Origin of the sequence: Cryobacterium sp. PH29-G1 (genome assembly GCF_030063365.1) — a bacterium.
In the GTDB taxonomy this organism is placed as follows: Bacteria; Actinomycetota; Actinomycetes; order Actinomycetales; family Microbacteriaceae; genus Cryobacterium.
This window is the reverse complement of the sequence record NZ_JASISY010000016.1, coordinates 1-96,845: the sequence shown is the minus strand read 5'-3', so window position 1 is coordinate 96,845 and position 96,845 is coordinate 1. Positions and strand designations below refer to the sequence as shown.

The following is a 96,845-nucleotide window of genomic DNA, read 5'->3' as shown; positions in this document are numbered from 1 at the left end:
CATCCGGAACGATTCTGTGCACGACCCACCACACCGGCACCCGCCGGCGTCGTCGGAATCAATCATCTTCCCGACAGAAGCGTCAAAAACTAACTCCGGTGACTCCACACAGCTTGACATCGCGCGGCAGGGGAAGAGCGCGCAGCGAGAGGCCAGAGGCCAGAGGCCAGCGGCCAGAGGCCAGCGGCCAGAGGCCAGCGGCCAGCGGCCAGAGGCCAGAGGCCAGAGGCTAGAGGCTCGGCAGGGCCGACTCCTGCACCCAGCGGGTTACGAAGCCGGCGATCGCGCGGCTTCCGGTGTGCTCGGAGAAGAACTCCACGAAGTCGGGGGTGGAGACGTGGCCGTGCCGCCGGGCCGCGGTGTAAGCGCGCAGGGCCGCGAAGAAGGCGTCGTCACCGAGCGATTTGCGGATGGCGTGCAGCGCCAGCGCACCGCGCTTGTAGACGCGGTCATCGAACATGTCCTTTGGTCCGGGATCGCCCACCACAATGTCGCGCGGCAATGCCGCCACCTTGCTGCGGTGCAGCGCGGCGAGGGTGTCGGCGCTGCGTCCGCCGCGCTGCTCCTCCCAGAGCCATTCGGCGTAGCAGGCGAAGCCTTCCTGCAACCAGATGTCGTGCCAGCGAGCCACGGTGAGGCTGTTGCCGTACCACTGGTGCGCCAGTTCGTGGGCGATCAGCCGGTCACTGCCGTGCTCGCCGTCAACATGGTTGCTTCCGAACACGGCCAGGCCGTGCGCCTCGAGCGGAATCTCCAGCTCGTCCTCGGTGACCACCACCGAGTACGACGCAAACGGGTAGGGTCCGAACCGGTCGGTGAAGAACGCGATCATCTCGCTGAGGCGGGCAAAATCGGTGCCCACCCGGGTGGCCAGCTCGGCCGGAAAGAACAGGCTGTGCGCCACCGGAGCGGCCGCCAGGTCGCGGCGCCGGTAGCGACCGATCAGCACCGTGGCCAGGTAGGTGGCCATCGGTTCGCGCACATCGAAGGTGTACGAAGTGCGACCCGACCGGCTCGACCGCGCCGACAACACCCCGTTCGAGACCACCGTGTAGCCGGATTCGCAGGCGACCGTGATGCGATACGTGGCCTTGTTGCTCGGGTGATCGTTGCACGGAAACCACGACGGCGCCCCACACGGCTGCCCCGACACGAGCACGCCATCGTCGAGTTCTTCCCAGCCCACATCGCCCCAGGCACTACGCACCGGATGCGGCGCCCCGCGATAGCGCACCACCACCTCAAATTCCGCCCCGGCTTCAATGGTCGTGGCGAGGGTGATCACGAGTTTGCGAGCGCTGTGCGTGACCTTGGCCGGCCGCTGGCCGTTCACGGTGACCTTCTCCATGCTCAGCCCGGCAAAGTCCAGGCTGAACCGGTCGAGCCGCATCAGGGCCCGCATGGTGATGACCGCCGTGGCGTTCAACCGGTTGGTGGTGACCCGATAGTCCAGGTTGAGGTCGTAGTGCTCGGCGGTATAGCCGCCGTTACCGCCGGCCGCGTTATAAGGGTCCCCGGCGCTGGCCGAGCCGTAGGTGGTCTGCACAGTCTGAGGCACCGCTTAACTATTCCACGATTTTCACGACGAGGTTATTGGCCGGCCCACGGCGGCTGGTGCCACGGGGCGATCGGGTTGCCCGACCAGAGCGACCCGGTGGGCACCCGTTCGCCGCGCATTACCAGCGAGCCGGGCCCCACCGTGGCTCCCGCGTCGATGCGCGCCGCCGGCAGAATGACACCGTTCGGTCCGAGGGTGGCGCCGTCGGCGAGCACCACGGCATCTAACTGCATGATGCGGTCGTGAAACAGGTGCGTCTGCACCACACAGCCGCGGTTGACCGTGCTGCCCGCGCCCAGCTGCACGAGGTCGGCTTCGGGCAGCCAGTAGCTTTCGCACCAGACGCCGCGCCCCACCCGTGCGCCCAGGGTGCGCAGCCACACGGCGAGCGCCGGCGTGCCCGAGGCCTTCTCGGCAAACCAGGGCCGGGCCACCATCTCCACGAAGCTGTCCGACACCTCGTTGCGCCAAATGAACGACGACCAGAGCGGATGCTCCGACGCGTCAATGCGCCCCACCAAAGACCACTTGACCACCGTTGTCACCCCGGCCGCCACCGCACCGGCCACAAGCATCACCACGCCGGAGAGCGCGATCGCCGCGCCGAGGCCGAGCTGCAACCAGAGCAGATCGAGCAGCGCGAGCACGAGCAGGGCGATCCACGCGGTGGTGAAACCGGCCACGATGCGCAGGAGTTCCCACAGCGAGCGGGCGACCTTGAGCCGAACGGGAGGGTGGAAGGTGCGGGAGTCGTCGGCATCCGTTTGCCTGCGGCGCAGTCGCGCGGGCGGGTTGCCGAGCCAGCTCGAGCCGCGTTTGGCCTTGCGCGGGGTGGAGGAGAGCACCGCGACCAGACCGTTGCGCGGCACGGTACGGCCGGGGCCAGCCATGCCGCTGTTGCCCAGAAATGCCCGGCGGCCCACCTTGGCCGGGCCGATGTGCATCCAGCCGCCGCCGAGTTCGTAGCAGGCCACCATGGTGTCGTCGGCGAGAAATGCGGCCGGCGCGATGGTGGTGAGCGAGGGCAGCAGCAGCACGGTCGACGCCTCGACGTCGGCGCCCACCTTGGCCCCGAGCAGCCGCAGCCAGGTGGGGGTGAGCAGGCTCGCGTACACCGGAAACAACACGGTGCGGGCGCCGTCGAGAATGCGTTCGGTCATCCACACCTGCCAGCCGATGCGGCTGCGCACCGGGTAGTAGCCCTCGCGCAGGCCCACGCCGAGGGCGCGTACGGCCGCGATCACGAGCAGCGCATAGGCCAGGCCGCCGGCGATGACGGCCACCGGCATGATCAGGGCGGCGCGCAGCACGGCCACGCCGAGACTGTCGGTGTGACCCACCACGGCGCCCACGATGACCGCGCCGAGCAGCAGGGCCAGAGTGGGAATCATGGTCATGGCGACCGAGCCGGTGGCGAAGGCACTCAGCCAGCGACTGGCCCGCGGCGGGCGTTCGGCCGGCCACACCTGGCGGGTCGACCCCACTCGCCGGGCTGGAGAACCGGCCCAACGCTCCCCCGCCGGCACCCGCGACGACACCGCGGCACCGGGTTCAATCTCGGCGCCGTTGCCCACGTGGCAACCGCCGAGCAGGGTGCTGCGGCTGCCGATGCGGGCGTCGGCGCCCACGTGCACGTGGCCGATGCGCAGCACGTCGCCGTCGATCCAGTGCCCGGCCAGGTCTACCTCGGGCTCGACGGAGGCCTGCGCACCGATGCTGAGCATGCCGGTGACCGGCGGCAGCGAGTGCAGGTCAACGTCGGGGCCGATCTCGGCGCCGAGCGCGCGGGCGTAGTAGCTGATCCAGGGCGCGCCGGCCAGGCTCGCCGCGTCAACGAGCAGCGCAATCTGCTCGGCCAGCCACAACCGCAGGTGCACCGAGCCGCCGCGCGGATAGTTGCCGGGCACGACACCGCGCAGCAGCAGCCGGGCGGCCACGACGGCAATGAGCATTTTGCCCGGCGGGGTGACGAACACGGCAAACCCCAGCGCCACCCACCACCACGACAGCGTCGGCGCAAAGCTCGCGCCGGCCAGGCTCAGCAGGTTGTTGGCAATGGCCAGATAGACCAGCCAGCGGGCACCGCTGAGCACGTGCAGCGGAATGCCGAGCAGCGTCTGGGCGAGCTGGCTGCGCGCCGGCGTCGGCAGCACCGTGCGCAGCACCGGCGGGGTCACCGGCGTGCGGGCGTCGAGCTCGTCGGCGAGTGAGCCGATGCGCGGGTGGTCGTAGAGGTCGGCCACGGTGGTTTCGGGGTGCCGGGCGCGCACCGCCGACACAAACTGGGCCGCCGAGAGCGAGCCGCCGCCCTGGGCAAAGAAATCATCATCGGGCCCCGAGACCGGCACGCCCAAAATGGATGCCCACGCCTCGGCCAGCCACGCCGCCGTCGGCGTGAGGGTGGCCGCGCCCTCGGCCCCGTCCTCGGCCACGGCGGGCAGCGGCCAGGGCAGCGCGCCCCGGTCGACCTTGCCCGAGGTGCGGGTGGGCAGGCAATCGACGATGGCCAGCAGCGGCACCAGCGCGGCGGGCAGTTCTTCGCGCAGCCTGGCGATGGCGGCTTTACGGTCGAACGGCTGCGCCGGGTTCGTCAGGGCAATGTAGCCGACGAGCACGTGGTTGCCGGCCGGGGTGGTCTGTACCACGGCGGCGCCGCCGGCCACCTCGGAAAGAGCGTTGAGGGCGGCATCCACTTCGCCCAGCTCGATGCGGCGACCACCGAGTTTGACCTGGTCGTCGGCGCGGCCGGCGAAGACCAGACCGGCCGGGTCGAAGCGCACGAGGTCGCCGCTGCGGTAGGCGCGCGCCCAGCCGAGCTGCGGGTGCGGGGCATACTTCTCGGCGTCTTTTTCGGCGTCGAGGTAGCGGGCCAGGCCCACGCCGCCAATGATCAGTTCGCCGGTTTCGCCTGCGGCCACGCGCTCGCCTTGGGCGTCGACGACGGCGAGATTCCAGCCGTCGAGCGGCAAGCCGATGCGCATCTCTCCGATGCCGTCGACGAGGGCGCCGCAGGCCACGACGGTAGCCTCGGTGGGGCCGTAGGTGTTCCACACTTCGCGGCCACGGGTGTTGATGCGGGCCACCAGCTCGGGCGGGCAGGCCTCGCCGCCGAAGATGAGCAGGCGCACCGCTTCGAGCGATTCCTCGGGCCAGAGCGCGGCGAGGGTGGGCACGGTGGAGACCACGGTGATGCCGTGCTTGATGAGCCAGGGGCCGAGGTCGGCGCCGCTGCGCACGAGCGAGCGCGGGGCCGGTACCAGGCAGGCCCCGTTGCGCCAGGCCAGCCACATCTCTTCGCAGCTCGCGTCGAACGCCACCGAGAGCCCGGCCAGCACCCGGTCGTGAATGCCGATGGGCTCGTCGCGCAGAAACAGCTGGGCCTCGGCGTCGACGAAGGCCGCCGCCGAGCGGTGCGTGACGGCCACGCCCTTGGGCACCCCAGTGGAGCCCGAGGTGAAGATGACCCAGGCGTCATCGCCCGGGGCGGGAATGGTGGCGCCGGGAAAAACCAACGCCGGGTCGTCGTGGGCGGGCACCGGTCGAGCACGCAGCGCCTGCAGGTCGAGCTGCGCGCGCGGCGCGAACACGCTGTGCTCGCCGATGATGCCCACCACGTGCGCCTCGGCGAAGACCAGCCGGGCGCGTTCCTCGGGGTCGTCAGCGTCGACCGGCACGTAGGCGGCGCCCACGAACAGGGTGGCCAGAATTGACACGTAGAGGTCGCGGGTGCCCGAAGGAATGCGAATGCCCACGGTGTCGCCGCGGCGCACCCCGGCCAGGCTCAGCTCGTTGGCCTGCGCCTGCACCCGCCGCAGCAGGCCGCGGTAGCTGATGGTTCCGGCCGCGTCTTCGAGGGCGAGGGCATGCGGATGCTCGGCCGCGGTTTGCGCCAAAATGTCGGCCAGCGTGCGAGCCGGAGTAGCCAGGTGCCCCGCCGCCAGCACGCTCTGCGCGTGCGCCGTCTCGTCTACGTTGTGCTGCTGCTCACTCACACGACTCCCCATTCAGGTCGTGGCCGCCCGGCACGCCTACCAGCTCCCAGTCTAGAACTCGCCGGTTAAGCGCAGGTAAACAGCCCGAAGCGCACCACGCCTCTCGTTTCGTTGACGAACACCGTGACGGCCAAGTCGACGGGTGAAAGAGGCTGCATCTGGCCAGCATAGAGTTCTCCCCGAGTCTTCGACCGGGACGAACGGTCGAGCTCGTCGAGACCCGCCTCTACTCCCGCAGCACCCCGGCCTGCGCGCGGTACCACTCCACCGTCGACCGCAGCCCGTCTTCGAGCCCAATCGACGAGGTCCACCCGGCGTCGGCCAGCTTCGACACGTCGAGCAGCTTCTGCGGTGTGCCGTCGGGCTTGGACGTGTCCCACTCCGTTGTGCCCGTGAACCCGACCACCCGAGCAATGGTCTCCGCGATCTCGCGAATCGTCACATCCGACCCGGTACCCACGTTCACCTGCTCCGGCCCGTCATAGTGCTCCATCAGGTGCAAACAAGCGGATGCCATATCGTCCACGTGCAAAAACTCGCGTCGCGGCGTGCCGGTGCCCCAGTTCGTCACCGACGCAGCCCCAGAAGCCGCGGCTTCGTCGTAGCGTCGAATCAGCGCCGGCAGCACGTGCGAGCCCACCGGCGAGAAGTTGTCTCCCGGCCCATACAGATTGGTCGGCATTGCCGAGATCCACGCCAGCCCCAGCTGACGCCGCACGGCCTGCACCTGCAAAATGCCCGCGATCTTCGCGATCGCATAGGCGTCGTTGGTGGGCTCGAGATGCCCGGTGAGCAGCGAATCCTCCCGAATCGGCTGCTCGGCCAGCCGTGGGTAGATGCACGACGACCCGAGAAACAGCAGGCGTTCCACGCCGGCCGCCACGGCGGCATCGAGCACGTTCACCTGAATCTGCAGGTTCTCACTCAAAAAGTCGAGCGGATAGGTGTCGTTGGCCAAAATTCCGCCCACCTTGGCCGCGGCCAAGACCACGTAGCGTGGCTTGGTTTCGGCGAAGAACGCGAACACGGCCGCGCGATCCTTCAGGTCGAGCTCGGCCGAGGTGCGCCCGACCAGGTCGGTGAATCCTTCAGCCTCGAGCAGGCGCCAAATGGCCGATCCCACGAGGCCGCGGTGCCCGGCCACATAGAACGTTGACGTGCGGTCGAGAGGTGCCGGTACGAAGGTCACTGGGCGGCGACCAGCGCTGTGCCCCAGCTGGCGAGCTTGGGCTGGTCAATCCATTCGCCGCCGCGGTGCTTCAGCAGCTCAATGTCGGCGTCCACCATGATGCGCGCCAGTTCTGCGGTGTCGACCTCGGGAACCCAGCCCAGCACGTCAGCCGCCTTGGAGGCGTCGCCCACGAGAGCGTCAACCTCGGTGGGGCGCAGGTAGCGCTCATCGAAGCGCACGTGCTTCTCCCAGTCGAGGCCGGCGCGGGTGAACGAGGCTTCAACGAAGTCGCGCACGGTGAAGCTGCCGCCGGTCGCGAGCACGAAGTCTTCGGGCTCGTCGGCCTGCAGCATGCGCCACATGCCTTCCACGTATTCGGCGGCGTAGCCCCAGTCGCGAACGGAGTCGAGGTTGCCGAGGTACACGTGGTCTTGCTGGCCGGCCTGAATGGCGGCCACGGCGCGGGTGATCTTGCGCGTCACGAAGGTTTCACCGCGGCGCGGCGATTCGTGGTTGAACAGAATGCCGTTCACGGCAAACATGTCGTAGGCCTCGCGGTAGTTCTTGGTGATCCAGTAGCTGTAGACCTTCGCTGCGCCGTAGGGCGAGCGCGGGTAGAACGGGGTGTCTTCGTTCTGAGGCGGCGGGGTGGCGCCGAACATCTCCGAGCTCGACGCCTGGTAGAACCGGCACTGAATGCCGGCCATGCGCACGGCTTCAAGCAGGCGAATGGTGCCCATGCCCGTCGTATCCGCGGTGTGCTCGGGTTCGTCAAACGAGACGCGCACGTGCGACTGCGCGGCCAGGTTGTAAACCTCGTCGGGCTGAATCTTGGCAAGTAGGGTGACCAGTCGCGATCCGTCACTCAGGTCGCCGTAGTGCAGAAAGAGCTTCGCGCCCTCGTCGTGCGGGTCGACATAAAGGTGGTCGATGCGCGAGGTATTGAAAGTGGATGCCCGGCGAATCAGACCGTGCACCTCATACCCCTTGGCCAGCAGCAGCTCGGCCAAGTAGGAGCCGTCTTGCCCCGTGATACCTGTGATGAACGCGCGTTTTGCCATGACTCCCCCATTTTGATCAACTTGTATGATTCTAGACTCTTCGCTTTTGCAACAATTCCAAGAACAGACTGGAGAATTGATCAATAGCGGCTGCTTGACCTAACACGTCACGACGATATCGCAGCCCGTTTTCGGCGTACAAGGAGGCTTGCTGGGGATGGTCTCGCAATTCCATACACGCGTCGATGAGCAACTGTGGCTCACCTGATTGGATGACGAGGCCCCCCAAAGCCAAATTGATTTCTGCGGCCGTCACACCATGAGGATCGGTCGCTGCCAGAACGGGACGGCCGGCGCCAAAGTAAGACGTGAGCTTACTCGGCACCGACATCTCCGAAACTCCCGGCTTTTCGTTGACTAGAAGAATGTCAGCGCTAGCAAGAGCAGCCTGAAATAAGTCGTCGCCAAGCGAGTCTAGAAACTGCAGTCTTTCTATACCTTGAGCGTATTCTTCAAGTGCTTTCCTTTGGTTACCATTACCCAATAATACGAACCGGATCGGGAGTTTTTGCTCCTCTGCCAAGCGTGCTGCATCAACCACATTCTCAAGGCCCTGTTTTCCTCCCATGTTGCCAGCGTGAAGCACCACAGTCTCGTCGTGCGACCATCCGTGCCCAGCTCGAGCAGTCTTGATGTTCGGTTCAGGCGCAGCTGCGAGATGAGTCCAGTTGCGAATTACTTCGACTCGAGTTGGGTCAACCCCGAGCACATCAACAAGGTAAGTGGCAAACCGTGAGTGGATCACGACAACTTTGGTCGCCGACTTTAGCGTTTTTGATTCAACCCATTTCATCGCGAACTGAACCGCGATACCGCCCGCTCCCGTTTCCATGACCCCAAGGCTGTAAAGGTCTTGCACCCACACCACAACTGCCGGTTTCCTCAGACTGCACTTCGCCCGAAGCATCGCTATTGCTGTTGAGAACAGAGCCGGCGACACGAGCACAACAACATCGGCTGCGCCCCACCTAGCAAAAAGGAGACGTATCCCGAATGAGACTTCAGACAACAGCCGCATACTACTCGTGGGCATCCGAGGCAAAAAATGGCGCAGCCGCGTCACTTTAGCGCCACCAATCTCGTCTGTGCGTCGCCAGCGCCTGTAGCCGGCTCGAAAAACTCCATCGGGGTAGTGCGGTTGGCCGGTGAGAACGCGTACGTTGAAATTCTGATCTCTCAGCCCCTCCGTCAACGATCCTACGTACGGCGCATTCCCTGTGCTCTCCGGTGGGAAATGAAGGCTTAGGATTGAAATTAATGAATTGGGCCGCATTTTTCCAGACTATTGGATCATATGTAACCCAACACAAATCGGGGGCGGACTGTGCATGGCAAGCGAGCGAACGCCAAACAGGGATGACATCCCAGTAATTTCACTATCGGATGCTCCCGGAGAACGCGCAGCATGGGATCGTCCCAGGTCGGTCGTCTACCTCTGGGCTGTTGTCGAACTTCTTCTGGTGACCAATCCCTGGCAGATTAGTTCAATCGTGCGAGTGAAGGCCCTTCGAGCTTTCGGAGCCGAGATCGGCGATGGCGTGATCTTCCGTCCGCGCACTCGCGTAAAATTCCCGTGGAAACTTCATGTTGGGGACAATTCGTGGATCGGTGAAGGCGTATGGTTTCACAATCAAAATCATATTTACGTCGGGCACGACGTCGTCATCTCCCAGGAAACTTTTCTTACGACGGGTAGTCACGCACACAGGGCCGATATGAAGCTTCTCACCAAACCCATCGAAATTGATGCAGGCGCCTGGATCTCGTCCAGATGCGTAGTTCTCGGGGGCGTCAAGGTGGGACGGTCAGCGCTTGTAGGCCCGATGACAGTCATTGCCTCAGATATAAGTCCTAACACAATCGTTAAGCCGCGGCCATCCACTGAAACGGGGACGCGTTTTCGGTTCGGGCCTCCCGAGAAAGACACTCTATGCGAGTAATTCAAGTGGTGACGCTCATCTCGCCGGACGGGGCATATGGCGGGCCAGTCAGAGTAGCTGTCAACCAAGTACGAGCACTGCTCGATGCGGGCCACGATGCTGTTTTAGCCGCAGGTGCCGAGGGCTTCGGACCCGAGCTACCTACAACTTTTGACGGAGTCCCTGTGAAGTTGTTCCCGGCGAGGAGATTGATCAGCAGAACGGGGTTTGCGAGTCTCACTGCACCCGGTTTGCAGCGGTGGCTCCGAACGGAGCTCACTTCGACGGATGTTGTCCACGTCCATCTCGGACGAGACCTTGTCACGTTACCCTCAGCTGCGCTGGCAAGAAGGATGCGCGTACCATACGTACTACAAACGCACGGAATGGTCATGCCGTCGAAGAACCCCTTAGCTGGCCCATTGGATAGACTCCTGACTCGCAGAATACTGCGCTCTGCAAAGCGCGTCTTCTACCTCACACCTCGCGAACGCTTGGGGTTGATTGAAGTCGCGGGTGCTGGACTTCAAATTCTGGGCCTAAATAACGGAGTGCCGGTAGTCGCCCAGGTAACGCTAACCGAGGTGGAGATGCGGAAGAGGACTCAAGGTTTGGAGGTGCTATTTTTAGCTCGTTTGCACCCTAGAAAGCGACCACAGTCCTTTGCGCAAATGGCTCTGGCACTACGGAACGAGCATCCGACTGTCCGCTTCGCGATGGTGGGCCCGGACGAAGGAGAGGGGCAGGAGATCCGTCGGATACTTGAGGAGAGTAGTCGCGAGAGCCCGTCGGTGACGTGGGAAGGCGCTCTGTCGCCCGAAAAGACCACTGAAAGAATGTCACAATGCGACCTTTACGTACTCCCCTCAATCGACGAGCCTTACCCGATGTCCGTTCTAGAAGCCATGTCACTTGGGAAACCAGTAATCGTCACAGAATCATGTGGATTGGCTCCCATAGTAAAAGCGTACTCTGCGGGGTCGGTGGTGACCGAGGACCTCGACGCCCTGATCAAAGCAGTTGAAGCCTTCCTCCGGGACCCTCAGTCATTGGCAGCTGCCGGACAAAAAGCTAGGACTGCCTCCCTAAACGAATTCTCAATGAGCGCAGTGTTAGTTGCGCTAGTAAAGGAATACACAAGCGCGACTGCGACCCTCCCTCAAAACAGCAAGTAGTAACCCAGTTCGACAAATCAAACTGCCGAAAGATTGTTGTGTGGGACCTCGGTCTCCCGGTTCATACGGTACGGCCGATCTAAACAAGACATATCCAGCCTCGGGCGGCTCTGTCCTGACTTTGAGCACGTTAGTTCGAACGAGTATACTGTATCTCTGGCCCCGTCACCGGGCTGTTTCGCTGGCCGATATATGCTTCCTAGTCAAAAAGAATACCGTGACACTCTTATGTGGCTCTTCGCAATTGAGGGTGAAGTTGAGGTGCGCAGAACGGGCGCGTCGTTGGGCTGAAAGAGGTCGCGGCCTTCCCAAGATGGAAGTTCCAACACGACCCATCAGGAAGACCTCGACCTGTCCCAGGCTACTTTTGCGAACCCGGATTTGACCAACCTTTGCCGGCTGGATGAACTCGGCTTTCGCGCCTTCGGGCAGCACCTCGACAACGGTCGTGCGGTACTGGAGTGCCGCGTCGTCGAGCATGACGATTGGTGCCACCACTGTGGCTGCCAGGGGGCGCCACGAGACACGGTCATTCGTCGCCTCGCGCACGAACCGTTGGGGTGGCGGCCGACGACACTGCTCGTTCGGGTCCGCCGCTACCTGTGCACCGGGTGCGGGCGAACATGGCGGCAGGACACCGGGAAAGCGGCACCGCCGAGAGCAAAGATATCCCGCGGGGGCTGCGGTGCGCGTTGGCTGACATCGTCGTCAGCCACCTCTCCGTCAGCCGGGTCGCGGCTGGTCTCGGGGGCCTGGCACACCGCGAACAGCGCTGTGCTGGCCGACGGGAACGCGTGCTGATCAACGACCCGACACAGTTCGACAACCTCACGGTCATCGGCGTCGACGAGCATGTCTGGCGCCACACTCGCAAGGGCGACAAGTTCGTCACCGTGATCATCGACCTCACCCCGGTACGCACCAAAACCGGGCCATCCCGGCTGCTGGACATGGTTGAGGGCAGATCGAAGCAGGTGTTCAAGCAGTGGCTCGCTGATCGCCCACAGAAGTGGAAAGACCGCATCGACGTCGTCGCGATGGACGGCTTCACCGGCTACAAAACCGCCGCCAGCTAGGAAATCCCCGAGGCGGTTCCGGTGATGGATCCCTTTCACGTTCTGCGCCTCGCCGGCGACGCCTCGGACCGCTGCCGGCAACGAGTCCAACAACAGACACTCGGCCATCGCGGGAGATCCGCTCTATCGCGCCCGGCGGACCCTGCACACCGGTCGTGATCTGCTCACCGACAAGCAGCAAGACCGGCTGAACGCCCTGTTCGACAGCGACACGCACGTTGAGGTTCAGGCGACCTGGGGCATCTACCAGCGCATCGTCGCCGCCTACCGGACCAATGACAGGAAGACGGGAAAGGTCATGATGGAAGCGGTGATCGATGCGATCAGCCAAGACGTGCCGCCGCTCCTGACTGAGCGTTACCGACTCGGCCGGACCTTGAAACAGCGCGCCGCCGACATCCTCGACTTCTTCGACAGACCGGGATCCTCGAACGGACCGACCGAGTCCATCAACGGCCGACTCGAGCACCTTCGCGGTACGGCCTTGGGCTTTCGCAATCTGACGCACTACATCGCCCGGTCGCTCCTTGAAGCTGGCGGATTCCGACCCCTAATACACTCATGATTGCGAAGAGCCGGTTAATGCGGCGACAACGCCGCGATGGAGTCATTTTTCGCCTTGCTCCAGAAGAACGTCCTCGACCGGCAGCGGTGGTCAACCCGAGAAGAACTGCGGCTCGCGATGGTGGTCTGGATCGAGCGGACCTATCACCGCAAGCGCCGTCAACGCCGCCTCGGCAAGCTCACCCCGATCGAGTTTGAGACAATAAACATGGCCCTCAACGCCGCCTGAAACCCCTAACCCTTTGAGTCAACTGAACTCGGGGCAGTCCCTGATGTGCTGCGGGGACCGACCCTTTGGGTGGAGATGAGCGGTCCCGATAGCGTGTATCTCTTGGTCATTTCAGAAGCGACGGCAGTAAACATGAGAAGAAGTGTGAAGCCGAACCCATGGTCTTCTAACGGGGTTCCAAACGGAATACTCAAAAATAGGACGACAATCAGTCCGCGGACAGCCGTTTGAGCCGCAGAGTATCCGTGCAGCTGGCCCAACTTCTCGATGAGAACGACGGCCACGACCAAGAATACGAGCAAGGAAATCGTCCCAACGATGCCAAGTTTCACCACGGTTGCAAGGGGGGTATCGAGGGTCTGGCCGATTCCGTATCCCACTCCGTGACCGAAGAGGGGCCTTTGTTCGATCAGTCGAAGGGCAGTGGTGTTCTGCTGCTCCCGCAGCGCATAGGACTGATCCCCCGCCAAATTACCCGAAAACAGCTGCAATAAATAAGAAATGCGCTGCTGTATGAACTCAGGTCGACTTACGACTGCACTCACAACCAATGGGAAAAGAGACAACCCTGCTAGCAAACAAACAGAGACGAGCATAAACATGCGCCTCAAGGGGACGCGATACTTTGAGGTTGTACCAATAACACCAAGTACAGCAGCGAAAACGATCAGGTTCGTTCGTGTCCCAGTTACGAGTAGCGCGACAGGAATCACTACGAGCGGCACTACCCAAAGAACACGACGCCAAGCGCCCGCGGACAGCGTTGCCTGAACCAACGCTAATGAGAACGCAAAAGCAGGAAGGACCAGACTTGAGAGGACGAATTGACCCACATCAATCGATGACACGCCGCGGCGTGTCAACCAGTCCGTGGCGAATCCGACCGCTGCGATGAGGCCAACGCTCCAGACTACTGCATAGATCGTCTGCGGTTTCAAAGCGCTACCTGCGTCGATGCCGATCAGCGGTGCGGCGATGATTAGGAGATAAAAGATCGACTGGCGCACAACCGCCTCAAACGGCGTTCCGTCCTGAACGCCCAGTAGGGCCCCAATCACTAGTACGAGCATGAACGCAGCGCCTAGACCCAGAAGTGGGCGAAAAAAGGGCGCCCAAGCGGGCGGTGCCGTCATAATTCGGTACGCGGAAACTAAGGTGCTCAGCAGAACAATCACGGCATAGATAACTTTACTTGAGCCTATTTCAGACCCGCCGAGGACGACCATACCGCCACCAATAACTGCTACGGCCCGCGCCCATGACCTCGTCAGGATTGCATAGAGCAGGAGTGGCGAAAGGGTCACACCGATGCCGACGACCGGATCGATCACAACTGCGTAGACACATGCAATCGTGAATGCACCACCGATCGCGAGCAACACAAACGTCAGACCAATCGGTGGCAGCCGAACAATACCCAACAGTCTCCCCCTATGCGTCAACCTTCATCTTAGGTTGAAGGGCGGCCTCACCGTTGAAGACCTCAACCTGAAGAAACCTGAACCGTCCCTGATTTCCTGCCGCTTTCTTTCTAGTGAAAGGATTCGGTTATGCCCAAGAAATACCCAGATGAGGTTCGTGAGCGAGCGGTTCGTATGACGCTTGATCGTGTGCAGGATTACCCGTCGATGTGGGCCGCGTGCCGCGAACTGGCACCCAAGCTCAGTGTCGGCCCGGAGACGTTGCGGAAGTGGGTCAGGCAGGCGCAATCCGACGCGGGAGAACGGACCGGCCCAACGAGCGAAGAGCTCGAGGAGATCAAGCGCCTCAAGCGCGAAAACCGGGACTGCGCCCGTCAAGTTATTGAGACAATCTGATTGATTGGCCCTGACCCCGTCGAGTAGACACCTCACAAGAGAGAATGTTCACTATGGCAAGATCACGTCGGGGCTTCACCCCTGAGTACAAAGACGAGGCCGTGAAGCTGGTCATCACCACCGGCAGAGCGGTCGCGACCGTCGCCCGCGAGCTCGGTGTGAACGAGGCCACGCTGGGCCGGTGGGTGAGCGCGTTCAAGGCTCGCAACGAGACCGGGCAGACCGAGGTCACGGAGTCTGAACGGGCCAAATCGTCCACCACGGCCGGCTCCTCCAGTTCAGCGGCGAGTCCTACCGCGTGAAGCACGCCCTCATGAAATGACCTGGCACCAGCCCGGGCAACCCGTATCGCGGCCGCAGACGGCCACCCACCCTCAGCCTCACCTCAGCAGTCAGGACCATCGATGAACGTTTCAACACGTCCCGGGCAACCCCTCGCACCCACCAAAGAAGACCAGCAGATCGTCCCTACTGGCCATGAAACCGGCTGGTGGGACGACACCGGGCGACCGGCTCCCTGGCCAGACGACTTCCTCGATCCCGAGGCCGGATGGACCACCGGAACCACCGACGCCCCCGCCGCCGACGGCGACGGAAACACCCCAAAAACCCGCCGTTCTAACCACCTGCTCAAATGGCCGGAAACCGGCTCTTCGCAATCAGGGGTGTAGTTGAGGTCGAAATCCGCCAGCTTCGAGGAGCGACCGGGCGATGTAGTGCGTCAGGTTTCGGAAGCCCAAGGCCGTGCCGCGGAGGTGCTCGAGCCGTCCGTTGATGGCCTCGGTCGGTCCGTTCGAGGATCCAGGTCTGTCGAAGAAGGCGAGGATGTCAGCAGAGCGCTGTTTCAGGGTTCGGCCGAGACGGTGGAGCTCCGTTAGAAGCTTCGGGACGTCGTGATTGATCGAGTCGATCACCGCTTGCATCATGGCCTTGCCGTTCTTCCGGTCGTTGGTCCGGTAGGCGGCGATGATGCGCTGGTAGATGCCCCAGGTCGCCTGAACCTCGAGGTGCTCGTCGCCGTCGAACAGGGCGCTCAGCCGGTCTTGTTGCTTATCGGTGAGCAGATCACGACCGGTGTGCAGCGTCCGGCGGGCTCGATAGAGCGGATCTCCCACATGCCCACGATGGCCGAGAGTGTGTTGTTGAACCCGTTGCCGACAGCGGTCCAACGCGTCGCCGGCGAGGCGCACGACGTGGAAGGGATCCATCACCGGAACGGCTTCTGGGAGTTCCTCGCTGGCGGCGGTTGTGTAGCCGGTGAAGCCGTCCATCGCGACGACGTCGATGCGGTCTTTCCACTTCTGTGGGCGATCAGCGAGCCACTGCTTGAATGCCTGTTTCGACCGGCCCTCGACCATGTCCAGCAGCCGGGATGGCCCGGTTTTGGTGCGCACCGGGGTGAGGTCGATGATCACGGTGACGAACTTGTCGCCCTTGCGGGTGTGGCGCCAGACGTGCTCGTCGACGCCGATGACCGTGACGTTGTCGAACCGGGCCGGGTCGTTGATCAGGACCCGTTTCCCCTCGGCCAGAATGGCGCTGTTCGCGGTGTGCCAGGCCACCCCGAGGCCGGTCGCGACGCGGCTGACGGAGAGGTGGTTGATGACGATTCCGGCCAGCGCCCACCGCAGTCCGCCGCGGGAAATCTTGGCTTTCGGTGGGGCGGCTTTCCCGGTGTCTTGCCGCCATGTTCGCCCGCACCCTGTGCACAGGTAGCGGCGCACCCGCACGAGCAGTGTCGTCGGCCGCCACCCCAACGGTTCGTGGGCGAGGCGACGAATGACCGTGTCGCGAGGGATGCCCTGACAGCCGCAGTGGTGGCACCAATCGTCACGCTCGACGACGCGGCACTCCAGCACCGCACGACCGTGCTCGAGGCGCTGTCCGACGGCGCGCAGGCCGAGCTCATCCAGCCGGCAAAAGGTGGTCAAATCCGGGTTCGCAAAAGTAGTCTGGGACATGTCGAGGTCTTCCTGATGGGCAGTGTTGGAACTTCCATCTTGGGAAGGCCTCGACCTCTTTCAGCCCAACGACGCGCCCTATTTCGCGCACCTCAACTACACCCTCAATTGCGAAGAGCCACTTTGGCCCACCCGGGCCCGCGCGATCCAAGGCGTCGCGGAGTGGATCGAGGACCGCTACAACCGCCGCCAGCGGCACTCCTCGATCGGGCATGTCACGCCAGTTCGAGGTGCAATACTCGTCACAGGCCTCTGAGATCCAACTCGCCGCTTAACCCGTGTCCACTCTCCGGGGTCAAGGCCACATCCACCTCGCGTCCCGAGGTTATCCACGCGCCGTGAATAACCTCGCCGTCGCCGCTTTGATCGCGACCTACGCCGCCGACAAAGCAATCGTCGACCTGACCGCGGCACAATCGGCGATCACCGAGAACAGCGAGTAAGCCCGAGTCACGAGTCACGAGTCACGAGTGACGACGACCACGTCACCCTGACGATGACGCCGCCATCGTCAAATAACGCGACGGACAACACTCGTGATGATTTACCCCAACCGAATCAACCCACACCTCTAACCAATTCCCGACACTTACACAAAAGACTTTACAGGCTCTCTTTGAGCTCCTGGGTGAAACGCCTACGCGCTGCGGTCCTGCCGATCTCTACTACCGGTACACCTCAATTTATGAGGGCCCACTGTCCGAGATATTCCCGGCAGCTAAATACAAGGTTGACATATATGGCGTTGACGAAGGTGAGCCCCGTACGGTCACCCTCAGCGAGCACGCACCAAGGACGGTATAACTCAGATATCAGACACGCTACTGAGCAACACCGCAGGTATTCCCACCGCCACAGCTCCCGACGGGACGTCAATCGTAACCACAGCATTAGCACCTATTGAAGCACCGTTGCCTATATGCACGCCGCCAAGTAACTTCGCTCCAGCACCTATCACAACGTCATCGCCGACCCTCGGATAAAGATGAGGGCCCGAGCCAACTGCGTATTTTTCACCGAGAGTGACATGTTGGAGTACGGTGCACCCCTTTCCCAAGATCGCTCCTCCTCCGATAACGATCCCGCTCGGATGGTGCATGAGAAGCCCCGGGCCAACCTCACATCCCGGAACAAAATCTGCCCCCGTAAAGAAGTAGCCGATGGACCTACAGATAGAGGCAAGTCCTGTTCGGCCGGATTTGACCTGCCCTTGTTGGGCTCTCAAGAAAAAACATGCCTGTAGGCCAGGAGCGGTCAGCAAAGCACGCACAAACCCACTAACGGTGGGTGTCTCATCGGGACGAAACCTCAAAAAATCTTCTTTCAGCGATTCACCAAAAATCCACATGTGTCTGCATTTCTCTTTGAAGTCTCATTTATTATTGCTCGGGTGAGTCCCTCATGGTCCGTTTAGAAGACCGAAGGACGCGCCCACTGGCACTATAGTCATCGCTCAACCATCAAACTTGTCTACCCGCCGGCAACGTAAAGGTCTGCAATCACCCCCCCCAAGAGTCCCAGCAGAATTACAACCCCGACACTCCTTGTCACCCTTCCGCTCCCGTGTAGCAGCCCGCCTAACAGCAAAGACAAGAAGGACTGTCAAGATAGACTGGGTCGTAACCAAGGCTACCGCGGCGCCGGTGGCACCTAAAGCCGGAGCAAGAACCAGCACTAGCGACAGCTGCGTCATAATGGCCAAAGTGTTTAACCGAGCGACTAGCGCATCACTGCCTCTCGACTGCAGCACCATCGCAAGTGGCTGATTTACAATCATGGGAATGGTCGCGAGAGCGAGGAACTGAAGCACAGGAACGGAATTCGCATAGGCTCTGCCGAGGAATATCTCGACGATGAACGGTGCCGTGAGAATTAACACGACAGAACCAACCATGGCCAGAATCGGTAGCCATATTGCCTTGGTCAAATGCCCCCACGCTTGGCCCCACGATTCGGACCTCGAAATGAAGGGTACGGCCGCAGACGAGAAGGCACTCGTCAGGAGGCTAAGCGGTTGCGTCCATTTGTTCACAGCCCCGTAGATCCCCGAGGCCACTGGGCCGGCCACAGCGGTTAAAATTGGCAGATCAAGATTCGCGGAGCTGACTCCGAGAGTGAATAGTCCGTAGTTTCCGGACGACTTCCAGGGGTTCGTGCGTACATTGAAACGAAGTTTTGGTTTAGCTTGCGCGGGTGTGAGGCACCAGCTCAAACATGCGGCTATGAGTGACCCTGCCGTCAAGGAAATCCACAAGGCTGTCGTGGGGGAGGTCCCGATTAAAGTGAGCACAATATATATGCTCAGTACGGCCAAACGGTCGCAGAAAATCGACAGAGAAACCGTTTCCGCCCTCGCAATACCTCTTAACGCGACTTGATTAGACTGATTCACCAAAAGGGCGAACCCTATGGGTGCAGCCACCCAAAAACCGCTCGTGGGAAAAGCTATCAACGTAACGACTGCCCATGCAGCAAGCACGACCCCAGCGATTAAGACCTTGGAAACGTACCGCCGCCCGAATTCATAATTAGTCAAATTTCGCTTCGAGATCTCACGCACCCACAGTGAATTCGTTCCGAAATCGATGAATCCGACGAACGTTATGCCAAGCGCGATAGCCGTAGTCACATATCCGAACTCGGCCACGGCGGACTGCCGTGCTGTGAGGATATAGACAACGGCAATCATTACTTGCCCAGAGCCCGTCGCTATTGCGAGTGATAGCGCCTGGGTCGCAAGGCCTCGCTCACGCGGGGGAGTTAGGGTCTTCACAGAAGCGTCTCACAAAACTGAGACGTCCCGTAAGTCATTGACTGACTTGGTCGCTTCATTTGGCTAGATTCAAGAATCGCAGCTCCTAACTTCGCTTCGTCAAGGGGTACCCAATTCGCTAATTCGGGCATTTTTAGGCTGTCCAACCGCAATGACTCTGCTCCTGCCGCAAGAACCCGGGTACCCACCGCGGCAGCTTTACCCATGATTCCGCTCGGACTTTCGTTTGAATGCGCCAAGATGACACAGTCCACAGCGGCAATCGTGGAGTCCAACTCAATCTCAGTGAGTAACCTGTCAACGACGCGGACTTGGATTCCCAATAATCGCAACTGAGCCAAGTCAGGACTTAAAGACTCGAGTACGCCGGGATCGAACTTGCCCGCCAGAACCAGGCCCGCCCTCGCTCCACTGAGACGAATAGTTTGAGCCACCATGGACACATTCTTTCGAAACGAAATCGCTCCTACTATGGCAAACCAATACTGGTCCCCGGTCAGTTTCAGATCCACTCTCGCGGCCTCCAGACTCTCCGATGTCATGGAGATAGATACGGGATCGACGGCTATTCCGGTCATGTCACCAGCGCCCATGGAACCCTTGAGCCGGGAGAGCTTCACTGTCTTGAATCGTTCAACCCTCCTTATGAGGCGGCTTTTAATACGATGCTTCATCCAAGCAGTCGCTCGAAACCTCGACGGTTGCGGCGAATCTCTCATAATGAGGAGGGAAAGTCGTCCGCTTCCACGCCAGCCTCGAGTCAGCGCAAGACGAAGTGCTATTCGGTCTGCATCAGGTACGACCGTCAGGTCTGCGTTCACCTTTTCCGATAGGGCCCGCATGGCCGAGAGACGATCTTCGTCGTAGACGAGGAAAGTAACGTCTTTGTCCAAACTGACGAGATGCAACTTGTATTCCGCGCTGCTTGCAACCTCTGCCGAGATTCCAATACTGACCCTGTCACCTTTCGCAAGCGCGCCGTCGGCAAGAATACGAACGTACGCTAATCGGTGACCGGAAGGATTGTCTTCGAGCAGGAGCAGCGAACGTCGACCAGGGGTGATCCAAGTCTCAAGCGTCCGCGCGCCACTCAAGCTTTGCCCTCGCAAAGTAGGACCTCAGTCGACGAAACCGCTGCAGCGTCAAGAAATACTCGCGCAAAAACTTCGGGCGTATATCGAAGAATCTCCGGCTCAAGTAGCCGAGAATGCCATGCTGCGCGCGAGCAGGTCATGGCGTCGGCGACAGAAGCAATGTCGGTGCCTGAAACAAACACACCTTCCATATGACACACTGAGGCCGAAACACCACACACGTCGCTGACGACCACGTGGAGTCCAGCGGCAAGGGCCTCATTTACAGCCAATCCCCACACTTCGCTCGTGGATGCCAAAACTAACGTTTCACAACGCGCGACGAGCTCGGGAAGTTCCACATAAGCTACTGCCCCTAAAAAGGAAACAACTTGCTCAATTCCTAACTCTACCGAAAGAACGCTCAATACTTTTCTGTCCGGTCCCGCTCCGACAATCGTGAGAGTATCCCCCGTTTCAGCGATACGCGCAAAAGCCTCCAAGATGGTACTTACGTTCTTCAGGGCAATTAGCCGCCCTACGAAGAGGAATCGATGGCCAACGCCGTCATCTGTAGGTGCACTTGCTGCCGCTGATCGAAAGGATTCGACGTCTACTGCATTGAAGCCGACGAAGGTTTTATCGCCTTGAACGCCCATTGATTCTATTGCGCGTCGAGCAGACTCACCCGGAACAACGACGGCGTCTAAAGAATTAAAAAAGACACTTCGTGCTTTGGCAATTAGGCCTTTGCCGTGACCTTGTGATGCCAGCGTTGACTCGTAGAACCCGATCAATCGTGGACGCCGACGCGTCAGTTTTACGAAAAGCAGAATCTGCCAGTAGGACGGGGATTCCCAACCGCCTAAAATGACGACATCAGCATTCTTTAGAACCTGCCGAATTCCGCCCCATTTAATCCAATATAACGTCGTTTCGCCACGGCGCACCCTCTCAGTAGGTACCTCGCAAAGAGTATAGTTCGTCGCTTCTCGCCCAAACCAGTCGCTGGCCCTGTCTGCGTTATCCGATGCTGCGAATCGTCCCTGTGACTCGAGGAGGAATACTTCCAAATGAATTTCGTTCGCTATAGCTGCCCAAACGGGTATTCTATATGGTGCGGCGAAGTTCGTTACCCAAGCGATGCGCGGAGTCTCGCTTCTCGCTGCAAAAACAGATGATCCCACTTGTACACCCCAACTCTCAAAAGTACGTTCATGGCACAATGCTTGAAATTCACAAAGTCAACTACTTATATACGGGGTGCTCGCAATGCAATCTCATCGCTTCCGGGACGTCCTCGCCCGATAAAAAGGGCACCCCAGGTGTTCACGGCGGACTGGCCCGCTTTCCGGTGCGTGACCAGTTCTCGACTCATAGATATCGACAGGGGCATCGCTCTTCCTCGGTAATCTCGTAGCTTCGGTAATTCGCGAACTTTGAGGTCCTAAACGATTCTACTTCCTCTAATTTTAGCGTCAGGTTACTGACGCAGCAAGAATCCTGAACTGAACGCATGAACATTGGAGGCACCTTCCACTAATGCGCTTCTGCGCCGGGTTGAAACACCGCTTTGAACGTGCGCCAAAGAATCACAAGATCTCCAGTTATCGACCAGTTCTCAACGTAATACAGGTCCAACCGAATACTGTCTTCCCACGATAGGTTTGATCGTCCGCTTACCTGCCAGAGGCCACTCATCCCCGGCTTCAACAAGAGGCGGCGGTGGGCAGCACTGTCATAAAGTGCGACCTCGCCATCTCGTTGTGGCCTTGGCCCAACCAAGCTCATGTCTCCCTTGAGAACGTTTAGAAGCTGGGGAAACTCATCGAGCGAGTATTTTCGAAGCACACGTCCAACCGCAGTGATCCGAGGGTCGTTGTGCACTTTGAAGAGCGGTTTATCACTTTTACCCTGAGCCTCCAGCAGCCGTGCCAGGTCGGCGTCGGCATCCATTCGCATGGATCGAAACTTGAGCATGTTGAAATGGTCACCGTTGAGGCCAACCCGCTCCTGCCGGTACAGAACGTCTCCCGGGCCGCCAAACTTCACGAGAATAGCCAGAAGGGCTAGGAGTGGAGAAAGCAGAAGCAGGAGCATGCCTGAGCCCAGAATGTCGAAGGTGCGCTTAGCAAAGTGCTTGCTGCCCTCGTAGCGGGGGGTTTCAACGTGAATGAGAGGCAGACCGGCAACCGGCCTGGTATGAATGCGCGGACCGCCCACGTCGGTGAGACGAGGAACGACGACCATGTGGTACCGGCCCGGCTCAAGGCTCCAGCTCAATTCGCGCATGCGCCTGGCGGTCATATCGCTGCTACTGGTGATGGCGATAGTGTCGGCGTTCATTGTCTCTAAGGCCTCGTGCACACTATCGAGGCCGCCAAGCACGGGCACGTCGGTGTCGGTGAGCGTGTCGGCGCTCGGGCCGGTCGTGACAACGGCACCAACCACGCGGTAGCCGGCACCCGGAGCGCGCCGTAGCTCGCGGGCGATGCGGGCGGATGAGGCCAGCGTGCCAACGAGGATTACGCGAGCGGTGAAACGGCCGTGTGCACGATTTGCCACGAGCCACTGACGCCAGAGCCAACGCGAGAAGAAGAGCATGACGAGGCCCAGGGGGAAGGCCAACAGAATATAGCCGCGAGCAATGTCTATCTTGAACAGGAACGAGATGATGGCGATAATACCGAACAGGCGGATGGTGGCGTTGCCAATGAGTTTGTACTCGTTGCTACCGGTGCCGAGTACCCGGTGGGCTCGGGTAGCGAAGACACTGAGCAGCGCCATCCAGCTGGCAATGAGAATGACGGAGAACGAGGTATAGCTGATAACTAGCTTGTTTAGGTCTGCAGGAAAGGCCACATCCGCGGTGTCGAAACCGAACCACGCAATTTGAACTCCGAAGACAACCCAAATCAGTACCAGTAAGTCGGTAACGCGCAGTCGTGTGGCGAAAGTGTCGCGCCAGTCGCGAGTGCGCGGGTGGTGTGTCGGCGTTTGTGTTGCGGTCGACATTGCGCTCCCCCCGAGCTGGTGACCAAATGTCACCTAAGTATTAGTTTACATACCGGCGGGGAGAGCCCGTTTAGGGGGTCCCCGTTTGGGGCCGGGGCGTGGGGCTGATGCGTGGGCCCGACGGGGTGATCGGCGCTGGGGTCGACCAACGCGCCCTGCGTTGGCCGAGGTTGGCGAGGCCGTAAGTGGCGCTCTCGCCAAGCTCGACCAACGGGCTGGGGTTGAGGTTGGGCTGGAGCGCTAGCGGTAGAGGGCCGCGGCGTCTTCTATTTGGGCCAGCACGGCGGTGGTCGGGGCCTCGATGGCCATTCGCGTGGTGCCGCCGTTGATTCCGAGAATCTTGTAGGCGGCCTTCATGCGGCCCATGTTGCCGGCGATGGCGTCAACCACGGCGTCAACCGCGGTCTGGGCTGCCGAAATCTCGGCGGCATCCTGACCGGCGTGAGCGGCGGCCAGGGCGCGAAACGGCTTGGGGAACACCGACGAAACTCCCGAGATTACGCCCTGCGCTCCATACGCTTCGGCCCGGCCCAGGTCGCGGTCCGATCCGGTGTAGAGCAGAAACTCGGCGGGAACGACCGCGCGGTACGCGGCAACCTGCTCGAGCGTTTCGTCACTGATCTTGGCCCCGACCACGTTGGGCAGCTGCGCCAGTGTGGCCATGAGATCGGCCGAGACGAAGTTGCCGCTGACGGCGCGAAAGACGTAGATATACATGTCGAGGCCATCGGCCGCGTTCGAGACGGCGGTGAAGTATTCGAGCAGCGCGGCATCCGTTGCTTTGAGGTAGTACGGGGTGAGCACTGCTATCTCGGTGGCGCCGGCCGCTTTGGCCTGCGCCACGCACTGCAGCGCCTGATAGGTGCTGGCCGAACCCACGTGCACGATCACACGCATGTGCGGCGACAGTTCTTCGATGCTGGCCTCAACGAGGGCGCTGCGCTCTTCGAACGACAGCGACGGAAACTCGCCCGTGGTGCCCAGCACGAGGGCGCCTTCGTTGCCCGACTGGGCGACAAAGCGCAAAATTTCGCGCGATCCGGCCAGATCGAGCGCACCATCGGGGTGGAACGCAACGGGAACGGCGGTCAGAATCTCTCGGGTTTTCATGGTTCCTTATTTCTTAGAAGCGGATGGTGCGTCATCGGGCGTGCGCGCCTGGGCGGCATCCCGATCTAACAGGGCCTCGGCCAGGGTGGTGCTGCGTTCGGCCCTGGCCTGGCGGTGGCGCCGAATGATGGGCAATACCAGTGACAGGAGCGAGAGCAGCAGAAGGGCGATGGTGATGGGGCTGATCACGTCGATGAAGGGCTTGGTGGGCAGAATCGTGAGGGTGCGCGCCAGGTTCTCTTCGGCGAGCGGGCCGAGCAGCAGGCCGAGCACGACCGGTCCGGCGGGAAACCCGGTGCGTTTCATCAGCACGCCGATAACGCCGAAGACCATCATGGTGCCCACCGTGTAGAGGCTGTTGGTGGTGGCGTAGGTGCCGATAATGCAGAAGATGAGAATGGCGCTCCACAAGTAGTGGTGCGGCAGGTCGAGCAGCTTCACCATGCCCTTCATGCGCACCAGGCTCAGCCCGAGCGAGAGCACGGTGGCGATCAGCATGATTCCGGTGATGCTCACCACCAGGTCGGGGCGTCGGGTGAACAGGTCGGGCCCGGGGGCGATGCCCCAGATCATCATCGACCCGATCATGATGGCCATCACCGAGTCGCCGGGCACACCCAGCGCCATGGTCGTGGTGAGCGACCCGCCGAGGGTGGCGCTCGAGGCGGTGTCGGAGGCGGTGATGCCCTCGATGGAGCCCTTGCCGAATTCCTCCGGATGCTTGGAGATGCGTTTGGCGCGGTCCCAACCGATGAGACCGGCGATGTCGCCGCCGGCGGCCGGGATGAGGCCAACACCGAGACCGACCAGACCGCTGACGCCGAGCGGGCGGCGAATCTGCTTGAGCTCGGCCTTGTTCGGCCACCACCGGCCGAGGCTGGAGATGGGGCGAATCTTGCTCTTGTGGTGGGTGAGCAGCTGATCGAACAGCTCGGCGATGCCGAACAATCCGATAATGACCGCGATGAAGTTGAAGCCCTCCCAGAGATCGAGGCTGCCGAAGGTGAGCCGTTGGTCGCCGGTGGCCGGAAACACGCCCACTGTGCCGAGCGCCAGGCCGAAGAGCCCGGCGAGCACACCCTTAAGAATGGACTTCGACGAAATGCTGATCATGACGGTGAGGCCGAACACCACGAGGGCAAACAGTTCGGGAGATTTGAAATAGTCCCGGGCGATGGTGGCGATGGGGATGGCCGCTGCGGCGAACACCACCAGACTTGCCAGGATGCCGATGGCCGACACGATCGCCGAGATGGTGAGCGCCAGCCCGGCCCGGCCCTGCTTGGCCATCGGGTAGCCGTCGAGGGTGGTGGCGATCGAGGCGGGCGTGCCGGGGGTGTTGACCAGAATGGCCGGCACCCGGTCACCGAAGTTGGCCGCGACATAGATGGTGAGCAGAACGGCCAGACCCTGCACGGGTTCCAGGGTGAGCGTGAAACCCGAGGCGAGGGCCACGGCCATGGTGGCGGTGATGCCGGGAAACGCACCCACGAGAAATCCGAGGCCGAGGCCCATGATCATGCCGATGAGTACCTGAATATCAAGGAGCGACGCGATGCCGTCGGTGAGAGCGTTCACAGCGGGATCCTTAGCAGCATGCCGAAGAGGAGGTAGATGAAGGCGGTAGAAACGAGGGGAAAGAACACGAGGGCCTTCCACGATCGTGCGCCGTAGATGAGCAGCAGCCCGAGCAACAACAGCGGGGTGATGAAGACGAAGAGATTAAAGTTGTAGCCGAACATGACGAACGTGCGCAGCTCCCAGATGGCCATGTAGCCCACGACCAGGGCAAGGCTCGCCAGCAGACGCGTAACACCGCCCACCTGCAGCCGCTCGAGGTCATCGCGTTCGTCGGGGGTCTGAGTGAGCGCCACGATGAGCCGCCACAGAGCGATGGTGAGGCCGAGGCCGCCGAGCACGGTCGGCCAGAAGCGGGCGTCCATTTGGCCGGCATCCGCTTCGCGTCGCAGGTCGATCTGCAGCACGAGCACGAGAAAAGTGGTCATGACCACGACCGCAACGGATGCCGCGATGATCTCCAGTTTTCGAGACGGTTGCGCCGCGTCATGCCCGCCGCTGGGCGTGGGGGCGTCGTCGGCATCGGGCAGGGCCGGGACCGCCCCGGGCGGCACGACGTCATTCTGGTGGCTCATGATCACCACGGCTGCTTTCTCGCTGGCCGCGTAGGGTGCGAAGCGTTTCGGCTTCGCACCCTATGCGGCATACTGACCGGTTGGACTAACCGAGGAGTTTCTGGAACAGGGTGAACTGCTCGTTGACGAAGTCGGTGAACTCGGCCGAGTCGCGGTAGACCACCATGTTGCCGGACTGCTTCTGGAAGGCCTGGTAGGTGTCGGTCTCGACAGCCTGCGCGATGGCATCTTCAAGAATGGAGTGCACGTCGTCTGGCAGACCGGCCGGAGCGTAGATGCCACCCCAGCCGCCGTAGACCGCGGCGGTGCCGATGGCTTCTTCGGCCGTGGGCACGTCGGGCAGGTTGAAGTACGTCTCGTCGTTCAGCACGGCCAGAACGCGCACGGCGCCCTTCTGAGCCAGCGCCTCGCCGGCACCCGACACAGCGGCAACGGCCTCGCCGGATGCTGCGGCAGCAACGGCAGTGGCTCCGCCGTCATAGGCCACGGTGGTGAACTGAGCGCCGGTTTCTTCGGCCAGTCCGAGCGTTGCGGCCTCCCAGATGGAGCCGGCGCCGGAGTTGGCCACGGTGAGCGCCGAGTCCTTGGAGGCGTCGATCAGGTCTTGCAGGGTTTCGTAGGGGCTGTCTGCGCCCACCGAGATAACGCCGGGGGCGAGCATGATCTGGCCGAGCAGGTCGTAGTTTTCGGGCAGAACGTTGGCGTTCTGCGTGGTGTTCAACATGGCGATCTCGGAGGGACCGAAGCCGATGACGTAGCCGTCGGCCGGCTGCTGCGCCACGAACTCCATGGCCAGGGCGCCGGAGGCTCCGGGCATGTTCTCGGGGATGACGCTTACGCCGAGAATCTTCTCGAGCTCCGAGGCGAGCGCACGGCTCGACAGGTCGGAGCCGCCACCGGGGTTGGCCTGAATGATGAGGCGGATGTCTTTGTCGGGGAACGTAGACGCGGCCGCGGTCTCACCGGGCTCGGCAACTTCGGAGACCGGGCTGCAGCCCACCAGCGCAATGGCTGCTCCGAGTACGCCGGCCATCAGTCCTAAGGATTTTTTGCTCTTCACAGGCTCCGTCAACTTCCTTGTTTAGGCCTTTTGACCCGTCATCATTGATGTGTCTATCTCGAATACTCGACTCGCCTTCGCGACAAGTAATCGATTTCAGGATGCTACGAGAGAACGTGGGGCATTGTCAAGTTTGTGGGGTTGTAGCGGCGTGCCGCGGGGAGTGCGGCAGGGCGTGCTGCCCGACGTGCGCCGGAGAGTACGGCCCGAGGTCAGTCGGCGAAGGCGGTGATGACGCCGGCCGAGAGCTCGACGATTTCGCGATCGCGCTGGGGCTGCTCCATGCGCTTGAGCAGCAACCGCGCGGCCTCCGAGCCCATCCGCATGCTGGCGTGGTCCAGCACGAGCAGCGGGTATCGCCTCGAGGTGCTCCACGGCACGGGATCGAAGCTGGCCAACGAAATCGATGACGGATCGACGTGGCTTTCGGTCAATGCTCGGATGGCGCCCAGGGTCATGGCGTTGTTGGCGACCATGATGGCATCCGCTTTTTCGGGCAACGCCAGGATTTGCCGCGCGGCGCGGTAGCCGCCCGCTTCGGAGTAGTCGGCCCCGACGATGAGGCTCTCGTGCACGGGCAGCCCCGCCGCTTGCAGGGCATTGCGATAGCCGGTGCGGCGGGCATTGGCGGTGAAGGTGCGTTCCGGCCCGGCGATGTGGGCGATGTGCGTGCGGCCCTGGCGAATGAGCTTGGCCGTGAGGCTGCTGGATCCGCCAACGTTGTCGAAGATCACGGAGTCGAACTCCCCCGTCTCGGTGAGCCGGTCAATAACCACCGTGGGGATGCCCGCCGAGCGCAGGTCACTCAGATCACTCTTGGCCGAGTCGGCCGGAGCCACGATAACACCACTCACCTGTTGGGCGGCGAGGAGGCTCAGGTAGGTGGCCTCCACGGTGGCGTTCTCGTCGCTGTTGCAGAGCATGAGCAGGTAGCCGTCGTCGCGGAGGGCGTCGCCGATGCCGCGCACGACCTCGGTGAAGAACGGGTTGGAAATATCGGGAATGACCACCCCGACCACGCTGTTTTTCTGCAGGCGCAGGCTGCGGGCCACGTTGTTCATGCGGTAGCCGAGGGCTGACACAGCCGCGTGAACGCGCGCGGCCATGACCGGGTCGACCGTGGCGCTGTTGTTCAAAACTCGGGACACGGTCGCCGTTGAAACGCCGGCGTGCCTTGCGACATCGACCACCTTTGGTCGTGGCGATACTGCCATGTGCATACTCCTGGCTGAAAAAATTGGTTATGCCCAGCCGTTTCGCGGGTGGCTGTTGTGATGATAGCTGCCTTGCGGGCCGTGCTTGAACTGCCACAAGGTTGCCGGGGTCGCCGCGCGGCGCTGCAGCCCCGGTGAATACCCCACTGGCGGACTTGACTCAGTAATCGATTTCTAGCATGCTTGCGACTGCTGCTCAACCGCGGCCGTTCAACATTTGACCGCAATCAAGGAGGATTCGTGGCTTCCAGAATCTATACACTTCCGGCCCCGCTGACCAAGCCCACACTGCAGCCGCGCACTGCCTGGCTCGTCTCCAGCGGCGACCTTCGGCTTTCGGCCAACCTCGACGGATGGCCCACCCAAGCCGCCATGGAGGCCAAGATTGGTGAGGCATTTGCCGAACTCGATTGGAACATCGTGCGTGCCCACGCCGTCAACGACGCCACGGGCCACGGATTCATCGACAGCCAGCGCATGGGGCTCGAGGTGTTCAAGGGTATTCCCGTAGATGCCCCGCTCATCGTTGCCGAGTCGGTATGGCAGTACAGCCATCACGTTCTCGCCGGGTTGCGCACCCACCAAGGGCCGATCCTCACGGTGGCCAACTTTGCCGGCGACAAGCCGGGCCTGGTGGGTCTGCTCGGCCTGAACGCCGGCCTCACCAAAATGAACGTGGCTTATTCCACCATCTGGAGTGTGGACTTCACCGACGACTGGTTTCGGGCCGGTCTGGCTTCGTGGATCGCCACCGGCACGATCGAGCACGACGACTCGCACGTGCGACCGTTTCCCCCTGCCGCCGAAAACCCCGAATCAATTCTGGGCACCACCCTGGCCACGCAACTGCTCGACGAGAAGGCCATCATCGGCGTGTTCGATGAGGGCTGCATGGGCATGTACAACGCCATCTTCGACGATGAGCTGTTGAACCCGATCGGCATCTATAAGGAGCGGCTCTCGCAGAGCGCGCTCTACGCCGAGATGCTCACCGTGCCCGAGAACGAAGCCGCCGACGTTCTCACGTGGGTGCGCGACGCCGGTATGACCTTTGTGCTCGGCACCGACGAGGCCACCGAGCTCACCGAGGGCCAGCTGATCTGGCAGGCCAAGATGTATATCGCCGCGCTGCGCATTAGCGACGATTACGGAGTCGCGGCCATCGGCATCCAGTATCAGCAGGGTCTTAAAGATCTTGTTCCCGCCAGCGACCTTATCGAGGGCCTGCTCAACAACGTGCAGCGGCCCCCCGTGACGAGCCGCGACGGTAGCCGAGTGCTGTGGCAGGGCGAAGCGCTGCCCCACTTCAACGAGGCCGACGAGGGTGTCGCCGTCGACGCTCTGGTCACCAACCGCATCTGGACGGCGATGGGTCTCGACCCGGCCACGACGCTGCACGATGTGCGTTGGGGAGAAGACTACGACGGCCAGTTCGTTTGGGTGTTTGAAATTTCCGGTTCGGTCCCGCCCTCCCACCTGCACGGCGGCTACGCCGGTGCGGTCGGTTGGCGTCAGAATCCGGTATATTTTCCGCTCGGCGGCAGCACGATCAAGGGCATCGCCAAGGCTGGCGAGTTTGTGTGGTCGCGCCTGTATATCGCCCAGGGCGAGCTGCACTTCGATATTGGGCGCGGCACCGCGCTCGCGCTGCCGGCTGAAGAAACCGAGCGACGGTGGCAGGCCACAAACCCGGAATGGCCGATCATGCACGCCGTACTGCACGGCGCCACGCGCGACCAGTTCATGGCCCGGCACAAGGCCAACCACTTGCAGGTGGCCTACGCGCCCGATGCCGAATCGGCCGATCATGCGCTGGCTGCCAAAGCCACCATGTTCGACCGCCTCGGTGTGATCGTGCACCTCATCGGTGACGTCGCGATCTAGGCGAATGACGACTCCCACCGGGCTGATTCTCGGCCTCGACATTGGAACTTCCAGCACCAAGGGTGTGCTCGTCGACCTCGGCGGTCACATTGTTGCGACGGCCACGCGAGCGCATGAGCCCAGCCGGCCACACCCGGGCCAGGTTGAAATGGATGCCGACGTCTGGTGGCGCGAATTCGGCGAGATTGCGCGTGAGCTGACGGAGTCGGCATCCGCTGCTATTCTCGCTGTCGGTGTGAGCGGCATGGGCCCGTGCGTGCTGCTCACCGACGAGGAGTTTCACCCGCTACGCCCGGCGATTTTGTACGGCGTTGATACCCGGGCCGGCCAGCAGATTGAGCGGTTGAACGAGAAGCTTGGTGCCGAGGCCATTTTGCAGCGCTGCGGTTCGATGCTCTCCAGCCAGGCGGCCGGCCCCAAGCTGGCTTGGATTGCCGAACACGAACCGCAGGTTTGGGAACGTGCGCGGCATCTCTTTATGCCCGCTTCCTGGCTGGCCTTCAATCTCACGGGCGCCTACGTTCTGGATCACCAGTCGGCGAGCCAGACGACGCCGCTCTACGACACGCTGGCGCTGGACTGGTACGCGCCGTGGGCCGATCAGCTGCGCGGGTCGATCGAATTGCCGACGCTGAAATGGCCGGGCGACGCTGCCGGAACCGTGACCCGTGCGGCCGCGGCTGAGACCGGTCTGCCCGAGGGAATTCCGGTGATCGTCGGCACGATCGATGCCTGGACCGAGGCCGTCAGCGTGGGGGCGCAGCACCCGGGCGACCTCATGCTGATGTACGGAACGACGCTCTTTCTCGTGAACACGAGCGCAACGCGCTGCCTGCACCCGGCACTCTGGGGCACCGTTGGAGCATTCGAGGGCACCTATAACTTTGCCGCGGGCATGGCCACCTCGGGCGCCATCACGGCGTGGCTCAAGAACCTGTTCGGCGACGTCGACTACCCCGTGCTGTTGGCCGAGGCCGCCGCATCCCCGCCGGGTGCGAACGGGCTGCTCATGCTCCCCTACTTTGCCGGCGAGCGCACTCCCATCAACGATCCCGATGCCCGCGGCGTCATTGTGGGCCTCACGCTCAGCCACACGCGCGGCGACCTGTACCGTGCGGCGCTCGAGGCCACTGCCTTCGGCATTCGGCACAATATCGAGCAGATGCGTGCGGCCGGCGCGACCATTGACCGTATTGTTGCCGTCGGCGGCGGCACCCAGGGCGGCTTGTGGACTCAGATCGTTTCGGATGTCACCGGGCTCGTGCAGGAGATCACCACGACGTCGATCGGGGCCAGCTTCGGCGCGGCTTTTCTGGCCGCAGGGTTGGTGGGCGCGACGCCGCTGGGCGGGACGCCGCTGGGCGCGACCAGTATCGAGGCGTGGAACCCGGTGTCGCACCGGATTACCCCGAATGCGCTGACGACGGAGCGCTACGACGCATTGTTTGCGAGCTACCTGCAGCTGTATCCGCAGACGAAAGCGCTGGCGCATGAGCTCGCCGAGGTGCAGCGCGGGAGCTGACCGGGCGCGGGCAGCCACTCGGCCAAGCACCACAGGCGTCGCGCGGGAGTTACGCCAGTACGCGGGACTTACGCCAGCCCAGGCAACCACTCGGCCAAGCACCGCAGGCCTCGCGCGGGACTTGCGCCAGTACGCGGGAGCTGCGCCAGCCCCGGCAACCACTCGGCCAAGCACCACAGGCCTCGCGCGGGAGTTACGCCAGTACGCGGGACTTACGCCAGCCCCGGCAACCACTCGGCCAAGCACCACAGGCCTCGCGCGGGAGTTACGCCAGTACGCGGGACTTACGCCAGCCCCGGCAACCACTCGGCCAAGCACCACAGGCCTCGCGCGGGACTTACGCCAGTACGCGGGACTTACGCCAGCCCCGGCAACCACTCGGCCAAGCACCACAGGCCTCACGCGGGAGTTACGCCAGTGCGCGGGAGTTATACCTCCCGCGCACTGGCGCAAGTCCCGCGCGACGCGTTCGCGGTGCTCGACGAGGCGGGACGGGGCGGTGCGGGACGGTGCGGGACGGTGCGGGACGGTGCGGGCTAGTCCTCGGGGTCGAGGGGGTCGAGGGGCGCGTGGTGGTCGAGATTGTCGATGCCGCGCTTCCAATAGCCGCTGAGCTGGGCCTGGTCTCGGCCTAGCCCGCGCTCGGAGCGCAGGTGACGCCGCACGGCAATGAGCAGCCGGGCCTCCCCCGCCGCCCAGACGAATGTTCCGTCGTCTATCGCTTGGGCCCGAACCGTATCGAGCAGCGCGTGGTCGTCAACGACGTGGATGCTGGTCGCCGGGTGCTCGCGGTGGAGGTCGGCGGCCCAATCACCAGGCTTGTCGGTAGGCTCGTCGCCAGGCGCGTCGGCGGGCAGGCCATCCGCGAGGTAGGCAACGAGGTCGGCGATGGCCACGTTTCCACTGGCCACGTCGCCGCCGGCGATCACCACGGTCACGGCTACCTCGGCGGGTAGGGCTTGGAGCCAGCGGGCGGTGGCGGGGAGGGCGGTGGCATCCGCTATTAGCAGCGCAGAGCGGATGCCAGCCGGCACCAGCCGAGACCCGCGCGGCCCGCCGATCTCGATGGTGTCGCCGATCGCGGCGCGGCTGGCCCAACCGGTGGCGGGGGCAGCGTCGGCGTGCAGCACGAAGTCGATGTCGAGTTCGCCGCCGCTACCGTCGGCGGCCGGGCGATACTCACGCGGGGTGAAGTCGCGCGCGGCGGTTTCGCGCTGGGTGCCCGGCTGGTCGTCGCGCTGGGTGCCCGGCTGGTCGCCGCGCTGGGTGCCCGGCTGGTCGTCGCGCTGGGTGCCAGACTGGGCGCCCGACTGCTGGCCAGACTGGGTGCCCGACTGGTCGCCGCGCTGGGTGCCCGGCTGGTCGCCGCGCTGGGTGCCAGACTGGGCGCCCGACTGCTGGCCAGACTGGGCGCCCGGCTGGTCGTCGCGCTGGGTGCCCGGCTGGTCGCCAGACTGGGCGCCAGACTGGGTGCCAGACTGGGCGCCAGACTGGGCGCCAGACTGCTGGCCCGGCCGACCGGACGGGTTGCCGCCAGGATGCTGGCCCAGGGGAAAGAAGATCTTGATGTGGTCGTCGGGGCCAGTGGCGGTGAATCCCGCAAGGTCGGCTCCCACGAGGGTGATGCGCCGCAGGGTGGGCGAGAGGTCGCGCACGGCGGCGACCTCCAGCAGGCGGCGCACGAGCGGATGACGAATGAGCTCACGGGTGGCAAAGTCGGTGGGGTTCATGGGTGCCTTTCGTTGAGTCGCACCGGAGTGCAGAACAGGTGTGCAGAACAGGGGTGCAGAATAGGAGTGCAAGGCAGCGGGCGCCGAACAGGGGTGCAGGGCAGGGGCGCGGAACAGGAGCGCCGAACCGGAGTGCAGAACAGGTGTGCAGAACAGGGGCGCCGAACAGGAGTGCAGAATGGGGGGGCGGACCGGAGTGCAGAACAGCGCAGAGCACCGGGCCGCCGAACATCAGGCGTAGTAGACGCCGATGCGGTGGCCGTCGATGAGGTGCACGCCCACGTCGATGCCGAAGATGTCGTGCAGCGGGCCCTGGTCGATGACCTGGGCCGGTGACCCCTGATGCACAACCTTGCCGTCTTTCATGCCGATGATGTGGTCGCTGTGGGTGGACGCAAAGTTGATGTCGTGCACGACCATCACGATGGTCTTGCCCAGCTCGTCGGCCGCCCGCAGCAGCAGGCGCATCATGGCGGCGGCGTGGCTCATGTCAAGGTTGTTCAGCGGTTCATCGAGCAAGACGTAGTCGGTGTCCTGGCAGAGCACCATCGCTACGAAGGCGCGTTGGCGCTGACCGCCCGAGAGCTCGTCGAGGTAACGTTCGGTGAGGGCTCCGAGATCCAGGTAGTCAATGGCCCGGTCGATCTGATCGCGGTCCACCACCGTGAGCCGGCCGCGCGAGTGCGGGTAACGACCGAACGCCACGAGGTCGGCCACGGTGAGCCGGGCCGCAAGGTGGTTCTCCTGCCGCAAAATGGCGAGGTGTTTGGCCAGCTCGCCGCTCTTCGTTGCCGCGACGACCCGACCGTCGACCGTGATCGTGCCGGCGTCGGGCGTGAGCAGCCGGGCCACCATCGAGAGCAGGGTGGACTTGCCGGCGCCGTTGGCACCGATGATCGATGTGATGCCGCCGCGCTCGATCACCAGGTCGACGGCATCCACTACCGCGGTCGTGCCGTAGCTCTTGGTCAGGCCCACGATTTCGATCATGGCCGGGCCGCCCGAGTGACGAGAAAGATGAACACGATTCCTCCGATAAATTCGATGATGACGCTGAGCACGGTGGCCAGCCCGAAGACGTGCTCGAGAATGGTCTGCCCACCCACGAGGGCGATGACGGCGAGCACCACGGCCACCGGCAGGTTGGCCGCATGCCGGTGGCTGCCGGTGAGTTGGTAGGCGAGGCTCGCCACGAGCAGCCCGAAGAACGTGATCGGCCCCACCAGAGCGGTCGAGACCGATACCAGCACCGAAACGATCATCAGCAGTCGCAGCACCAGTCCGCGATGGTCGGCGCCCAGCACGGTAGCCAGATCGCGGCCGAGCGCGAGCACATCGAGGTCGCGGCGCAGGCGCCAGAGGCAGTAGCTCGCACCGGCCAGCAGCACGGCGGCGATGAGCAACAGGTCGGAATCGACGGCATTGAAGCTGGCAAACAGGCGGTCCTGCAGCACCACGAATTCGTTGGGGTCAATAATGCGCTGAAAGAAGCTGGCGACGCTGCGAAACAGCACCCCGCAGACGATGCCCACGAGCACCAGAATGTGCAGGCTGCGCCGCTTGCCACCAAATAGCCAGCGAAAGAGCAGGGTGGACAGCGCCACCATGAGCACCACCTCGCCCACAAACTGGGCCACCGGGGGGATGGTGGCCAGTGCCGCGGAGCCCACGACGAACACCAGCACGGTTTGGATCAGCACGAACAGGGCGTCGAAACCGAGAATAGACGGGGTGAGAATGCGATTCTCGGTGATGGTGTGAAACACCACCGTCGAGACGGCAATGGCGAATCCCACCATGGCCAGGGCCGCGAGGCGCCGACCGCGTAGTTCGAGCACGAAGCCCCAGTCACCCCGGGCTCCCACCGTGAGAAAGGTGACGATGGTCACGGCCAGCAGCGGCAGCAGTACCCAGGCGAGCAGGCGCATCCGCTTGGCGTGGGCTGAGACGGGCGCGAAAATGTGCGCCACCACGCGCGCCTCAGCCAACGCGGGCCCGCTTTCTCAGCAGCAAAAAGAGAAACAGTGCGGCGCCGACGACGCCCACCACGACCCCAATGGGAATTTCGTAGGGAAAGCGGATGACGCGCCCCACGATGTCGCACACCAACACGAATCCGGCCCCCAGCACCGCCACCCACGGCAAAGACCGGCGGAGGTTGTCGCCCATGGCGAGGCTGACGACGTTGGGCACGACCAGGCCGAGGAAGGGCAGGGCGCCGACCACCACGACCACCACGGAGGTGACGATCGACACCAGGATGAGCCCGATCGCGAGGGTGCGCCGGTAGTTCAGCCCGAGGTTGGTGGTGAATTGTTCGCCAAGGCCGGCCACCGTGAAGCGGTCGCCGGCGATATAGATGGCCACGGTGAGGGCGGCGACGATCCAGAGCAGTTCGTAGCGCCCGGCGATGACGCCGGAGAAGTCGCCGGTCAGCCACGCCGAGAGGGTCTGCATGAGGTCGTGGTCGAAGGCGACATAGGTGGAGACCGAGGCGATGACGCCGGAGAGCATCAGGCCGACGACCGGAACCAACACCACCGAGCGCAGCGGCAGCGCGCGCAGGATGCGCACGAACACCAGCGTCGAGGCGAGCGCGAAGACCGATGCGACGAGCATTTTGCCGATCAGGGGCATGCCGGGCGCCAGAATCGTCACGGTGAGCAGGCCCAGGCCGGCGGCCTCGGTGGTGCCGATCGTGGAGGGTTCCACGAAGCGGTTGCGCACGAGCATCTGCATGACGAGCCCGCAGATGGCCATCGCCGATCCGGCGAGCACGATGGCCACGGTGCGCGGCACCCGGCTCAGGAGGAACACCTGCAGGGCGTGACTGTCGGTATCCGCTTGAAACAGGCTCAGCGGGGTGACATCGCTGACTCCCACGAAGAGACTCACCGCGGCGAGCGCCAGCACGGCGCCAATCGCTGCGGCGAGCGCGACGCGGCGCCGACCGGGGTGCGGGGTGGCGGCGGGCGATGGGGGTGCGTTCGTCGCCACCCGTGCGGATGCTTTCGCTTGCGTGGCCGAAGTCATCGCTGTTTTCACCGCCGCCGAGCCTGTCGCGGTCACGGAGCCAGTGCGGTGGCGACCTCGTCGGTCATGTTCTGCAGGTTGCTGAGGCCACCGTTGACGATGTACCAGGCCACTGGGTCGACGTAGACGATCTGGTCGTTCTGCCACGCGGAGGTCTCGTGCACGATGGCGTTGTCGAGAACCTCGTGGGCGTTACCGGTGCCGCTGGCGATCGCGGAGTCACGGTCAACGACGAACAGCCAGTCGGGGTCGGTCTCCAGCAAGAACTCGAAGGAGACGGCCTCGCCATGGGTGGCGGCCTCAACATCGGCGACGGCGGGGGTCACCCCGAGGCTGTCGTGCAGAAAACCAAAGCGCGACCCGGGGCCGAAGGCGCTGATCTCACCGGCATTGGTCATCACGATGAGGGCGGTGCCGGCGTCTTTAGCCAGGGCGGTGACCTCGGCAACGGAGGCGTCGAGCGAATCGACCATCGCGGCCACCTCCGCCTCCTTGTCGAAGATCGTGCCAAGCGTCTCTGCCCCGGCGATGACGGAGGCCGCAAAGTCAGCCGCGTCGTTGGAGAGGTCAATCGTGGGCGCGATTTTGCTCAGCTCGGGATAGACCGCGGCGGAGCGCCCGGCCACGATGATGAGGTCGGGATTGGCGGCGTTGACGGCTTCGTAGTCGGGCTCGAACAGGGTGCCGATGTTCTCGTACGCGTCGGTGTTGAACTTCTCGAGCTCGCCGGGCAGGTTGGCTTTGGGTACTCCGAGTACGTCCACTCCGAGGGCATCGAGCGTGGTCAGGGCGGCGATGTCGAAGGTCAGCACCCGGGTCGGGTTGACCGGTACGGTGGTCTCCCCCTGGGCGTGAGACACGGTGACCTCGGCGGTTTCTACCGCTGCGGGTGCCGGCTCGGCCGAGGTGCATCCCGAAACGAGGAGGGCCAGGGTGGCGGCTGCGGCCACGGCAAAGGCGGATCGCTTCGCGATTTTAGGGTTCTGTGTACGTGGTGCGGGGACTGACACGGTGCTCCGTTCAAGGAGGGAAGGGTGGGCTTACTTAGGATAGCCATACCTAATAGCTGAGAGCAAACTGTGAACGACATTGCGCCGGCGGCCCGCCAGCAGAGCCCTCTGGAGCGGTATCGGGGGTTCGGTAGGCCGGGGCCTTGTGGCGGGGAGCGGTGTCGGAGTAGGCATCCGTTTCGATACGCAAACTCGGACATTTCTGCAACACGCCGCAATTGGCAGCGCCGAAACACGGAGTGTCGTAAATTCCGCCGAGGTTACGTGCACCGATCCATCGCGTAGCGTGAGGCTCATGTCTCCACACCGCACAGCCACAATCACATCTGCGCGGATAACTGTATTTCTCGTTGCCGTCGGGGGTGGAACGACGCTGGTCATACTGCTGGCGCATTGGATGACCAACTCCTGGGCTGTCGGCGCTACCGCTGGTGCAATCGCCGCTGTGCTGTCGGCGACGATGTACCCGATCGTTTTTCGGAAACGCGGAGTACGGGTGAGTGCTCGAGCTCGAAGCGAACAGCCCGATACGGCTCATACCCCGACGCGGCCGCAAATGTACCTATACCTCGCGCTTTACGCGTTCGCGCTCGTTGGGCTTGAGCTGGTGCTTCTTGCCGTCGAACCGGTACTCGGAATTCGCGCAGATAGTCTGCTCGCGCAGATCGTGCACTGGTCGCTCACTATCTTTGTCTGGGCGGGCGGTGCAATCGGCTTAACGGCGTGGGCGCGGCGGCGTACCGATTTCAAGCTGCGCGCTGATTCAGAAGCCCCAATCGGCGCCGCACGATGGTCGACTGTTGCCACCCTGGTTATCGTCACGTTGGTCGCCCAATGGGTGCTTCGGGGAGGCGTGCTTCCCCCCTTCGCAGAGCACACTACACTCGCGGAACGCTTCGGCGACGCGGGGACAGTGGCTTGGCTGGTGCAAGTCGCCTACTACTTCGCCGAACTAGTCGTCATTGTCTTGATCATTGGATTTGGACAGCGGGCGGGCGACCGGTGGTTTCAACCGGAGTGGATCCCCTGGGGCGGGATCATGCTGGCCATGACTTGGGGCCTGGTTCACTTCCTCACCCAGGACCCCTCTACTGGGATCTACGGCGTCGCTCTGTCCCTGGTCATGGGAACGATTTATGTTCTCACCGGCAAAAGTCTCCTCATTACCTACCCCATCCTGCTTGTGATATTTATCCTCTGACCACGTCAAACAGTCGGTAGCCATCAGATCGAACTTCTCATCGCCGCTGTGGGGACGTCTCGCACGGCCGGCCTGAGCCGAGCCGCGGCATCCGTTTCGATACTCAAACTCGGACATTTCTGCAACACGCCGCAATTGGCAGCGCCGAAACACGGAGTGTCGTAAATTTCGCCGAGGTTACGTGCACCGATCCGTCCGCGCGGACCAGTAGCGCGCGGGTTAGAGCTGGGCGACGAGGGCGCTCAGGGTGGCGGCCGTGTAGGTCGGGGCTTCGAAGTAGGGCGGATACGTCTCATTCAGGCGGTTCAACCAGCCGGTGCGCAGGCCCGCCTGGGCGGCACCGTGAATATCCCAGGGGTGCACGGCGATCAGCAGCATGTCGGCGGGCCGCACGCCGCAGGCATCCGCCGCGTATTCGTACGCCGCGCGCACCGGTTTCCAACCGGGAGCGTCCTCCACCGTGAGCAAAGCCTCGAACTCCCCCACAAGGCCTGCCCGGGTGAGCAGGGTGCGCGCCACCTCGGCAGACCCGTTAGAGAGAGTCACCGGGCGAATTTTCGCCTCTTTCAACAAGCGGATGCCGTCGGCGATATCCGGGTGCAGGTCCAGCGCCGCGAAGCCCGCCATAATATGGTTCACGGCATCGTCGAGGCTGCCAGTGAGCTCCCCGGCAGGCAGCATCTGTCGCAACAGGTGCGGGCCGATCACCGAGAATTTCGCGGCCCCACCGGCGGCAGCGAGCGCGAAACCATCCCGCAGCAGCGCAGCGAACCAGGCCTGAGCCAGGGTGGCCGGGGCGCCGACCTCGACGAAACGCTCCCTCAGGGGCGACATATCGGAGAGGGTCTCGTTGACGTCGAAAACGATCACGGTCGGGGTGCGATTGGTCATTGCCGGTCCTCTGCGGTGGGTGGGATCACCAGGGTGGCCAGCTTGGCACGAAAGGTGACGTCACGGTAAGTGACGATACGGGCCGGCGATCATGCCGTCTTTCGGGCAACCTCGTGCAGGGCTGCGGTGTCCTGAATGATGATGCGGCCCCGACCCTGCCGAATCAGACTGCGGGCGGCGAAGTCGGCCATCGTTTTGCTGGTCGATTCCCGGGTGGCGCCGAGCAGTCCGGCCAGCTGCTCGTGGGTGAGCCGCACGACGAAGGCATGACCGAACCGGGGCGGAGGCGCCGCTTCGGCGAGCTTGAGCAGGGTACTGGCCACCCGTGCCGCCAGGGGACGGAGCGCCAAGTCGGTGAGGCGTTCCTCGAGCCGGGCCACCTGGTCACCGAGCAGCCGCGAGATACGCACGGCGATGCGCGGGTCGGAGAGAAAATACTGCTCCACCTCGGCGACGCTGAGCTGGCAGATCGCGGCGTCTTCGATGGCCTCGGCGTAGTTGTCATACATCCGCTGCCCGACCAGGAGCATCTCACCAAATACCGCGCCGGGTTCCAGAATGGCCATGGTGAGGGCTTTGCCGTCTTCGGTCACGCGAAAGACGCGCACCCGGCCGGATTTGAGAATAAACAGCGCCGTCACCGGCTGGCTTTGGCTGAAGACAAACTCCCCGGCCCGAAACAGGTGGGCCGGGGTCATCAGATCCATCGCCGCGATCTCAGCCGGCGAGAGGTCCGCAAACAGTTCCACCTCGGTGAGGCAGCTAAACGGTTCGGCGGGTGTGGCTGTCAACGGGTTGACCTCTCGTACGTGCGGCGACCACGGGCGAGTGTCCCCGGTCGGGGCCGCGCTGAGCGTGTCACCGCAATCGTCACGCACGGCCCTTGAGCACGCGCACGGCGACTAGTCCCAGAATAACCCCGAAGATCAGGTGTCCCATCAGCGACAACACGGTGGTCATATCCATGCTGAAGACGGGCATGCCGAGCATCAGGGGCATCATCACGAGCGGTCCGAGAACCCACCAGATGGCGCCGTAAACCATGCCAACGAGGGCGCCGCGGCCGTAGCTGGTGAGCAGGCTATTGCCAAACAGCACGGTGAGCCCCAGGCCGATCATGATGGAGATCATGAGGTGCATGGCGAAGCCCACCATGGCAGAAGTTGAGCCGGCCATCGACGCGATGGTGGTCAGCATCCCCATCATCGCCATCATCATTCCAAAGACCACGCCGCCAGCTAATCCACCCACAACTCCGGCGAGGATGCGCCGGCCGATCGTGGCCGAGGTGGCGGTGGGGTGGTGCGCAATTGCGTGTGCAGTGGACATGAGCGTGAGCCTTTCGTCAGGGGAATGTGCTTAGTACCTGAAGGTATTCCGCGGGCCAACAACAGTTCTGCGATCTGGAATACACAACGTCGGAAAGGTTGTCGTTTCATTTTTCGGCCGAACCGCACGACGAAGGAGGAGTATGGAAGGATGACTGCACAGCCCGCTCTGCAGCCGCCCGGCGGAGTACTGCGGCGGTTATTTCACCTGCCCGTGTACCTCTTTCACGCCCGCCTGGGTTTTCTCTTCGGGCACCGATTTCTCATGCTGGTGCACCGGGGACGCAAATCAGGGAAGACCTACGAGACTCCCCTGGAAGTCGTGCACTATGACCGAGCGTCACGGGAGGCCATCGTCGTGGCCGGGTGGGGTGCCAAATCACAATGGCTGCACAATGTTGAAGCCGGGCTGGCGCAGGAGATTTGGATCGGGACCGCCCGGTATGTTCCTTCCATGCGCCAACTCGGGCTGCATGAGGCCGAGGTGGTGTTCGAACACTATGAAAAGCACAGCGGTATCCCCCGTCGCATCGTGCAGCGGGTGCTCAGCCGACTCCTCGGCTGGCAGTACGACGGCTCTCCCGAAGGGCGCCGCCGAGTCGTACAAGAGCTGCCACTGATCGGCTTTCGCCCGCAGGAAGCCAGCGCCGACGACCGGTAGTCGAGCAACCCGGTCAGAGACCCAGGGTCAGTAGATCGGCGGGCGGTGTCTCGCCGGCGGCATCGGCGAACGCCCGAAAGGCGTGTTCGACCGCGGCCTGTTGCTGCGCGGTCAGGGCCGCGAGAATCTCGGAGATCTTTTCGCGGCGCCGCTCGGTAACCTCGTCGACCAGCCGCCGGCCGCTCGGCGTAAGCTCGAGCAGCACCTCGCGCCGGCTGCCCGGACTCGAAGCGCGTTGCACCCATCCCCCGGCCACCATGCGATCGATGAACCGGCTGAAAGTGGAGGGCAGCGCGCCCATCCGTTCGGCGATCGCGCCCATGCGGGTCGGCCCAGCCGTGCTGAGCACGACGAGCACCCGAAACTGCGGCAGGGTGACCACTTCCAGGGCCGTCACAACCGAGCGGGCCACCACTCCGAGCAGGGCGCGCGAAGCGTCGAGAGTGGCGTCGGCGGCGCGCGTTTTAGCGCTGGCAGCAGCATCCATTGGTCGAGCTCCGTTCCTGACGGGTGATAGCCTAACTCTTGCATAAATGCAACAGTTGCAACATTACACATTTTGGAGCCCTGATGGCGCAGCCCACTCCGCCTTCACCGGGACGAGTGTTTGTCTGGCTGCAGTCAGCCCGAGAGTTCGTCGATCGCGCCACTCACGGCTCCGGTCGGCTACTCATTATGGCGGTCGTGGTCGGTGCCGGCGTCGGTCTGGCCGCGGTGGCTTTTCGCTGGCTGGTGGCCACCGCTACGGTGATCTTTACCGGAACAACCGACTACTCGGCTACGGAGGGGCATCCGGCTCACCCCTGGCTGCCCTGGCTCGGTGGTGCGTTCGTTATTCTCGCCCCGGCGGTCGGCGGGTTGCTCTACGGGCCGCTCGTGCACAAATTCGCCCCCGAGGCCCGCGGCCACGGTGTGCCCGAGGTCATGTACGCCATCACCAAACGCGGGGGTCGCATTCCGGGCAAGGTCGCCATCGTCAAGTCACTCGCCTCGGCCATCACCATCGGCTCGGGTGGGTCGGTCGGCCGCGAAGGGCCAATCGTGCAGATCGGTTCCGCGCTCGGCTCCACCCTGGGCCGCTTCGTGCGGATGCCGGAATCACAGTTGCGCACGCTCGTCGCCTGTGGCGCGGCCGGCGCCATTGCCGCCACCTTCAACGCGCCGATCGCCGGGGTCTTCTTCGCCCTCGAACTGCTGCTGCGCGATTTCGCCGCGCGGTCGTTCGGTGTGGTCGTGCTCTCCTCGGTCACCGCCTCGATCGTGGGCCGGTCCATTTTGGGCGATCACCCGTTTCTCACCCTGCCCACGTTCAGCATCGTTGACCCGTCACAGTTCGCCCTGTTCGCGGTGCTCGGGCTGCTGGCCGGGCTCACCGGAGTGGGCTTCACCAAGGTGCTCTACGCCGTCGAAGACCTGTGCAACTGGGCCTGGCACGGGCCGGAATGGTTGCGCCCGGTGGTCGGCGGCCTCTTTCTCGGCCTGCTGCTGTTCGCCCTGCCGCAGATGTACGGGGTGGGCTACCCGGTGCTGGAAAAGGGAGTTCAGGGTGGGTACGTCTTCGGCTTCTTGCTGCTGCTGTTGGTGGGCAAGGTCGTGGCCACGAGCCTCACCATCGGCATCGGCGGATCGGGCGGCGTGTTCGCGCCCTCCCTGTTTATTGGCGCCATGCTCGGCGCGGCCTTCGGCCAGGCTGCCGGAGCCCTGTTTCCCGTCTACGCCGGGCAGACCGGAACCTTTGCACTGGTCGGCATGGGAGCGGTTTTCGCCGGTGCGACCCGGGCGCCGATCACGGCCACCATCATCCTGTTCGAGCTCACCGGCGAATACTCCATCATCCTGCCGCTGCTGCTGGCCATCGTCATCTCGACGGGCGTCTCGCGGGTGCTCAGCAAGGACACGATCTATACCCTCAAGCTGCGCCGCCGCGGGGTGAGCGTCGATGGCGGGCCGGGCGGCATCCTCTTGCATTCAACGCTGGTGCGCGAGGTCATGAGCGATGCACCCGACCCGGTCAGTTCGCGGCTTGCTGCCGCCGAGGGCGCACGGATGCTGCTCGCCACCGGCAAGCGTGCCCTGCCGGTGGTGCATCAGAGCGGGGAATTCATCGGGATTGTCACGGTCTCTGCTATCTCGGACGCGCTCGGCAACGACGATGACGCCGCGAGCATCACACTGAGCAATCTGATCGAGGTGCCGGTGGTGGCGCACCCCGAGGTCACGCTCGATACCGTGCTGGATGCGGTGCTGGCCGCGACCGAGAGCGACGGCATCCCCGTCGTCGATGCCGAGGGGAAACTGGCGGGCTGGCTCACCCCCGATGCGGTGCTTCGCCGGCTCACCGATAAGCCCGTCGGCCAACGCGCCTAGCTCATCCGCTTTGAATGTTGATGCGCACGGTGCTGCCACACACGTTTTCTGCCCTCAGCCTGCGACCCGTTGGTGGTCCCGCCAACCATCCTCACCAGCCAGGTGTAGCCGGCCATCTGGTTGGTGACACTCGCTGGCGCGGGGCGGAGGTGCGGTTGACGCGTTCGACCTGCCGGTAGGCCGGGCAGTGCGGCTGCTCGCGCGGGCGAGATGCCGCATTCGGCCCCATGATCTTCGCGAGATGCCGCATTCGGCCCCATGATCTTCGCGAGATGCCGCATTCGGCCCCATGAACCAGTCTCAAGGGGCCGAAGCTGCCCCCTCGCGTTCGGGCGGGCCGCCCCATGGGGCCGAAGATGTCCTCTCGCGTGTTCCCCGATCCATGAAGATCGCGCCCTGGCCCGGATAGCTTGGTCGTTGAGGCGAGCTTCGCCCTCAGCACGGTAGTGGCGCACCCACCGATCGGCACACTGCCGGGAGATTCCGAGTTGCTTGCCGGGTACAGCTAGACGATAGCGTCGGCGTGGTGCGTCTCCGGCTTCATTTCGATGAGCTGGATGAGGTTGCCGCAGGTGTCGTCAAAGACCGCAACGACGGCGGTGCCCACATCGGTGGGCGGCAGCGTGAACACCACGCCCCGGCTGGTCAGTCTGGCGTGCTCCACCGTGAGGTCATCGACGGCGAATTGGGCTAGCGGAATGCCGTCTCTCATGAGCGCGTCCCGATAGGGCTTCACAGCAGGGTGCCCCGCCGGTTCGAGCAACAGCTCGGGACCATCCAACGATTCGGGCGAGACGACGGTGAGCCAGAAATCGTCGCCGAGGGCAATTTGCTGCCGCTTCTTAAAACCGAGCACCTCGGTATAGAAGGCGAGGGCTGCGAGCTGGTCGGTGACGAAGACACTCGTCAGGGCAATTCTCATCGTTCGCTCCTTTCTTATGGGCAATTGATCTCGGCTGGGTCACAGCGGATGCCGTCACCCTCGCTTGTGACGCACGCTTCTCAACCGGATCGACGAGTAGGCAAACAGTGCGCCCAGGCCGGCGTAGACGGGCGCAATGGCGATGAACGCCCCCACGTCGGTCCGTGGTGCGGCGGTGAACGCGAGGGATACGGCCTGCCCGAGAAAGAGCGCTGAAAACACGAAACCCGAAGTTGGTTGGGCGGTCATGCGCCACCAGGCCCTCGGCGCGGCAACGGGCTCGCCCTCGCCCCGAAAAGTACGCACCGCAAAGCCAACCACTGCGAGGAGCAACATTACGGTCGCCGCTGCCGCCAGAGGCGGCCCTGCCACCAAGGCTACGAAGAGAACGATCAAGGGACCGACTACATACGCGGCGACGACGTAGCCGATCTTCGTTGACGTGCTGGTGATGCGAAGTGACATACGTTCCCCAAACTCGGCTACGCGGCCATCGGACAGGCTGCCCCGGGAGCCTGATTTCCCGATCCTTGGCAGGAGTCTATCCGGGGTGACGGGCAGACGGAGAGTGCGGGTATCCGCGTCGCGTGTACAGCGCTTAGGGCGTTGCTACCAGAACCAGAACAGCCAAGAGGAGCGGGATGACGGCCGCGGCGAAGAACAGGTACGACAGCACTAAGCCAACGGTCGAGGCGCGCTCCCGACCTTCCCGGTGTCGCGCCACATGACCCACGATGATGCCGACGATCGGCACGAGATAATCCAAAACGGTCGCGAGGCCGATCACGAACACATTGCCGGGCAGCACCCAGGCCACGAGAATCCACCCCAACACATAGCTCACCGTGGCGAGAACGCCCAGCCAGAACGCCGCGCGACTGAGGGAGCGGGTCGCGCTTGGCGTACTTCGGTTCGACAACGTTTCAGAAGATGCGCCCATGACCCAACCCTACAAGGCGCAATTTCGCGACGGCAAGCCGGATGCGCCTGCGCGAGCACCGTCAAGCGGTCCCCAATAAGTCATCTTTCGCCCGCGTAGGCTTCCCGGCTACCGTGGAAGAATGGCACGAACCAACGGGGACGGGATGTGGTCAAGATGTTCATGGGCGGCGGAAACGGTCAGTGGGTACGCACCCGCAACAAAGAAGGCGCGAAGGCCTTCCTGCAGGAACGAAAGATGGAGTCCGAACGTCGTCAGGCCGCCCGCACTCGATCCCGCGCGTTCTGGAGCGCGGCGCGTCGCCGCATCCGCTCTATCTGGCGGCGGCTGCGCGGCTAGTCCTCTCCACGAGGAGGTCGCCGAAACGTCCCCGCTGGGCGGCGACGCCGTCACGGCGGTCGAGCGCAGTGGATGCGGAGCCCTACCGCCGTTTGCGGCGTTTAGCCGATCAGAGATGAATTTTAATCGCGCTCAGTCGGATACGTTCGATAGATGAAAGCAATTGTGATCCGCGAACCAGGTGACCCTTCCGTACTTGAACTAGCCAACGTTGACCAGCCCACAATGGGGCGTCGCGACATAGTCGTAGATGTCCATGCGGCAGCCGTGAATCGTGCTGATGTCAGCCAGCGACGGGGCACCTACCCGCCGCCGCCAGGTGCCCCGCTGTGGCCCGGGCTGGAAATCTCTGGAATCGTCAGCGAAGTAGGAAATGATGTCACCCTGTTCTCCGTCGGCGACAGGGTGTGTGCGCTGCTGGCTGGAGGCGGATACGCCGAACGAGCCGTCGTCGATGAGCGTCATGCGCTTCCCGTACCGGCTGGAGTTGATCTCCTGGATGCGGCGGGACTGATCGAGGCGATCACCACGGTTTGGCACAACGTCTTTATGTTGGGCGAACTCAAACGCGATGATGTTCTCCTCGTTCACGGCGGCTCTAGCGGCATCGGCACGATGGCGATTCAGTTGGCTGGCGCCTTCGGTGCGCGTGCGGTCGTCACCGTCGGGTCGGCCGAGAAAGCGGATGCCTGCCGCAGCCTCGGAGCCGATCTGGCGATCGAGTACCGCGAGGAGGCCTTTGAGTCGCGGGTCGTTGAGGAGTACGGCGGCGCAGATGTCATTCTCGACTCGATTGGAGGAGGGTATCTGTCCCGCAATCTCACAGCCCTCCGCACGGACGGTCGCATCATGAATATCGGCAACCTCAGCGGCGAAGAAGGCACCCTCAACTTTGGGGCACTGATGCGAAAACGGGCAACGATCCGGTCAACCACCCTCCGTTCGAGAAGCATCGAAGACAAGGCCAACATCGTCGCAAGCGTGCGCAAATCTGTTTGGCCGCTCGTGGAGAGCGGCGAGATTCGCCCCGTGATCTTCGCGCGCTTCCCCTTGAATGAGGCCGCGGCGGCGCATCGTCTGCTGGAAAGTTCCGGCCACATCGGAAAGCTCCTGCTGATCGTCGAACGCTAAACGGCAAGACGACCGCAGCCCCACGACAAGTGGGGCTGCGGTCGTCTTGGCTTTATTGACGGCTGTGCGCATACTCACCGCCGGACTTAGAACGCCACGCAGCTAAGGCCCCATTCTCGGTCGTCGCACGCAGACCTCAGGAATCGATATCGACTGACTCGGCCGGAATCACCGGTGCTGTTTTCTTACGACGTTTCAGCCGCGTACCCAGCACCTTGTAGAGGATGCCCAGGGCGATCGCGCCGAAAATTAGGGCTGCGGCTGGATCCGTCACGAAGATCTCGAGACTTCCACCCGAGATGAGCATGGACTGACGGAAGGACTTTTCCAAGATCGGTCCGAGCACGAAAGCCAGCACGAGCGGGCCGGGATCAAAGCCTGTTTTGTTCATGAGCCATCCCAGCACACCGAATCCTAGGACAACCCACATATCGAACGGGCTGTTGTTGATCGAAAAGACACCGATCATCACGATCAGCAGCGCAAACGCAATCAGAATGCCGGTACGAACGCGGAGCATCTGAACGAAGACGCCCACCAACGGGATATTCAAGACCAGAAGCATCAGATTGCCGATGTACATGGAGGCGATGATGCCCCAGAACAGGTTGGGTTGCTCGGCTATCAGCTGCGGTCCCGGGGTCATCCCGTGCATCAATAGCGCTCCGAAGATAAGGGCCAGCACCACGTTGGAGGGAATGCCCAGAACGAGCAGCGGAATAAACGCCGAAGTCGAAGAGGCATTGTTGGCCGTCTCCGGACCGGCCACTCCCTCGATCGCTCCCTTGCCGAATCGCGACGGGTCTTTTGCACGCTTCTTTTCCATGGCGTAGGAAGCCAGCGAGGAAATAACGCCACCACCGCCCGGCAGCACACCGATAAAGAACCCCAGCACAGATCCGCGAGCGATGGCACCCGAGGATTCCTTCATGTCTTTGCGTGATGGCCAGATGTTCTTGATCTTCACCTTGATGGCCTGGCCGTGTTCGCTCTTCTCCAAGCTGTGGAGCAGTTCGCCCACACCGAAGAGGCCCATGGCCACCGCCACAAAATCGAATCCGCTCAGCAGCCCAACGCTGCCGAACGTGAAACGGCTAGAGCCGTCAATCGGATCCTGGCCAACTGTCGAGAGGGCCAGTCCGAGTCCGGCCATGCAGAGGCTCTTGATCGTGGAACCTGTACCGATCGACGTCACGAGAAACAACCCAAGCACCATCAGCGCAACGTACGCTGCGGGACCCATCGCGAGCGCAACGTTTGCCAGCATCGGGGCAAGAAAAGTCAGGCCAATGATCGACACCGTGCCGCCGATAAACGAACCAATAGCCGCAATACCGAGCGCCGTACCAGCTCGGCCCTGCTTCGTCATTTGGTAACCGTCGATCGCAGTCACGACGGAGGCCGCTTCGCCGGGCAAACGCAACAGAACCGAGGTGATGGTGCCGCCGTACATCGAGCCGTAGTAGATGCCGGCCAGCATGATGATCGACGTCGTGGCATCCATCGTGTAGGTGATGGGTAGCAACAATGCGATGGTCGCCGTCGGCCCCAGCCCCGGAAGAACACCAATAGCGGTGCCGATGACGACGCCAATGAGCACGAAGAGAAGGTTCGTCGGTTCGAAGGCTACCGAAAATCCCAGAGTCAAACTATCTAACGTATCCATATCAAATTCCAATCCAGGACAGCGCATTCAGCACGATGTCCTGGGGGAAGGGCACACCGAGCAACTCAGCAAAAAGTAGGTAGGACGTAGCGGAGCCAACAATCGAAAGAATGATGGTGGGGATCCACCTCTCTCCGCCGAAAACCTTGAGCCAAAGCACAAGCATCAGAATCGCCGGGATGATGAAGCCGATGGTCTCGAACAGGATGATGAACACGCCCAGGCTCACTATGCCCCCGATGACCCCCAAACTTCGGCGGTTCCATGCCTCGAGCGGTATCTGCTCGGGAAAGAGCGTCAAGATGCCGCCCGTCAGCGCGATGACGAACGACACGACGAAGGGCCAGAGACCCGGTTGCGGGTGCTGGAGCGAACCCACCGAGAGGTTCCACGCGCCGATCATTGCGGCGACACCGACGATGAACAAGACGAGCGCGGGCAGGCGGTTGAGACCTGCCCTACGCGGCAACGTCTCGTCTTCGCTTCGCTCCAGGCGTTGGCCCGCTTCCAAGATTGAAGTAACCATGAAGATCTAACCTTCTGTTGAGTGTTTGGCCCAAGAACCATCCAACGGTTATTAGCCGACGAGCGGCTCGTAGCGGGTCTGCATGTCAGCAAAGACTGCCGCGGTTTCCTCGGCGTTAGAGAACGTGTCCGGCACAAAACGCTCACCGATCTGATCGATGACCTCCTGGTCCTGTGTGCAGGCCTCAATGCCGGATTCCAGCGTGGCGACGATGGCGTCCGGGAGACCCTTCGGGCCGAAGAGCCCATAAACGGAATCCGTGAAGAAGCCCTCGTATCCGAGTTCCTCCATGGTCGGTAGGTCCGCGTAGGTCTTCGATCGTTCCTGGCTTGCGGCGGCGAGGGGCACGAACCCACCGTCCTTGACATGCGCCGCGACGTCCTTGTGGTCGTTGATGAAGACCGCGTCAATATGTCCACCAAGGAGGTTGGTGATCAGTTCCGCGCTACCGGAAGTCGGTACAACCGCGAATTCAATATCGAAGTCCTGTTGGAGCTTCTTCAGCTCGATTGCCAGGGAACTCGTGGCGCCGGGGACACCCATGGAAATGGTGCCCGGATTCTCCTGAGCAGCCTGAAAGAGCGACTCCGCATCCTTGAAGGGCGAGTCCTTTCCGACGGCAAACATGGTGGGGATCTTCGCCATGGTGCCGATAGCGGTGAAATCGTCCATGCTGTACGGCAGCTCGTTGAACATAGGGTTCAACACCATGGGGCCATTGGTACTCAGGCCGACGGTGTATCCGTCCGGTTTCGCGCTGGCCAGCTGCTGCATGGCGACGGCACCGGCACCGCTGGACTGGTTTTCCACCACGAAGGTACCCCCCAGACCTTGACTCAGGCACTGGGCCATCGCCCGCGACGTCACGTCGGAGGGGCCGCCGGCAGCGTAGGGCATCAAAAACTTGACCGTCTTCGCGGGGTAGCCCGCATCGACGGCTTCAGCAGTACCCGCGGCTCCGCATCCCGTCAGGGACACTGCCACACCGACGCTGAGGATTACTGCGGCGGATGTAAAAAATGTGCTTTTCAAGTTGAACCTCATTGTTCTCGATGATTTTGATAGTTCAATCCGTATGGATTGGACTATCAGTAAATCATAACTGTGATTCCTGACACAACCGGGTTTGGCTGATCTATGAAACGGTTTTGACGGGTTGCAGGGTTGCCTCACGGGCTGATTCGGCGCACTCGGATTCCCATACCCGAACCTGCCTGGCACTGCGCGGTTTCATGTACGCATCCCACAACCTGCCCGTGGAAAGGAAGCGGAAGGTGTCAACGAATGCGAGCGCGCCGGGGATGTAGACAGTGCGATCACGGCGGATGATCGCCGCAACCAGCCGAGCGGCGCACGCGTCCACATCCGTCACCACGTTGAACGGCCACGGCAGGGATCCACTCGTTCCCGATCGGGTCGAGCTCCCCGCGATCATCCCCGTCGCGATCCACCCCGGATGGGCAACGCCGACAGTGACACCCTTATGCGCGACTTCCAGCCGCAGGGCGCCACCCAAAGCCGCGACCCCCGCCTTTGCAGCGGCGTACGCATTCGCCCGGGGTAGATTCTTGAATACCGCTGCGGAACTCATCAGCAGGAAATGTCCTCGACTCGCCGCGACCGCCTCCAAGGTGGCCTTTATGGTTCTCATGACGCCGGTGAGGTTCACGTCAATGATCCGCGCCAGTCGTTCGATGTCCGAAGCAAGAACCGTCGACGCGCTGCCGATACCCGCATTGACGACGACGACGTCGATGCCCCCGAAGCGCGCGATGGCCAGTTCCACAGCAACGTTTAGAGAATCGCTGTCGGTGACGTCGGCGGTAACCCCCAAGTGCGATGGCCCGAGCTCGCTCATGAATTCAGCCAACGCCGCCCGGTCGCTGTCGACGATAACAAGCGATGCGCCCCCGGCGGCGAATCGCCGAGCCGTTGCCGCCCCGATACCTTGACTTCCACCGGTAATAAAAACCGTTCGGCCGGTGCAATCCGTGACCGCGCTACGCGTACGCGCTGCCTGCCATTTGGATGCCCAGCTTCTAACCCATATAAGAGCCGCCGTTGACATCCAGGGTCACCCCCGTTACAAAATCGCTGCTCGAGTCCGCCAGATAGAGAACGGCCCCGGCCACATCGGTTGCGGTGCCGAGGCGGCCGGTGGGTATGCGCGTGGCATATTCTTGGTTGACTTCGTCGGAAACGGAGGAGGCCATTCCGGCGTCGATTCTGCCCGGCGCCACCGCGTTGACGGTGATGCCAAAGGGTGCCAGTTCGCGGGCGAAGCTCCGCGTGAGTCCGAGCAGGCCAGTTTTGGTCGCCGCGTAGTGAACACCCCCGAGCCGACCGCCGTCACGTGCCGCAAGCGAGGACATGTTCACGATTCGGCCGTAGCCCAATTTCTTCATACCCGGTGCCACAGCCTGGATACCTAGAAATGGCCCCGTGAGGTTGACGGCAAGGACCTTGTCCCATTCATCCCGGTCGATCTGGTCCCCCGGCACTTTTGCGCCGTTACGTTTTGGCGATATACCCGCATTGTTAATAAGGACGCCGACTGGCCGTCCGAATTTCTCGGCCGCCGTAATGACGTGGAGCCAACTTTCGGTGCGGCTGACATCCGCGACGATTCCGACAAGCCGGCCCCGTCCCTGCCCTGCGGTGTCAGTATCGGCCGCCATGACGGCGTCGCTCATGTCGACGGCTACGACGTCGTCACCGCGGGCCAAAAATGAGGTGACAATTTCGTTCCCAATGCCTCCGGCTGCTCCGGTAACAATCACGGTTCTCGGTGAATTTACGGCGAGGTTCATAGAATTCCTTTCACGATTATCATTTTGGGCGCACCACAGACCCCTGCGGTGCGCCTCCTGGTTTGACTAGCGAACTTCTGACAGGGCGGCCGCGTCGGTGTGCCGACGTGCCAATTCGAAGGGTGCGGGATCGAAGACGCCGTTCTCCTGTCGGAAGCTGTACGCCGGGTCGGGCCACAGAGTGGTCAGCCGCCCATTCCGGGCATCGACGTACCAGCTCTTGCAGCCACCCTCCAGCCAAACGGTACCCTCCGCCAGCCGCTCGACACGATCCATGAACTTCTCTTCGGCAGCTCCGTCAATCTCGAGAACGGCAAGCTGATTCGTATCCATGTATTTCAGGGCAGCATCAATGTACTCAATCTGAGATTCAGCGATGTAGACGGCGGAATTATGTCCGAGACCCGTATTAGGTCCGTTCAAGATCCACATGTTCGGGAAGCCTGTTACCGCCATGGTCGCGAAGGCCTGCATGCCGTTGGCCCACTGCTCGCTCAGGGAGCGGCCGCTATTTCCAAAGACACGATAAGCAATGGGGAGGTCCGTCGCCTCGAATCCGGTGCAGAAGATCAGCACGTCGAGTTCGTGCGATTCGCCGCCATGCGACCGAACGATGCCGTTGGCGATGCTCTCCACACCGCCCACGTCCAGGGTCACATGATCCGCGTTGAAGGTTGGATAGTAGTCGTTCGACTTCAGAACGCGCTTGCAGCCGAAGGTGTAGTCCGGTGTCAGCTTGGCCACCAACGCAGGGTCCTGAATCTGTTTGTGTAAGTGGTCGATGGCCACCTTGGCGGCAGGATTCACCAGGCTCGGCGTGCCGCGGCGCTGCGCGTAGCGGTCCTCATTCGCCCAAAACATCTCGGAACGCACCTCCTCCATGGTTTCGGGAAGCCGTCGGTACATGCCCTTCTCGGCATCCGTATAGGCGCGGTCGGGACGGGGGGTGACGTAGGGCGCTGACCGCTGAAACACCACCAGCTCGGACGCCTCCTTGGCGACCTCCGGGACCACCTGAATTGCCGTGGCGCCCGAACCGACCACGCCGACGCGCTTACCCGCGAGGTCGACATCTCGATTCCACTGAGCGGAGTGAAACATGTCACCGGTAAAGGTCTCCATGCCCGGTATCTGCGGCAGCTTCGGCTCGGACAAATGCCCGACGGCGGTGACTAAGTTGGTGGCCGTGAATACGCCTTTGGGCGTGAGGACCACCCAGCGAGTCAGCTCCACGTCCCAGCGAGCTTCAATCAGTTCGGCACCGAAGTGGATGTGCGGCAGCAATCCTTCCTCGCGGGCGACGTCGCTGAGATAGCCGAGAATCTCGGCCTGCGGGGCAAAAGTGCGCGACCATTCCGGATTGAGGCGGAAGGAGTACGAGTACAGGTGGGAAGGGACGTCGCAAGCCGCTCCGGGGTAGTCGTTGTCCCGCCATGTTCCGCCAACCTCAGTCGCGCGTTCCAGGATGACGAAGGACTTTTCGCCTTCGCGGGCCAGACGCGTGCCCATGCCCAAGCCACCAAATCCCGCACCGACGATGATGACATCGACGGCCTCGTGAACGTCTTGCTCAGAATTGTTTTGAGTATTCATATTCGCTACGTGTTCCTTCGTGCTACGTGAAATATTCGGTTTCAAACGGAGATACTGGCCAACGTTGTGCCTGGCCGCACGGCTTGCGGGGAAACCACGAAGCCGTCAATGAGTTGGAAAAGCTGTGCGGGACGCTCCATCGGCGCTGCGTGACCGCTGGGAACTTCGGCGAGCCGGGCATCGGGTATCGCTCCAAAAAGCAGCCTGCTGTGCTTGATCGGAACCATGTGGTCGTAGGTGCAGCCGACGATCAACGTCGGAGCGCAGATACCGCCAATCTTGTCGAGAATGTTAATGTTTCGGTTGAGCTTCATCTGCTCTTCAATGCCGGGCGGGAAGCTGCGTGCCGCGACCAAGGCCGCGACTTCGGTTTCGGAGAGGGAACCCAGAAACGGATGGCCATAGGCCTCGAAGGTCGTAAATTCGCGGAGGGCGTCGCGATCACCGTGGAAGAGCCGGTGCCAGATCGAGTTCCGCAGTGCCTGCTGCTGGTCGGTCTTGGCCCATCCGGCGATAAGCGTCAAGGTATTGACCAGCTCCGGGCGGTCCGCGGCGATCGTGGCCGAGACGGCCGCGCCCAAGGAATAGCCGACGAGGTGAGCTCCGGTGTCAGCGGCACGATCTTCGAGGACGGCGATGACCTGTGCCGCGAGGTCCTCGATCCTGAGCTCCCGAGTCAGGTTTTCTAGATGGGAGAAGTTAATCGCTAGAACGCGGTGACGCGCCGCGAGCATCGGATACAGGATTCGAAAGTGAGATGTTGCTGACCCCCCGGTTCCGTGGATCAGAACGACCGGTGTCCGGCCATCTCCCGGCGTGCCGGTGTCGTAGTAGGTAACGTCAGAATCCTCGACACGGACTTGGCCCTCAACAGCATCTGGATGAATCTTCAACTCTTTGCCTCTCAGTTCAGCGGTGAATGGTCAGCGAGTGACCCGTGTGGCATCGGCCCCAAACGGAGGGTTCGAAGCTACTTGCCAGCATCTTGATAGTCCACTCCGTACGGATTACACTCTCATATAATCACAGTGATGGTCTCAACACAACGGGCAAGGATGGGATGGCAATGAAAATCAAAGGTGCAGTTCTCACAGAAATAGGTCGCCTGCGTCCGTACGTCGATTCCCAACCGCTGTCGGTTGTGGAACTCGAATTGGATGATCCCGGCCCCGACGAAGTACTCGTGCGGATTGAGGCTGCGGGACTGTGCCATTCGGATTTGTCGGTCGTCAACGGCAACCGCCCTCGCCCCGTCCCCATGCTGTTGGGCCACGAGGCCGCAGGCGTCGTCGTCGCCGTCGGTTCTAACGTGGACGACGTCGAACTCGGACAGCGCGTGGTGACGGTGTTCTTGCCGCGGTGCGGATCGTGCGGAAACTGCGCGACCGGTGGAAAACTCCCCTGCGTCGTCGGCAGTGAGGCCAATGCTGCCGGCGTGCTGCTGGGTAATGAACTGCGTCTACACCGCGACGGCGAAAGCGTTAATCACCATTTGGGCGTCTCAGCCTTCGCCACACACGCCGTAGTGAACCGCAAATCAATTGTCCCCGTGGACTCCGACATTCCTCCGCAGGTCGCCGCCGTTCTAGGATGCGCGGTCCTTACTGGAGGCGGTGCCGTGATCAACGCCGCAAAACCACAAGAAGGCGACACCATCATGATCGTTGGTCTTGGCGGAGTAGGCATGGCCGCACTCCTGACGGCATTATCTGTCACCTCGGCATGGAGCGAGACCGGAACCGTCATCGGCGTGGATTCCAATCCCGACAAGCTACGCCGCGCTATGGATTTAGGCTCTTCCGCGACATACTCCCCCGATGAGGTCGTAGCCCTCGGCATCAAGGCCTCAATCGTCATCGAGGCAGCGGGCCATCCACGAGCCTTTGAAACCGCTGTTTCCGCCACAGCGGCAGGCGGAACCACCGTGACAGTAGGGCTGCCAGCTCCCGGGGCCACAGCCGCCATAGAGCCACTGAGTATCACCGCCGAGGCCCGAACGATCATCGGGTCGTATCTAGGTTCGGCCGTCCCCAGCCGAGACATTCCCATCTACGTTAAGATGTGGCGCGAGGGACGGCTTCCCCTAGAGGAACTCATCTCGTCGGTCATCGAACTGGACGAGATCAACCTCGCACTGGATGAGCTCGCCGACGGCAAAGCCATCCGACAGGTCGTAGTGTTCAATTGAATCAACCAAGGAATAAATCAGGCCTTGCGGCCCGATTGAGGAGCCCGTTGTTATGAAATCTCAGCTCGGATACCGGGAACCCCAGCCGGGTAATCGACTGGGCCTTCGGGACAGGACACGTTTGCAACGCTTTGCCGACATTCGCAGTGCGGCGGAACGGCTACTGCGGGAAAAGAGCTTTGACGACATCACCACCAAGGAAGTCGCGGAGCTGGCTGGCGTCGGAGAAGCAACGCTGTTCCGCTATATCTCCAACAAGCGCGAGCTCTTACTCCTGGTGCTAGGCCACCAAGTGGACAGCCTGATCGATAGGATCATGGCCAGCGACGCGGTCAGCGCGCCCGGAGACCAGACGGGCGCGGGACACATCGGGCGTGTCAAGAGGATCTATGAGGCGCGTGCAGAATTCTACGTGACCGATCCAGAGACCGTCACCAGCTACCTCGAATATGGCTTCAAAGCCGGAAGCCAGCTGGGTGCCGAGAGCATCATCCAGGGCGACCGCATTATTGGGCTGACGGAGTCCATCCTGCGTCGCGGTCAAGAACTCAAGGTCCTCATGCCCGATGTTGATGCGCGAACGGTTGCCCAGAACTGCAACAGCATCTACATCCACGAGATCTTCCGAACCTCGGTGCGCAATTTTACACCGGAGACGTTATCGTCGAGAGTCGCAAGTCGCCTATCGGCACAGCTAGTTCCGCTCGTCTTGGATCGACGCTCCTGACTTAAGTACTGGCTGGCGCGAACCCGTTCCATCCGGTCCGCTCCAGCGGATGCCAGGTATACCGTTAAACGGCAGGGCCCACCGGAAGCACAGTGCGCTTGAAGGTGGAGTTGGCCACGACGGCGAACGAGGCGTACCACGCGAGGAAGGCCGTGAGCAGGCCCACCCAACCGCCAATCCTGGTCATCACGACCGTGCCGGCATACGCACCGATCGATAGAAACAGGAACGTGACGGTCAGCGCGACGAAAACAAAGAAGACTGATTTGTTGGTTTTGCGTGCCGCGACGGTCATATAAAGGGTGAAGATGCCCCAGGCGAAGAGCCAAACCCCCACGCCTTTTCCAGCGTCGGCGCCAGCGGCTGACAAATCGGTTGATGTCGTTAGAAACCAGAACGACATCCAGAAGGCACCGAACGAGGTGAAGGCTGTCGCACCAAAGGTGTTGCCCTTCGCGAATTCCCACATGCCGGCAGCGAACTGCGCGATTCCACCGTAGAAGAGAGCCAGACTGAAGACCACCGGCTCAACGGTTGCGGGTAGCAGGCCCGCATTGACGCAACTGAGCACGAACGTTGTCAGGGCGAATGCGGCGAGACCCAGCCCGGCCGGATCGGCGAATGATGCGGGACCGCTCACGGCGGTTGTCGCTACAGGATCGGTTTGAGCCGCTTGAGATCGGAAGGTTTTTTCATTGGTCATCAGTGAACCCCTTTAGTTCTCCCCTGGCGCCAACGCTGACGCCGCATTCAAGCTACACCCCTGCAGCAAAGGCCGCCAAACCCGCATGCCTTGTCAATACATGACCACCGTAACCTGCTCTGATCAGGTCTTATGTTCTGTCAAAGTCGCTGGCTCGGTGTGCTCTGGCAGGCGCGAGCGGCGGTTCCGGCGTCAGCTCTTTGTCCATCAGGTACTTCGTGGCAAATTCGTCCATGTGCGCCCCAACAACCTGCCGCACCGACGCCAGGTCCCCACTGGCGATCGCATCGGCAATGACCACGTGCTCCGCATAACGCATTCGATTGGCAGCGACAAGAGGCCCTGCTGCGACAATCATCATTTCGATCTGACCGATGAGTTGCTGCCACGCACGACGCAAAGTATTGTTCCCGGTCAACTGGCACAAGACCTCGTGAAAACGGAGGTCGGCTTCGATTTGGGTCGCGAAGTCGAGTGTCTCGTCCCGCAGCGGCTCAAGTACGGCCCGGAGCTGATCCGACGTGTCGCCACGGTCACTGCGAGCGGCAAGCAAAGTGGCCGCGAGCGTCTCCAGCGCACCCCGCACCTCAAAAACTTCCCGAATTTCCGCCGCAGTCATGTCGCGAACGAGCATGTGTCCGCGGCCATCGTCCACCAGTAGGCCCTCGATCTCCAGCGGCCTTAGGGCTTCCCTTAGGGTTCCTCGACTTACACCGAGGTCTACGGCGAGGCGGGTCTCGATGAGGTGCTCGCCCGGCCGCATTCCGCCCATGATGATGAGGTCGCGTACGTGCGTCGTGCACCGCTGGCGCAGCGTGCGCTTATCGAACGGGGCGATGTCCCTGGCCATTGAGTCTCCAAAGGTCTAACTGATAGATGTTGACATTTCTATGCTAGAACGCCGCGGTCATGCTCGTGTGCGGTTATCAACGCAACCTTCTCTGCGGAAGCCGATGCGCTATCGAAGCGATATGACAACCATTCGCGTACCAAGCGGCGCGCCAGCTCAATACCGACGACCCGTTGCCCCAGGCACAAGACCTGCGCGTCGTTCGACAACACGGCACGCTCGACCGAGAAGGAGTCGTGCGCGGTCACGGCTCGCACCCCCTTAACCTTGTTGGCCGCGATTGCGACTCCGAGTCCGGTTCCGCAGATCAAGAGCGCCCGGTCGGCGTAACCGGCCGCCACCGCGTCTCCGGCGGCAACCGCGATGACTGGATACGCCGTGTGACCGCTGGCATCCACGCCAACATCGATGACGATCTCGACTAGGGGGTTAGCTTCAAGGTCGGCTTTGAGAATCTCTTTGTACTGAAAACCGGCGTCGTCACAGCCGATGATAATGCGCAGCGGGCTTAGGATCGTCATTTTTACTCCTTGGTGCTGGCGTCTGAGGGTGTGGTGAGTCGTTGCGTGACTGCGGAAATTATCATGGCGATCGAGGTGGCCCCGGCATCCGGCGTGCCGACACTCCGCTCAGCGAGCGGACGGGCCCGGCCTATTTTGGGCACCAGGTTCCGAGTTCGGGCGGCTGCGTCGCGAGAGAGTTCAGCCGCCGCGAGCCACCCCTCGGGAGTTAGCGCCTCGCTCGAGCGCAGCCGCTCCAATTCCTCGGCGTAGGGAATGAGCACGTCCATCATGGTCTTGTCGCCCAGCTGTGCCCCGCCGAGCCGAGTGAGGGCTGTGCGAGCGTCGCCGATGCCGAGAACGAGTTGGGCGGCGGTGATGCTGCTCTCGTCGCCGAGACGATCACCGATTGCTTGCAGCCCCGCTCCCCAGAGAGCGCCGGAGGTACCTCCCGCGATGTCAGCCCAGCGCTCTCCGGCCAGGCGCAACACCGTGCCGGCACCGGAGGATTGCAACGCCGCTTTCTCTGCCGCGTCGAGGGCCGCGCGCGAGCCTCGTTCCATGCCAATTCCGTGGTCCCCGTCCCCCGCGACGGCATCGATTCTGCCGAGTTCATCGGCGGCGTCAATGACGGTGTTCGTGAGAGCGTCGAGCCCCAACAGCACCTTCTGGGCTCCACGACGCGATTCGGGTGTGCCGAATGTCGCGTCAACTTCGTCTGCTACGACGCGCTCTTGCACTCGATCGCGCTCGAGCGTCGTGAGAACGCGGGCCTGTGACGCACGTCCCTTGAGGTAGGCGGGCGTCGTGGCGGGGGCCGCCCACAGGCGTTCGAGTTCGTCGTCAAGCCAGAAGAGCGTGAGCGAGACGCCCGCCATATCCAGGCTCGTGCACAGCTCACCGATGTCCGGGGCGACAATCTGGAGTCCGGCATCCGCGAGCAGCTGAGCCACGGTGCGGTAAACGACGAACAGCTCTTCGTATTTAACCGTACCCAGGCCGTTCAGGAGCACGGCAACTCGACCGTCAGCCCCGTTGGGACGCTCAGCGAGAGTCCGCTCCACGAGCAACTCTGCGAGTCCAGCCGCGCTGGGTATGGGCACGTCACTAATTCCCGGTTCGCCGTGGATGCCCAGCCCCAGGGACATCATCCCGTCGGGCACTGTGAACAGCGGCGCGGTAGCTCCCGGCAGCGTGCAGCCCGCGAACGCAACGCCGAAGCTTCGCGTTCGATCGTTGGCGTGCTGGCCGACGCGGATGGTGTCGGCAAAGTCATAGCCAGCCTCGGCGGCGGCTCCCAGGATTTTGAAGACGGTTAGATTACCGGCTATCCCACGTCGTTTGTGCTTCTCCTCGGGCGACGCGCTGGCAATGTCGTCGGTGACCAGGACAACGTCGGCGGCTATGCCATCCCGTCGAAGCCGGTCGACCGCCTCACCGAAGTGCATCACATCGCCGGCGTAATTTCCGAAAGTGAAGATCACTCCGTGCCCGCGTTCCGCGGCTCGCGCAACCGAATAGGCCTGCTGCGCAGACGGGGATGAGAAGAGATTTCCCATGGCCGCACCATGAGCGAGGCCGCCGCCGACCAGCCCGCAGAACATCGGGTAGTGACCCGTGCCGCCGCCGACGATGACAGCAACGTCGTCATGCTCCGTTGCGCGCACGACCCCACCGGGAACCGCCATCACAAGCTCGGGATAAGCAGCGACGAATCCCTCGATAAGTTCCTGAGGAAAATCGGTGGGATTGTTGAAAATTCGGGTCATGAGTGACCTCCGTGGCTAGTTGATGCGTCAGCGAGCAGAGCAGAGAGGTACTCACCGGCGCGAAGGGCCTCCCCGGCACGATCGGCGTCGGCCGTGTCTCGTGTTTCAAGCTCCAGGGCCAGGACACCCTCGTAGCCGAGCTCGGCGAGTGCGGCGACTAAATCGACGAAGTTGACGACGCCGCGCCCGATCGAGTGATGGATGTAGCCGGGTTCAGCATCCCGGATGTGAACGTGACGCGTTCGCCCGCCAAAGCGATTCAGGAATTCCCTCGGAGTCGACCCGCTGGCCGTGATGTGGCTCACGTCGCAGACGACGCCGATACGCTCCGGTAACCGCGAGAGGAGCGCCGCCGTGCGCTCCAAATCGAAAGCCAGGCGGAACCAGTGGGGTGCCTCGACCCAGAGCTGAATCCCGCGATCGCTCCCTCTCTCGTCGATGCGGCGCAGCTCGCCAGCAACCGTATCGAGGTCCTCGTTGAGGCTGCCCAGTGGCTCCGGCGACTGCCGACCATTGGGCAACACCAACGCCGTGGCGCCAACGGCAACGCACAGATCGAGCAACCGATCTACGTGGTGCGCCCGCGCAGCGGCGTCGGATTCATCGAGCAATGCGTTGAGGTCACCGACGTCGGCATTGATCGAGCGCACGCGCAATCCCGAGTCGATGACCGTACGCGCGACCTCCGCGACGGCCTTCTCGTCGAGAACGTATGGCACATGATCGCACACCCCCGGAAGGGCCCCGAGATCAATCTCGGCAAAGCCCGCCGATGTGATCGCCTGAAGGGCTCCGCGAAGCGGAAGATGGCGAAGGGTGATGGTGCTGCAGGTCACCCGGCTGTCAATGGTCATCGATGGGTCCTAGAATCCCTCAACGGCGTGCGGCAGGTAGTGCGCGGCGAGCCGAGCCGCTTCGTCATCGGACAGAGTCAGGTCGACGGCGCCCACGGCATCATCGAGATGCTTGAGCTTCGTTGCGCCAATGAGGGGAGAGGCGACGACGGGCTGGCGCATGACCCAGGCCAGCGCGACCTGTGCCTGGTTAACGCCCCGGTCGAGCGCGATTGCGGCGACCGTCTCGACGATTTTGCGGTCGTTCTCTTCATTCTGCAGATACAGGGTGGGAGCCAGGGGGTCGTTGGCAAATCGATCCGAGGCGGCATCCCAGGAGCGCGTCAGTTTGCCGCGAGCGAGGGGGCTCCACGGCAGGGCGCCCACGCCCTGGTCGAGGCAGAACGGATAGAGCTCCCGCTCGTCTTCCCGGGTCAGCAGGTTGTACTGCGCCTGCATCGAAACGAACTCGGTCCAACCGTGCTGCCGGGCCGTGAACTGCGCTTTCGCGAACTGCCAGCCGTACATCGACGATGCTCCCAGATAGCGAACCTTGCCCATTTTGACGAGGTCGTGCAAAGCCTCAAGGGTCTCTTCGATCTGCACCGTCGGGTCCCAACGGTGAATTTGATACAGATCGATATAGTCGGTGTCCAGGCGACGCAGACTGGCATCGACCTGCTCCATGATGTGTCCCCGGGAGAGTCCGCCACCGTTTGGGCCCGGCCGCATCCGCCCGTGTACCTTTGTGGCGATGACAACCTCTTCACGGCGAGCGAAGTCGCGAAGGGCGCGGCCGAGGATTTCCTCGCTGTTGCCCAGCGAGTAGATGTTTGCAGTATCGAAGGAGGTGATACCGAGCTCGAGGGCCCGGCTGATGAACGGTCGACTTTCATCTTCGGGCAAGGTCCAACCGTGTGCTCCGCGGCCCGGTGTTCCGTAGCTCATGCAGCCCAGGGTGACGGCCGATACTTCCAGGCCGCTGGTGCCGATTCTGTTGTACTTCATGGTTCTCCTAGATTCGTGTTGCAGGTGTGAGGTTGGCGGTGTGGGTGGCGGCCGCGGCAGCCGCGACCACCCACCCAGTTTTACGAGCGGAGCCGCGCACGCTCCGCAACGATTGGCGCAGTTTCGCGAACGTATATTGCGGCGACGGTCGAGATAACCCCGAGCAGTGCGAGAAGAATCGCGGGGCCGGTCCAGCCGACCCATCCGTAGAGCGCTACGGCGATGAAAGGCAGCACGCCGGCCACTGCGGATGCGCCGTTGTAGCCGATCGAGATACCCGACGAGCGAACGTCTCGGGGAAAAAGCTCAGAAAACCAGCTCGATTCGACGGCGAAGATGGGGTCGTGGCTCAAGGTCAGGCTAAGAACGACAGCGACCATGATCATGATCACGGCACCGGTATTAATCATGAGGAACATGGGGAAGGCAAACAGGATGGTAAAGATGGCACCGATCAGGAATACCTTCTTGCGGCCTATCCGGTCGGACAAAGCACCGAACGCCATCAGAGTGAACACCCCCAGGATCGATCCGCCGATAGTGCCGTAGAGAACGTTCTGTTTATCGGTGATCCCCGACAGCACGACATAAGAAAGCACGAAGCTTGTCGTGATGTAGTAGCCACCCGTCTCAGCCATCCGGAGCGCGATGATCCGCACCACGCTGCGCCAGTCATTCTTGAGCACTTTGAGGACAGGATGCCGGTGGATCTCTCCGGCCGCCTTCATCGCGTCGAACGCCGGCGATTCAGAGACACCCAGTCGAATCCACATGCCGATCGCGACCATGACAATGGCCAGCAGGAACGGCACCCGCCAAATCCAGTCGCCCTCGAAGAAATATGCGGAGAGCAAGAAGGTGACGTTGGCGAGAACGAGGCCGACCGGAATGCCGATTTGCGGCACGGCACCGAAGAAACCGCGCCGCTTTTCCGGGGCGTGTTCGACCGCCATGAGCACGGCCCCACCCCATTCGGCGCCGAAGCCAATACCTTGGATTGCTCGCAGCAGGATCAGGAGCGCGGGAGCGAGAGCGCCCACCATGGCGTACGTCGGCAGGAAGCCGATCAGGAACGTTGCAATTCCCATCACCAACAGCGACGAAATGAGCACCGTTCGGCGACCGAGCCGATCGCCGTAGTGCCCCGCGAGGTAGCCGCCCAGCGGCCGGAACAGGAAACCGACCGCCAGAGTAGCAAACGACGCCAAAACACCAATGAACGCGTTGTCAGTGTGGAAGAACGTGGTTCCGAAGTATGCCGCAGCAGCGGTGCCGTAAATAAAGAAGTCGTAGGCCTCGACGGCGGTTCCGATCATCGAGGCGAAAGAAACCTTCGCGGGGTTGTCCCGTTTCAAAGGCATTTCGAGTTGCGCAGGTGCGGTCACGTGTTCCTCCTTGAACATTCGACGACGGCGGTACGACCGTCTAGTCGAATAGAACCACAGACGACATTTATTTGTCAACATTTTCTTAGCAGAGCGTGCATAAATGTTGACAAATATACATTCATGTTTCTACTCTGTAGTTGTGCAGCAAAGGGGCCAGGCCGTTCTTGGCTCCATCGACAGAGGCCCTGTAGGCCGATTCTCTTGGAGGCTTGAAATGAAGGTTGGATTTGTCGGCGTCGGAGCCATTGGAATGCCAATGGCCGAACGTCTCCTGGCACATCACGATGTGACCGTCTATGATGTCACAGCTTCGCAGGTGGCATTGCTGGCCGCCAAGGGCGCGACCGCAGCGTCTAGCGCTGCGGAAGCCGCGCAGGGTGCGGATGCCACCATCGTCATGGTCGCGACTCCTGCACAGTTGAACAGCGCCCTATTCGGGGCGGGCGGCGTCGCAGAAGGCGCAGTGGCCGGCAGCACGGTCATCATTATGAGCTCCGTCGGCATCGACTCCGTTGTGCGGGCCGCCGAAAAGCTAGACCAGCTCGGCATTCTCGTGCTGGATGCACCGGTAACGGGCGGCGTTGTTCGAGCCGACACGGGGGAACTGACATTACTCATCGGCGGAGACTCAGCACTCGTCGCAGCGATGAAACCCGTACTGAGCTTGCTCGGTACAACGCTGGCGCAATGCGGCGACCGGGTGGGCGATGGGCAGGCGGTCAAGCTGGTCAACCAGCTCCTATGCTCTGTGCACCTGGCGGTGGCCGGCGAAGCGCTCACGCTGGCCGACTCACTCGGGCTTGATCCCCAGGCCGTGCTGGACATCATCGGTTCCGGCGCTGCGTCGTCCTTCATGCTGAATGATCGCGGCCCACGAATGCTGCAAAACAACCCGTCAGTCCTGTCTGCCATTGACATTTTTGTCAAGGATTCGACTTTAGTGCAGGATGCCGCAGCCATCAGCGGAGCCGCCACGCCGATCTTGGATGCGGCTGCTGCGCGGTTTACCCAGGCGCAGTTGGCGGGACTCGGTCGCAGTGACGACTCCGCCGTCATCCAGACGTATGGATTCACGGTTTCTTCTTTGACTCGAACCACCGGTCCCGAGGTGATCGCCGTCGGCTGACTATTCGATCAGGAGCGTTACCGTCTCGGCGATACAGGCCGGACGCGGCGAATCCTCAACTTCGATCCGATGCCGGATGATCACCTGGCTCCCCCGCGCGGTCGGGGTTACCGCGAGGAGAGTTAGCCGGTTGCGCACCCGGGAGTCCACGGGAACCGGGCTGGGAAAGCGCACCTTGTTCAGGCCATAGTTGACGACCATTTTCACGCCGACGACCCGGTAGACCTGCCCGGCAAAGAACGGAATCATCGACAGAGTGAGGTAGCCGTGGGCAACCGGGCCGCCAAACGGGCCCGCCGCTGCCCGAACGGGATCGACGTGAATCCACTGCTGGTCCCCCGTAGCGTCCGCAAAGCCCTGCACCTGATGCTGCTCCACCCGATGCCAGTCGCTAACCCCGAGCTCGGTGTCGACGAGGGTGCTCAACTCGCCTAATCCCTGAATCTCACGCATGACTCAGGAGCGAACCCTCGACGGGGCTTTGGTGAGGTCTCCACTCAACGCAGGCATGACCACGGGGGTTTTGATCAGGTAGCACAGCGCGATGCTCACGACGAGCAGGCCCGCTCCGGAGGCGGTACTGGTGGTGCCCGGCAGCATGACCAACACACCGGCTGCACCGCCGACCAGGCGGGCGATTATGGGCATCCGTTTCTCAAACCCAATCAACCAGCCTTCAAAGGAGCACGCGAGGATGTATACACCGATGACGCTTCCAACCAAGGCAAGCAGAACCTGGGGCAGCGGCGCTTGGGCGACGAGCGCCGGATTGAGGGCGAAGCAGAACGGAATGATGTACTTGACGGCGCCCAGTTTCATTGCGCTCAAGCTGGTCGCCATTGGTGGCGCCTTGGCAATGCTCGCTGCGGCAAAGGACGCCAGCGCAACCGGCGGCGTGATGTAGGACACGGAGGCCCAGTAAATGACGAACAGGTGGGCGGCAATTACGTTGACTCCCAGTGCGGTCAAAGCCGGGGCCATCACAATCGCCAGGAAAACGTACACTGCCGAGATCGTCATGCCCATTCCCAGCACGAATGAAGTGACCGCACCCGCAATCAGGATGAGAAGCACATTATCCCCAACAAGGGCGACCAATTCTCCGGCCAACGAAAGAGAAACGCCAGTCATCGACAGCCCGCCAATGATCAGGCCAACGCCAGCAATGATGCCAAAGATCTCAGCAAGAGTCTGTCCGCCGCTCACCAACAGTTCGAAGAATCTGCGCGGAGTGAGACGATCTGTCTTCTTCAGAGCACTGACGAGCAAAAGGAAAGCAATCACCCAATACGGAGCTTGGGATTCATTCTTCTGTACGACCAGAAGAAGAATTAGCCCAACCAGTGCGCCCAGGTACGGCCAACCCACGGCCAGTACAGCACCGATGCGGGGAAGCTCCGACTTTGGCAGTCCCTTGAGCCCTTTCTTCGCTGAGTATCCATCAATCTGCAAAAAGATTCCCAGGAAGTAGAGAAATGCCGGGATCGCCGCCGCCAGAGCGATTTGGGCATATGGCACCCCGACGAATGAGACCATTAAGAACGCTGCGGCGCCCATGATCGGAGGGGTGATCGAGCCGCCCGAAGACGCAGTTGCCTCGACTCCGCCGGCATATCGTGCGCTGAAACCGGCCTTTTTCATGGCAGGAATTGTTAGGGGCCCGGTCGTCAAGACGTTGGACAGCGCGCTTCCACTGAGCATTCCAAGGGAAGCGGAGCTGACCATAGATACCTTTGCCGAACCACCACGGGCCCGCCCGAAGAGGGACTGCGCCATGTCGTAGAAGAACGTCGCCCCCCCGGTCTTCTGGAGTACCACGCCAAACAGCAAGAACCCAATCAGGATGCCACCGGCGGCCTGCAAGGGGAGCCCCAGAATACTATCCAGGCCCATTGCATGCTGCTGCGCTGTCGACATGAAGTCGCTTTGAATTCCCCGCAGGAACCCGACGGGAATATTTCCCGCAAACATCGGATAGATGGAGAAGATCAGGGCGATGATCGTTACGACCAGCCCGGCCGCTCGGCGCAAGGCCTCGAGCACGACGGCCCACAGAATCAGGCTGGATACCTGAGCCGCCAGCGGTGCTGTGAAGTCCCAACCCAGGTTCACGATGTTCTCAGCGTTGATGCCGAAATACGCGCAAACAACAGTTGTGAGAAGGAACAGCGTGACGTCGTACCACGAAGGCCGCTTTTGCTTTGCCTTCTTATGGGCTGGCAAAGTCAAAAATACGAGCGGGAGGAAGCACGCCAGAATGAAGTAGAGATAGCCGTTGCGAAGCAGCGAAAAGCCAAAGGGGTTCCAGAAGAACGCCTGGTTCATGGCCACAAGGACCCCGACAACGGTAAATCCGGCTACAACGTATTTCCAGAACGTGTTCAATCGATCATTCAAGTTTCTATCCTCACGGGTTCGGCTGGGAGCGGGTCGCACCGCAACCGGCGCAGGGTGGCACGGCCACATCAACGCATGATGAGACCAACGGATCTAGGCGAGATCACGGCCCGTTACAGGGTGCTCAGATTCGTTTCTTTCCAGGTGGCCCATTCTTCAGCGAGGTTCGTCTTGTCCGCTGAACCGATGAAGTCTTCCCAACCTGCGCGCAGCTTTTCGCCGCGCTCGATGAGTTCCTTATTCTTCTTGTCGGCTTCATCGCTCCAGGCGTTGTTTTCCTTAAGGAACTTGACTGTCCCGGCGTGGAACGGAACCTTCGTCGGCACCGTGTTCGCCAGCTCCAGAGACCAGTTCTGCGTCGTTGCTGTTGAATCCTTGAACTCGTCGTAGTTGTCTTGGATGGCTTTCGCCGTCTCGTACACGGACGATTCGCTAGCACCCGCATAGGTAACGAGCGGAAGAGTATAGATCAAGCCGCGTGCGGATTCACCATCTTCTTGGCCGGCTGCGCCGGTGAAATCACCGATCGCAGCGTATGGTGCACTCTCGGCAACGGCCGCGACCCTCTTCGGTGAGTCATCGTCCATGCTCAGCCAGCGGACAGGAAAGGCGCTCTCAAGCTCATAGAGCGAAGCTCCATAGACCTGCTGAAAGAGAACATCGAGTTGACCCGATTTAACGGCATCCGCCTGCTCGCTGTACGAAATCTCGACCGGCTCCACATCGTCCCAGGTAAGCCCACCGTATGCGAGCATCGCCGTGAGGCTGTTATTCACCGAAGGATTTGCCGTAATGTGCGGGAAGCTAACTCCCCTGAGGTCATCGTACGACTTGATCTCGGAGGAGTCCCGAACCATCAGGCCATGGGGAGCAACAGGCGCCCATACCAATTGAAGGTCCTGAGGGCCCCAGTCTTCACTGGCGAATTCGAAGTCCGCCTCGAATGCGTAGATGTATTCGTTTCCAGTGCGAGCCATATCGGACTTGCCCTGCTTTAACGGACCGAGGCGTCCGATGGCAGTGTCGGCTGTGATAATCCGAGCCGTGTGGTCGGTGCCGCTCGTTATGGCCCCGGTGACAGCGGCAACATCGGCATAGGTGGAGGTACCCAGGCCGTACGTACTCCAGACCAGTTGCTGGGGCAGGCCTTCAACTACTTCGCTTTCACCGGTCGCGGCACAGGCGGTCAGGCTCAGCCCAACGGCCACGCCGAGGGCAACGGTACGTAGCATTTTTCGCATAATCTCTCCTTTGAGTTTTTGTGACACCATCCCCGCCCAAAGAATGCGTCGCGCATCGGCGTGTATCGACGTAATTCAGACTTGTATGGGGTGGTTGTAGAACGCGTAATGAGCATCACGCCGGGTGTTCTCATTTAGCCTGTCAGCCGCACACCAATTGAGTCCAATACTCAATTGAAACAATAGTCATTGAAATTTCCTATCAATCAGCCGCCGAGGAGCGCATGTCGCTCCGGAGCGGGAAGCACCCGCTCCGCAATTTCGAGCACAGCCAGCACAGCCGGAGACACGTTGTCTTTGCGCCAAGCAAGGACGGCTACAAGTTCTGCTACGTTTCCGCCAAGTTCCCGAAACACCACACCGGGGGTATCAATATGCTGAACGGACGAGACCGTGATCGTGACTCCAACCCCAGCCGATACAAGACCTAATATCGTATACGAATCAGGCGCCTCCTGCATGATTCTCGGGTTGAAACCGGCATCCATCGTGACGCGCATGAAAGCATCCCGAACGGCCGACCCCTGGGTGCCGGGAAAAGACACGAACGGCTCGAGAGCCAAATCCGCGATATCAATGACCGTTCTCTCCGCGAGCCGATGGTCCGAAGGCAAGGCCACCACGAGTCGTTCGTATCCATAGATCCGGGTGGCTATTGCCGTATCCATAACCGGCAATCGGCAAAACCCGATGTCGATGTTCCGCCCGTTGATGCCGGTCAGCGCCCCGCCAGAATACGTCTGCCCTTGAAGGACCATCTCAATGCCGGGTTGCTCGGCCCGGACGGCGCGGGCAAGTTTGGGCAGCGCATTGTGACTACTCGCCCCGGCGAAACTGATGACCACCCGGCCGACGATCTCCGACTCACCCAAGACCGCAGCACGTTTGGCGATGTCAACATCGGCCAAAACCTGACGGGCCGGCTGGAGGAGCGCGTACCCGGCTTCGCTCAACGTCACCGAGCGTGTGTTTCGATGAAACAGCTCCACCCCCAACTGCTTTTCCAATTGCCGAATCTGCTGACTGAGCGCCGGTTGCGCCATGTGCAGGCGTGCGGCGGCGCGCCCAAAATGGAGTTCCTCTGCGATAGCAATGAACCCCACGAGATGTTTGAACTCCAAAATGCCCTCCAGCAACGACGTCACTTATAACGAATTCTTCTCACAGAAGTCTACTTTATGTATTGGACACGCATAGATCCACGATGTCACTATGAAGTGAATCGTGTTCAATGATGAGGAAGGCTTCATACCAATGACCAGCAAAGAGGCCAGTCTGCACGACGCGATTGCTGAGTTTGTCGCAGATGGCGATGTCGTCGCCCTGGAGGGGTTCACGCATCTGATCCCTTTCGCGGCCGGTCATGAAATCATTCGGCAGCGCAAGCGCGACTTGACCTTGGTGCGCATGACGCCGGATATCATCGCCGACCAGCTCGTGGGTGCGGGTTGCGTAAGTAAGCTCATATTCGCCTTCATGGGCAACAGCTCCGTCGGGTCGCTGTATGCCGTGCGCCGTGCGATCGAAGCCGGCAGCGTCTCCCCCATCGACATCGAGGAATACAGCCACTACGGCCTGTTGGCCCGGTACCAAGCCGGTGCCTCAGGGATCCCCTTTATGCCCATCCGCTCCTACGCGGGCAGCGCTCTCACGGACATCAATCCGAATATCAAGAAGATCACGTCACCCTTCGATGACGAGAGTGAAATCTACGTTGTTCCCCCACTCAACCCTGATGTTGCCATCATCCACGCCCAAAGGGCAGACCGTAGTGGCAACATTCAAAGTTGGGGAATTCTCGGGCCACAGCAAGAAGTGGCGTTTGCCGCGAGAAAAACAATCGCCATTGTCGAGGAAATCGTCGACGATGATGTCATCCGCTCAGATCCCAATAGAACAATCATCCCCGGCTTCGTCGTGGACGCCGTCGTGGAAAGCAAGTACGGCGCCCATCCTTCATTTGCTCAGGGTTATTACGATCGCGATAACGACTTCTATCGGTCATGGTCGGCGATCAGCCGCGACCCCGAAAAACTCCGGCAGTGGATTCAAGAATGGATCTTTGACACCGAAGGACACGCGGGATATCTCAACAAGCTGGGCGAAGGCTACTTTGAGCCTTTGATTCCCGTTCCGCATATGTCCACTCCCGTCAACTATGGAAGCGTTCGATGATCACCGCGATACAAACCGACAACACGACCACCGCGACACCAGCCGCCTATACCGCGAGTGAACTTCTCACCGTCGTTAGCTGCCGTCTCCTTCAGGGCAAGCGTCGAGTTTTCGCCGGCATCGGATTGCCGACACTGGCCGTCGCTCTGGCCCAAAAATCGTCGTCTCCCGATATCGAGCAGGTCTATGAGTCCGGTGTGTGTGGCGCTCATCCCCCACGGCTTCCCGAAACCATCGCCGACGCCTCATTGGCAACGGGAGCCGAAGCAATACTCACCATGCCCGTTCTCTTCGGCTACGTATTGCAGGGGGGATGGATAGACGTCGGCTTCTTGGGCGCCGCACAAATAGACCGTTTTGGAAGCCTCAACACGAGCGTGATTGGACCGTGGGAGGAACCAATTGTTCGGTTGCCCGGATCCGGGGGCGCCGTGGAAGTCATGTCCAATTCTCACGAAGTCTTCGTCGTATTGCGTCGGCATAACCTCACCTCTTTTGTGAATGAGCTCGATTTCTGTACCAGCCCCTCGCTCAGAGCGGCACGGCTGGCCGCGCCAAAAGTACCAACACGTGGCCTCGGCGTCTCGACCGTCATTACCGATCTCGGCGTGCTCAAAGCGGATAACACGGGCGAACTCTGCCTGGCATCCGTGCACGAAGGGGTCACCGTTGAGCAGGTTCAGGCCGCAACTGGATGGCCGCTGAAACTTATGGAGCACATCACGGTAACCGCCGCTCCGACCGCGGAGGAACTTCGTCTCCTCCGGGAGGATATCGACCCGACCAGAGTGTATTTACGCTAACCACATCAGGAGCAACTGACTTTATGCACACAATGTTAAACTCCAATACTTTTCATGGCCAAACCGCACTCGTCACTGGTGGCAGCAGCGGAATCGGACTCTCAATCGCCCTCGGTCTCGCAGAGATGGGCGCTAATGTCGCCATTCTCGGGCGAAACCAGGAGCGTTTAGACAGCGCCGTGGACCAGCTCACCGCGCTTGGCCACACCGTCCGCGGTTACAGCGTGGACGTGCGCGACAACGTCGAAATCCAATCCACCATCGAAAAAATCGGCCAAGACCTCGGCCAGATCAATTTGCTCGTCAATAATGCCGCCGGTAACTTTCGCGTGGATCCGCTGGAACTGAGCCCCAACGGATGGCGAAGCGTCGTCGAAATCGTACTCACCGGCACTTGGAATGTCACCCAGGCAGTGGCCCGAGTGGCCATTGAAACCGGTGGACCACTATCCGTGGTCAATATTGGAACGACCGCGGCCGCTACGGGCAGCGCAAGCACGGTGCATTCGGCCAGCGCAAAAAGCGGTGTAATAACGATGACCAAGTCTCTCGCTGCGGCTTGGGCCCACCACGGCATCCGCTTAAATATCGTCTCCCCTGGACTCACCAAAGACACCGGCGGGGTTGATGCGTTGTACGGTTCTCCCGACGAGTTGGCCGGGCATCTGAAAGCCATCCCCATGGGCAGGCTCGCTGAGAAGCAAGAGATTGCCAATGCTTGTGCATATCTATTGAGCGACTACGCCGCCTACGTCACGGGAACCAACCTGATCATCGACGGCGGCCGTCAACTCGGGACGCATTAGGGGCCAGCACGAGCCTCGTTCCGCAAAACACTGTCCCGATACGAAACGCACTGAGCAAAGGAGAATTCGCATGGCTGAGGCCTTTTTGGTGGGAGGGGTTCGCACCCCGGTTGGTCGCTACGGCGGAGCGCTGTCGGGTGTGCGGCCCGATGATTTGGCGGCGCTGGTACTTAAGGAGACCGTCTCGCGGGCCGGTCTTGAGCCCGCGCTAATCGAAGAAATCATCCTGGGCAATGCCAATGGCGGCGGCGAAGAGAACCGCAATGTGGCGCGGATGGCCACGTTACTGGCTGCCTTCCCCGATTCCATTCCGGGAATCACGGTCAACCGGCTCTGTGCCTCGGGCCTGTCGGCCATCATCATGGCCTCGCACATGGTGAAGTCCGGTGCAGCCGACATCGTCGTCGCGGGCGGAGTGGAATCGATGAGCCGCGCCCCCTGGGTGATGGCAAAGCCGGAGAAGGCCTTCGCTAAGCCCGGGGAGGTCTTCGATACTTCGATCGGCTGGCGCTTCATCAACCCGGTATTCAGCTCTCAGGACAAGACGACGTATTCAATGCCGGAGACCGCGGAGGAAGTTGCCACGGTCGAAGGAATCACCCGCGAAGATGCCGATGCCTTCGCACTGCGCTCACATCAACGCGCCATCGACGCCATCGACGCGGGACGGCTGGCGCCGGAGATTATTGGCGTCGAGACAAAGAAGGGCCTCGTCGAGGTCGATGAAGGCCCCCGCCGGGACACGTCGATGGAGTCATTGTCTAGGCTCCGGTCGGTCGTGAAGCCCGGCGGTATTGTCACCGCAGGCAACGCCAGCTCGCTCAACGACGGCGCCTCGGCGATCATCATTGCCAGCGAGGCCGCGATCGAAAGACTCGGCTTAACGGCCCGCGCTAGGATCCTCGATGGCGCTTCTACCGGGGTTGCGCCGGAAGTGATGGGTCTGGGCCCGGTTTCGGCAACCAAGAAGGTTCTCGCCCGCACCGGGTTGTCCGTGAACGACCTCGGCGCCGTCGAACTGAACGAAGCCTTCGCGACCCAATCTTTGGGCGTGATGCGCCGTTTGGGATTAGATGAGGAGATCGTCAACCGCGACGGCGGCGCAATAGCCACCGGCCATCCGTTGGGATCATCGGGCTCGCGCATCGTGATCACGCTGTTGGGCCGGATGGAACGCGAGAACGCCAAGATCGGCTTGGCCACGCTGTGCGTCGGCGTCGGTCAGGGAACATCTTTGTTAATCGAGCGCGTCTAGTGGGCCGCGACACGGCACAGCGCCCCACCCCATCATTCGACGACACCAATTTCACGGCCCTACTGGTCAATGAGCAGCACGACCGAATCCACGTCCAGCTATACAGACCGCATGTCCGCAACGCGATCGACCAAACGATGATCGACGAGCTGCACGCAGTTTGTGCCGTGCTCGAGGCGGATCCCAGGACATTGATCCTTTCCGGGTCCGGGGGCATCTTTGCTTCCGGCGCGGATATCCGGCAGTTGCGAGAACGACGCCGAGACGATGCTCTGGCCGGCATCAACTCCACCCTCTTTTCCCGGATCGCAAAACTGCCGATGCCGGTCATCGCCGCTCTCGACGGCTACGCCCTCGGTGGCGGCGCCGAACTCGCCTATGCCGCGGACTTTCGAATCGGAACTCCATCGGTGAAGATCGGCAACCCGGAAACGGGCCTCGGCATCCTCGCCGCAGCCGGCGCATCCTGGCGGCTAAAAGAACTCGTCGGCGAGCCGGTGGCCAAGGAAATTTTGCTCACCGGACGAATCCTGAGTGCCGGCGAGGCGCTCGCCGTGAATTTGATCACCGAAATACACGAACCGGATGCCCTTATGGATGCCGCCAACGCACTGGCCGACCGAATCAGCAAGCAGGACCCGCTGGCGACCCGAATCACTAAATCTGTATTCACCGCCCCGGCCGAATCCCACCCGATGATTGACCAGTTGGCTCAGGCAGTGCTCTTCGAGTCGGAGGCCAAGTTTGATCGCATGCAGAAGTTTCTGGACAGGAAGAAGAAATCATGACTGAATCGGTTCCGGAGACTTCCGGCCCCTCTGTTCCCGCACGCGTCGGCGTACTTGGCGGCGGGCGTATGGGAGCAGGCATCGCCCACGCTTTCTGCACGGCCGGCAGCATTGTCGTCGTCGTCGAACGGGATGACTTCGCCGCCCAAGCTGCCATCGAACGCTTGGACGCGTCGCTGGCCAAAAGCGTGGAAAGAGGCACGACGACGGAGTCTCTAGAAGCTCTTCGGGCCCGAATATCGGTTTCTACTGACTATGCGTCCTTCGCCACGATGGGGCTTGTCGTCGAGGCCGTCCCCGAGGATTTCACGTTGAAAGCCGAGGCACTGACCCGGGTCGAGGCACAGCTGCCGACAGATGCCTACCTCGCCACGAATACCTCCTCGCTATCCGTGGACAAGTTGGCGGAAAAACTCGCAAGACCCGGCCAGTTCTGCGGGCTGCACTTCTTCAATCCGGTCCCCGCGTCCTTGTTGATCGAAGTTGTTCTCGGGAAGATGACCTCGCCCGAACTGGCGGCAGCATCCACGGGTTGGGTCTCGGCGCTGAACAAGACTCCCGTCGTCGTGCATGACGCACCAGGATTCGCCTCTTCCCGACTCGGAGTGATGATTGCGCTTGAGGCGATGCGCATGGTCGAAGACGGAGTCGCCTCGGCAGAAGACATTGACGCCGCAATGACGCTCGGCTACAAACACCCGATCGGTCCGTTGAGAACCACGGATATCGTAGGACTCGACGTGCGGCTCGGCATCGCCGAATACCTCGCCTCCACGCTCGGGGAGCGCTTCACCCCGCCGCAGATTCTGCGCGACATGGTGGCCAACGGCGAGCTCGGACGCAAGTCAGGTCAGGGCTTCTTCACCTGGTAACGATGGTGCCCGCGCGATAGGTGTGGCACTTCGGATCGCGCAAACGGCCGCCCGCCGCTTTCCATCTTTGTCTCTGACCGGTGACGGTACAGAAGTCAAGACGGGAAAGCGGCGGGTGGCCGACTTGTTCGAGCGAATGCCGGGATGCTTGCGGTACTGCTGGCTAACTGCTGAAGGCTGATATGCCGGTGATCTCTCGACCCACGATCAGTGACTGAATGGAATCGGTCCCCTCATAGGTGTGGACAACTTCCATATCCGTTAGGTGGCGAGCCACCTGGTATTCCAGCAAGAGGCCGTTGCCCCCCAAGACGTCCCTAGCTTCGGCACAGATCCATCTGCCTTTCTGAGCGGTGTGCATCTTCGCCATGGAGGACATCGGTCCGGTGAGACGGCCTTGTTCCTGAAGCTCGGTGATGCGGAAGCAGATGAGTTGCATGGCCGTGAGCTCTGAAAGCATGTTGGCGAGCTTGTTCTGCACGAGCTGGTAGCTGGCAATGGGCTTGCCGAACTGGATTCTTTCCTTGGCATAGCTCGCTGCTGCCTCGTAGGCGGCCATCGCATGGCCCAGTGACTCCCAGGATGCGTTTCCGCGCGTCGCCATGAGAACTCGCCCGACATCTTTAAAGCCCGATGATTCGGCAAGACGGTTATCGGCGGGGATCCGAAGGTTCTTTATGTAGACGTCCGGTTGCATGATGGCACGCTTCCCGATCTTGCCCGTGATCAAATCGGTGGTGTAACCATCTGGATATGTTCCGTCAGAATTTTTCTCCATCACAAAGCCTTTGACCTTGTTATCGGCCTCGTCACGAGCCCAAATGACAACGATGTCGGCGAAATTAGCGTTGCCAATCCACCGCTTGCTCCCATTGAGCACCCAATAGTCCCCGTCCCTGCGGGCGGTGGTCTCCAAAGCGACGGAGTCGGATCCATGGTTGGGTTCCGTCAACGCAAAAGAGCCGATTTTGTCCAGAGATGCCATGTCGGGGAGCCAACGATTCTTCTGGTCCTCGTCACCCAACAGAGCAATAGAGCCCATTGTCAAGCCAGACTGAACGCTCAAGAACGTGTTGACGCTGCCGTCGACTCGAGACATTTCCATTGAGACCAGGGCCGAAGCCAGCCGGCTCATTCCGGGGCAGCCGTATCCTTCGATGGTGGTACCGATGATGCCCAGCTGAGCGATCTTGGGCACCAGCTCAAAGGGAAACGCCGCACGGTCCCAATAGTCGTTGATGATCGGGAGAACCTCCCGGTTGGCGAACTCACGCACACGGTTTTGCACGGTGCGTTGTTCATCGTTCAACGCACCTTCAAGCAAATAGAAGTCTGTCGAAACGGTCATTTTTCTCCACTGGATTCTCTGATAGTTGTACGGCCGAAAGCAGGCCAGCTCACGCTGATTCGTGTCTGCTTAGGAACGCCCATCCCTAGGCGGGCTAATGAGGTATTTGTTCAGATAGTTGAGTTCCGTCTCGACAAGAGTGCGGGCCTTCCCTGCGTTGGAGTCGAACGGGACAACGACGGTACTTGCGCGGAATACGATGTTAGATTCCTGCGAGGCAGTGTAAGAGATGGTGAATGAGCGGTTCCCGATGCGGCTGATTGCCATCTCCACGGTCAGCTCCAGTCCGTGGAATATCGGTTTGAGGTACTCGACGTTGAGCGCGGCAATGAGTTTTGGGGCCGTGAAATTATCTATTCCCTCAGCGACGGCGTGTTGGTTGAGCCATTGGATACGCGCCTCCTCCATCAGGGTCACGACCCTGGCGTTGTTCACATGTCCGTTGACGTCCTGGTCTGACCATCTGATCGGGATCACGCACTTGAAGCCAGGTGCAGCGGTGTTGAGGGCTGGCGCAGGGCTGTCGACCTGCGGCGCGGGGGATGTCATTTTTATAGGTGCCTTCCATCGGTAAGGTCCAAAACGGTGCCAGTCAGGTAAGTGAATACCGCTGGTCTAGCTGCCCGTGAAGACTGCAGTGCGTCGCTCTTTAGAGGCGGCTTTTCCCTCCGCGAAGTCGTCGGAGAAGTAGAGAACGGGCTGCGCTCGTTGTTCAGCACCGAACACGTGGTCCAGATCCGCTGGCCCCCCCGCGCAGATTGACTTCAAAGCCGAAACCGCTAGGGGCGCGCGCTCGGCCAGCATTTCCGCTTTGGTCAAAACGGCGCCGTTGATTTCGTTCCGGGGGAACACGGAGTCCGCCAGCCCAATACGCACGGCCTCATCAGCGGCGATGGTCTGCCCTTCAAGCAGCACTTGTCTGGCCTTGGCGTGGCCAGTTCTTGCCGCGAGGCTGTGAACGACGCCACCGTCGGGCATAAGGCCAAGGCGCGTGAACGGGAACAGGAAGCGACCTTGCTCCGTCACGAATACGTAGTCACACGCGCAGGCCAGGCTCGCGCCCAACCCCACCGCGAACCCGTCGACAACCGCTATGGTCGCTTTGGGAGATTCCGTCAGCAACCGGATCATGAGCTCGACGCGTTTGAGCCGGTTTACGGCATCAGCTTCATCCGAGGGGGGCATGGCTCCCAAATCTCCACCCGAGCAGAACGTATCGTCGGCACCTATGACCACAATGACGCGGATCGCAGCGTTGGCGTTAGCGCTGTCGAGAGCCGCTATCAGTTCGTTGCGCATCAGTGTGCCCACGGCATTGCGGGAGACAGGATCATTCAAGGTTAGAACGAGCGTTTGACCGCGCTTTTCTTGCACCACAAACGCCATAGTTTCCTCCTGCTCTCGTTCACCGTCGAACGCTTAGACGCGCAAGAACGAAGAACTTCTTTGTACTTGCACCCACTCTTCCAGATCTACTTAGATCTATCCAATACTCATTTGGCACACTATTGATTGGATTTTCTTCCCAATCGTCACGCGACTGTAGCGGCTGAGGTCGGCACTCATCCGCCCAACCGAGCTGCTACGCCGGGTTGGATTGGGGTGTCACGATTGGATCAGTCGGTTGCAGAGCAATAGGCAGGGGTAGGCGGCAATGACGATGAAGACAACGTACGGTAAATTTCCGCGCACGATCGCGAGATTGTTTACCCCATAGCGGCCATTGATATAAATCAACAGGCCGGACAGCGGACCCACGACAACTGAGCAGCCCCACCCGATTATCGCCGCCATCACAAAGAGCGTCGGATCCGGATCCATTTGCGCAACCACGGCAGCCAAGGCGGCAATCGAAACGACGGGATGCACGCCGATTAGCGCCAACGCCACCATAACCACGACGCAAAGCCATGCTTCCAGAACCCCAAAGTTGCTAAAGGGAAGTGTTACAGCCGTCACAGAGAGGAATGCTTTCAGCCCCACCGCCAGAAGCCCGGCAGCGGCGAAAAGCGTCAGTTCACCCTGATATTTCGGGATGTGACGCGCTGCGTGATTTGCAAGCTTCCGAGTGGCACCAGCAAAATCTTGCACGTAGAGAACGACCGCAGTGATCGCGACCGAGCACACCAAAACGAGTTTCGCGACAGCAAGGCCGGGCGCCAGGAAGTGGATCACAACGATCAGCACCACCATCACCACCGGAACCTGCAAGACCTGACGGGTCAGCGCGAAACCTTGGTAGCCACGCAATTCACTGCCCAACAGCCTGGCCGTTGATTCCGAGCTGAACGCAATCGCGAGGAAGGCGAGCGCGGCGCCACATACGAACACCACGGGGATCCGGGCCTCCGGCGCATAGACCAGAGCCGCGGCAGACGCCGCCCAGAACGGGGACCAGAAGGCACCGCTGGAGAACGCCCGAGAAATCAACAGCGCATCGGAGGTGGAAAGTACTTTGCTACGTGAGAGATGATCGCCCGCGGAGCTGATCACTGTCATGTTGATCACGGATCCAAGCAGATGCACAGCGCCCGTGGTTCGCCAAACAGCGGCCCGCCCCGAGAGCCTCGGTTGCGCTGAGCTTTCCGGCGGGGTGATGAGTTGCAAGAACGACACCGCGGCAATCATCCCGATCAGCGTCTGATTCACCGACAGTATTTCGCCCGGGGCATAGGAATAGCCGCGGGCAAGCGCAATGGCAAACGCAGTGGCACCGACGCCGATCAGAGTGCCAGCAACCCATCTCAGGGACACTGGAACTATGGTGATGCCCACGACGGCTCCGCCGAGCATGAACATTCCTGCAACGTTGCTCGCCTCGGGAACGAAAAGCGAAACGCCCACAGCGACGAGCAACAGATTGAGTAATAAACCGAAAATACGACGACGAATAGCCGTGATGTCCCCCTAACGTAAGATCGCCTCAAACCCGGGTTCGTAGTCACTGGATAAGTGGCGAGTTGAACTCCCACGTGGTCTGATGAGTATTGCATCTCGGATATTGAGGCGCGCGGCCGTGCGCGTCATCAGCGCATGAATGCCCTCCGGCGGCGATCGTTGCCGCTGTGGAGATCACGATTGAGTCGACGGTCGCCGTGGTACAGAAGCGATTCCCAGTCGACCTCATCGAGCTCCTTGGCAACAATCACCGGACGCGCGGCCTTGGGCTTGCGCGGCGCCACGAAGAGCCAGCTGAGCGTACCGAGGAAGATGTCTACGATCGAGTTACCCACCCCGATATAGGCCCGAATGGCACTCGCCGCGAGCACCGCGTTCAGAACCGCGAACGCCACATTGCCCCAGCTTTCTTGCTGCACGTTTCGCCAGACGGTGAGGATGGAGAAGGCCACGATCAGGTATGGCACGAACACATAGAGCGCGGGTGCGGCGGTGCGGTTTTTCACCTTCGGTGTGCGCACGAACGGGATTTTCTCGCCGGTGATCGCCTGTTGCAGCGACTTCAGCACGCCCGCAAGGTTGACCGGGAGGAGCACCAGGTTGAAACCGTAGATGCGAAAGATGTCACTAAACCGATGCCCTGAATCGCGCAGGTCGCTGCCCATCGCCAAAAAGTACGGCAGCGCGGCGATGAAGACCACCGGGCTGAGCAGCCGGCTGTCGTACGGGTAGGCGAGAAGGAAGAGCAGGCCGAAACTGGCCCAGGCGATCGACGCCATGTAGTTCACTCGGAGTAGCACCTCGCGCACGGGAATACGCTCGCGCTTGAAACGACGCTGCACCAGCTGGTTCCACAGCTTGGGCAGAATGAGCAGCCCACCATTGGCCCAGCGTCGGCGCTGCACGACGAGCGAACCGAAGTCCGGCGGGGTCGCGCTGTAGCTCAGACGCTCCGGGTAGTTGGACAGCTTCCAGCCGTGCGCACCCAGGTCGATGCTGGACTCCGTATCTTCGATGACGGTGCGGTCCTGGATGTACGTGCGCACCTCGAAACCGCCGACGGTTTCCACCTCGACAATGTCCTCGAGCGCGGTCTTGCGAATAATGGCGTTCGCTCCGACCCAGAATGTCGCGCCGTAGTAGGTCATCCCCTGGTGCAACAGGTGCTGAATATCGGTGGTGGCACCCGCGACGCGTTCGATCCGGGTCGGGGCACCACGGAACGACGAATACGGGGTCTGGGTGACGGCCACGCGCTCATTGCCCGCGGATTCCAGAAAGTAGACCAGACGCAGGCAATAGTCGCGCAGTAGCAGCGAGTCCGCATCAAGGGTCAGGAGGTACGTCGTGTCAGGGGCGACGAGATCGTCGGGGTGTTCCTCCTCAGTAATTCTGAGCACGACCTGGCCGGCCGTGGCTTCACGGTGCCAGCGGTGGCCCATCAGCGAGATATAGGCGTTGAGGTTCATCGCCTTGTTCGCCTCGTGGGACAGGCTGGCGTACTTCTTACGTTCGAAGGTTTCGAGCCTGACGTTGAAGATCCAGGTTAGGCGCTGGTAGAGCTCGGAAAGCCGGCGCTCATCGGGCGCTACACCCTGGGCGAACGCCGCATTCAGGGCGAGGAGGGTCAACCGCAGCTCGCGGGCAAGCCCCATAATCACGCGGTCGACGAAAAATTCGTCGACGTGGTCCTCGACGACCTCGGCTTCGGCCATGTCTTCCAGCCAGGTTGCGGCTGCCTCGTATTCGGCGGAGAGTCGGATCACCTGCGACGCCGCGTCAATGTGCGGCGTTCGGTGAAATTCTTCGAGCGCCGCGTTGAAACGGGCAGCGGGCACGGCCAGCGACGCCGCGATGTCATCCGTCAGCGCCCGGGTCTCCTCCAGCCGGGACAGCACTGCCGGGTCGGTTGGTGCCGGTGGGTCGTCGACGAGTAGAACGATCTTGAGATCAGGAAATTCTTGCAGGGCGGCGGACCACAGGGTACCCCGGACCACAACCGGCTCTTCGGCATAGGAGGGAACGAGAACGGTGATGCCCTCGGAATAGTCGTGGAAGTGCCGATCGAGCTCGCCTCTGGGCACCCGCCGATGTTCCCGAAACCGGTAGAGCGCGCCTTGCCTGGCCACCAGATACATCAGGGCGGAAAAGGTGAGGAACGTGACAACGATCAGGTAGGAGAATGTCTCGAACTGAAAACGGAAGCCGGCGTTTGGGTTGTCGGCCAGCTGTTTGAAAATTGTCGAGACGACGTAGAGCATCCAGGCCAAGATTGTTGTGACGATCGCCAGCCGGCCAAGCGTGATTTTGCGCTTGGACGGAATCGGGTGCACGATGGGCAGCGGCTCTGAGCGCTTCTCCGACCCCCATTGGCGACGCCGCGTGGGCGCTGCCGGCGCAGTTGCGTTCGAGTTGACGTCACGATCCGATACTTGTACCTGGTCTGGCACGATCCCCCACCCACTCGAATCCGGGGGAATAATTTCCAGCCCGATTCTGTAGTTCCGGTCGCCTAACCCCTAAAGATCGGCGATAATTTTCTAATGGCCTTCATGATAGTCGGTGGAGAGCCTTTTTCCTGCGGGGAACGCCTCGCGATCCTCGGTCCTGCAACGAGCATTCGTTCGAGGCCGCCACTCTAAAAGCGATCAGTCCACTTGGGGGATTTTTTGTCAAAGCACTTTCCCGGTCGTCGGCTGTCCGCTGTTCGCGTGATCTCGCTCGCGGTCATCCTCGCGCTGGTGGGCACGGGCGGCGCCCTCGGGTGGAACCAATTCCAGGATGCCAGCGCCGCTTCGGAAGGCACGCCCTTCTTCGCCGGCTACGTCGACGTAACCGCGACGCCGTCGTACTCGTTCGAATCGGCGGCGACCTTGACCGGCAAGAGCGTGGTGCTCTCGTTCATTGTCTCCAACCCCGACGAGCCTTGCGAGCCATCGTGGGGCGGCGTCTACGGTCTCGACGATGCCCAGACGACTCTCGACCTCGACCGGCGGATTGCCCGATTCGTGCAGAACAGCGGCGACGTGTCCGTCTCGTTCGGAGGACAGGCCAATAGCGAGCTCGCCACCGAGTGCACGGATGCCGACGACCTCAAGAGCGCCTATGAAGCAGTGATCAACCGCTACCACCTCACCTCCATCGACCTCGATATCGAGGGCGATAGCCTGGCCGACACCGAGGCGGGCCTGCGCCGGGCTACAGCAATCGCGTCGATCCAGGCCGATCGCAAGGCCGCCGACAAAGCGCTCAACGTCTGGCTCACCCTCCCGGTGTCAACCACTGGCCTGACCAGCGTCGGGATCACGGCCGTTGACCAGTTTTTGGCCGCCAACGTTAACCTCGCGGGGGTCAACGCCATGACTATGGACTTCGGCGACACGCTCGGCTCATCGGGCAGCGTGCTCGAGGCTGCTACAGCAGCAGCGGAGGCCACCCACGCCCAGTTGGACAACAGCTACGAGAAGCACGGCACGCCCCTCGGCCCCCAGACGCTGTGGAGCAAGATCGGCCTCACCCCGATGATCGGCCAGAGCGACATCGTTGGCGAATCCTTCGGGCTCGACGACGCCGTCGGTTTGAACGCTTTCGCTCTCGACAAGGGCGTTGGCCGCATGTCCATGTGGTCATTGAACCGCGACGCGGGCTGCGGCACCAACTATCCCGATGTCACCCGGGTCTCCGACAACTGCAGCGGGGTCGTGCAGGGGGATTCCACTTTTGCGCAGATTCTCGCTCAGGGCCTCACGGGACAAATAGATGCCGTTGTGACCTCCGCCACTGCGACCCCGCGGGTGAGCAGCACCCCGGTGCCCGACGACCCCAAGACCAGCCCGTACCCGATCTGGTCGAAAGATGCGACCTACGTCGATGGAGATCGCACGGTTTGGTACGGCAACGTTTACGCGGCGAAGTGGTGGACATCGGGCGACCAGCCGGACACCCCCTTCTCCGACGACTCGAGCGCACCGTGGGAGTTGATCGGACCGGTGCTCCCCGGCGACAAGCCGATTCCCGTCACCGTCGTACCCGACGGGACCTATCCGGATTGGGTAGCGACGACCATCTACGAAAAGGGCGACCGCGTGCTCTTCGGTGGGCGGATCCTCGAAACGAAATGGTGGAACCAGGGCGAGAGCCCCCAAGCCGCCCTCGACGGTTCGAGCACTGCGGCGTGGGTCTTGCTCGCGGAGGATGAGGTCAAGCAGATCCTGGCCAAAGCGGAAGCCGACTCCTCTGCCGTGCCAACCGCGGAACCCGTGGCAGGGTAGCAAGCCCGCTCCATTCAACACTAGGCAGCCTGAGCAGCGCGAGTGTTTACGGCTAAAGGTACGTGTATACACTTCGGTACAACCTGGCGTCGCAAGCTCGCCCTCACAGACATCTGCCTCGAATCGTTTGACAACCAACTGGCCTCCGTGATCCATTCCGTGGATCCGGTTTTCACCGGCACCGTGGGCGACGATGACATTGGGGGCCCGTCAACTCAGCTCTGGCATATACGCTGAAGTTAAATCCGCATGGGGAACCGTATGCGGGACACTGTCCAGATTGCGGAGGCGAACTCGACGTCCGCGATCGCCTAGTAGGCGCCGTCGTGCGGGGATGCGTTCGACTGTAACTGTTAGCGCTTTGTGGCGGCATTCTGTGATCGCTTTTCGACGCCACCTTCCGCGTCCGACCGGTTGAGGGCCGCCATTTCCTTCTCTCTAGCCTTGTTCGGTTGTGGATCGTCGCGATTCCGCACATGGGAATATAGATCTCGGAACTGGCCTGTACGTCCCTGGGCTCGCGTCTCTGAAAAGTACCTAGGTTTCGAATTCGCAGTCCTCAACCCTTGGGAAACTGCGCAAGGGCTGAGGACTGAGGAAGCTGCTCTGGGTGCTGTTTTCTGGGTGCGTCGTTCCCCGCAGCCATGCCCTCATAGAAGGATCAGGAAAGAGTTGCCCACCTTACTACGCTAGGTCTCGCAAGGCGTCGATCCTTCCCAGAAGAGTTCCAAGGTCACCTTCAGGTTCTGGATCGAACCATATGGCGAGCACCCCGCTCACCAGGGTGACATATGCGGTGACAAGCAGCACTACTAGCGCGGTCAACACCCACCAGAGCTTTCTGGATGAAGACGGGGTGTTTGACATGCCTCAACTCTACTGAAACAGCCGTCCGCCAGATCCCAATGTCGCGATCGGTTTGGTTAGGCCGGGTGCGGAGGCGTCGCGAACATCCCGATCGTCACCCATGGCGAACCCGCACAGTCGGGCGGCACGAGCGGGATGGAGTCCAAACAGGTCAAAAACTCTGACCGAACATGCATCCAGGATCGAAGGCACCTTGAGCCGCGGGCCCCGCATGCCGGTACGGTTGAAGAATTCAATGGGGGAATTCATGAAAAAAGCCAAACAGACCTATGTCCTTTCGAGCCTCATTTTGGCGGCGGCTCTTGTTGGCGGGGTGTCGGTGCCCGCTTCAGCTGCAGTATCAGATGACGTCGACGTCACGAAGATTGCTTTCGCATTGGACGGCGCAGCTTCAGGCGACGTGGACGGGATCGACGACTCAGACGTGCTTGCTCGCACTGTGAATCAGCCTGTCGATGAGTCCGGCGAGGTCGCAATTAATGTGACTACCGGCGACGTCGCAGTTTTGGTCCCGGCGTCTGCGTCGCTCAGTCCAAGTAGGAGTTGGGAGTGAAGCGATTCTCATTGACCGCCCGTTTGCTGAAACCGCAGAGACTGCCGTCGAAATCCAGCCAGGAGTCGTCGCGAACGGCAATAGCAACGGAACTACGACCGTTACGGCGGTCAAAGATGACGGGGCCGTTCAGATCGCAACAATTCTCGATGGAGTAGAGAGTCCTGAGCGATTCGAATATGAGCTCGGTCTGCCAGTCGGCTCTCGGCTGGAAGCCAAGGACGGACTGATTTTCATCTTCTCAAGTGACGACACCCTGATTGGTGGCTTCACTCCGGCTTGGGCGCGTGACGCCAATGGTGTCGACGTTCCGACCCATTACGAGCTTGATGGAACCACGATTACCCAGGTTGTTGAACATCGCGCAATGGACAGCACGGTCTACCCTGTTGTGGCTGATCCCGCATATGCCCGTGGGATGATCAGCCAAGTCAAGTGGGAGCGTTGGGCGAACGGCGGCTACGAACTGCGCCTAACCGTCACGGCACTGGCGCGTGCTACACAGCGGGTGAATCCAGGCTTCGTATACAAGGCGGGTCTGGACGATCTGCGTGAGCACCACCCAAACTCCATGCAGTATAAAACCATGGCTCAGCAATGGGACTGTCACGTGGTTGGTCTGCCCGGAACCATCAATATCGACTTGGAAAGCTACAGAAGGAGCTGGGACGGTTGGCGAGCAGGCATCTTGCCGGCTCTCATCCAGAAGAATCCTGCTGCGGCGTGCAACTGGTAACAACTTGAGATAGAAACGAGGGCAGGACTATGGTCCTGCCCTCGTTTTGTTACGCGTGTACGTCGCGGGCGTCGCCCCTACGCATCCATGCTGACTGCGCCCAGGTTTAGCACCAGGAATGATTGGTGCGATACTGCCATCCTTGCGCCATGAAGAGTCTCATGAAAGTAAAGCTTTTCGAGGCACGCGAAGCCTCCCTCGAGCCGCGGGAAGAAGTGGCGGGATTCCGGGACGCAATTTGTCCGTCCCGATCGAGGGCGTGATCTGCGCAAGATGCTCGGTCAGCAAAATCGAGGCGCCTTGGGCGAGCCGGCATCGGAGTGATGAATCAGCTGGTTCAGCCCGATGGTGTGGCCTTGCCGCTCGCGTTCCCACAACGCCATGCGTGTTGACGTTCTCGTAGTGCGAGCGTGTCACGAAGCGACGACAGATCGACGGAGATTTTCCAAGCGATCTCCATGTAGATCTTCCTTTTCTGAATGGACTACTGGATGGGCGTTCGAGGCGGCGGCAGGCGCAGGACCCTACGGAGGTAGCGGTCGTATTCGTCGAGGTCGATCGGATTGAACAGGCGCATGACCACGATAAGGACGAGCACGAGTCCCACGAGGACGAAGTACGTGGTCGTCACCTCAACGACGCCGTGCTGCAGTGAGCTGGCCTGCACACCGGAGGGCAGCCGGTTCACGTACGTCGGATCCACGGCGCGGCCAGTGAACACAGCGTGGACACCGAGGACGCCCCACAGGATCGCGACCAGCGTGAAGACGATGAAGCTCCACACGTCCGACGCCCTGCTTCGCGGCACCCGCACCTTGCGCAACGTGAGTTGGTATTGGAACCCGTCATTGACGCTCAGGAGCTGGAACATCCACGCCCACATGATGAGAAAGAGCAGGTTGATGTAGTCGAAGGTGCCCCTCCCCAACTGGGCGATGGCCGGCGGGATGTACAAGCCGGCATCGCTGGAGATGCCCAGAAGAACGAATGCCCCTCCAGCCACAACCACGGTAACGGCGAGGAACAACCAACTCTGCACGTGGCTGTTTCTCCGCAGGCGCGCGCCGTCAGCGGACTCCGCCCACATCCCAGCCCCCCGCCTGAATGGGTCCGGCTTGCGAGAGAACCTCTGCCGACCGAACGGGACCTAGCGTAGCCCCACTTTTACGCAGCGCGATAGGCCGTTGGGCGTGTCTCACGGATGACACCCGGGGTGAAATCCGTCACTGCGCCACCGCCGGTCGAGACGCGGCGCGGACAGTTCAGGCATCAAAGGCGACAATCGTGCGCGATGCGGCCAATTCCCCGTCATCCGTCAATTTCACAATGCTTCCCCAGCCAGATTTGAGTGGGTCCAGCGCTTCAAGCGGTGCCCGCAAGCCGGACGCCCACCGGGCGCGTTGAAGCGTGATTCCTCAAGTCGATTCGCTGAGCGAGTTGCCCGTATGGGGAACCTTCTGCGCGACGGGTCTGGTATCTCGGAGTCCCTTTGGAACACGGGAGCGGTGATCACCGGAACTCCGGACCGGCCCGGCCTTCGTTAGGATCAACACAATGTTCAGTTTTATCGTCGCCTTCAACTAACGGTCCTGCGACCGCCCCTCGCAGCTCTCACGCACCGACCTGGGCAGGTCCTGTCGCGCCGTTCTCCGGCGCCTGACCCCGATTTATCTCCCTCCCCGCTGAGCTGACGGCATCGCCTCGCTCGCAGAAAAACCTCTTTTGGAGACGTTGTGTCTGCTGCTAAACCCTCATACTGGAACGCCCTCACCCACCCCCACATCGCTCGCTCGTTTGCCCCCAGCCTCCTCGGTCGACTCTCGCTGGCTATGTCTGGACTCTCGCTTGTGCTCCTCCTGGAACGAGAGACCGGGTCGTTCGCGACTGCCGGAGCCGTCACCGCCGTCTTGGGCGTCGCAAACGTCATCGCCACACCGTGGCGGGCTCGCCTGATCGATCGATACGGTCAAGCGCGCGTGCTTGCACCCCTCGGCGTGATCCACGGTATCGCCCTGCTCCTGTTCATCGTCAGCGCATCAATACCCGTGCCCACGCTGCTCGCGCTCAGCGTCGTCGCCGGCGCATTCTCACCCCCGATGGGAGCCACAATGCGGGTGATCTGGGGACAAGCACTGGCGCATGGACCGCACCGCAAGCGCGGATTCAGCCTCGACGCGGTCAGTGAAGAAGTGATGTTCACCGCTGGCCCCCTCGTCGCCGCAGTTCTTGCTGCAATCTTCACTCCGGCCGTGTCCCTGGCCATGGCGGCCGCCGCCGTCATCATCGGAACCGTCACATTCGTGTCCAGCCCCCTCTCCCGCCAGCAACGCGGCCATCGCATGTCGCGTCACACGCCGCAGCCGGAGCCCGCGGTCGTCACGCCCATGCGCATCCCCGGATTCCCGATCATCGCGCTCGCCCTGGTCGTGCCGGGCATCATGTTGGGAGCAGTAGAGATCGCCGCCCCCGCCATCGGGGCAAACGAAGGCAGCATCATCCTCGCCGGAGTTCTGCTCGCCCTCTTCGCCGGGGGAAGCGCCGTCGGAGGACTCGCCTTCGGCCGCCTCGAGATCACGCTCTCACTTCGCAAACAGATCCTCGTGTTGGCTGTCGCGATGCTCACACTGAGCATGTTCGTGGGCCTTATCCCCGGTCAGGCTGTCCTGCTGATCGGGTTCGCGCTGATGGGCGCGCTCCTGGCTCCGCTAATGATCTCCGGATACCTCGCCGCCGACGAACTCGTCGACCGGCGCGCTCAGACCGAGGCCAGCAGCTGGGTCAACACCGCCATCAACACCGGTGCAGCGCTCGGATCCGGACTCATGGGAGTCTCGGCAGATATCCTGCCGTCCAGCGGCGCCCTGACCGTCTGCGTCACCGCCGGGGCCGCAGTGCTCGTGGTCTGCCTCCCGAAACTAGTCAAGGGGTGACCCACGCACGGAACAACACAGAATCGTGCTTGGCCGCACCCACTCGATGAACCTTCTGCGGTATGGCCTCGTCAGTCGATCACTGCAGCGACGGCTTCGATCTCGACGAGCTGATCGGTATACCCGAGGACGGTAACACCCAAGAGCGTGCTCGGTGCGTCATGCGTGCCAAAGGCCTCGCGAATGACTGCCCAGGCCATGACGAGGTCGCTCTGATTAGAGGAGGCGACGAGAACTCGTGTGCTCAGCACATCATCAAGTCGGGCGCCCGCTGCATGCAGGGCAATAACGAGATTTTCCATGGCCTTGCTGGCCGGCGCTGAGTAGTCTCCCACTCCTGCAGTGCTGCCATCCAAATTGAGCGGGCAGGCGCCGGCCAAAAAGATGAGGCGCGCCTCAGCGGGAGCCGTTGCCGCGTAGGCATACGGAGCCACATTGGAAAGCTCAGCAGAACGGATCAAAACAACATTTTGGGACATGCCCTCACTGTAAAGGAGAGCCACTCCTGCCCGTCCCCGCTCTGCCCTCGTAAGCTGTCCGTGCAACCGGACGGCTCGACCTGGAAGAATTGAGAGATGACCGTAACCCTTCAGCGAATCCTCACCAGCGATTTCCCAACGTGGATTGACCAAAGCTGTGCCGAGTACGTCGGTGATTTGCTTACCCAGGGCGGATCACACGAGGAAGCTCGGCGCATAGCGGTCGAGAGCATGGCTCGTTCGTTCCCGGATGGTACTCAGAGCCCTGGCAATGAGGTCTTTCACATCATGAACGAGCCTGATGAGGCAGTCGGATATCTGTGGATCGGGCAGGATGTCACCACTGATCCGGGGGCGTGGTGGGTCTGGGACGTTCTCATCAACGCTGACCAGCGTGGCCAGGGCTATGGGAGAACGGCGATGCTACTCGGCGAGGAATATGCACGCACACAGGGTGCGCACTCTCTCGGCCTAAGCGTCTTCGGATTCAACACTCGGGCTAGGGAACTTTACGTTTCCCTCGGCTACGAGACAACTTCGGTGAAAATGCTCAAGAAGCTCGACTGAGCCTTTTCTTCGCTATCGCTGGTTGGCGTCGCCGCAGGGCAAGGCCGAGATGGACGCCCGCAAGCGGAACCCTGAGCGGAGCACGGTGCAACCGACAGTTCATTCAGGCGCATACCTAGCGTGCGCTTCAGGATTCAAACATCCCTGACCGGGCGGTGCGCTTCCGCTGCGATCAAGAACTGCACTTCGGCAGTGCTCAATGTCGCTTGCTAACGCGATCGATCGATGCGAGCGTAGCAAGCAAGCCACTCGGGGGAGAGAAACGTGAAGCGTTGGATCATAGCTGCGGCCAGCACACTCGGTTTGAGCATTGCCGCGTTGGTGGGGGTCGTCGCTTACACGGCGATCGGCAGGGCTCGTGGTGAAAACTGGAGCAGCCTGAACGGTCCTGAACCAGTGTGGCCCGCGGTCGTCGGCTATGGAGCGATGTACGTCATCCCGATAAGCGCACTCGTATTAGTCGCCCTCGTTGTCGGTGCCATCGTGCGCGCATATATGCCCAGATCGGCTGACCGCACCTAACGTTGAGGGGCGTAGAGCCGCGCCTGATCCGCAAGCCTTGCATCACACGGGACATCAATTGTCCACAGTTCAAGGTCTCAACTGGAAACTAGTCCACCGGCCATCTGGAGCCTGCGAGACCGCTTTCACGGAACTGCTTGAAGCGTGCCTCTCCGCATAGGAAATCAATACTGCGGCAGCAATCGCCGCCACGACCGCCAGCACGAAAGCAATCCCGACGATGACCACCATCCAGGAGGCGGATCCTTGCACCGAATCCACTATTCCTGCAAGGGATCCCAACAGCATGGTTCCCGCGGCTGCCCCTACGGCGGCCAACGAAACGCGCATGCTTGGCCGTCTCTCAAATCACCGGTCGAATAGCGCTACCGAGGCCCAACGGCTTACGGGACGACCCCAGTCCACGAAATACCCAGCCCCAGCACTTACGCCCTTGACGTGAAGTACACATCTACTGTCTAATTTTCATAGAAGGGGAGTAATCCTCGCTTCGCATCGTCAATACGTTCCCGCCGTGGGTTCCGGTGCGCAGGGCCGCAAGGCAGATGAGACCTTCACGAACATTTCGTGGAGGTCTTTGTCATGACTGTCCCCTTGTGGGCGTGGTTTGCTGTCTTGGGTGTGATCTTGCTGATGCTCGCCGTCGACTTGGTCGCCCACCGTAAGGCCCACGTAATCGGCGTGCGTGAAGCCGCCGTCTGGTCCATCGTGTGGGTGACTCTCGGCATCGCGTTCGGAGTGCTGGTCTGGACGCTGTGGGGGGCGGAATTCGGGCAGCAGTACTTCGCTGGCTACCTGATCGAGAAATCGCTCGCGGTAGACAACGTGTTCGTGTGGGCGATCATCTTTGCAGCGTTCGCCGTCCCTCGCGAGTACCAGCACCGTGTGCTGTTCCTCGGCGTCCTGGGCGCCCTGATCTTCCGCGGGATCTTCATCGCCGCTGGCGCGGCGCTGATTGAGAACTACTCCTGGATCCTGTACCTATTCGCCGCGTTCCTGATCTACACCGGATGGCGGATGTTCCGCTCCCGCAACGACCACGTACACCCTGAGAAATCCCGCATTCTCAAGGTATTTCGCCGGTTCGTGCCGATGACTGACGCCTACCACGGGCAGAAGTTCCTGATCCGAAAGGCAGGAATCGTGGTGGCGACTCCGCTGCTGGCTGTGCTGGTGCTGGTGGAAATCACCGACATCATCTTTGCCGTCGACTCGATCCCGGCTATCTTCGCCGTCACGAGCGAACCGTTCCTGGTCTTCACGGCGAACGCGTTTGCCATCCTGGGGCTTCGAGCTATGTACTTCCTGCTCGCGGACCTGATCCATCGCTTCATTTACCTCAAGATCGGACTCGCGTTCGTCCTGATCTGGGTAGGTATCAAGATGCTGCTCCTGGATGTCTTCTACATCCCCACCACGATCAGCCTGGCAGTAGTCGCGGCCATCATCACGGTATCCATCGTGACCAGCCTCCGCTCTACCCGCGGTCAAGGCCGACGCGAAGTGCAAACCGAGGCTGCAGGGGCATTCCGGATCGCCACCCACGAGGAACTTGCCGCGGTCGAGTCGGTCTTCCGCCGCCGCAGACGAGTGCCCGCCGGTAGGGGGAAGGATCGCTCCGATGAGTGACCTGAACCCCTCGGTGGCGCCGGCCTCTGATCCCCAGACAGTGCGGAGAGACCTTCGAGTCTCATCGGCGACGGTGTTTGCGGTGCCTCTGCTCGCGCTGGCCGGCATTCTGGTCGTCGCGTGGACCGCAGGTGTCGAGGACACTTGCGGAGGCCCGGTGCCGGGATGCAGCAGCCTCCGCAATGCAGGAGACATCCCGGTAACGGTCCGGGCCGTCATCGATAAATCCGATACCGAGACTCTGGTCGAGGGAGGGGAACGGGTGCTGCTGGGTGACTGGCGAAACGGCGTGAGAGTGGATCACGAGCAGTGCCTGGTCGTCGAGGGCGGCCCATTCTGGGACGCCCTCACGGTAATCGACCGCACCACTGAGACGACCGGGGTATGGCATCCGGTCGATGACTGGGGGGCCCGGCTGCATCTGCACGACGGGGCCTGCCCGGAACCGAGCTGACCCGCATGCGATTTGTCCGAGACGCCGCTCGTTCCTGCAAGCAACGACGAGAGTGTCGCGCCCAGAATCCGTGCCGGTTGGGATTCGTCATCCCGCTCGGCACCATTCCGTCGGCGCCCCGTGCGCCCACCACCGAGCTGCCGGTGTAGACCCGGCCCCGCACAGAATGGAGACCCCGATGGGGACGACGCCCCGGCCGGAATCCGGCCTGACCTTCACTTTCACCGCAGAGCTGCAGGTGTACCCGGACCATTCGTGGTACTTCGTCACGGTGCCGACGGAACAGTCCGAGGACATCCGCCACCTCACGAACGGCCGACGGGGTGGCTTCGGATCGGTGAAAATCGCGGCGGCCATCAACGAATCGCACTGGGCGACATCGCTTTTCTTCAACAGCGACGATGGTTCGTTCATCCTCTTCGTGAAGAAGGCGATCCGTCAGGCCGAGGGGGTCGGCGCCGGAGACCCGGTCACGATCGTGTTAGAGCTCCTGCTCTGAGCTCAGCCCCAGACCGGGCCCGGACGGGCCGATGGCCGGCCACCGACATCCGTCGACGACCGGTCAGGGTTGCGCTTTCGGAAGGCTCAGTCAAGCTTTTTGAGCATCTTCACCGAAGGGGTACGAATGTACGCGGCACAAGACCAAATCGAGTGGAGTCTGACTACCCGCTCTGAGCCAACGACGGCGACCAGATCGATGCGCCAACTAGCGATCACAGCATGCCGCCACATAGCGCTGAAAGTCACAAACTGGCGGCCCAGTGCACCGATGTTGTGTCATAGGGGAACGTCTTACGGTGCGGTCGAGGGGGCCGGGGCCGGGGTTCAAGAGCTACGGTGCAAAATTCGAGGAGCGGTCCCCGTAACGATCACCTACCGTCTCCGTGTGGAGTTAGTCTTCGCCCATAGAATCTGTCTATGAGTCCGAATCGACTGGTGCTGATCGCGGTTGCCGTAGCAGTCGGCCTGTGTGGGTGCACAGTGGAGCCATCGATAGTAATTCCGGCGGGGGCTGCAACAACCGCATATCCTGGTGCGCCGACGCCTCTGCCGAGTGGTCAGGTCGACCCTTTTGCGGGTTACGCAACAGTTGTCGATGGGCGGTTGGCGGTTGTCTTGTCCGGCAGCTCAAGTTGTCCGCCGCACGCGGACTCAGCGGATCTAGCGACGATGACGTTCGATTTCTCGATCGAAACTGAAGGCCCGTGCACGGCGGATTTATCCCCCACGACGTTCGAGTTCTACGTGCCATCAACTGAGAATTTGCCGACGTTCATCACGATAAACTTTACGGCCGGCGATACGGCCAGCTCTCAGCTGCCGGTTCTGCGCTAGGCATCGATCGCGCACAGCCGTGCCAGCCACCCGCCAACGCTGTCTAATGGCGTGACCGCATGAGAACGTGGCGACTTACGATGCTGCTGCTTAACGAGGCCGCTCTTTGCCGTCGGTATTCGCCGCGAAATTATCTTGCATGACGACTGCCACAAGACAACGTCCTGGTCGCCGCGCAAGGGGAACCCTTTGCGGGACGGGCTACGCCTCGCGGTCGACTCACTGATAGTGATCAGCGGCCACCCAATGGCATTGACGCTTCTTGGCTGAAAACGGTGTCACCTTCTGGTTCCCGGTAGTCCACGACGATTCAGTCCGATTCGTCGCTGCCGTCCAAAGTCCTGGGAGGGTTGTCACCAGGAGGAGCTCGGAAGCGATACGCGAATCTCCCCTTCCGGCCCCGTCACGCGCATGAGGTAGCTTGAAGGAATGACGAACAGGCCGGGCCGAGCAGCAACTTGTGGCGCGTTGGCCACAATCGTTGCAATCTCTGTCGTCGGATGCGCGCCTGGCACTTATGACGGCGTGCTGTGGCGCCAGGTCGCAGCCTTCAAAGATCCACTCGGTGACCGCCTCGCCAGCGCAGTAGGCACGCAGAGCAGTTCGTTCGCGGCCGCCCTCACGAGCAACGGAGACACGCTCCCTGGCACCTACTGGGATGGTGCCACTGATCCGGCCTTACTCGGCCTCGCCAATGGCGGCCTTGCCTTTTCAAACGTCCGAGAGAACGCCGACAGCGTCATCTTCGACGCCCTCATTAGTTCTGGCACCCGCAACCCAGGCGGCGACAGATTCGCCGACACAGAGGATTATTTTGGGCCGTCTTCGATCTACACGTGCTTCAGTGTGGTCGTCGAATCTGCTTCTGAAGCGATTATTGAGTGGACCTACGTGAACGCTGAATGCGCATCGGATCTTGTCGCTACCCTTACCGATGGGGCGAAGCTCTATCCACTGGCTGAATTTAACGGATGACAGTGGCCTGCTAAATCCGAACAACGCAGCGAAAATTGGGGTCGGCTTCACACACCTAGCCGATTGACGTCACTCAATCCTGTTCCGGAACAGGAAGGCTTAGCGGGAAGTCGACGACGGCGACGCGAGCGTCTCACGGAGCTCTTTCGGTGATGCCAGTGTCTTCCACGACCGGACGGCGACGATCCCGGCGAGCACGGCGATGCCCGCCAGTATGAGGGCGGTTGGGGCGAGTCCGAGCGTCGCGCCGAGGATCCCGGCGAGCGGGTAGGTGATGATGAAGCAGGCGTGGGACAGCGAAAACTGGGCCGCGAAGACCGCAGGCCGGTTGGTTTCGTCGGAGTAGCGTCGCAGGAGCCGGGCCGAGGGTGTGAGGATCAGCGCCGTCGCGGCGCCGAGGACGAACCAGACCGTGAGCACGGCGGTCCAGGCCAACGGCGCGGCTGGGGCCAGGACCAGTAGCGCGACGGTGACGAGCCCGACCGGGAGGATGGCGCATCCGGTCAGCATCACGCGTCGATCGGGATACCGGTCCAGCACCTTCGGCAGGGCGAGGGCGACGAGCATGGAGCCCAGTCCGTAGCAGGCGAGGGTGATCGCGAAGTCGACCTGGCTGCGGCCGAGGGTGTTTTGCACGAGGATGATGGTGTTGACGATGACCATTGCGGTGGACGCGGCGACGACGAGGTTCATCGCCAGAAGTGCCCGAAGCGGCGGGGTGCGCCAGAACACGCGCACGCCCCTGGTCAGCCGGTCGAGGAAAGGTGTGACAGCGGTGGCCCGCATCGCCGGGAGGGTGGTGGACAGCACGAGCGCGGCCGAGCCGACGAAGCCGAGCGCTGTTCCCACGAACAGGGAGTGGTATGTGATCACGGTCAGCAGGGCGGCGGCGAGGATGGGACTGAGCAGTGACTCCAGGTCGTACGCCAGGCGGGACAGCGACAGTGCCCGCGTGTATTCGCTCTCCTTAGGCAGAACATCCGGGATCAGCGCCTGGAAGGCGGGGGTGAAGGTGGCGGACGCGGCCTGCAGCACGAAGATGAGCACGTAGATCTGCCACGCCTCGGTGACGAACGGGAGCGAGATCGCCACCCCGGCCCGGAGGACATCCGCAGAGACCAGCAGGACTTTGCGGGGGAAGTGGCTGGTGAGCGCGGACACGACCGGGGCGATGCCGACGTAGGCGAGCATCTTGATCGTCAGCGCGACGCCCAGGACGATGCCGGCGTCCCCGCCGGCCAGGTCGAAGGCCAGCAACCCGAGTGCGACGGTGAGCAGGCCGGTGCCGACCAGCGCCACGACCTGGGCGCTGAACAGTTTTCGGTAGGCGGTATTCCGCAGGACCTCAAGCATGTGCGTCCACCTCCCGCTCGGTGC

At 61.7% G+C, this 96,845-nt stretch carries 87 protein-coding genes and 3 pseudogenes; 33 read left to right on the top strand and 57 right to left on the bottom strand.

Features of this window, described 5'->3' with window-relative positions; translation table 11 throughout:
- Positions 1-229: 229 nt before the first annotated feature.
- The 5 genes from QMK22_RS15990 to QMK22_RS15970 all read right to left on the bottom strand — a co-directional run bounded on the left by QMK22_RS15990 (position 230) and on the right by QMK22_RS15970 (position 9,055).
- Positions 230-1,558, bottom strand: a complete 1,329-nt coding sequence (locus QMK22_RS15990; RefSeq protein ID WP_283498641.1) for a M1 family metallopeptidase — start codon at positions 1,556-1,558, stop codon at positions 230-232.
- A gap of 32 nt (positions 1,559-1,590) precedes the next feature.
- Entirely contained in the window at positions 1,591-5,550 is a 3,960-nt protein-coding gene (locus QMK22_RS15985; protein WP_502857876.1) for a Pls/PosA family non-ribosomal peptide synthetase, read from the bottom strand.
- A 226-nt stretch (positions 5,551-5,776) separates the two neighbouring features.
- Complete coding sequence (locus QMK22_RS15980) at positions 5,777-6,739, bottom strand: GDP-L-fucose synthase family protein (protein WP_283498640.1); 963 nt, start codon at positions 6,737-6,739, stop codon at positions 5,777-5,779.
- Positions 6,736-7,782, bottom strand: coding sequence for a GDP-mannose 4,6-dehydratase (gene gmd, locus QMK22_RS15975; protein WP_283498639.1), 1,047 nt, complete (start codon positions 7,780-7,782; stop codon positions 6,736-6,738). Before gmd ends, QMK22_RS15980 begins: the two co-directional genes overlap by 4 nt.
- 31 nt (positions 7,783-7,813) lie before the next feature.
- Positions 7,814-9,055 carry a glycosyltransferase family 4 protein gene (locus QMK22_RS15970; RefSeq protein WP_283498638.1) on the bottom strand — a complete coding sequence of 414 codons (1,242 nt, stop codon included), beginning with the start codon at positions 9,053-9,055 and terminating at the stop codon, positions 7,814-7,816.
- Positions 9,056-9,712: 657 nt separating this feature from the next.
- Between QMK22_RS15970 and QMK22_RS17635 the strand changes: the two genes are divergently transcribed.
- Complete coding sequence (locus tag QMK22_RS17635) at positions 9,713-10,876, top strand: glycosyltransferase (protein ID WP_502857873.1); 1,164 nt, start codon at positions 9,713-9,715, stop codon at positions 10,874-10,876.
- A 165-nt stretch (positions 10,877-11,041) separates the two neighbouring features.
- Here QMK22_RS17635 and QMK22_RS15960 read toward each other — a convergent pair whose 3' ends face one another.
- Entirely contained in the window at positions 11,042-11,356 is a 315-nt protein-coding gene (locus QMK22_RS15960; protein ID WP_283498647.1) for a hypothetical protein, read from the bottom strand.
- On the opposite strand from QMK22_RS15960, the pseudogene QMK22_RS15955 reads away from it, so the two are divergent.
- Both QMK22_RS15955 and QMK22_RS15950 read left to right on the top strand, forming a co-directional pair.
- Positions 11,258-12,517 (top strand): annotated as a pseudogene (locus QMK22_RS15955) (ISL3 family transposase). The gene QMK22_RS15960 and the pseudogene QMK22_RS15955 sit on opposite strands and share 99 nt — an antisense overlap.
- An 18-nt stretch (positions 12,518-12,535) precedes the next feature.
- A pseudogene (locus QMK22_RS15950) lies at positions 12,536-12,745 on the top strand (IS3 family transposase); the annotation flags it as partial.
- A 5-nt stretch (positions 12,746-12,750) separates the two neighbouring features.
- Here QMK22_RS15950 and QMK22_RS15945 read toward each other — a convergent pair.
- Positions 12,751-14,166: an O-antigen ligase family protein gene (locus tag QMK22_RS15945; protein ID WP_283498637.1), complete on the bottom strand. Its 1,416-nt coding sequence runs from the start codon at positions 14,164-14,166 to the stop codon at positions 12,751-12,753.
- Positions 14,167-14,295: 129 nt separating this feature from the next.
- Here QMK22_RS15945 and QMK22_RS15940 point away from each other — a divergent pair, with 129 nt between their 5' ends.
- The 3 genes and pseudogenes from QMK22_RS15940 to QMK22_RS15930 all read left to right on the top strand — a co-directional run bounded on the left by QMK22_RS15940 (position 14,296) and on the right by QMK22_RS15930 (position 15,233).
- Positions 14,296-14,562, top strand: a complete 267-nt coding sequence (locus QMK22_RS15940) for a transposase (protein ID WP_283498636.1) — start codon at positions 14,296-14,298, stop codon at positions 14,560-14,562.
- Between the two features lie 44 nt (positions 14,563-14,606).
- Positions 14,607-14,792: pseudogene (locus QMK22_RS15935) on the top strand (transposase); the annotation flags it as partial.
- A 174-nt stretch (positions 14,793-14,966) separates the two neighbouring features.
- A complete protein-coding gene (locus QMK22_RS15930) occupies positions 14,967-15,233 on the top strand; it encodes a hypothetical protein (RefSeq protein ID WP_283498635.1) in 267 nt (88 codons plus the stop codon).
- On the opposite strand, the gene QMK22_RS15925 is transcribed toward QMK22_RS15930, so the two are convergent.
- Positions 15,222-16,523: an ISL3 family transposase gene (locus QMK22_RS15925; protein ID WP_283498634.1), complete on the bottom strand. Its 1,302-nt coding sequence runs from the start codon at positions 16,521-16,523 to the stop codon at positions 15,222-15,224. The genes QMK22_RS15930 and QMK22_RS15925 overlap by 12 nt on opposite strands.
- A gap of 22 nt (positions 16,524-16,545) precedes the next feature.
- Between QMK22_RS15925 and QMK22_RS15920 the strand changes: the two genes are divergently transcribed.
- Complete coding sequence (locus tag QMK22_RS15920; protein WP_283498646.1) at positions 16,546-16,779, top strand: hypothetical protein; 234 nt, start codon at positions 16,546-16,548, stop codon at positions 16,777-16,779.
- A gap of 549 nt (positions 16,780-17,328) precedes the next feature.
- Here QMK22_RS15920 and QMK22_RS15915 read toward each other — a convergent pair.
- The 10 genes from QMK22_RS15915 to QMK22_RS15875 form a co-directional block, all read right to left on the bottom strand.
- On the bottom strand, positions 17,329-17,622 hold the full coding sequence (locus QMK22_RS15915) for a serine O-acetyltransferase (protein ID WP_283498643.1): 294 nt from the start codon (positions 17,620-17,622) through the stop codon (positions 17,329-17,331).
- A gap of 354 nt (positions 17,623-17,976) precedes the next feature.
- Positions 17,977-19,296, bottom strand: a complete 1,320-nt coding sequence (locus QMK22_RS17630; protein WP_502857869.1) for an oligosaccharide flippase family protein — start codon at positions 19,294-19,296, stop codon at positions 17,977-17,979.
- Positions 19,293-20,390, bottom strand: a complete 1,098-nt coding sequence (locus QMK22_RS15910) for a glycosyltransferase family protein (protein WP_283498633.1) — start codon at positions 20,388-20,390, stop codon at positions 19,293-19,295. Before QMK22_RS15910 ends, QMK22_RS17630 begins: the two co-directional genes overlap by 4 nt.
- Positions 20,387-21,319, bottom strand: a complete 933-nt coding sequence (locus QMK22_RS15905; protein WP_283498632.1) for a glycosyltransferase — start codon at positions 21,317-21,319, stop codon at positions 20,387-20,389. The genes QMK22_RS15910 and QMK22_RS15905 overlap by 4 nt, the downstream gene beginning before the upstream one ends.
- Before the next feature lie 589 nt (positions 21,320-21,908).
- Positions 21,909-23,384 carry a sugar transferase gene (locus tag QMK22_RS15900; protein WP_283498631.1) on the bottom strand — a complete coding sequence of 492 codons (1,476 nt, stop codon included), beginning with the start codon at positions 23,382-23,384 and terminating at the stop codon, positions 21,909-21,911.
- Positions 23,385-23,624: 240 nt separating this feature from the next.
- A complete protein-coding gene (locus tag QMK22_RS15895) occupies positions 23,625-24,494 on the bottom strand; it encodes a dihydrodipicolinate synthase family protein (protein WP_283498630.1) in 870 nt (289 codons plus the stop codon).
- Between the two features lie 6 nt (positions 24,495-24,500).
- Positions 24,501-26,072, bottom strand: coding sequence for a tripartite tricarboxylate transporter permease (locus tag QMK22_RS15890; RefSeq protein WP_283498629.1), 1,572 nt, complete (start codon positions 26,070-26,072; stop codon positions 24,501-24,503).
- A complete protein-coding gene (locus tag QMK22_RS15885) occupies positions 26,069-26,647 on the bottom strand; it encodes a tripartite tricarboxylate transporter TctB family protein (RefSeq protein ID WP_283498628.1) in 579 nt (192 codons plus the stop codon). The genes QMK22_RS15890 and QMK22_RS15885 overlap by 4 nt, the downstream gene beginning before the upstream one ends.
- Positions 26,648-26,732: 85 nt before the next feature.
- Positions 26,733-27,680 (bottom strand): tripartite tricarboxylate transporter substrate binding protein, encoded by a 948-nt coding sequence (locus QMK22_RS15880; RefSeq protein ID WP_283498627.1) that lies wholly within the window; start codon positions 27,678-27,680, stop codon positions 26,733-26,735.
- Between the two features lie 239 nt (positions 27,681-27,919).
- Positions 27,920-28,921 carry a LacI family DNA-binding transcriptional regulator gene (locus QMK22_RS15875; protein WP_283498626.1) on the bottom strand — a complete coding sequence of 334 codons (1,002 nt, stop codon included), beginning with the start codon at positions 28,919-28,921 and terminating at the stop codon, positions 27,920-27,922.
- Between the two features lie 240 nt (positions 28,922-29,161).
- Between QMK22_RS15875 and QMK22_RS15870 the strand changes: the two genes are divergently transcribed.
- Together QMK22_RS15870 and QMK22_RS15865 are read left to right on the top strand one after the other, a co-directional pair.
- Entirely contained in the window at positions 29,162-30,805 is a 1,644-nt protein-coding gene (locus QMK22_RS15870) for a fucose isomerase (RefSeq protein ID WP_283498625.1), read from the top strand.
- 4 nt (positions 30,806-30,809) lie between these two features.
- A complete protein-coding gene (locus QMK22_RS15865; protein WP_283498624.1) occupies positions 30,810-32,327 on the top strand; it encodes an FGGY-family carbohydrate kinase in 1,518 nt (505 codons plus the stop codon).
- A 536-nt stretch (positions 32,328-32,863) separates the two neighbouring features.
- On the opposite strand, the gene QMK22_RS15860 is transcribed toward QMK22_RS15865, so the two are convergent.
- The 5 genes from QMK22_RS15860 to QMK22_RS15840 form a co-directional block, all read right to left on the bottom strand.
- Entirely contained in the window at positions 32,864-34,057 is a 1,194-nt protein-coding gene (locus QMK22_RS15860; protein ID WP_283498623.1) for a siderophore-interacting protein, read from the bottom strand.
- A 231-nt stretch (positions 34,058-34,288) separates the two neighbouring features.
- Positions 34,289-35,047, bottom strand: coding sequence for an iron ABC transporter ATP-binding protein (locus tag QMK22_RS15855; protein ID WP_283498622.1), 759 nt, complete (start codon positions 35,045-35,047; stop codon positions 34,289-34,291).
- Positions 35,044-36,027, bottom strand: a complete 984-nt coding sequence (locus tag QMK22_RS15850; protein WP_283498621.1) for an iron chelate uptake ABC transporter family permease subunit — start codon at positions 36,025-36,027, stop codon at positions 35,044-35,046. The genes QMK22_RS15855 and QMK22_RS15850 overlap by 4 nt, the downstream gene beginning before the upstream one ends.
- 10 nt (positions 36,028-36,037) lie before the next feature.
- A complete protein-coding gene (locus QMK22_RS15845) occupies positions 36,038-37,090 on the bottom strand; it encodes an ABC transporter permease (protein ID WP_283498620.1) in 1,053 nt (350 codons plus the stop codon).
- Between the two features lie 32 nt (positions 37,091-37,122).
- The gene (locus tag QMK22_RS15840) at positions 37,123-38,100 is read right to left on the bottom strand and encodes a siderophore ABC transporter substrate-binding protein (protein ID WP_283498619.1); all 978 of its coding nucleotides are present in this window, start codon (positions 38,098-38,100) and stop codon (positions 37,123-37,125) included.
- Positions 38,101-38,497: 397 nt separating this feature from the next.
- Here QMK22_RS15840 and QMK22_RS15835 point away from each other — a divergent pair, with 397 nt between their 5' ends.
- Positions 38,498-39,301: a hypothetical protein gene (locus tag QMK22_RS15835; RefSeq protein ID WP_283498618.1), complete on the top strand. Its 804-nt coding sequence runs from the start codon at positions 38,498-38,500 to the stop codon at positions 39,299-39,301.
- Positions 39,302-39,520: 219 nt separating this feature from the next.
- Here the strand turns inward: QMK22_RS15835 and QMK22_RS15830 are convergent, their stop codons facing one another.
- From QMK22_RS15830 to QMK22_RS15820, 3 genes are all read right to left on the bottom strand, one after another.
- The gene (locus QMK22_RS15830; protein ID WP_283498617.1) at positions 39,521-40,192 is read right to left on the bottom strand and encodes a haloacid dehalogenase type II; all 672 of its coding nucleotides are present in this window, start codon (positions 40,190-40,192) and stop codon (positions 39,521-39,523) included.
- A gap of 89 nt (positions 40,193-40,281) precedes the next feature.
- The gene (locus QMK22_RS15825; RefSeq protein ID WP_283498616.1) at positions 40,282-40,983 is read right to left on the bottom strand and encodes a Crp/Fnr family transcriptional regulator; all 702 of its coding nucleotides are present in this window, start codon (positions 40,981-40,983) and stop codon (positions 40,282-40,284) included.
- Between the two features lie 79 nt (positions 40,984-41,062).
- The gene (locus QMK22_RS15820; RefSeq protein ID WP_283498615.1) at positions 41,063-41,521 is read right to left on the bottom strand and encodes a hypothetical protein; all 459 of its coding nucleotides are present in this window, start codon (positions 41,519-41,521) and stop codon (positions 41,063-41,065) included.
- Positions 41,522-41,671: 150 nt separating this feature from the next.
- Between QMK22_RS15820 and QMK22_RS15815 the strand changes: the two genes are divergently transcribed.
- Positions 41,672-42,181, top strand: a complete 510-nt coding sequence (locus tag QMK22_RS15815; protein ID WP_283498614.1) for a nitroreductase family deazaflavin-dependent oxidoreductase — start codon at positions 41,672-41,674, stop codon at positions 42,179-42,181.
- 13 nt (positions 42,182-42,194) lie between these two features.
- Here the strand turns inward: QMK22_RS15815 and QMK22_RS15810 are convergent, their stop codons facing one another.
- Entirely contained in the window at positions 42,195-42,668 is a 474-nt protein-coding gene (locus QMK22_RS15810; protein ID WP_283498613.1) for a MarR family transcriptional regulator, read from the bottom strand.
- Between the two features lie 83 nt (positions 42,669-42,751).
- Between QMK22_RS15810 and QMK22_RS15805 the strand changes: the two genes are divergently transcribed.
- Entirely contained in the window at positions 42,752-44,548 is a 1,797-nt protein-coding gene (locus tag QMK22_RS15805; RefSeq protein WP_283498612.1) for a chloride channel protein, read from the top strand.
- On the opposite strand, the gene QMK22_RS17625 is transcribed toward QMK22_RS15805, so the two are convergent.
- The 4 genes from QMK22_RS17625 to QMK22_RS15790 form a co-directional block, all read right to left on the bottom strand.
- A complete protein-coding gene (locus QMK22_RS17625; protein ID WP_502857882.1) occupies positions 44,545-45,030 on the bottom strand; it encodes a hypothetical protein in 486 nt (161 codons plus the stop codon). The genes QMK22_RS15805 and QMK22_RS17625 overlap by 4 nt on opposite strands.
- A gap of 23 nt (positions 45,031-45,053) precedes the next feature.
- On the bottom strand, positions 45,054-45,470 hold the full coding sequence (locus QMK22_RS15800; protein ID WP_283498611.1) for a VOC family protein: 417 nt from the start codon (positions 45,468-45,470) through the stop codon (positions 45,054-45,056).
- 54 nt (positions 45,471-45,524) lie between these two features.
- Positions 45,525-45,935, bottom strand: coding sequence for a hypothetical protein (locus tag QMK22_RS15795; RefSeq protein WP_283498610.1), 411 nt, complete (start codon positions 45,933-45,935; stop codon positions 45,525-45,527).
- Between the two features lie 133 nt (positions 45,936-46,068).
- Positions 46,069-46,410 carry a hypothetical protein gene (locus QMK22_RS15790; protein ID WP_283498609.1) on the bottom strand — a complete coding sequence of 114 codons (342 nt, stop codon included), beginning with the start codon at positions 46,408-46,410 and terminating at the stop codon, positions 46,069-46,071.
- Positions 46,411-46,557: 147 nt separating this feature from the next.
- Here QMK22_RS15790 and QMK22_RS15785 point away from each other — a divergent pair, with 147 nt between their 5' ends.
- A complete protein-coding gene (locus tag QMK22_RS15785) occupies positions 46,558-46,749 on the top strand; it encodes a hypothetical protein (protein ID WP_283498608.1) in 192 nt (63 codons plus the stop codon).
- A gap of 153 nt (positions 46,750-46,902) precedes the next feature.
- The gene (locus QMK22_RS15780) at positions 46,903-47,880 is read left to right on the top strand and encodes an NAD(P)H-quinone oxidoreductase (RefSeq protein WP_283498607.1); all 978 of its coding nucleotides are present in this window, start codon (positions 46,903-46,905) and stop codon (positions 47,878-47,880) included.
- 136 nt (positions 47,881-48,016) lie between these two features.
- On the opposite strand, the gene QMK22_RS15775 is transcribed toward QMK22_RS15780, so the two are convergent.
- From QMK22_RS15775 to QMK22_RS15745, 7 genes are all read right to left on the bottom strand, one after another.
- Positions 48,017-49,546, bottom strand: a complete 1,530-nt coding sequence (locus tag QMK22_RS15775) for a tripartite tricarboxylate transporter permease (RefSeq protein ID WP_283498606.1) — start codon at positions 49,544-49,546, stop codon at positions 48,017-48,019.
- 1 nt (position 49,547) lies between these two features.
- Positions 49,548-50,072: a tripartite tricarboxylate transporter TctB family protein gene (locus QMK22_RS15770; protein WP_283498605.1), complete on the bottom strand. Its 525-nt coding sequence runs from the start codon at positions 50,070-50,072 to the stop codon at positions 49,548-49,550.
- Between the two features lie 51 nt (positions 50,073-50,123).
- On the bottom strand, positions 50,124-51,104 hold the full coding sequence (locus tag QMK22_RS15765) for a tripartite tricarboxylate transporter substrate binding protein (protein ID WP_283498604.1): 981 nt from the start codon (positions 51,102-51,104) through the stop codon (positions 50,124-50,126).
- A gap of 103 nt (positions 51,105-51,207) precedes the next feature.
- Entirely contained in the window at positions 51,208-52,140 is a 933-nt protein-coding gene (locus QMK22_RS15760) for an SDR family NAD(P)-dependent oxidoreductase (RefSeq protein ID WP_283498603.1), read from the bottom strand.
- Complete coding sequence (locus tag QMK22_RS15755) at positions 52,112-52,882, bottom strand: SDR family NAD(P)-dependent oxidoreductase (RefSeq protein ID WP_283498602.1); 771 nt, start codon at positions 52,880-52,882, stop codon at positions 52,112-52,114. The genes QMK22_RS15760 and QMK22_RS15755 overlap by 29 nt, the downstream gene beginning before the upstream one ends.
- A 66-nt stretch (positions 52,883-52,948) precedes the next feature.
- On the bottom strand, positions 52,949-54,520 hold the full coding sequence (locus tag QMK22_RS15750) for a flavin-containing monooxygenase (RefSeq protein ID WP_283498601.1): 1,572 nt from the start codon (positions 54,518-54,520) through the stop codon (positions 52,949-52,951).
- Positions 54,517-55,368 carry an alpha/beta fold hydrolase gene (locus tag QMK22_RS15745; protein WP_283498600.1) on the bottom strand — a complete coding sequence of 284 codons (852 nt, stop codon included), beginning with the start codon at positions 55,366-55,368 and terminating at the stop codon, positions 54,517-54,519. Before QMK22_RS15745 ends, QMK22_RS15750 begins: the two co-directional genes overlap by 4 nt.
- Positions 55,369-55,541: 173 nt before the next feature.
- Here QMK22_RS15745 and QMK22_RS15740 point away from each other — a divergent pair, with 173 nt between their 5' ends.
- Both QMK22_RS15740 and QMK22_RS15735 read left to right on the top strand, forming a co-directional pair.
- The gene (locus tag QMK22_RS15740) at positions 55,542-56,663 is read left to right on the top strand and encodes an alcohol dehydrogenase catalytic domain-containing protein (RefSeq protein WP_283498599.1); all 1,122 of its coding nucleotides are present in this window, start codon (positions 55,542-55,544) and stop codon (positions 56,661-56,663) included.
- A gap of 52 nt (positions 56,664-56,715) precedes the next feature.
- A complete protein-coding gene (locus QMK22_RS15735) occupies positions 56,716-57,390 on the top strand; it encodes a TetR/AcrR family transcriptional regulator (protein WP_283498598.1) in 675 nt (224 codons plus the stop codon).
- 64 nt (positions 57,391-57,454) lie between these two features.
- On the opposite strand, the gene QMK22_RS15730 is transcribed toward QMK22_RS15735, so the two are convergent.
- From QMK22_RS15730 to QMK22_RS15700, 7 genes are all read right to left on the bottom strand, one after another.
- The gene (locus tag QMK22_RS15730) at positions 57,455-58,030 is read right to left on the bottom strand and encodes an acetate uptake transporter (protein ID WP_283498597.1); all 576 of its coding nucleotides are present in this window, start codon (positions 58,028-58,030) and stop codon (positions 57,455-57,457) included.
- Between the two features lie 193 nt (positions 58,031-58,223).
- The gene (locus QMK22_RS15725; protein WP_283498596.1) at positions 58,224-58,943 is read right to left on the bottom strand and encodes a GntR family transcriptional regulator; all 720 of its coding nucleotides are present in this window, start codon (positions 58,941-58,943) and stop codon (positions 58,224-58,226) included.
- Between the two features lie 38 nt (positions 58,944-58,981).
- Positions 58,982-59,464: a ribose-5-phosphate isomerase gene (locus QMK22_RS15720; RefSeq protein WP_502857854.1), complete on the bottom strand. Its 483-nt coding sequence runs from the start codon at positions 59,462-59,464 to the stop codon at positions 58,982-58,984.
- A gap of 2 nt (positions 59,465-59,466) precedes the next feature.
- Positions 59,467-61,212, bottom strand: coding sequence for a dihydroxyacetone kinase family protein (locus QMK22_RS15715; protein WP_283498595.1), 1,746 nt, complete (start codon positions 61,210-61,212; stop codon positions 59,467-59,469).
- Positions 61,209-62,066: a sugar phosphate isomerase/epimerase family protein gene (locus tag QMK22_RS15710; RefSeq protein ID WP_283498594.1), complete on the bottom strand. Its 858-nt coding sequence runs from the start codon at positions 62,064-62,066 to the stop codon at positions 61,209-61,211. The genes QMK22_RS15715 and QMK22_RS15710 overlap by 4 nt, the downstream gene beginning before the upstream one ends.
- Before the next feature lie 9 nt (positions 62,067-62,075).
- Positions 62,076-63,053 carry an aldo/keto reductase gene (locus QMK22_RS15705; RefSeq protein ID WP_283498593.1) on the bottom strand — a complete coding sequence of 326 codons (978 nt, stop codon included), beginning with the start codon at positions 63,051-63,053 and terminating at the stop codon, positions 62,076-62,078.
- 80 nt (positions 63,054-63,133) lie between these two features.
- Positions 63,134-64,438, bottom strand: a complete 1,305-nt coding sequence (locus QMK22_RS15700; RefSeq protein ID WP_283498592.1) for an MFS transporter — start codon at positions 64,436-64,438, stop codon at positions 63,134-63,136.
- Positions 64,439-64,655: 217 nt separating this feature from the next.
- Between QMK22_RS15700 and QMK22_RS15695 the strand changes: the two genes are divergently transcribed.
- Positions 64,656-65,567, top strand: coding sequence for an NAD(P)-dependent oxidoreductase (locus QMK22_RS15695; RefSeq protein ID WP_283498591.1), 912 nt, complete (start codon positions 64,656-64,658; stop codon positions 65,565-65,567).
- On the opposite strand, the gene QMK22_RS15690 is transcribed toward QMK22_RS15695, so the two are convergent.
- The 4 genes from QMK22_RS15690 to QMK22_RS15675 form a co-directional block, all read right to left on the bottom strand.
- Positions 65,568-66,020, bottom strand: a complete 453-nt coding sequence (locus QMK22_RS15690; RefSeq protein ID WP_283498590.1) for a MaoC family dehydratase — start codon at positions 66,018-66,020, stop codon at positions 65,568-65,570.
- A gap of 3 nt (positions 66,021-66,023) precedes the next feature.
- On the bottom strand, positions 66,024-67,964 hold the full coding sequence (locus QMK22_RS15685; RefSeq protein ID WP_283498589.1) for a TRAP transporter permease: 1,941 nt from the start codon (positions 67,962-67,964) through the stop codon (positions 66,024-66,026).
- Positions 67,965-68,077: 113 nt separating this feature from the next.
- On the bottom strand, positions 68,078-69,205 hold the full coding sequence (locus tag QMK22_RS15680; protein WP_283498588.1) for a TAXI family TRAP transporter solute-binding subunit: 1,128 nt from the start codon (positions 69,203-69,205) through the stop codon (positions 68,078-68,080).
- Positions 69,206-69,411: 206 nt separating this feature from the next.
- The gene (locus QMK22_RS15675) at positions 69,412-70,350 is read right to left on the bottom strand and encodes a LysR family transcriptional regulator (RefSeq protein WP_283498587.1); all 939 of its coding nucleotides are present in this window, start codon (positions 70,348-70,350) and stop codon (positions 69,412-69,414) included.
- A 109-nt stretch (positions 70,351-70,459) separates the two neighbouring features.
- On the opposite strand from QMK22_RS15675, the gene QMK22_RS15670 reads away from it, so the two are divergent.
- The 6 genes from QMK22_RS15670 (at position 70,460) to QMK22_RS15645 (ending at position 75,904) form a co-directional block, all read left to right on the top strand.
- Complete coding sequence (locus QMK22_RS15670; RefSeq protein ID WP_283498586.1) at positions 70,460-71,380, top strand: CoA transferase subunit A; 921 nt, start codon at positions 70,460-70,462, stop codon at positions 71,378-71,380.
- Entirely contained in the window at positions 71,377-72,183 is an 807-nt protein-coding gene (locus QMK22_RS15665; protein ID WP_283498585.1) for a CoA-transferase subunit beta, read from the top strand. Before QMK22_RS15670 ends, QMK22_RS15665 begins: the two co-directional genes overlap by 4 nt.
- Positions 72,184-72,206: 23 nt before the next feature.
- The gene (locus QMK22_RS15660; RefSeq protein ID WP_283498584.1) at positions 72,207-72,989 is read left to right on the top strand and encodes an SDR family oxidoreductase; all 783 of its coding nucleotides are present in this window, start codon (positions 72,207-72,209) and stop codon (positions 72,987-72,989) included.
- Between the two features lie 70 nt (positions 72,990-73,059).
- Positions 73,060-74,244, top strand: coding sequence for a thiolase family protein (locus QMK22_RS15655; RefSeq protein ID WP_283498583.1), 1,185 nt, complete (start codon positions 73,060-73,062; stop codon positions 74,242-74,244).
- Between the two features lie 62 nt (positions 74,245-74,306).
- Positions 74,307-75,032, top strand: a complete 726-nt coding sequence (locus tag QMK22_RS15650) for an enoyl-CoA hydratase/isomerase family protein (RefSeq protein WP_502857880.1) — start codon at positions 74,307-74,309, stop codon at positions 75,030-75,032.
- Positions 75,029-75,904 (top strand): 3-hydroxyacyl-CoA dehydrogenase family protein, encoded by an 876-nt coding sequence (locus tag QMK22_RS15645; RefSeq protein ID WP_283498581.1) that lies wholly within the window; start codon positions 75,029-75,031, stop codon positions 75,902-75,904. Before QMK22_RS15650 ends, QMK22_RS15645 begins: the two co-directional genes overlap by 4 nt.
- A gap of 163 nt (positions 75,905-76,067) precedes the next feature.
- Here QMK22_RS15645 and QMK22_RS15640 read toward each other — a convergent pair whose 3' ends face one another.
- The 5 genes from QMK22_RS15640 to QMK22_RS15620 all read right to left on the bottom strand — a co-directional run bounded on the left by QMK22_RS15640 (position 76,068) and on the right by QMK22_RS15620 (position 82,288).
- Positions 76,068-77,252, bottom strand: a complete 1,185-nt coding sequence (locus QMK22_RS15640) for an acyl-CoA dehydrogenase family protein (protein ID WP_283498580.1) — start codon at positions 77,250-77,252, stop codon at positions 76,068-76,070.
- A gap of 69 nt (positions 77,253-77,321) precedes the next feature.
- Positions 77,322-77,801, bottom strand: a complete 480-nt coding sequence (locus tag QMK22_RS15635) for an acyl-CoA thioesterase (protein WP_283498579.1) — start codon at positions 77,799-77,801, stop codon at positions 77,322-77,324.
- Positions 77,802-77,867: 66 nt separating this feature from the next.
- Entirely contained in the window at positions 77,868-78,638 is a 771-nt protein-coding gene (locus QMK22_RS15630; protein WP_283498578.1) for an enoyl-CoA hydratase/isomerase family protein, read from the bottom strand.
- A gap of 219 nt (positions 78,639-78,857) precedes the next feature.
- A complete protein-coding gene (locus QMK22_RS15625; RefSeq protein ID WP_283498577.1) occupies positions 78,858-80,045 on the bottom strand; it encodes a hypothetical protein in 1,188 nt (395 codons plus the stop codon).
- 233 nt (positions 80,046-80,278) lie between these two features.
- Positions 80,279-82,288, bottom strand: coding sequence for a glycosyltransferase family 2 protein (locus QMK22_RS15620; protein WP_502857878.1), 2,010 nt, complete (start codon positions 82,286-82,288; stop codon positions 80,279-80,281).
- A gap of 573 nt (positions 82,289-82,861) precedes the next feature.
- On the opposite strand from QMK22_RS15620, the gene QMK22_RS15615 reads away from it, so the two are divergent.
- From QMK22_RS15615 to QMK22_RS15605, 3 genes are all read left to right on the top strand, one after another.
- Positions 82,862-84,421: a chitinase gene (locus tag QMK22_RS15615; protein ID WP_283498575.1), complete on the top strand. Its 1,560-nt coding sequence runs from the start codon at positions 82,862-82,864 to the stop codon at positions 84,419-84,421.
- A 1,114-nt stretch (positions 84,422-85,535) separates the two neighbouring features.
- Entirely contained in the window at positions 85,536-85,841 is a 306-nt protein-coding gene (locus QMK22_RS15610; protein WP_283498574.1) for a hypothetical protein, read from the top strand.
- Positions 85,842-86,208: 367 nt separating this feature from the next.
- Positions 86,209-86,577 carry a hypothetical protein gene (locus QMK22_RS15605; protein WP_283498573.1) on the top strand — a complete coding sequence of 123 codons (369 nt, stop codon included), beginning with the start codon at positions 86,209-86,211 and terminating at the stop codon, positions 86,575-86,577.
- Positions 86,578-87,061: 484 nt separating this feature from the next.
- Here the strand turns inward: QMK22_RS15605 and QMK22_RS15595 are convergent, their stop codons facing one another.
- Positions 87,062-87,616 (bottom strand): hypothetical protein, encoded by a 555-nt coding sequence (locus QMK22_RS15595; RefSeq protein ID WP_283498572.1) that lies wholly within the window; start codon positions 87,614-87,616, stop codon positions 87,062-87,064.
- A gap of 694 nt (positions 87,617-88,310) precedes the next feature.
- On the opposite strand from QMK22_RS15595, the gene QMK22_RS15590 reads away from it, so the two are divergent.
- Positions 88,311-89,507 carry an MFS transporter gene (locus QMK22_RS15590; protein WP_283498571.1) on the top strand — a complete coding sequence of 399 codons (1,197 nt, stop codon included), beginning with the start codon at positions 88,311-88,313 and terminating at the stop codon, positions 89,505-89,507.
- Between the two features lie 71 nt (positions 89,508-89,578).
- Here QMK22_RS15590 and QMK22_RS15585 read toward each other — a convergent pair whose 3' ends face one another.
- Positions 89,579-89,986, bottom strand: coding sequence for a RidA family protein (locus tag QMK22_RS15585; protein ID WP_283498570.1), 408 nt, complete (start codon positions 89,984-89,986; stop codon positions 89,579-89,581).
- Positions 89,987-90,082: 96 nt separating this feature from the next.
- Between QMK22_RS15585 and QMK22_RS15580 the strand changes: the two genes are divergently transcribed.
- The 6 genes from QMK22_RS15580 (at position 90,083) to QMK22_RS15555 (ending at position 95,468) form a co-directional block, all read left to right on the top strand.
- The gene (locus QMK22_RS15580; protein ID WP_283498569.1) at positions 90,083-90,553 is read left to right on the top strand and encodes a GNAT family N-acetyltransferase; all 471 of its coding nucleotides are present in this window, start codon (positions 90,083-90,085) and stop codon (positions 90,551-90,553) included.
- 264 nt (positions 90,554-90,817) lie between these two features.
- The gene (locus tag QMK22_RS15575) at positions 90,818-91,075 is read left to right on the top strand and encodes a hypothetical protein (protein ID WP_283498568.1); all 258 of its coding nucleotides are present in this window, start codon (positions 90,818-90,820) and stop codon (positions 91,073-91,075) included.
- Positions 91,076-91,657: 582 nt separating this feature from the next.
- Positions 91,658-92,704 (top strand): TerC family protein, encoded by a 1,047-nt coding sequence (locus tag QMK22_RS15570; protein WP_283498567.1) that lies wholly within the window; start codon positions 91,658-91,660, stop codon positions 92,702-92,704.
- Positions 92,697-93,158, top strand: coding sequence for a hypothetical protein (locus QMK22_RS15565; RefSeq protein WP_283496786.1), 462 nt, complete (start codon positions 92,697-92,699; stop codon positions 93,156-93,158). The genes QMK22_RS15570 and QMK22_RS15565 overlap by 8 nt, the downstream gene beginning before the upstream one ends.
- Positions 93,159-93,336: 178 nt before the next feature.
- Positions 93,337-93,657 carry a DUF1905 domain-containing protein gene (locus tag QMK22_RS15560; RefSeq protein WP_283498566.1) on the top strand — a complete coding sequence of 107 codons (321 nt, stop codon included), beginning with the start codon at positions 93,337-93,339 and terminating at the stop codon, positions 93,655-93,657.
- A 1,265-nt stretch (positions 93,658-94,922) separates the two neighbouring features.
- Positions 94,923-95,468, top strand: a complete 546-nt coding sequence (locus QMK22_RS15555; protein ID WP_283498565.1) for a hypothetical protein — start codon at positions 94,923-94,925, stop codon at positions 95,466-95,468.
- A gap of 99 nt (positions 95,469-95,567) precedes the next feature.
- Here QMK22_RS15555 and QMK22_RS15550 read toward each other — a convergent pair whose 3' ends face one another.
- Positions 95,568-96,821, bottom strand: coding sequence for an MFS transporter (locus QMK22_RS15550; protein WP_283498564.1), 1,254 nt, complete (start codon positions 96,819-96,821; stop codon positions 95,568-95,570).
- Positions 96,822-96,845 lie beyond the last annotated feature (24 nt).

What these genes read in the sequence shown, in the direction of transcription:
- QMK22_RS15585 (WP_283498570.1), bottom strand. Translation starts at nt 89,986, where the DNA reads ATGTCCCAAAATGTTGTTTTGATCCGTTCTGCTGAGCTTTCCAATGTG.
- QMK22_RS15570 (WP_283498567.1), top strand. Translation starts at nt 91,658, where the DNA reads ATGACTGTCCCCTTGTGGGCGTGGTTTGCTGTCTTGGGTGTGATCTTG.
- QMK22_RS15805 (WP_283498612.1), top strand. Translation starts at nt 42,752, where the DNA reads ATGGCGCAGCCCACTCCGCCTTCACCGGGACGAGTGTTTGTCTGGCTG.
- QMK22_RS15780 (WP_283498607.1), top strand. Translation starts at nt 46,903, where the DNA reads ATGAAAGCAATTGTGATCCGCGAACCAGGTGACCCTTCCGTACTTGAA.
- QMK22_RS15655 (WP_283498583.1), top strand. Translation starts at nt 73,060, where the DNA reads ATGGCTGAGGCCTTTTTGGTGGGAGGGGTTCGCACCCCGGTTGGTCGC.
- QMK22_RS15790 (WP_283498609.1), bottom strand. Translation starts at nt 46,410, where the DNA reads ATGGGCGCATCTTCTGAAACGTTGTCGAACCGAAGTACGCCAAGCGCG.
- gmd (WP_283498639.1), bottom strand. Translation starts at nt 7,782, where the DNA reads ATGGCAAAACGCGCGTTCATCACAGGTATCACGGGGCAAGACGGCTCC.
- QMK22_RS15565 (WP_283496786.1), top strand. Translation starts at nt 92,697, where the DNA reads ATGAGTGACCTGAACCCCTCGGTGGCGCCGGCCTCTGATCCCCAGACA.
- QMK22_RS15810 (WP_283498613.1), bottom strand. Translation starts at nt 42,668, where the DNA reads ATGGATGCTGCTGCCAGCGCTAAAACGCGCGCCGCCGACGCCACTCTC.
- QMK22_RS15560 (WP_283498566.1), top strand. Translation starts at nt 93,337, where the DNA reads ATGGGGACGACGCCCCGGCCGGAATCCGGCCTGACCTTCACTTTCACC.
- QMK22_RS15680 (WP_283498588.1), bottom strand. Translation starts at nt 69,205, where the DNA reads ATGCGAAAAATGCTACGTACCGTTGCCCTCGGCGTGGCCGTTGGGCTG.
- QMK22_RS15795 (WP_283498610.1), bottom strand. Translation starts at nt 45,935, where the DNA reads ATGTCACTTCGCATCACCAGCACGTCAACGAAGATCGGCTACGTCGTC.
- QMK22_RS15835 (WP_283498618.1), top strand. Translation starts at nt 38,498, where the DNA reads ATGACCAACTCCTGGGCTGTCGGCGCTACCGCTGGTGCAATCGCCGCT.
- QMK22_RS15815 (WP_283498614.1), top strand. Translation starts at nt 41,672, where the DNA reads ATGACTGCACAGCCCGCTCTGCAGCCGCCCGGCGGAGTACTGCGGCGG.
- QMK22_RS15845 (WP_283498620.1), bottom strand. Translation starts at nt 37,090, where the DNA reads ATGACTTCGGCCACGCAAGCGAAAGCATCCGCACGGGTGGCGACGAAC.
- QMK22_RS15930 (WP_283498635.1), top strand. Translation starts at nt 14,967, where the DNA reads ATGAACGTTTCAACACGTCCCGGGCAACCCCTCGCACCCACCAAAGAA.
- QMK22_RS15740 (WP_283498599.1), top strand. Translation starts at nt 55,542, where the DNA reads ATGAAAATCAAAGGTGCAGTTCTCACAGAAATAGGTCGCCTGCGTCCG.
- QMK22_RS15885 (WP_283498628.1), bottom strand. Translation starts at nt 26,647, where the DNA reads ATGAGCCACCAGAATGACGTCGTGCCGCCCGGGGCGGTCCCGGCCCTG.
- QMK22_RS15800 (WP_283498611.1), bottom strand. Translation starts at nt 45,470, where the DNA reads ATGAGAATTGCCCTGACGAGTGTCTTCGTCACCGACCAGCTCGCAGCC.
- QMK22_RS15630 (WP_283498578.1), bottom strand. Translation starts at nt 78,638, where the DNA reads ATGGCGTTTGTGGTGCAAGAAAAGCGCGGTCAAACGCTCGTTCTAACC.
- QMK22_RS15645 (WP_283498581.1), top strand. Translation starts at nt 75,029, where the DNA reads ATGACTGAATCGGTTCCGGAGACTTCCGGCCCCTCTGTTCCCGCACGC.
- QMK22_RS15915 (WP_283498643.1), bottom strand. Translation starts at nt 17,622, where the DNA reads ATGCACCATCCGAGCGGGATCGTTATCGGAGGAGGAGCGATCTTGGGA.
- QMK22_RS15860 (WP_283498623.1), bottom strand. Translation starts at nt 34,057, where the DNA reads ATGAACCCCACCGACTTTGCCACCCGTGAGCTCATTCGTCATCCGCTC.
- QMK22_RS15610 (WP_283498574.1), top strand. Translation starts at nt 85,536, where the DNA reads ATGAAAAAAGCCAAACAGACCTATGTCCTTTCGAGCCTCATTTTGGCG.
- QMK22_RS15970 (WP_283498638.1), bottom strand. Translation starts at nt 9,055, where the DNA reads ATGCGGCCCAATTCATTAATTTCAATCCTAAGCCTTCATTTCCCACCG.
- QMK22_RS15550 (WP_283498564.1), bottom strand. Translation starts at nt 96,821, where the DNA reads ATGCTTGAGGTCCTGCGGAATACCGCCTACCGAAAACTGTTCAGCGCC.
- QMK22_RS15770 (WP_283498605.1), bottom strand. Translation starts at nt 50,072, where the DNA reads ATGGTTACTTCAATCTTGGAAGCGGGCCAACGCCTGGAGCGAAGCGAA.
- QMK22_RS15875 (WP_283498626.1), bottom strand. Translation starts at nt 28,921, where the DNA reads ATGGCAGTATCGCCACGACCAAAGGTGGTCGATGTCGCAAGGCACGCC.
- QMK22_RS15895 (WP_283498630.1), bottom strand. Translation starts at nt 24,494, where the DNA reads ATGAAAACCCGAGAGATTCTGACCGCCGTTCCCGTTGCGTTCCACCCC.
- QMK22_RS15735 (WP_283498598.1), top strand. Translation starts at nt 56,716, where the DNA reads ATGAAATCTCAGCTCGGATACCGGGAACCCCAGCCGGGTAATCGACTG.
- QMK22_RS15605 (WP_283498573.1), top strand. Translation starts at nt 86,209, where the DNA reads ATGGACAGCACGGTCTACCCTGTTGTGGCTGATCCCGCATATGCCCGT.
- QMK22_RS15865 (WP_283498624.1), top strand. Translation starts at nt 30,810, where the DNA reads ATGACGACTCCCACCGGGCTGATTCTCGGCCTCGACATTGGAACTTCC.
- QMK22_RS17635 (WP_502857873.1), top strand. Translation starts at nt 9,713, where the DNA reads ATGCGAGTAATTCAAGTGGTGACGCTCATCTCGCCGGACGGGGCATAT.
- QMK22_RS15940 (WP_283498636.1), top strand. Translation starts at nt 14,296, where the DNA reads ATGCCCAAGAAATACCCAGATGAGGTTCGTGAGCGAGCGGTTCGTATG.
- QMK22_RS15625 (WP_283498577.1), bottom strand. Translation starts at nt 80,045, where the DNA reads ATGCTCGGCGGAGCCGTCGTGGGCATCACCATAGTTCCAGTGTCCCTG.
- QMK22_RS15660 (WP_283498584.1), top strand. Translation starts at nt 72,207, where the DNA reads ATGCACACAATGTTAAACTCCAATACTTTTCATGGCCAAACCGCACTC.
- QMK22_RS15665 (WP_283498585.1), top strand. Translation starts at nt 71,377, where the DNA reads ATGATCACCGCGATACAAACCGACAACACGACCACCGCGACACCAGCC.
- QMK22_RS15620 (WP_502857878.1), bottom strand. Translation starts at nt 82,288, where the DNA reads ATGTATCTGGTGGCCAGGCAAGGCGCGCTCTACCGGTTTCGGGAACAT.
- QMK22_RS15900 (WP_283498631.1), bottom strand. Translation starts at nt 23,384, where the DNA reads ATGTCGACCGCAACACAAACGCCGACACACCACCCGCGCACTCGCGAC.
- QMK22_RS15720 (WP_502857854.1), bottom strand. Translation starts at nt 59,464, where the DNA reads ATGACGATCCTAAGCCCGCTGCGCATTATCATCGGCTGTGACGACGCC.
- QMK22_RS15775 (WP_283498606.1), bottom strand. Translation starts at nt 49,546, where the DNA reads ATGGATACGTTAGATAGTTTGACTCTGGGATTTTCGGTAGCCTTCGAA.
- QMK22_RS15820 (WP_283498615.1), bottom strand. Translation starts at nt 41,521, where the DNA reads ATGTCCACTGCACACGCAATTGCGCACCACCCCACCGCCACCTCGGCC.
- QMK22_RS15830 (WP_283498617.1), bottom strand. Translation starts at nt 40,192, where the DNA reads ATGACCAATCGCACCCCGACCGTGATCGTTTTCGACGTCAACGAGACC.
- QMK22_RS15640 (WP_283498580.1), bottom strand. Translation starts at nt 77,252, where the DNA reads ATGACCGTTTCGACAGACTTCTATTTGCTTGAAGGTGCGTTGAACGAT.
- QMK22_RS15715 (WP_283498595.1), bottom strand. Translation starts at nt 61,212, where the DNA reads ATGACCCGAATTTTCAACAATCCCACCGATTTTCCTCAGGAACTTATC.
- QMK22_RS15880 (WP_283498627.1), bottom strand. Translation starts at nt 27,680, where the DNA reads ATGGCCGGCGTACTCGGAGCAGCCATTGCGCTGGTGGGCTGCAGCCCG.
- QMK22_RS15960 (WP_283498647.1), bottom strand. Translation starts at nt 11,356, where the DNA reads ATGCTCGACGACGCGGCACTCCAGTACCGCACGACCGTTGTCGAGGTG.
- QMK22_RS15690 (WP_283498590.1), bottom strand. Translation starts at nt 66,020, where the DNA reads ATGCGTGAGATTCAGGGATTAGGCGAGTTGAGCACCCTCGTCGACACC.
- QMK22_RS15670 (WP_283498586.1), top strand. Translation starts at nt 70,460, where the DNA reads ATGACCAGCAAAGAGGCCAGTCTGCACGACGCGATTGCTGAGTTTGTC.
- QMK22_RS15710 (WP_283498594.1), bottom strand. Translation starts at nt 62,066, where the DNA reads ATGACCATTGACAGCCGGGTGACCTGCAGCACCATCACCCTTCGCCAT.
- QMK22_RS15580 (WP_283498569.1), top strand. Translation starts at nt 90,083, where the DNA reads ATGACCGTAACCCTTCAGCGAATCCTCACCAGCGATTTCCCAACGTGG.
- QMK22_RS15855 (WP_283498622.1), bottom strand. Translation starts at nt 35,047, where the DNA reads ATGATCGAAATCGTGGGCCTGACCAAGAGCTACGGCACGACCGCGGTA.
- QMK22_RS15635 (WP_283498579.1), bottom strand. Translation starts at nt 77,801, where the DNA reads ATGACATCCCCCGCGCCGCAGGTCGACAGCCCTGCGCCAGCCCTCAAC.
- QMK22_RS15705 (WP_283498593.1), bottom strand. Translation starts at nt 63,053, where the DNA reads ATGAAGTACAACAGAATCGGCACCAGCGGCCTGGAAGTATCGGCCGTC.
- QMK22_RS15555 (WP_283498565.1), top strand. Translation starts at nt 94,923, where the DNA reads ATGACGAACAGGCCGGGCCGAGCAGCAACTTGTGGCGCGTTGGCCACA.
- QMK22_RS15760 (WP_283498603.1), bottom strand. Translation starts at nt 52,140, where the DNA reads ATGTCAACGGCGGCTCTTATATGGGTTAGAAGCTGGGCATCCAAATGG.
- QMK22_RS15755 (WP_283498602.1), bottom strand. Translation starts at nt 52,882, where the DNA reads ATGAACCTCGCCGTAAATTCACCGAGAACCGTGATTGTTACCGGAGCA.
- QMK22_RS15725 (WP_283498596.1), bottom strand. Translation starts at nt 58,943, where the DNA reads ATGGCCAGGGACATCGCCCCGTTCGATAAGCGCACGCTGCGCCAGCGG.
- QMK22_RS15695 (WP_283498591.1), top strand. Translation starts at nt 64,656, where the DNA reads ATGAAGGTTGGATTTGTCGGCGTCGGAGCCATTGGAATGCCAATGGCC.
- QMK22_RS15925 (WP_283498634.1), bottom strand. Translation starts at nt 16,523, where the DNA reads ATGTCCCAGACTACTTTTGCGAACCCGGATTTGACCACCTTTTGCCGG.